Origin of the sequence: Acinetobacter calcoaceticus ANC 3811 (assembly GCF_000399665.1) — a bacterium.
Classification (GTDB): Bacteria; Pseudomonadota; Gammaproteobacteria; order Pseudomonadales; family Moraxellaceae; genus Acinetobacter; species Acinetobacter calcoaceticus_B.
Genome location: NZ_KB976986.1, coordinates 3,321,089 through 3,436,431 on the forward strand (window position 1 = coordinate 3,321,089; position 115,343 = coordinate 3,436,431).

A 115,343-nucleotide genomic window follows, 5' to 3' on the forward strand; every position below is an offset into this window, starting at 1 on the left:
ATGATGCTGCTAGAGCTTCGCAAGGAACATCAATATGCTGTGATGGAGTTGGGTGCAAGTCATCAAGGTGAAATTGACTATACTTCTAAATTAGTTCAGCCCCATGTTGCAGGCATTTTGAATATTGGTACAGCTCATCTGGGCGAATTTGGTGGTCGTGAAGGTATTTGCCGAGCTAAATCGGAAATTTATCGTCATATTTTGCCAAATGGCGTAGCAATCGTACCGCAACAAGATGACTTCACTACTGAGATTCTTGACGCTGCAAAAGCGCATCGTATTTCTACATTTGGTGTCGGTGGCGATATTTATGCAACTGATATTGAGTTATTGCCTCAATCAACAAATTTTACCCTACATACGCCGCAAGGAATGAGTGCCGTTAAACTCCCTTTTGCAGGTGAGCATAATGTGCAAAATGCCACTGCGGCCGTAGCCTTTGCTTTAGCAATTGGTATTGGACTTGAAGATATTGTTCAAGGTTTAGAGCAAGCTCAGGGTGCTAAAGGTCGTCTGAACTTTATTCAAAAATCTCCTTACTTATTTATTGATGATACCTATAATGCCAATCCGAATTCTATGCGTGCTGCTGCACAAGTATTGTTGCAACAACAAGGCGTAAAAGTGATGGTCATGGGGGATATTGGTGAGTTAGGTGATAGCAGTTGGCAAGAACACCATGATTTAGGCCGTGATCTTGCCGAGCTTCCTTTAGATCATATTATTGCAGTTGGGCAGTTTGCTTCAGCTGCTCTCGAGGGTGCAGACTCTCATTCCAATAAAGTGAAAGCATTTCAGACACAAGCTGAGGCGCTTCCATTTCTAATCAATCTAATCCAAACACATCAACCACAGTCCATGAGTTTCCTGTTTAAAGGTTCTCGCTTTACTCATATGGAAACGTTGATGGCTGATTTGATGGAGAAACTTTAAATGCTGTTATGGTTGTTTGAACAACTTGCGGGCTATCACAGTTCGTTTCAGGTCGTTCGTTATTTAACATTACGTTCTTTACTCAGTGTATTAACTTCACTGACCATTGGTTTGGTCCTCGGACCGATCATGATTCGTAAATTACAAGCGTTAAAATACGGTCAGGCAGTAAGTTCATTTGCTCCTGAGAATCATGCTAAAAAGATGGGTACACCAACCATGGGCGGGATTTTAATTCTGCTTTCAATTGGTATTAGTACCTTACTCTGGGCTGATTTATCTAACCCTTATGTCTGGATTGTGCTTGGTGTAATGGTTGTGTTCGGTGCTGTGGGCTGGGCAGATGACTGGATTAAAATTCGCTATAAAGACAATGCAGGTTTACCTGCACGTAAGAAGTTTTTCTGGACTTCAGTTGCATCCCTTGGAGCTGGTATTGCTTTATATTTAATTGCAACCCAACAATCGAATGCTGATCATACTGCAAACATGCTGGATTTATTGATTCCATTCTTTAAGAATCTTTCAATTCCACTCTCTATGGTTCCTTTAGGCTTGGCATTTATTGTATTTACCTATCTGGTTATTAATGGCGCCTCTAACGCCGTTAATTTAACTGATGGTTTAGATGGTCTGGCAATCATGCCTGTTGTAATGGTAGCTACTGGCTTAGGTGTATTTGCTTATTTGTCAGGTGACATCCGTTTCGCTAACTATTTGCATATTCCATATGTGAAATATACCTCTGAGCTTGTTGTAATCTGTTCTGCCATGATTGGTGCAGGTTTGGCATTTCTTTGGTATAACGCACACCCTGCTCAAATCTTTATGGGCGATGTTGGTGCTTTAGCTTTAGGTGCGATGCTTGGAACGATTGCTGTTATGGTACGCCAAGAAATCGTATTTGCGATTATGGGTGGTGTGTTTGTAATGGAGGCAGTATCTGTATTCTTGCAAATTGGATCGCTGCGGATGCGTAATAAACGCGTGTTCTTAATGGCACCGTTGCATCATCATTATGAAAAGCAGGGCTGGAAAGAAACCCAAGTCGTGATTCGTTTTTGGATTATTACAATTATATTAGTAGTTTTAGGTCTAATGACTTTAAAATTGCGTTAAGAAAGGTTTTCACAAGAGCCGGCATTGCCGGCTTTTTTATTGAGAGAAAAACATGAGCGTATTGATGTGTCCTGTTTGCCGTCAACCTTTAGATCTACTGGATAGAACTTGGCGTTGTGAAAGAGGACATAGTTATGACATCGCAAAACAAGGTTATGTCAATTTACATGTTGTGCAACATAAGCATAGTAAGAACCCTGGAGATACGCCAGAGTCGGTTGATGCGCGACGAGCTTTTTTACAAAGTGGTTATTATCAACCTTTACAACATGCTGTAGTCGCTTTATTAAAACAATTAGGTGTAAAAACCGTACTTGATATAGGGTGTGGTGAAGGCTATTACACAAGTGCCATGCAGCAAGTCGTTGAGCAATGTGTTGGTGTTGATATTGCAAAAAATGCGGTACAGCGTGCAGCAAAGCTCAATGCTGAAGTAACTTGGGTTGTGGGAACTGGTGCGACCTTACCTGTGCTTGATCAAAGCATGGATGCGTGTACCAGTTTGTTTAGCCCAATTCCACAAGCCGAAATTGCACGTATTTTAAAAGATGATGGGTATTTAATTGTTGTCACACCTGCATCTGAACATTTGTATGCAATGCGTGAGGCTCTATTTGAGCAGGTTAACCCTCACACACCAGAGAAGTTTATAGAGCAGTTGCAAGATTTGTTTGAGCTTAAGCAAGAGCAAATTATTGATGCCCCTTTTGTGCTTGATCAACAGGCTTTAAAAAATCTGATTGCTATGACACCTTATGCTTATAAAGCATCCCCTGAGCGTCGTTTGCAGTTAGAGCAGCAGTCGCAATTAGAGTTAACGGCATCTTTTCAAATTTATGTCTTTCAGAAACGTAATAAAACAGCTAGCTAACAGTCCATTTTTAAAAGCGCAAAAAAGAAGCCATCTGATGATGGCTTCTTTTTTCTATTCAATCTGATTAATCAGATTTTCTAGTTCATCTTTCTCACGCTTCGGTGCTGCTCCCTGTGAAGGCTTCATAGCAGGAGGCGCTGCTTTTGATGGAATAACAATTTCTTCGCCTGGTAAATCGGAAAAGTCATTGTCATTGCTCAGTTTTGGTTGTGGTGGTGCTGGGCGATAAAGTGGGCGTGCTAATGGTGGAGCTGCACGATAAGTTTTCTTATCTCCTACCTCAGTAACAGTTTGTTGTTTGTCACGTGAAATAGGACCTTGAGCATCTTTATCTAAACGAACCCAAGATGCTGGCGTACCTTGCAATGCTTGACCCATAAAGTTAATCCAGATCGGTAATGCAGCAATACCACCATACTCACGACGACCTAATGTAGTCGGCTGGTCAAATCCAACCCACGTTACAGTCACTAACTTGCCGTTAAAGCCTGCAAACCATGCATCTTTTGCATCGTTGGTTGTACCTGTTTTACCACCTAAATCACTACGACCAATTTTAAGTGCTGCACGACCTGTACCATGTTCAATAACGTCTCGTAAGATGTTCGCCATATCGTAAGCAGAGCTTGATTTTAAAATACGTTGAGCTTGGCGGTACTCGCTATTCGCTTTATCACTCTGTTTAAGGTTAAGTTGTTTAGCAGCTTTTTCTTTCTGCTCTACATCTTTGTTCGTAACCTCAATGACTTCATCATCTGTTGTCGTAGTTTTCTGCTCGTCATTAGTTGTGTCAGGCGCATTAATGCATGAAATACATGCATATTCTGGCTTAGCTTCATAAATTACTTTACCGTATGCATCTTCAATACGCTGAATAAAATGTGGTTGAACACGATAACCACCATTTGCAAACGTTGCATATCCAGTTGCCATTTGAATTGGTAAGACTTGAGGAGTACCTAAGGCAATGGTGTAGTTACGTGGAATTTGATCTTCTTGTAAACCAAAATCCATGAATAACTGGCGCGTACGTTCAATTCCCACAGTTTGTAAAAGGCGTACCGACACGGTATTACGAGACAAATACAAAGCACGGCGTAAAGGAATCATCCCTAAATAACGACCGTCTGAGTTTCTAGGTGTCCACTTACCAATCGTGATAGGGCTATCATTCACCATGCTGTATGGCGTCATACCGCGTTCTAATGCCAATGCATAGACAAACGGTTTGATCGTTGAACCGGGTTGGCGCCAGCCTTGTAAGGCACGGTTAAATTTCGATTGATAGAAGTTATAACCACCTACAATTGCTTCAATTGAACCATCATTCGGGTTAATCGCAATAAGTTGACCTTGAACTTTTGGAACCTGAACTAAAGACCATGCTGTTTTTGCATCATTTGGACGTAAGCGAATAATATCTTTAACTTGAACAATTTGAGAGGCACGGGAAGGAGCACCACCTACACTATTTGCATTGCGATAGGGGCGAGCCCATGCCATACCTGACCACTGTACAGTAACGGTTGTGCCATCTTGCATGAGTGCTTCAAAAGAGCTGCTATTTACCTTGGTGACTTGTGCAGGGTAGGTATTAGCATATGCTCTAAATTCATTTAACGGTTTATCGTGTGCTTCCGCACCACGCCAGCCATGACGACGGTCATAAGCTTCAAGGCCATCTTGCACAGATTTCTCTGCAATCGCTTGGCGTTTAGCATCGATGGTTGTGTAGACTTTATAGCCAGAATCAATCGCTTGTTCACCAAAATGCTTTACAAGCTCTGAACGAACCATTTCGCCAGCATAAGGATGAATATTATTTAAATCCCGATTGGGCATGTTGAGGTTAATCGGTTCAGCTACGGCTTTTTGATATTCTGCTTGAGAGATATAACCCAGCTGTAACATGCGACCTAAAATCCAGTTACGTCTTTCAAGTGCACGCTCAGGATTAACCACAGGGTTGTATTTAGAAGGTGCTTTTGGCAAACCTGCGATCATTGCCATTTGGGCAATGCTCAGATCATTAATACTTTTGTTGTAATAAATTTTGGCTGCCGCTGCGATACCGTAGGCATTTTTTCCTAGGAAGATTTTATTCACATAAAGACTGAGAATTTCTTCTTTAGATAAGTTTTGCTCAATTTTTCGAGCTAAAAAGATCTCGGTTATTTTGCGTTTTAAGGTTCTTTCTGGGCTCAAATAATAGTTCTTTGCAACCTGCATGGTAATGGTTGAACCACCAGTTTGCACATCAGAACCAGTCACACTTTCACTTAAAGCACGCCCTAAACCCTTAAAACTGATCCCGCTATGTTCAAAGAAAGAAGAGTCTTCTGCTGCTAAAAATGCATGAATAAAAGCAGGAGGAATTTGTTTGTATTCAACTGGAATAGAAAGCTTACCACCATACTCGGCAATCAGTTGGTTATCTGATGTGTAGACCTGTAGAGGTTTTAAAAGCGGAGCTTTTTTTAGTGAACTCATTTCAGGGAGCGATGGGGCAATATAGAGATACATGCCATAAAAGCCCATCGGAAGTGAGACTAAGATAATAATAATGATCAAAAAAATTGGACGCACGAAGCCCAAACTGGATAGCTTTTTCATGATAAGTAAGCTTTAATAAGATCGAATACAAACTAATTGTGGTCAGTATAGCCTTTAGACATGCGGATTGTTAGATGAGATATTGTATCCGTGTAAAAATAAAGACCTAGATTATTGGTTTGTAATTTTTTTTTGGGGATAAAAAAATAATAGGACAATAGTGTGCTCAGGTTATATCGTAAACCGAATAAGGGGTTAATGGGTGTCGATATTAGTTCGACTTCTGTTAAGTTGTTAGAGCTCTCTGTTAAGAACGGTAAATATTGGGTGGAAAGCTATGCTTTGATGCCTTTACCCGAGAACAGTGTAGTTGAAAAAAATATCTTGAATCCAGAGGCAGTTGCAGAAGCTTTGGAACGGGCGATGAATTTAGCAAATCCCCAAACCAGTAACGCTGCAATTGCTGTTCCAACATCGACGGTTATTCATAAAACCATCGAAATGGATGCAGAGATGAATGATGATGAGCGAGAAGTTCAGATTCGATTAGATGCGGAGCAGTATATACCGTTCCCTTTGGACGAAGTGAGCCTTGATTTTGAGGTTTTACCGGATCGCCTGCCTAATCCAAACCGTGTGAATGTACTTTTAGTTGCAACAAGAACAGAAAATGTTGAAACACGTGTAGAAGTACTCGAACTGGTGGATTTAACGCCTAAGCTTGCTGATGTCGAAAGTTACGCCGTTGAGCGTGCTTTTAGTGTATTTGCTGATAGCTTGCCAATGGGTGCAAATACCATTGGTATTTTAGATATCGGCCATACCATGACAACATTATCGGTGATGCAAAGTGGCAAAATCATTTATACCCGTGAACAAGTCTTCGGTGGCAAACAGCTTACTTTGGAAATTCAAAGCCGTTATGGTTTGTCTTTAGAAGAAGCAGGACGAGCTAAAAAAGAACGTTCTTTACCCGATGACTATGACATTGAAGTTTTAGAGCCATTTTTAGATGCGGTCGTACAACAAGCAGCTAGGTCTCTACAATTTTTCTTCTCTTCGTCACAGTTCAATGAAATAGACCATATTTTACTAGCGGGTGGGAATGCCAATATTCCTGGGCTTGCCAAATTGTTGCAACAAAAACTTGGTTACCGTGTGACCATTGCCAATCCATTTTTACAAATGGGTTTTTCTCCTCAAGTCGACATTCAAAAACTTGAAAATGATGCTTCATCATTAATGGTGGCATGTGGCTTGGCTTTAAGGAGTTTTGATTAATGGCGACAATTAATTTACTCCCTTGGCGTGATGGGCTTAGGGAGCAACGTAAAAAACAATTTATTATTTTCTGTTTTGGGGTCGTTGTTCTGGGGATCACCACTGTATTTTCTGGGTGGTTTTATTTGAATCAAAAATTAAATGATCAAGAGCAAGCTAATCAACTCATCACTAGTACAAACCAGAGTCTAGATCAACAGCTTAAAACCTTAAATGGTCTGCAAGAACAGCGTGATGCCATTATCGAGCGTATGAAACTTATTCAGGGATTGCAAAGTCAGCGCCCTGTTGTCGTGCGTTTGGTAGATGAATTGGTACGTGTGACGCCTACAGCGATGTATTTAACTAAATTTAGCCGAACTGGAGATAAATTTACCATTGAAGGTAAAGCTGAAAGTCCAAATACGGTTGCGGAGTTATTACGTAATCTTGAAGCATCACAATGGTATCGCAACGCTTTCATGAATTCTTTCTTGGCGGCTGAAGAGAAAAAAGATAAGACTGCGAGTTCGCTGCTTCCTAGAGTGGAAGATGGCTATGGCAGTTTTGTTGTGACTGTTGATTTGGGCGAAGCGGGGGTGACTACAACAGATGATACCGCCAATACGTCTGTAAGTACGGATAAGGGGGCGCCTAAATGAGTCCGGATGAACTTCATGAGTTGTCGTTAGAACAAGCTCCATCTAAGAAAAAACAGATCACTTTAGAAAAGTTTCTTCAGCAATTTAACACACTAGATATGAACAGTTATGGTAGCTGGCCATTATCTGTGAAAATTACTTGTTGGATTTTTATTTTCTTTGCTGTGTTGGCTTTGGGATATTTTGTTGTTATTCAGCCAAAGCTACAAGCAATTGATAATGCGCAGGCACAAGAAAGTAATTTGTTGAATGAATTTCGAGAAAAAGATTCCAAATTACGTAACTTGCAGCAATATCAGCTTCAACTTCAAGAGATGCAAGCAAACTTTAATCAGCAGTTAGAGCAATTGCCAAAAGAAACCGAAATTCCAAGCTTGGTTGAGGATATTAACTTAACTGGAGTGAATTCTGGTCTGAAGTTTAAAAATATCCGTTTAGAAGATGAAGTGAAGCAGGAAATCTTTATTGAACAGCCTATTACGATGGAAGCAACTGGCGATTATCACGCTTTTGGGGCTTTTGTTAGTAGTATCGCGGCATTACCCCGCATTGTAACGATGCATGACTTTGTTGTAGAAGCTGCGCCTGTTAAAGATAGTAAGTCAGATATTCCTGTACTTAATTATTCTATTAAGGCAAAAACTTATCGCTATATGGGCGCCGTAGAAAATGCTGAACATCCGGAAAACAACGCTTCGGCTTCAGTAGCACCTGTTTCCTCTACTGCTAATACACAGTCGAAATAGGAGCATTACAATGAAACTTAAGCAAATTTCTTTTTCTATTTTGGCATGTTTAGTTTTAGTCGGATGTGACTCGAGAATTGATGCTGTAAATCAGCAAATGGCAAATATACGTAACCAGCCACCACAGCCGATAGACCCAGCCCCTGTTTTTACACCTGTACCACAATTTAATTATGCGGCTCATCAGCTAAAGAGTCCATTTTTACCAAGCTCACTTGCTGCTGAGCTCAAAATTATGGCAGGAAAACGAGTCTATCCGAACTTCTCACGAGCACCTCAGCCTCTAGAAAGTTATGCATTAGAATCCTTAAACATGAAAGGAAGCATTCGTAACAACCGTGGGCAAGTGCTGGCTCTTATCCAGTCACCTGATCAGCAAATTGAGCGAGTACAGGTGGGGAACTATATGGGGATGAATCAAGGGCGTATTACCCATATTGGTCCAACCCAAATTGATCTGGTGGAAATTGTCCCTGATGGGCGCGAAGGCTATGTGGAGAGACCAAGAACCTTAGTGTTAATTGGGCCCGCGCCCTAAAATTTAGGGAATAACAAAGAAAAAGTATTTTTAAAGATTATTTAATTGGGGATGGTCAGACAATGAATCACGTATTCCGTCAGTTTTCTATGGGGGCTGTAGCCATTGCAGTTATGCAGGTTGCCTCTGCGCAGGTCAGCATGACGAATATTGTACCGACACAAATTGCAGGTCAAGGTACAGAAATTAGAGTTATGTTTAATGGTTTGCCACCGCAACCACAAGCATATCAACTTGAAAATCCTTCACGTTTGATTTTGGATTTTAATAAAGCTCAGCAGACTTTAACACAGTCAAAAGTAGCGATTGGTACAAATGAAGCGAGCTCGGTCGATGTAAGTTCTGACGATCAACGCTCACGTTTAACCGTAAATTTAAAAGAGGCAGGTGCGTTTACAACACGTATTGAAGGTAATACTTTTATTCTAAAGATTAATTCAGCTCAAGCAGCTATTAAGCCTTTACCAACTACTACGGTACAACCGCAAGGCGTTTCAAATATTGGTTTTCAGCGTGGAAGTCAAGGTGAAGGATTAATTGTTATTGATTTACTAGGAAGTAATACGCCTGTTGATGTTCAACAACAAGGCAGCAAAGTTGTAGTGAGAACACTTGGCTCTAAAATTCCTACCCATTTAGCCAAACGTTTAAATGTAAACGATTTTGCGACCCCTGTTTCTAGCATCGAGTCTTATAACGAAAAAGGTAATGGCGTTATTACGATCCAATCTACTGGTAGCTATGAATATATGGCTTATCAGGCGGAAAATAAACTCACCATTAGCTTAAAACGTCCTCAGGACAAAAGTGTAAGTACTGCATCTAAGCCATCTTATTCTGGTAATAAGCTTTCTCTGGATTTTCAAGATATTGAAGTTCGTAGAGTTCTACAGCTACTTGCCGATTTTACTGGCATTAATATGGTGGCTGCCGATAGTGTTCAGGGTAATATTACTTTGCGCTTGAAAGATGTTCCGTGGGATCAGGCACTTGATATTATTTTAAAAACTAAAAACTTGGATAAGCGTAGAAATGGCAATGTTATTTGGATTGCTCCAGTTGCAGAGCTGATTAAAGCAGAAGATGATGAAGCAAAAGCTTTAGCGCAAACGATTAAGTTAGCACCGATCCAAACAGATTATATTCATTTGAGTTATGCCAAAGCCATCGATTTACTTAAGTTAATCGAGGATTCTCGTGATGGTAAGGGGGCAGTTGCGAATCGTACTGCAAACTCGGATTCTCTTGCGTTGGAGAGCTTGCTAAGTTCACGCGGTAGTGCTGTGGCTGATACGCGGACCAATACTTTAATTATTAATGATACAGCACAAAATATTGATAAAATCCGTAAAATGGTTGATTTACTTGATGTACAAGTGAAGCAGGTCATGGTTGAGGCGCGTATTGTAAGAGCCTCTACTTCTTTTACCAAAGAACTGGGTGTCAAATGGGGAATATTGTCACAAGGAATCACCAATAATAAGAATTTGTTGGTTGGTGGTAGTGAAACAACTTTATGGAATTTACGAGAACCCAAAAAAGATGAGACTACGGGTGGCTATAAATATACGATTGAACGGCCAGATAACCTAAATGTCGATTTAGGGGTTTCTAATCCTGCGGGTAGTATTGCCTTTGGTTTAATTAGCATGTCTGATTTTATGCTTGATCTTGAACTTTCCGCATTACAAGCCGATGGCTATGGTGAAGTTATTTCGACACCTAAAGTCATGACAGCAGATAAACAATCTGCAAAAGTCGCTACTGGTCAGCAAGTTCCTTATCTGATGACGACTACTTCAGGTGCAGGTTCCACAGCAACTACTTCATTTAAAGATGCACTCCTAAGCTTGGATGTTACTCCAAGTATTACGCCTGATGGGAAAATTCAAATGAAATTAGATATTTCTAAGGATTCTGTAGCAGGTGAAGCCCCTAATGGTGAATTAATTTTAAATAAAAATAATATTAACACCAATGTATTGGTTAATAACGGTGAAACGGTCATTTTGGGAGGGGTATTTGAGCAGACTACATCTAACTCACAAACCAAGGTTCCTTTCTTCGGTGATATTCCTGTACTTGGGCATTTATTCAGAAAAGATGTGAAATCTGATGATAAACAAGAGTTACTGATTTTCGTTACGCCACGAATTGTTAATGACACTTTGGTGAGAAATCATTAATATATTTTTCAATGAAAGCAATTGAAATAGGTGGCGCCTTGCCAAGCAAAGCGTTTGAAACCCTGCCAAATATTTATTTGGTAGGGCCCATGGGGGCAGGAAAAACAACCGTTGGACGTCATTTAGCCGAAATATTAGGGCGTGAATTTTTAGATAGTGATCATGAAATTGAACGCAAAACGGGTGCTACTATTCCTTGGATTTTTGAAAAAGAAGGGGAATTTGGATTTCGTGCTCGTGAAACCATGGTGTTGAATGAGTTGACTTCCCGTAAGGCTTTGGTTTTAGCAACAGGCGGTGGTGCGATTACTCAAGCACCTAATCGTGAGTTTCTAAAGCAGCGTGGTATTGTTGTTTATCTTTACACTCCAGTGGAACTACAATTACAACGAACTTATCGCGATAAAAACAGACCTCTATTACAAGTTGAAAATCCTGAACAAAAATTGCGAGATTTATTAAAAACACGTGATCCTTTGTATCGTGAAGTTGCTCATTACACGATTGAAACCAATCAGGGTGCTGCACGCGATCTTGCACAAAAGATTTTGCAACTTATTTTGTCTAACACGCTAAAATAGCCAAACTTACTCGTGGTTTAATAAACTCATGCAAACTTTACATGTTGAATTAGGCGAACGCCGTTATCCTATTTTTATTGGCAGTCAACTTGATCCTAAACAGTTGCTTGAGCCTTATATTCATGGTCAGCAGGTCATGATTGTGAGTAACGAAACGGTTGCTCCTTTATATTTATCTCACTATCAAGAAGCACTAAAAAGTTTGGGTAAAACGATAGCTACTTGTATTTTGCCCGATGGTGAAAAATATAAAGATATTCAACATTTAAATTTAATTTTTGATGCACTACTTGAAGCTGGTTTTAACCGAGATTGTACGGTTCTAGCTTTAGGTGGCGGTGTGATTGGTGATATGGCTGGCTTTGCCTCAGCATGTTTCCAGCGTGGGGTGTATTTTATTCAGGTTCCTACCACACTTCTTTCACAGGTCGACTCAAGTGTAGGTGGTAAAACTGGAATTAATCACCCACTGGGTAAAAACATGCTTGGCGCATTTCAGCAACCTCAAGTTGTTTTGGCTGATATGGCTCAACTCAACACTTTACCAGATCGAGAGTTGTCTGCTGGATTATCAGAAGTTATTAAATATGCTTTGTTAGGTGATGCTGAGTTTCTGGTGTGGTTAGAGCAGAATATGGATGGGTTGGTTGGGCGCGATGCTGATCTTTTAGCAGAAGCTGTTTATCGTTCATGTGCCCATAAAGCTCGTATTGTTGCAAATGATGAAAAAGAACAGGGCGAGAGAGCTTTACTCAACCTAGGTCATACCTTTGGTCATGCGATTGAATCTTATCTTGGGTATGGTACTTGGTTACATGGCGAAGCAGTAGCTACTGGCATGGTCATGGCGGCTGATTTATCACAGCGTTTAGGCTGGATTTCAAGCGATGATGTAGAGCGTACAAAAAAAATTATTAAACGCGCCAATTTGCCGATATCATGTCCAAAAATTCCATTGGATGAATTCCTTGGATATATGGCACATGATAAAAAAGTCCTCAATGGTCAATTACGTTTAGTGTTGTTAAAGCAACTTGGACAAGCTGTAATTACTAAAGACTTTGATGTTGAACTCATGAAACAAGCTATTTTGGCAAATCAACACGGATAATAAATTAAGGTAACACATGACTGTATCACGTACACTTTGGCAGAATGTTCAACAATATATCTGGTTGGTGGGTGGTATCGTCTGCTTGTTTCTGGCTTTTCTTTTCTGGGTAATGACTGATAGTAAGAAGCTTGTAGAAGTTGAAAAAGCAGCCGATTCAGAAACACCCGTGCAAATTCAGCCAGAAAAAGTGGCAACAACGGCTAACTTAGGGGCTTTAGCTGATGAAGTTAGGCCTCTTGATTTAACGACTCGGACTGTTGTATCTGGTCAGCATGAGGCGGAGTTCCGCGGTACAAAGTTTATTAACGAAAACAAGAAACAGTGGACGCTTGAGCTATTCCGCGCATCTGATGAAGATATTGTTAAAAACTTTTTAAAGAATCGTTCAGACCGAAATAAATTCATCTACTTCAGATTAAGTGGTGATAAGCAATCTGAACAATATGTTTTGACATATGGTGTATTTAAACGTTCTGAAGATGCAATTCAACAGTTAACACAGCTGAATCTTGATTTGCCTGAATCAATTAAGCCGCAACCTCAACAATTTTCGACCTATGTACCACTAGTCAATGACTTGGGTGCAGATGAAATGAAAGGTGGGATTAGTCAAACTTATGAAGTGCGTTTACGTCCAGCTGCATTGCCTAGAATTGATGAGTCTTTGCTTATGGGTACAGGTGCAAATAATGCTATAAGTGCGCAACCTAAAGTAGCTGCTCCAGCAACAAACTCCACAACTCGGACAACCATTATTCGCAGAGATGCTGAAGGAAATGTTGTGGATGTACATCAGTCGAATTCTGCTGCTGATACTGCTAAAAAGGCTCAACAAAATCGTGCAACTGAAGCTCCTCCTAAAAATGCAACAAATGAGGGCACAAGAGGGAACTAAGGATAAGAATAATGTGCACAAATATAGTGCAATAACAAAAGACATATATAATTTTTGATCAAGTGTGGTGCATATTTGGTCATTTATTAAAATGATAACCTGAATAAAACCGATCTATTTTTAATAAATATAAACACTTAAGCTTTGAAAATTATATTGGCATAGTTTTTGCTTTATTCTTGTGCTTATTAATGTACTGCTAACTATTTTGGCGCTCTAAAGAGTGAAGTCTATGCAGAGTCGTGGGGTCGAGCTGCTTTAAAAGAGTGCGAAATAAGTCAAAACATTTTTCTAGCAAAAACCAGTGTACGTAAAAATGGAACAGCGTATATTGGCTTATCAGCCCAAAATTTTTTTTGCGAAACATTGAGCTAACTATCGTCCATAGGCAATATCGCAGAAATAAGTTGTTTGTTTGACGCTCGAAAGAGCCTTATTGAAAGAAGGGTACGCTATGCACATGCCATCGCCTAATACTGTAGCTCCCGCTCAAGGTTTATATCAACCTGATGAGTTTAAGGATAACTGTGGTTTTGGACTGATTGCCCATATGAAGGGTGAATCAAGTCATCATCTTGTAGAAACCGCGATTCACAGTTTAAGTTGCATGACGCACCGTGGTGGTATTGCCGCAGATGGCAAGACGGGAGATGGTTGCGGCTTATTATTGGCGATGCCAAAGCAATTTTTTCGTGATGAAGCAAAAAAACTGAGTGACATTACACTTAGCGAAGTTTTTGCTGTCGGTACTGTATTTTTAAATGTTGATCCGGCATTAGCGCAGCACTCTAAAAATATTTTAACTAAAGAAATTGAGGCTGATGGCTTACGCGTACTAGCTTGGCGTGTTGTCCCTACAAATAACGATGCACTAGGTGAAATTGCACTTCAATCTTTACCAGCTTTTGAACAGGTCATTGTGAACTGTCCAATGGGTGTAACGGAAGTTGAGTTTAACCGTAAACTATTTTTGGCACGTCGTCGTGCAGAACAACAATTACTAAATGATTCATCGTTCTATGTGAACACGCTTTGTTCGACAGTAATCAGCTATAAAGGCTTGATGATGCCAGCTGCGATTGCTGAGTTCTATACAGATTTAGCAGATGAGCGTTTAAAATCTCATATTGTGGTATTCCACCAACGTTTCTCGACTAACACGTTACCGCGTTGGCCCTTGGCTCAGCCTTTCCGTTACCTTGCGCATAATGGTGAAATTAACACTATTACAGCAAACCGTAACTGGGCATTGGCACGTACGCCTAAATTTGAAAATCCATTGTTGCCGGGCTTAACTGATCTTAATCCAATCGTGAACCGTACAGGTTCAGATTCTTCAAGCTTAGATAACATGCTGGAAATCTTGGTTGGTGGTGGTATGGATTTATTCCGTGCATTGCGTATGCTCGTGCCACCAGCTTGGCAGAACGTTGAAACTTTAGATGCAGACTTACGTGCATTCTATGAGTTTAACTCTAAGCATATGGAAGCTTGGGATGGTCCAGCGGGCTTGGTTATTCAAGATGGTCGTCATGCGATTTGTATGCTTGACCGTAATGGTTTGCGTCCTGCACGTTGGGTCGTTACCAAAAATGATTACATTACCTTAGCATCTGAAATTGGTGTTTGGGGTTATGAGCCTGAAGATGTGGTTTCTAAAGGTCGTGTTGGACCAGGCCAAATTTTGGTAGTTGATACTTTAACGGGCAAAGTACTTGATACAAAAGATGTAAATACACATCTTAAAAACATGCGTCCGTATCGTGAATGGTTGCGTGACCATGCAATTCGCTTAAATGCCAACCCTGAACTTGAAGAACAATTAGTTGATAAGGGCTTAACTGGCGATGCTTTAAAAGCAGCTCAAAAAATGTTTATGGTGACATTTGAAGAGCGCGACCAGTTGTTACGTCCTATTGCTGAAAGTGGTCAGGAAGCTGTTGGTTCTATGGGTGATGATACGCCAATGGCTGTATTGTCTCGTCAAGTACGCCATGTGACTGATTATTTCCGTCAACAATTTGCACAAGTAACGAACCCTCCAATTGATCCATTACGTGAATCGATTGTAATGTCGCTCGAAACCTGTTTAGGTCGTGAGCAGAATGTATTTGAGCAAGGTCCAGAGCACGCAGATCGAATCATTATTTCGAGCCCTGTTCTGTCTAACTCAAAAATACAGCAAATCCGTAGTATTGATCGTGCAGGCTATGAGTCTGTTGACATCAACTTGAACTATGCCGAAGAAGAAGGTTTGCAAGCTGCGATTACTCGTATTTGTGAAGAAGCGGCTCAAGCGGTTCGTGATGGTAAAACTTTAATTGTTTTAACTGATAAAAATATTCGCCAAGGTTTCTTGCCTGCAAACGCAGCGCTTGCAACAGGTGCGGTACACCATTACCTCATTAAAACTGGTTTACGTACTGATGCGAACATCATGGTTGAAACTGGTTTTGCACGTGATCCGCACCAATTTGCGGTATTGCTTGGTTTCGGTGCAACCGCTGTTTACCCGTACCTTGCATATGACGTGATTAATGATTTGATTGCTAAAGGTGAGCTTTTAGGTGATCCAATCCATGCTCAAGCGAACTTCCGTAAAGGTATTGAGAAAGGCTTATTAAAAGTTCTTTCAAAAATGGGTATCTCTACAGTTGCGTCGTATCGTGGCGGTCAGCTTTTCGAAGCAGTGGGTTTATCATCTGAAGTTGTAGATCAGTGCTTCTTGGGTGTCCCAAGTCGTATTCAGGGTGCAACATTTGCTGATCTTGAAAAAGACCAGAAAAAATTAGCTGCTACAGCATGGTCAAATCGCAAACCAATTGATCAAGGTGGTCTGCTTAAATTCGTATTTGATAAAGAGTATCACGCGTTCAACCCAGATGTGATTAACTCATTACACAAAGCAGTTCGCTCTGGTAAATACGAACACTTTAAAGAATATGCTGAGCTGGTTAATAACCGTCCAGTGGCGACTATTCGTGACTTATTTAAGTTAAAAACAACGAATCCAATTCCAGTTGAGCAAGTTGAATCAGTTAAAGATATCTTGCCTCGTTTTGACTCGGCAGGGATGTCTTTGGGGGCTCTTTCTCCAGAAGCACATGAAGCGATTGCAATTGCGATGAATACAATTGGTGGTCGTTCAAACTCTGGTGAAGGTGGCGAAGATCCTGTTCGCTACGGCACAATTCGTAACTCGAAAATCAAACAGATCGCATCTGGTCGTTTTGGTGTAACTCCTGCATACCTGACTTCTGCTGAAGTATTGCAAATTAAAGTTGCTCAAGGTGCAAAACCGGGTGAAGGCGGTCAGTTACCGGGCGGTAAAGTAAATGGTTTAATTGCACGTTTACGTTACTCAGTGCCAGGTGTAACACTGATTTCACCTCCACCGCACCACGATATTTACTCAATTGAAGATTTGTCTCAGTTAATTTTTGACTTGAAACAAGTTAACCCACAAGCAATGGTTTCGGTAAAACTGGTATCTGAGCCGGGTGTAGGAACAATTGCTGCTGGTGTTGCCAAGGCATATGCAGACTTCATTACCATTTCTGGTTATGACGGTGGTACTGCTGCATCTCCACTTTCATCAATCCACCATGCGGGTTCTCCATGGGAATTAGGTCTAAGTGAGGCGCATCAAGCACTACGCGTTAATGACTTACGTGGCAAAGTACGCGTACAAACAGATGGTGGTTTAAAAACTGGTCTTGATGTGATCAAAGCAGCAATTTTAGGTGCTGAGAGCTTTGGTTTCGGTTCAACACCAATGATTGCGTTAGGTTGTAAATATCTACGTATTTGCCACTTAAACAACTGTGCGACTGGTGTTGCAACTCAACAAGATCACTTACGTCAAGAGCACTATATTGGCGAGCCAGAAATGCTCATCAATTTCTTCCACTTTATCGCGGAAGAAACGCGTGAGTGGTTGGCAGCACTAGGTGTTTCTTCATTGAAAGACTTAATCGGTCGTGTTGATTTACTCGAAGTATTGCCGGGTGAAACTGAAAAACATGCTCATCTTGATTTAAGTCCATTGTTAACTTCTCATCCATCTGCTGACGGTAAAGCGCAGTATTGTGAAGTACAAGGAAATGCGCCATTTGATAAAGGTGTGTTAGCTGAGAAAATGGTTGCTGAAATGCTTCCTGCAATTGAATCAAGTGCAGGTGGTCAGTACAACTTTACTGTTGTGAACTGTGACCGTTCGATTGGTGCTCGTGTGTCAGGTGAAATTGCTCGTCGCTATGGCAACTTAGGCATGGAAGTGCATCCAGTTGTGATGAACTTAACGGGTACAGCGGGTCAGTCACTTGGTGTATGGAACGCTGGTGGTTTACACATCCGTCTTGAAGGTGATGCTAATGACTATGTGGGTAAAGGTATGGCAGGTGGTCGTATCTCAATCTTCCCACCAAAAGGTTCACCTTTCCAAACTCAAAATACAGCAATTATTGGTAATACCTGTTTGTATGGTGCAACTGGCGGTAAGCTTTTTGCAGCGGGTACAGCGGGTGAGCGTTTTGCAGTTCGTAACTCGGGTGCATTCGCTGTAATTGAAGGTGCTGGCGATCACTGCTGTGAATATATGACAGGTGGTGTTGTGACTGTACTTGGTAAAGTAGGCCATAACTTTGGCGCGGGCATGACCGGTGGTTTTGCTTATGTACTTGACCTTGATAATGATTTCGTAGATTACTACAACCACGAATTGATTGATTTAAATCGTATTTCAACAGAATCTATGGAAGATCATAAAGAGTTCTTGTTGCGTATTATCGATGAGCATATTAAAGAAACAGGTAGTGCCTGGGCTTATAAAATCCGCAATGAGTTCGATTTCTACAGCCGTAAATTCTGGCTTGTGAAACCAAAGGCTGCTAATTTGCTAACGCTTTTGAAAACAACACAAGCTGATCCACAATAATTCCACGACTGCAACGACATAGGCAGGTGCGGGCAACAGTGAAAACCGCGCCTACCCACGGAGAGAGACATGGCAGAACGCCTAAATAATGACTTTCAATTTCTGGATGTAGCACGCCAAGATCCAGAGAAAAAAGATATTACTGTCCGCAAAGCAGAATTTGTGGAAATTTATAAACCTTTTACATCGGAAACTGTTACTAATCAGACTCACCGTTGTTTAGGTTGTGGTAACCCATATTGCGAATGGAAATGTCCTGTACATAACTACATTCCAAACTGGTTAAAACTCATCGCTGAAGGCCAAATTTTCCAAGCTGCTGAGCTTTGCCATCAAACCAACACACTACCTGAGGTATGTGGTCGTGTATGCCCACAAGACCGTTTATGTGAAGGTGCTTGTACCTTAAATGATGGTTTTGGTGCCGTAACGATTGGTAATGCTGAAAAATATATCAACGATACAGCCTTTGCTTTGGGCTGGCGTCCAGATATGTCAGGCGTAAAATGGACTGACAAAAAAGTTGCAATTATTGGTGCTGGCCCTGCAGGTTTAGGTTGTGCAGATATTCTAGCTCGCGGTGGTGTTAAACCCGTTGTATTCGATAAGCGCCCTGAAATTGGTGGCTTACTTACATTCGGTATTCCAGAATTTAAAATGGAAAAAGATGTAATGAAACGCCGTCGTGAAATCTTCACGGGTATGGGCATCGAATTCCGTTTGAATACTGAAATTGGCACTGATGTAACTATTGATGAATTACTAGCAGAATATGATGCGGTGTTCATGGGTATGGGAACTTATACCTACATGAAGGGTGGTTTCCCAGGTGAAGATCTTAATGGCGTTTATGATGCTCTTGATTTCCTCATCTCTAACGTGAACCGTTGCCAAGGTTGGGAAAAAGACCCAAGTGAATACATCAGCTTAGATGGTAAAAAGGTGATTGTATTGGGTGGTGGTGATACAGCGATGGACTGTAACCGTACTTCATTACGTCAAGGCGCTCATGATGTAACGTGTGCATACCGCCGTGATGAAAGCAACATGCCAGGTTCTGCACGTGAAGTAAAAAATGCCTATGAAGAAGGTGTGAAATTCCTATTCAATCGTCAACCGATCGAAATCGTTGGTGAAAATGGCAAAGTAACAGGCGTAAAAGTGGTAACGACACAAATGGGTGCACCAGATAGTCGTGGCCGTCGTAGCCCTGAACCAGTTCCAGGTTCTGAAGAAGTATTACCAGCCGATGCTGTTCTACTTGCATTCGGTTTCCGCCCAAGTCCAGCTGACTGGTTTGGTAATGCGAATATTAGTCTTGATGGTTCGGGCCGTGTTGTCGCAGTTGAAAAGCAAGAATTCAAATTCCAGACATCAAACCCGAAAATCTTTGCGGGTGGTGATATGGTACGTGGTTCAGACCTTGTCGTGACTGCGATTTGGGAAGGCCGTCAAGCTGCTGAAGGCATTTTGGATTACCTAGGTGTTTAATAAATTAATGTGTTAAAACACTCAAGAAAGCCTACTTCAAGTAGGCTTTTTTATTGTCTACCATTAGTCACTTTGATGTTTTTGGCAAATATAATAAGCTTTTTTGCCCTTTTTAGCTTTTTAAGCTCGCGACATACTCAAAACTTCCTTCTTCAATACAATAGGTGTTGAGTATGAACATCGCAGATATGACGGCAGAAAAATCATATTTAAATCGTCGAAAAGCGTTGGGTATTACAGTGCGTCGTCTTGAATTTAATCCAAAGGCGATCAAGCGGCACTATTTTGCAAATTCACCCCTCATGTCTCATTTTTTAACTGCACTTTCATCAACGTTTCCGGTGGGTGAGCAATTTTTTGTAAATAGCGTACGTAATGTGCGTGATAAAGTCTCAGACCCTCAACTACAAGCACAAATTGCAGCTTTTATTGGACAAGAGGCTATGCACTCCAAAGCACATAGTGAGTTTAATGAAGCTTGGCGACGTGATGATTATAATTTGGACAGTTTTCAAAACTGGTTAAATGAGCGTGATAAATATTTAAGAACGATTCCACCTAAACTTCAATTGGCTCTTACCTGTGCTTTTGAGCATTTTACAGCTCTACTTGGAGCATATGTTTTACAGCATCCAGAGTTATTAAAAACCTTAGATCAAGATGCATTAAAACTTTGGGTATGGCATGCGATTGAAGAAATTGAGCATCGTTCAGTCGCATTCGATGTCTATCAGCATATATATGGAGATGACCGTATCCGCCGTTTACTCATGCGTAGTGTCACTACTGGGTTTGCGAGTCTCGCTTTTTATGGGACAACTCGTTTATTTTGGCAAGATAAATGGAATAGCCTACCTAAAATTGGAGGCAATTTATTTGGCTCATATTTGCTGATTAAGATGCTTGTCCAATTAATGCCTGAATACTTCGCATATTACAAGAAAGATTTTCATCCGAGTCAAAAGGATTACGACAGAATGGTCGATTACTGGAAAAGCTCTTTAGCTGAAGACTATCAAATGGCAAGTTTTCAACAAGAAAAAGATCAAAGATTAAGTTAATTGATAACCGGATTTAAAAATCCGGTTTTTTAAAAATCAATAAAATAAAAGCAACACAATAATGCCAAATTCATCATACAATCGGATAAAGAGGTCAAAAATATAAAGAAAAACTTGAGGATAATGTGACGATGAAAACATTGAAACAATTTGCAATCGCAACGACACTTGCCAGTACCTTACTGTTTTCGGGATGTGGCTATAACACTCTGCAAGTAAAAGATGAGGCTGTGACAGCAGCGTGGTCTGAAGTACAAAACCAATATCAACGTCGTTCAGATTTGGTGCCAAACCTTGTCAATGTGGTAAAAGGTTATGCTAAACATGAAGAGCAAGTATTAACAGAAGTAACACAAGCACGCTCGAATGTTGCAGGTTTAAAAGTTGATAAAGAAGTTCTTGAAGATCCAGCTTTACTTGAAAAATATCAACAGGCTCAAAGTCAATTAACAGGTGCATTATCTCGACTGATTGCTGTGTCTGAAAACTACCCAGATTTGAAGGCCAACACTCAATTCCAAGAATTACAAGTTCAGCTTGAGGGTACAGAAAACCGTATTGCAGTTGCCCGTAATCGTTATATTACAACGGTACAAGACTATAACTCGTATGTACGCCAGTTCCCGCAAGCAGTGACTGCAAAAGTAATTGGCATGCATCCAAAAGCCAATTTCTCAGCAGAAGCTTCTGCACAACAGGCTCCAAAAGTTTCTTTTGATTAATTTAATAAATCAAAGGAGGGCCGTATGAGAAATATTATATTGCTTCAGTCTAAGCAAATTAAGGTCTTTATTACGACCTTAATTTTGCTCTGTTGTGGTGTTCTTTTTCAGAATACGGCATGGAGTGAAAGTAATATTGCAACTGCTACTGATGAGACTGACACAATAGTATCGGGCAAAATTATTCAAAAGCAGCAAAATCAAGCTACGCTGTCTAAATCGGGGGAACAACCAGCTTCGAGTGTTGCTGCTTCGCCTAAAGTCTCTAATGATATGGCAGATGGTGAGTCAATTCGTGGTTTGCCAACTTTAAACCAACCTGTTATTGATCAAGCCAATATCCTAAGCGAGACAGAAAAGCAGCAGCTCAACCAAAAAATTCTAAGTTTATACCAACAAGGCAAAGCGCAAATTGGTATCGTTATTGTTCCAACGACGGGCCAAGAAGATATTTTTGATTATGCATTACGAGTGGGCGAGCAGTGGCAATTAGGCTCAGCTAAACGTGACAATGGATTACTCATTGCGGTAGCGGTAAATGATCGCCGTATACAAATTTTAACTGGATATGGTTTAGAAGGCGTGTTGCCTGATATTGTCGCAAGTCGGATTATTCGAAATCAAATTACACCTTATTTTAAACAAGCCCAATATGCACAGGGTTTAAATGCGGGTCTTGATGAAATTGGAAGGATTTTAAATCTTGATCCAGAAGTTGCTCAGCAAGCTGCTCAAGATTTAAAAGAAAGACAACACCAAGCCGCAGAAGAGCAACAGGCCAAACAAACAACGCTGACAATGGCTCTATTTATTCTTGTTGCTGGAATTGTGGGTTCATTTATTGTAGGGCGACCTCTTAGTGCTTCTACTGCTGGTGTTGCTGCCGCCGTAGCAGGTTTTGTAAATGGCGCAGGTCTAGTGACTAGTTTATTACTTGGTGTTGGAATCTTCTTTTTACTCATTACTTCTATTGCCCAACTTATTTTACAGGCCATTCTAAGTGGTTCTGGAGGCGGTGGACGTGGAGGAGGCTTCGGCGGTGGTGGCGGAGGCTATGGCGGTGGTGGAGGTCGTTTTGGCGGTGGAGGTGCTTCAGGCTCATGGTAACAACATCAGAAACAACACAAATTATTACTCAGCCAAAAATTGAGGAATCTGTAGAGCCAAGCTTAAAACGTTGGTTTAAACATTTATGTTATTTTCCGGCCAGTAGTCGTTATTTTTCAAAACAAGATAAGCAAATTATTGCCGATGCTGTACAGCAAGCAGAACATGGACATGTTGGCGAAATACAGGTGGTAATTGAAGGCCATATTCCATGTTCACAAGCCTATAGACAAAACACACGTTTACGAGCACAGCAGTTATTTGCAGAATTAGGCGTTTGGGATACTGCATTAAATAGCGGCGTATTGTTATACCTAAATTTATGTGAACGTACTGTAGAAGTTATATTTGACCGCGGTATTAGAAATGGGACTACTGATCAGATCTGGCAACAGATTTGTGAGTCTATCGTTCAACAGCTTAAACAAAAACAATATCAACAAGCTGTAGTGATTGGTGTACAGCAAATTGGAGAGGTGATGTCACGTTTTTATGATGAAAACATGCCAGATCAATCCAATGAATTGGGAAATGCTCCAATTATTATAAATTAAGTTATTTTCTAGAAGTTCTATATCTCATAATTTTTAAGTTTTTATTTCTTAAGGTAGCTGACAAAAAATGTCACCTATTTATTTATTTTTAAAGAGAATTTGTTCACAAAAGCAAATAAAAAGTTTGATGGATTTTATTTACTTTTTTTTATGTGTGATGTGTTGTAGTAAAAGTTATATGACGTTTTTTGTCAGTTATTTACAGTGATTTTATATTCAATAAATTGAAAAATTAATATAAGTTTTTGTTTTATAAATAAAATAAAAGTTGGCACGAATGCTGCTATATAGTTGAGAGCTGAAAAAGCTTATATAAAAACATACATACAATCTTTGGGGAAAAAGGCTATGAATGCACAAAAAGGTTTTACATTAATTGAACTCATGATCGTGGTTGCGATTATCGGTATTTTGGCAGCAATTGCGATTCCTGCTTATTCAGATTATACCGTGCGTACACGTATTTCTGAGGGATTAAATTTAGCGGATAGTGCAAAACAAATGATTGCATCAGACGCTGCTTCAGTAAATGATTTAAAGTCAGTATCTACTACTTGGAATGCGCAAGCTCAAGGCAGTGGTGCAAACTCTAAGTATGTTAACTCTGTACAGATTAATCAATCTACAGGCGAAATTGAAGTTGTCTATAATGCATCAGCCGTTGGTATTGGTACAGCAGCAAACAAACTCTATCTTAAGCCTTATGTTCGTTCTAAGAAAGCAGGTGACCCAGGCGTAGAATTAGATGCTGCATTAAAAGCGGGAGAGACTGGAGCAATTGATTGGGGTTGTTCATCTGCTACACATAATGCTGCTACAGATGCAAAACTAGAGACTGGTTTAAGTACTGGTACATTAGAAGCAAAATTTGCTCCAGCTGCTTGCCGTTAATTACTAGATTAATAAAAAAGACCGTTTTTTCGGTCTTTTTTATTAAGTGCAGAATAGTTAAGAGTATTAAGATGTCTAAGCGCTTTAAGTTCTTTCTAAGCCACTTATCTATTTCGATGATAGTAGCTTTAATTATTCTTATTTGTTTTTTTCTTGTTTGGTATCCAGAACCTTTAGCCAAAGCTGTAGGAGCTATTCATCTCTTTATAATGATAATAGCTATAGATGTTATATTAGGCCCTGCCTTAAGCTTCTTTGTATATAAAGAAGCAAAAAAAACACTTAAATTTGATTTAACAGTAATTATCCTAATTCAAATTTTAGCTTTAGGATATGGTTTATATAGCATTGTTCAAGGTCGACCTGCTTGGGTGATCTATAATGTTGATCGTTTTGAGCTTGTACGTAATAATGAAATTACTAATACCAATCTTCAAACAGTTCGGCCACAATTCCGTTATCCTTCTTGGTTTAAACCAAGCTTTGCCGCTGTTGAAGTGCCAAAAAATAAGGAAGAGCGCAATAAAAGTATGTTTGATGAAATATTTAGTGGTATTTCTTCTGCTCAACGGCCAGAACTTTATGTAGATTTAGTACAAATAAAGCCTTTTATACAACATAGAGTCCAAAACTTAAATGAGCTTGAAAAATATAATTCTAAGCAGCAAGTAAAAGAAATACTAAAAAAATATCCATCAGCTGATGCTTGGGTTCCTTTAAAAGCCAATGCTGTAGATATGGTTGTGTTGATGAATAAGAGTTCTGCTCAGGTTGTTAAAATTGTAGATTTAAGACCTTGGAAGTAAAAGTAAGAGATAGGATGAGGGAATACAAACAGGACTTAATTCTTATCATCCTCTTCCATGTATAATTCTCTCAAGTTTTGGTCTCTAACCTTTCACTATGCAAGTATTCTTCCTATTCTTCGCTGCAATCCTATTAGGTTTTGCATGGTTGTCTCCATTTCACTATAGCCCTTGGGTCATGTTCTCGAGTGAAGTGAGTACTTTTGGGGCGGGATTATGCGTATTAGCCGCTCTATTTCAGCAAAATATTAAAATTCCTAGAGCGCAACTATTGTTGCTGCCATTTACTTTAATTCCAATAGTGCAGTGGGGTTTTGGTCTAGTTTTTGATTTGAGCACAGCCTTATTGAGTTCATTTTACTTGTTTGGTTTTTGGTTTATGGTCTTGGCTGGCTACAACCTGTCTTTAGATCAACAAAAGCGAGATCAAATCTTTTCTGGTTTTAGCTTACTTGTAATTATTGTATCGCTTATTACTAGTTTCATTGCAATTTGCCAATGGTTGAATATTGAGTCTCATATTCCGTATGTGCTTAAGTTACTGGGTAATCGTCCTTACGGTAATTTTGGTCAACCCAATAATATGGCAACCTTTTTAATTATTGGATTATTAGGGTGTTTGTATTTATATGAAAAGAATAAAGTAACAATCTGGTTGTTACTGCCTTCAACGCTCATTATTTTATTTACGGTCGCATTGAGTCAGTCAAGAACCTCATGGATAGTTTTTCCATTCTTACTAATTTATTGGATGATTAAGCAGTTTAGAAAGCAAAAAAGATTTGGATTTGCTCAAGGCTTCTTGTGGTGCTTAACATTTTTCTTAATTGCTGGATTCATCTTACCGTATATTACTCAATTCATTGAGTTCTCTACAAATACACAGATTACTGAAACAAGTACATTTGTTGCTCGTGCAGGTTCGGGGCATGAGCGTGTAGGCATGTGGATACAAATATTACATGCCATAGCACAGCAGCCATGGGCAGGGTATGGATGGAGTCAAACAAGTGTCGCTGTAGTCGATAGTATTCAATATGGAACTGTACATGTATGGTTTAATAGTGCCCATAATGTACTGCTTGATTTAATTGTTTGGAATGGTATTCCATTAGCAGCTGTAATTATTGCTTACTTTGCGTGTTGGTTCCTTTGGTTAAATCAACAGGCTAAAGAAACCATCTCAATTATAGCGATTATGATGGTGTGTGCAGTGTTTATTCATGCCATGTTCGAGTTCCCACAGCGCTATGCTTATTTCTTGCTTACCTGTGGTTTCTTGCTCGGTATTGTTCAAGCGCAGACTCCAGTACTCAAGGGAGTTGTACTTAATAAGCAACTTTTTCGCTTAATATGGGTAGGCAGTTTACTGCTTATTATTGCGATTTTACGTGATTACAATGTGTATGTTCTGAATAGTAATTTACTTTATAAGAATAAAAAGCCAAATGCAGAGTTCATGGGAAGCAGCAAAATTTTTGTTTTAACGCAGTTTGAAGAGCGTTTAAAATGGATTGAGCTTAATCCAAAAACTAAATTACCTGAAGCTGATTTAGTCCAGTGGGGAAACTCGGTAAAGAATAAAGCAACTCCATATAATCTACGTAAATATGCAAAATTGCTGGCTTATAATGGGAAACCAGAGCAAGCAGAGCAGCAATTATTAATTTTAAAGCATCTCTATAAGCAAAAAATAACGCTACCAGAGTTATTAAAAGAAAAGTAATAAAAAAAATCCCCTTGTATGCAAGGGGATTTTTTTTATGAGAAATTACATTTGACTCTGGATGTAATTTTCAATGCCAACGTTCCCAATAAGGTCAATCTGAGTATCTAACCAGTCCCAATATTCTTCTTCTTTTTCTAAAATTTCTTGAACGAGATCACGAGTCACATAGTCTTGTTCTGTTTCAGCGAGAGCAACTGTTTTTTGAATCGCCTCTATATTTTCTTTCACTTTACGAATGTCACATTGCAGAACTTCTTCTGTGTGTTGGCCGATATAAAGTTTGCCTAAATGCTGAAGATTAGGCAGACCTTCTAAAAACAAAATACGTTCAATAATTTTGTCTGCATGCTTCATTTGACGAATTGATTCTTTATATTCGGCCGAACCAAGCTGCTCAATTCCCCAATCATTAAACATGCGTGAATGTAAAAAGTATTGATTAATTGCAGTTAAATGATGATACAGCACTTGGTTGAGCTGATTAATGACATCACGATTGCCTTTCATTGTAGCTACTCCAAAACAATTTCTGCCTCAATTCAATTAAGGCAATCTATAAAACCATTTTAGTGAACAAACACTGATATGGCGAGTAATTTATAGAACAGCAAATGAAAATCGCAATCAAAAACAACACAATATTAGGAAAGGAGAGTTTCCAGCCAAAAAAAACCGCTTGAATGAGGAACTATTAACGTTCCGCAAAAAGCGGTGGAGGAGCTAATAAATACTGTTAAATGTTTATAATTCTTTTACGCAGCTACGGAAATACGAGCAGCGATTTCTGCTAATTCTTCATTAATAATAGCACGTGCTTCAGGTGCACAGCGTCCACAGCAAGTACCAAGATCAAGCAATTCACGAATTTCGCGATAGCTTTCGGCGCCATTTTCAACAGCGTCTTTGATATCTTGATCGGTAATGCCACGACACAAGCAAACGTACATGGGAGTGATCCCCAAATATAAATGCGATAATTGATATTATTGATAATTATTATCGTTTGTCAATGAAATTCATTTAAAATCTCATTTATTATTATTGGGAATTTGGATAAAAAAATACCACCTGAGCGGAAATCTGAGTTGTGTTCAGATTTTATACAAAGGTGGTTCATGATTTAGAGCTAAGAATTTAACGGAAAATACTCAATATATTTTTATATCTTATTGATTAATAATGACAATACCGTCCATTTCAACTAATGCACCTTTTGGTAAACTTGCTACACCAAGTGCTGCACGTGCAGGATACGGTTGTGCAAAATATTCACCCATAATTTGGTTTACGAGTTGGAAGTTTGATAAATCAGTTAGAAAAATATTGAGCTTAGCAATGTCTGCTAGAGAGCCGCCAGCAGCTTCACAAACCGCTTTTAAATTATCAAATACACGACGAATTTGAGCTTCGATACCTTCTACAAGTTCCATACTGTATGGGTCTAAACCAATTTGCCCTGAAAGATATAACGTATTATCTACTAAAATTGCTTGAGAGTATGTGCCGATAGCAGCAGGGGCATTTTCAGTATGAATCACTTGGCGGGACATTTGGTTCTCCTTGATTAAATCTCATTCCATCATAATCGATGATAGGTTTTGACAAAAGTATCATCGATTTAACTGATTGAGTGAATTTGGAAAGTTTGATTTTGTTAAGGAAACATAAACCTGACCAATAGCCCTTGTAAAGACTTAGCTCACTTTTGAAATTTCCATTTGTGGATTAGGAGCATCCAAGCGTTCAATACGTGGGAAACTATAATGCATACGTAAGTCACGGATGACTTTTGCAATATGTTTGCGGTTGTTCACCACAATATTTACAAATGTTCTTTGCTCATTTGAGTGAACCATTTCTACCCCTGCATTATTTTTACGGCATTGATAGATCAGGTCTGATACCTGCTCATCATTCATTGCCATATCTATGGCGAGGTAAGCTGTAAAACGAACATCATCTACGTCATCTGCTTTCCATTGAAGCGGCATGATATTTTCAGGATGGAGATGTTGCTCATGCAGTAGGTTATGGCAGCGTATGCGATGCACAATCAATCCACGACGTGTTAAATGTCCTTGAATTGGGTCACCTAGAATTGGATTGCAGCAATGCGCATATTTAACGTCGATACCTTCAGTGCTTTGAATGAGTCGATCTGAATTTTCTACTTGTGGATGCTTATCATGAGCAAATAAGTGATTAGCTACGAGTTGAGGTAGTAAGTCACCAACAGCAATTTGTTCATACAATGTATTTTTATTATCGATGTGGCGCCATTGAAGTAAATCTAACCAGTCTGCTTCAGAAAGATCGTTAATCGAACGATTGAAGAGTTTCAGTGCTCGAGAAAGTGCTTGTGCACCGACTAAACGCTGTTCTTCAATGTCTTGATCTTTAAGGACATGCTGTAATGCACGGCGAGCTTTTTGCGTATTAATAAAACTTAACCAGTCTGGATTTGGTGTTGCTAAAACATCCGTAATAACTTCGATAACCTGACCGCTAATTAATGGTGTCGACAGTGGTTTAATTTCACCATCTACTTTTGCACCAACGGCATGGTTACCTAGAAATAAACTAGCTGAATAAGCAAAATCAACTACGGTAGCACCTTGTGGTAACTCGTGGAGCTGGCCATGTGGAGTGTAAACCCAAATTTTTTCTTGATGTAAGTAATCTAATAAATCATTGAAGGTCGTTTTTGCACATTCGCCATCGATAAGCGTATTCAGGTTTTGCATAGAGGCCTGAATAGCCGAGCGACAAGTTTGTGGTGCATTTTCACCAAGCACTACCCCAAAACGGGCAGCTTTACGCATAAGCTCGGTTTGAATGGTAAGAGATAGTGTGGTTTTTTCGCCTTTGAGCTTAATTAATAAAGACTGGTTACCACCCGGTAGCGGACGACGGATATGGTCCTGATATTGAATGACCTGAAAGTTTTCTCTTAAAGCATCAACTAGGCGGTCACAGTCAGCAATTGATTGTAAAACGATCTCAAAAGCATGACTATGGGTAAGTTCTTGTAAGTCCATTTCATTTTTGACGAAATGGCGTAATAATTCGATATTGTTATTTTTCTTTTTAATGCGGCCTTGAATATGATAATTATGAAGAAGTTCAGTGAGGTTTTGTTCCCAGATACTTTGATATTTACATCGCTCTGGTTTAGTTAGACGTAGTGCATTTTGCACATTATCAAACATATCAAGATCAAGATTTTGATAACAAAGATTTTCTAGATTATCACCCATTTCATTCATGCCGACTAATCTTGCCATTGGCACAAAGATATCAAGCGTTTCTTGAGCAATGCGGGCGCGTTTATCTGGGCGTAAAGCACCTAGAGTTGTCATATTATGATAGCGATCAGCTAATTTAATAATAATGACACGCGGGTCCTGTAGGGTCGCTTGCAAGATTTTTCGGAATGAGGCGGCTTTGTTATATTCCTTATCACTGGACTGGCTAAGTTTGGTTACGCCGTCAACTAGCTCGGCAACTGTCAGTCCGAACTTTTCAGTAATATCTTCTTTTGTATATTGAGTGTCTTCAATAACATCATGCAAAAGGGCTGCCATTAATGTTTCGGCATCTAAACGCATGTTCGCAAGAATACAGCTAACAGCAATTGGATGCAGAATGTAGGGTTCACCACTTTTACGTGTAATGCCACTATGCGCTAGATCGGCAAAATCACAGGCAGCAAGCACTTTCTCGACCTCACTTACCGATAAGTAAGGGTCGACAATCAATTTAAGCTGTTGCTTGGCTTGGCTGACCTCTTCGCCTGGCATAAATCACCCTTTTTCCTAATGCTGAGAAACTAAATCTATCTACTTCTTAATGAAAAGCATATTGCGGAACTTGTCAATTTTTTCATTTGAAAAAGTGTGTTTTTTTTTCAATGAAAATAATTGCTTTTTTCAATATCTTTAAATTCAAGGCAAAGCCAAATAAAAAACCACCGCAGAAAAACGATGGTTTTTTTATTAAACAAAAAGAATTAGAAAGAAAAACCTTCTAAATTCAAGCTGTTTGTAGAAAGAGCAAGATCAAGACTAGAAGTTTGATAATCTTGTTCACGTTGCTTAAGAATTTCCTTAGTAACGTGACCTGCCGCGATTTCGCGCAAAGAAACTACAGTCGGTTTGTCGTTATCCCATTCTACAGTTGGCTCCATGCCTTGACGTGCCAATTGACGAGCACGCTTACTTGCAACGAGCACAAGCTCAAAACGGTTGTCTACATGATCTAAACAATCTTCAACGGTGACGCGTGCCATAAAAGTTCTCGTTTTGGAATGGTGAATTTGAACAGACTAAACAGTATAAAAGGCTTTCGATCTAGACTCAAGTTATTCCTGTTTTGGTTGAGGAGTAATCAAGTCTTGAATTAATGTTTGATAACGTTTCGCTTGCTGAGAGAGCACTAGACGGTTTGCTGTAATCACAGCTTCAATCTCATGTAAGGCTTTATTAAAGTCATCATTAATAATGATGTAATCAAAGTTTGTATAATGCTGCATATCTTCAACTGCACAGCTTAAACGATGTTCAATGACTTCAACTGAGTCTGTACCGCGGTTAGATAAACGCTGACGGAGGTCAAACTGTGTTGGCGGTAAAATAAATATTTGCTTGGATTCAGGAAAAAGTTTGCGAACTTGCTCTGCACCTTGCCAATCAATTTCAAGTAGAACATCGTGTCCCTGAGCTAACTGTTGTTTTACAGTTGCTTGAGAAGTGCCATAGTAATTACCAAATACTTCAGCGTATTCAATAAAACCGTCATGGTTGACCTGGTCTAGAAACTCATCTTTTGTAGTGAAGTGATAGTGAACACCATCTAACTCACCGGGACGTTGACCGCGGGTAGTATGTGAGACTGAAACATGTAAATTGCTCACACGGTCAAGCAGGGCTTTCACCAAAGATGTTTTGCCCGTTCCTGATGCAGCAGAAACGACAAACAATAGACCCGACATGATATTTTTCCTGATATGATAAAATATCTTCGCTATTGTAGTGTACCGTGCGTTTAAACTGAATAGTTTTAATTGCAAATATTCAAGAGAAATTCCCCTGTTTTATTAATTTTGAGGCTGTTATGGAAATTGTGTTAGCTAATCCGCGTGGTTTTTGTGCCGGTGTTGATCGAGCCATAGCAATCGTCAATCGGGCTTTAGAATGTTTTAATCCGCCTATTTATGTACGTCATGAAGTTGTACACAATAAATTTGTGGTAGATGACTTGCGTCAAAGAGGGGCGGTTTTTGTTGATGAACTAGATCAGGTTCCGGATGACTCAATTGTAATTTTCAGTGCGCATGGTGTTTCAAAAGCAGTTCAGCAAGAAGCGGAGCGCCGAGGCTTAAAAGTTTTTGATGCGACTTGTCCTTTGGTTACTAAAGTTCATATTGAAGTGACTAAATATGCACGAGAAGGGACTGAAGCCATTTTAATTGGTCATGAAGGGCACCCAGAAGTTGAAGGAACCATGGGCCAATATGACAAATTGAAAGGTGGTGAGATTTATCTGGTTGAAGATGAAGCTGATGTTGCTGCATTGGCAGTAAGACATCCTGAAAAACTTGCATTTGTAACTCAAACAACTTTATCTATTGATGATACAGCTAAAGTTATTGATGCTTTGCGTGCAAAATTTCCTCATATTCAGGGTCCGCGTAAGGATGATATTTGCTACGCAACTCAAAACAGACAAGATGCTGTACGTGACTTGGCAGAACAGTGTGATGTGGTCTTGGTTGTAGGTTCACCTAACTCATCAAATTCAAATCGTTTACGTGAGCTTGCAGAGCGTATGGGTAAAGCTGCTTACCTTGTAGATAATGCTGATCAGTTAGAACGGTCATGGTTCAATGATACGTGCAAAATTGGTGTGACAGCGGGTGCTTCAGCGCCAGAAATTCTAATTAAGCAAGTAATTCAACGTTTACAAGATTGGGGCGCGCAAGCACCTAAAGAGTTAGATGGACGTGAAGAGAATATAACTTTTAGTCTTCCTAAAGAATTACGCATTCACGTGACTCAAGCATAAAGTGTGACTTATTTAACATACTGATTTTAAAATAGTAAAACAGATAATTGTTGATATGACGATTATCTGTTTTTTTATACCCTTTATCTGTTTTGTATTTGTTTTGTAAATATAAACCGTAAAATTTAAATAATAAATAAAAAATTCTTAAGTTTATTTGGGGTTTAAGGGGATGAGGGGAATTATTCCGCAAGAAGGGTTCACCTTGGTTGAGCTCATGGTAACGATTGCAGTAATGGCTATTATTGCGATGATGGCTGCGCCACTATTTGAGGATATGTTGGTTAAACAAAACTTGAATAAGAGTGCGGAAGATCTGATTTCAAATATCAATCAGGCACGCATGAAAGCTGTATTAGAACGTAGACAAATAAAAGTGCAATTAAATTCTACTTATACTGCAGATACTGACAATCAAATTAATTGGGTACCAAGTGGAAAAGCTCAATTAAAGACAGGATCTGATACCTCCATAATATTTTTGATGTCCGGTTTAGTAAAAGATGCTACTGGAGATACTACATTTGAAATTTGTAATAAGGCAGATGGTAAAAAATCAAAAATTATTAGTATTTCTAAAATGGGAATAATTCAGTCAACCACAGAAGGATCATGTTCATGAAAAATATTGAACACCAACGTGGCATGGGTATGATTGAAATTTTAGTTGCTTTGCTGATTTTAGCAATTGGTATTTTGGGATTTATTGCTTTGCAATACAGGGCACTAGAAGCAAGTTCAGAAAGCACATCACGAGTACAAGCAATTACGATCGCGCGTGATATTGCTGAGCGCATTAGAGTTAATCGTAATTCTTTATCTATTTATACACAACAACTTCAAGATCCTAGTAAACAGAAAGACTTTGTTAAAAATTGCTTTCAAGATAATTGTAGCGATACAGATTTAGCTGATTTTGATGTTGCACAGGTTGTTAAAAGTTCATCATCCCTAGGTATGACTATGAATATGATTGCTTGTCCAAAAACTAACAATCGTCAATGTATTTATATTGCATGGGGTGATACGAGCGCAACGAATGGTACCAGTGCGGGAGATTGTACCCAGGACACTTCATATAGCGATAATTCAACATGTGTGATTATGGAGACCTATTAAAATGATAAGAAATCAGGGTTTTACATTAATTGAACTCATACTTTCTTTAGCACTAGGACTTATAATTAGTGCAGCTGCCATACTATTATTTTTAACAAGCCAAAAAAGTTTATCTATGCAACTTGGTGTTTCTGATGTACAGGATAATGCTAATTTTGGTCTTAATTATTTAACTCAAGATATTCGTCTTGCCAACTTAAATAACCCCAAAGCAGTTATTAATGATCAAACTGCTTATGGAGGTATTGTTTTAACCTCTGCAATTATTTCAGCTAAAGATGCTGCAAACGAACCTCTTAGTAATCTTTATAAAACTATTGTTGGTGTGACGGCTAATGCAAATTTACTTTCACGCAGTCAGGGGGATACGGTTGGTAGTGGTAATACTTGGACTGGTGTATCAAACGTCCAAAGTAATGGGAGTGATATTGCTAGTGATCAGCTTGTTATTCAATACGTACCGCAATATATCGTTGATACAAAAGGTACGGCAACTCAAGATGATGATGAATATAAAGGTGGTCTAGATTGTGAAGGAAATAATCTGAATTTTCCTCTTGCTAGTGGTCGTCAAGTTGTTGTTCAGCGTTATTTTTTACGTAAAGACGCCAAAAATAATAGTGATGAGCCGAACCAACCTTTAGCACTTGCTTGTGATGCTGGCTATTACCCATTAACGGGTAATCCAACTGCTATAACTCGTTATGGAGATGCAGGCGAGATCGTAATGAAACGTGTGGATTATTTTCGGGTTTTACTTAATGTTCAAGGGGGAACTGGACGACGCTATATTTCAATACATGATTATTTGAATTTAACAGCTCCTCGTCCACGTATTGTTTCAGTACAAATTGGATTATTAACCCGTTCATTGCAACCTGTAGGTCCAGAAGTAGCAATTAAAGATGACCAGAAATTTTCAGTATTGGACCAAACTATAACAGTCAAAAAGCCAGAGAATTCGACAAAAAAATATGTACGTCAAGTGATATCACAAACCATTGCCTTGCGTAATGTAATCGGGGAGCGTGGTAAATGAAACTGAAGCAGGGTGGCTCAGCATTAATTATGGTACTAATTTTTTTAGTCGCAATTATGATTATTGGCACAATAGCGATTCGTAAAGGTTTGATTGGTTTGAATATAGCAACTACTAGTCAAGTGCAACAATTGGTATTACAAAATTCAGATGCTTCTTTCTTTCAAATAGAGAATCCAACTAATCTGATTCAGAGTTTAAGTGCAACTGGTCTCTTTGGTTATATCAGCAATGCAAATGACAAAAATAAGGAATTAGTATTTTGTTATCGCGGAGATAAAAGTGACTTTTTTAATATTGGACGTGCCAGTCTAATGCAGTGGGTAGACGGAAATAGTGCACCTACCAATAACGCATTAGGTACAGATGGATATTGCGATGCAGTTGATACAAATAATAACTGGTTTACAAGTGGTCGTAAGGCAGTCATGACTCAGGTCGCAGTTAAGTTTTCGACTGTAGGAGAGGATGACCCATTTTATGCTCGAACCCGTGGTCTCGATGACAAAAAAGGACAAGTCCAAGAGGCTAAACGAGTCAAGGTATTTGCTGTGTCATTGATGCCAAGCTTAAGTAATGTTAACCGTGCGGATATCAACAAATGCCTACAACAACACATGAGTGAAGTTACACTTCCAGATGGAACAGCAGCGCCAGACGTTACCAATAAATCCGACTTAGATAATCCTTTAAAGTCAGTAGCTGAGTGCTTAAGCAGCTTAAATGTTCCATTTACTACCAATGTCACTGAATACACTATTGCACAAGATTTTAATTAATTGGGGAAAATAATAATGGATAAGAAAGACTTAAGGTTTTCATGTCATCCAAAGCTTCTAACAAGTGCGGTAGCCGCGTTATGCACAGGCTTAGTAGCGAGTAGCGTAAGTCAGGCCAGTGATATTGATATTTATCAAAAAGCAAAGGCTGGTGATATTTCTTTAATGTTTGTATTAGATATTTCTGGTTCTATGGGGTATCCACAGCTTCAAAATGATGCTGGTGCATGCGATATTCCAAGCAATGTTGTGCAAACTGGTTATAGTAATGTGTTATCTAATAATGGAATCGCAGAATATAAACGTTATTACTGCACTGCAACTGCTCCAACTTATTATTATATGAAGTCTGGGACATCTTGGTATAGCTGTGGTAATTCTAACTCGAAAAGTGATTGTATAACTAAGTTGAAGAGTCAACCATCTACAAGTGGCCTGACCTCAATATCTTCAAACTATAATACTTATTACTATAAAGCAGGCCCAGATACTCAATATCCTGACCGTATTACTCGTGTAAAAGATGGCATGATTGATTTGCTGAACGGTAACACTAGTAAAGGAATTTTACCAATTTCAGATGATAAATTGATTGGTCTTACAACTTTCTCTCGTCCAACACAATTTAATACTGCTGGTGAGCCGACCTCAGCAGACAATTTAAGAGGTCAAGTCCGTATTCCTGCTCGCCGTTTGGATACAGTAATAAATGGTAAAACCCAAAGAAGAATACTAATAGAAGAAATTGCAAAACTTGGTGCCAGAGGTGGTACCCCAACGGCTAATGCTTATGCGGAGGCAGCAGCCTCTTTAATGGGTACGACTACTCAAGGGTTAACTAATAGTGGCTTTGACTATGCTGGTGCAGGTGCAACCAGTGGAGGAGGCTATGTACGTCCCGATAGTATTACTAAGCAAATGACAGGAACCACTACACAGTGTAGTGGCCAAGGTATTTATGTTTTAACTGATGGAGATCCAAATGGTAACTCTTCTGCATCAGGATTAATGACGAAAGCTTTAAGCGGTAAATCATTTGCTTGTACAGATAGCGACACAGGCTGGAATTGTATTCAGCAGTTTTCACAATTTTTACTAAATAATGGCAGTAATCCTGTTGGATTAAAGATTAAAACTGCTGTGGTCGGTTTTGGGAGTGATTTTAATATTATTCCATCTTTTAATAGGTCACTTTCTTTAGCAGAAAATTTAGCAAATATTAATAACTCTACTGCATCAGCAAATCAAAAAGAAGCTGCAAAATGGGGTGTCAATGCCAGTGGTGGTTGGTATTCTGGTTCAAGCTCTCAAGATGTTGTAAGTAGTGTAAATGCATTTCTTGGAGATTTAGGGTCTGAGATTCCAGCTGTAACTACTGGTTCACCTACGATTCCTAAAGATAGTCTTAACCCTGCTGTATTACAAAAGCAAGCTTATTTTCCTCAGTTTCAACCTACCCCAGATAAAAACTATCAACTTTGGGCGGGTAACCTCAAAAAGTATGCAGTGGTTAATGGGGTTTTAAAAGACCGAGATAATAATTCCTTAATTAGTACGGCAACTAGTACAAAGGGGCAAATACTTCCAAATCGCGATTTTTGGGCATATACCGATAATGACAGTACGAATGATAATGCTGATTTTAATACACCTGGAAGTAATAGTTATACCTTTAAAGGGGGCGCATGGTCACAACTACTATTAACAATGAATCAAACAACACAAGAGAATCGTAAACTTTTTACGAATCGGAGTTCAGATGGTTCAACGACAACAACTCTAAGACAAATTAAAAAGACAGATCTAACAGATGCGACCTACCAAACTGATGGAAAACGTGGTTATTTAATGGCGTTGCTCGGGTATCCTATGACCGTGACTCAAGCAAAGGATCCTGATCATTTAGTTTTAAATGCAACAGCAACCACTGCTTTACGTCAAGTTGGTGCGTTAATGCATTCCTCACCACTATTAATTACTAACAGTGGCCAAATTACATATACAAATGGCGGAATTGATACTCAAAATCGTGAAGACTATGTGTTATTTGGTACAACACAAGGGCTTTTACATATAGCCAAAGCCGGCAAAAATGATAGTACTTCTGTGGATAGTAATGGTGGAAAAGAGGTATTCACCTTTGTACCAAATGAGATGGTTGAAAAACAACCCGAAGCATTTCTGAAAAATGATGCCATGAATGGGGGCGTCGATAATTTATATTATGGTATTGATGGACCTTGGGCTAGTTATACTCAGTATGTGTTAGATAGTAGTCGAACAGGACTTACTGTCGGTAAAGGTTATGGTTCTGAAGAAGGTAAACAGATCGTATATGGTGGTTTGCGAATGGGTGGGCGTAGTTACTATGCACTCAATTTGCAAGATATGAGCAATCCAAAGTTACTATTCCAAATATCCCCTGATGAACAAAAAACCTATTATAACGGTTCAAGTAACACTTATGCTGCATTAGATAACATGGGCCAAAGTTGGTCTAAACCGAGTATTGGATGGGTAAATTGGAAAAAAAGTGATGGTAAAACTACTGAACGTAAACGAGTAATCTTTGTTGGTGGTGGTTATGACGCGGGCTATGAGAGTGATACATATAACCCTAGTATTAGTCAGGGTGCAGGTGTATACATGTTTGACGCTGATAACGGTAAGTTACTTTGGTGGGCCAGTGCTAAAGCGACCACAGCTCAAGGTGCTGAAACTTATACTCAATCTGATAATTTAAAATATAGTGTAGTCAGTGAGATTCGTACTGAAGACCGAAATGGCGATGGATTGATTGATCATCTTTATTTTGGTGATCTAGGTGGACAATTATTCCGTATTGATTTAGATAATACTGCAGCAACAAACGCAAATTTTGCCAAGCCCCCAAAATTGTTATTGAATTTAAATAATGGTGCTGCTAGTCCACGTTTTTATGAAATGCCGGCATTTTCAGTATATGACTATAATGGCACCACGTTTGCTGTTGTTTCTATTGGTAGTGGTAATCGTAGTAAACCCCTAGCTCAGTATGCATCGGGCCAAGGTTATAATTATGATGCGGTATATAATATTTATGATAAAGATGTAGCGGATAGAAATTTATACAAAGCCGATTTCGTATATCAAGCTCCAATCATAAATACTAATCAATTTGGCGAAATTACTAATTCAAACTGGAATACTTATGATGATGGTGCAGTTGCTTTGCTTTCTGCTACCCGTGGATGGATCTATCGATTTAAGTCAACCAATATTCAAGATGCTAAAGTATTTTCAACACCAATTGTATTAAATCACCGTATTTTCGTTTCTACTTTTGATGGCGGAAAAGCTGGGATGTCTGGAGATTGTGGAGCAGGGGTAAAAGGAGAAAGCTTTTTAACTCAGTTCTGTATGCCTTTTGGACAATGTAGTAAATCGACCCTAACCGCTGAAAATGGTAGTGTTCAGTGTGCGCCTGGTGCAGATTGTTCACAGGGGGCAGGTATTCAAGATACTACTGTGGTAGATGATGGTAGTGGTGGTGGTGGTGGTGGTGGTGGTGGTGGTGACGGAAGTACTAATAATAAGAACTATTGTGTAAATATGGGGAACCGTGGTGTTACCACTATTGGCGGTATTATTGCATCGAGTAGTAGTAAAATGTGTTTAATACCACAACGCTGGTATGTCCGTTAGAAAGGAATAAGAGATGAAACGTAAATTCACGTATTCTTTAGGCTTCACTCTTATTGAGCTAATGGTTGTGGTAGTGATTGTTGCTATTTTTGCGGCAGTTGCAATCCCTTCATATCAAGCCTATGTTTTGCGTGCTGATGCTTCACGTGCACAACAGCAAATACAACAAATTGCAGTACAGCTCGCGCGTCATAAATCCAGAAATTTTAATTATAAAGGTTTTTCTACTGGTGCTACCGCACCAGTACTTTTGCCTGTGGGTGCGACTGGCAGTACTATCAAATATCAAATAACGGTACGGGATGGTGACGATACAACTAAACTCTTAACAGATCCTGCGGCTTTAGGGCAAAATTGGGTTGTTCGAGCAGAGGCTTCCGATCCTAATAATTTTACTTTTTTATTTAATAGTAGAGGGTTACGTTGTAAGAACAAAACCACTAACAATGTTACCTATACAACTTGTGGTACTGGGGGGGAGTTGTGGTAATTAAAACAAAAGGCTTTACCTTAATTGAGCTAATGGTTGTTGTTGCGATTATTGCGATTTTAGCAGCGATAGCTTATCCCTCTTATCAGGAACATATTCGTCGTACCAAACGTGTGGAAATGCAAACTACATTGCAACAAATTGCTATGCAGATTCAACGCTACAAAATTGCAAATTTTAAAGTAATAGGTGCAACAAGTACTGATTTAAATATAGCAGAATCTTATCCAGTACAGGGCACTCCTCTATATACAGTCAATTTAGCACCCGTTACCTCTGCTACTTTAACTGCTGAAACATGGGTGTTAACTGCAACACCGATTGTCAAAACTTCACAGTCTGGTGATGGAGATATTGTTTTAAATTATCGTGGTGAGCGTTGTTGGACAAAGGGGACCGATATTAACAGTGGTACGGCTTGTGTTCCTTCTGGAACTTCAAATTGGGATGGGCACTAATTTAAATTCAAAACTGCGGATAACTCAAAATTTAATCTTTCTTTCAGGGCAAAAATCACGTAGAATGTTGCCCTCTATGAAAGGGGTTTGAAGTGTTGCCGATGGTCGGCGCAGGGATAATCCGTAAGAATTATAAGGCTTTTATCATGGTTGTTATTCGTTTAGCACGTGGCGGCGCAAAAAAACGTCCATTCTATCAAATCGTTGTGACTGATAGCCGCAATGCACGTGATGGTCGTTTCATCGAGCGTATCGGTTTCTTTAACCCGACTGCACAAGGTCAAGCAGAAAAACTTCGTTTAGATGCAGACCGTTTTGCTCACTGGGTTTCTCAAGGTGCTCAACCTTCTGAACGTGTTGCTTCTTTAGCTGCTCAAGCTAAAAAAGTTACTGCATAATTTTTTTGTAGTAGGTAGCCCATGACATCGACACAGAATGTTCCCGAAGATCGTATTCAGATTGGACAGTTACGTTCAGCTTATGGATTGAATGGGTGGCTCTGGGTGTATTCAAATACAGAACCTATGAGCAACATGTTTGACTACCTGCCTTGGTACATTGAGACCAAGGCCGGTTGGCAAACAATAGATGTAAAACGTTGGAAACCACATGGCAAAGGCCTAGTTGTTGCTTTGAAGGATGTGAGTGATCGCACTGGAGCAGAAAACTTGGTTGGCGCTAATATCTGGATTGCTAAGTCTCAACTGCCAAAAGCAGATGTAGATGAGTACTACTGGTCAGATTTAAAAGGCTTAACAGTGTTTGGTCTTGATGATGAAGAGCAGGAAGTAAACTTAGGTAAAATTCATGAGTTGTTTGAAACTGGAGCCAATGATGTGATGGTGGTACATGCTACCCCAGACAGCATTGATTCAGAAGAACGCATGATTCCTTGGCATAAAGATGTAGTACAACGTGTTGATCTTGAAGCTGGTCGTATTTACGTCAATTGGGGCGTAGATTATTAATCCTTTTAGGATTAATACAGCAGGAAAATAGAGGAGTCTGTGATGTTCTTTGCAGTCATTACGCTTTTTCCTGAAATGTTTGAAGCGATTACAGCCTACGGCATCAGCGGACGTGCGGCAAAACGGGATATCGTACAAGTTACTTGTATTAACCCTCGTGATTTTGCTGAGGGAAACTACAAAAGAGTGGATGAACGTCCATTTGGTGGTGGCCCTGGGATGGTGATGATGGCTGAGCCTTTAGCGAAAGCAATAGCGCATGCCAAACAGCTTGCCTCACAAGCAGGACATGTTCATGTTCCTGTGGTGTATATGTCTCCACAAGGCAAAACCTTAAATGAACAGGCAGTACAGCAGTTTGTTGATTACGACGGCTTAATTGTACTGTGTGGACGTTATGAGGGAGTGGATGAACGTTTGATCCAGCATTATGTTGATCAGGAATGGTCAATTGGTGATTACGTTTTATCAGGTGGTGAATTGCCCGCTATGGTGTTACTTGACAGTATTATTCGCCGTTTGCCGAATGTAATGTCAGATGAACAGTCAGCAGTACAAGATTCTTTTGTTGATGGTCTTTTAGATTGTCCACAATATACAAAGCCAGACCATTTTGAGGGGCTGGATGTACCAGAAGTTTTAAAATCTGGACATCATGGCAATATCGAAAAGTGGCGTTTTGTGCAGCGGTATCAACGAACTTTAGAACGTCGACCAGAGTTGGCTGAAAAAGTAGAGTTGAATAAGCAGCAGAAAAAATGGCTAAAAGATGCTAAAGGGGATGGTGGTAATTCTTAACCGCTATTCTCGGGAACGAAAGTTCTGCAACAAAACGAGAAGCAATGCTTCGAGTTAAAGCATGATTCTATTTAATGAATAGTTTTATGTATATTCTAAGGCTCTTTATAGACATATTGTCATAAAGGGAAAGATAAACGGGTCGATATGCGTTTTAGCCTCTATCCCCAGCGGAACCTCAGACCTCTTCTGACTCCGCACATATTGGAGATTCCCACAATGAGTGGTAAACATCCTTTAGTTCAAATTATTGAAAATGCACAGTTAAAAACTGATATCCCTGCTTTTGCTCCTGGTGACACTGTTATTGTCCAAGTTAAAGTAAAAGAAGGTGAGCGTGAGCGTCTTCAGGCATTTGAAGGTGTTGTAATCGCGAAGAAAAACCGTGGTTTAAACTCTGCATTTACAGTTCGTAAAATTTCTAGCGGTGTTGGTGTTGAGCGTGTATTCCAAACTCACTCACCAGTTGTTGCTAAAATCGAAGTGAAACGTCGTGGTGACGTTCGTCGTGCTAAACTTTACTACCTCCGTGACTTGTCTGGTAAAGCTGCACGTATTCGTGAAAAATTACCAGCTCGTAAAGCGTAAGCTTATACCGAGTAAAAAAATGCGCCTTTTGGCGCATTTTTTTGTTTAAAAATTATAGTCCTTGTAGTTTTAAACGGTTTGCATGTTGACGGTAAACCGAGACAGGATCTGAGGCAAAAATAGAACGTATCCCCAGCACTTGATTGACTTCATCTAAATGATTCCAGTTGTAATCATCACGAATTGTTTTACCAAATTTGGCGCTGCATCGGGAAACAAGACCATCATTATCACCAAATGGATCGACCACTAAACTACTGCCTGTAAGGGCGATATCAAATGGATCTAATGGATTAGTCAGAGCTTTATTTCCAGAGAAAGAATACATATAAATACCTTTCTCTTGGTATGTTCCTTCTCCACAAGAAGTGGTGGGTACACCCATAGGGAATTGAGCACTAAACTGAGCTGAACCTTTAGTTGATAAGCTATGGGCGCCTGCTAAAGAGTCATGCGGATAGCTAGTCGGATCTAGGCCTCCTGCCCAAGTAATTGCTGCTGAAAACCAGTTTACTAACGTTGCCAAGCCTGAAAGAGGAGTACCCTCAACGTTCAGAATGACATCTGCCATTGGTGAACCCTTATGAGGTGCACCAATCGTGGTAAGTGAGGCAACTTTTTCTGGCATGATACCGGCTACATAGCGAATTGTTGGACCCCCATGGCTATGACCGATTAAGTTGACTTTAGGCTTACCAGTAATGGCAATAATCTCTTCTACTTGCTGTGCAAGTTGTTCCCCACGCACTTCTGTTGAGTTAAATGGTGAAACTCTTGTAGCCCAGACATTTCCTCCATTACGAGCAAGATCAGGAAGAATTTGGTACCAGTAATCGAGACCAAGTGTATCTGTTCCAACTCGGCTAAAGCCTGCCATACCGTGGTTAAAAACCATTGGATATTTTGTTTGTGCGTAAGATGAATATACGAACGAGCTTTTAACTTGTTCAGCATTTGTTGCATGGGCCGCTGAAATACTCAGTCCTGAGAGCATTGCAGCGCAGAAAAACATTAACTTCCTTTTCATTTTTTACTCACTATTTTTATTTTGTATGAAAAGCAGCTTTCTACTGCTAGTGAATGTTTAGCCAGTTCCCAAAAAGGAAAGGCTTAGTAATTAAATGGCAGTTCACCTCCCTGATCATGGACCGTTTCAAAAGTTCGAAGTCTTAGTTGTTCTTGTGATGAGTTAAACTGTTGTTGGCGTAATTGTTGTATGGCCTGGTTTTTAGCACTATCACTCATATTGCTTTTAAGAATTTCATCTCTTCCACCCAGATAACTGTTGACCCTTTGTTGCCAAGCATTCCGCTCTGTATCTAAAGTTTCTAATCTTTGAGTCGCTTCGGCTCCCACAAGTGCTGTACGCATTTGCCGAAGTTCTTCTGCTGAACCCTTGCGAGCTTTAATTTGTTTGGTCAATGTATGTAAATCATCAAGTTTAGAAAGTTCTTGCAGGTTTTGCTGCCAGTCTTCTGGAAGTTCTTCAAAACGTTCTTTAAGCTTTCGTGCTTTTTCAATTTCGCTTAGAGAAGAGTCTTCAAGTATCTGCATTCGATCTAGCGTATAGTTCTGATAGATATCTTCGTTAGAGAAGAGCCCTTCAATTTCAGAGGTCGAAAAGAAGCGTTTTCTTATATCCTGAATTGAATTAAAGATCTTTTGAAAATAATTTTTATCTTGTTGTTTTGCTGACGGCGTTTGGATCTGAGCAAGTTGTTCACGATATTTTAAATAACGGGTCCATAAGTCCATAATCTGTGAACGAGCTGGCTCTAAATATTGTCCTTGAACAAATTTCCCAAAGTGATTTTTGATTTGTTCTAAATCATTTTCTCCATATTGGGTAATAAAATATTCAAAACAGTCGCGGGTTTGACTATTTACGACCAAATATTGAGAACTATCAATTTTTAACTGGCAGTTAACTTCGGTGTCTTGCTGACTTTTACTGTGATACACATCTTCATTTCGTGATGAATGATCTGTCTGAGGAACCGATGCTAAATTTTTAGCTTTATTTTCACTGATCTGAGCTGATGTGTTTTTTGAGTCAGGACTTAACCAATAGACACATGCAATGAGGCTCAAAATAAAAAATCCGAGCACGCACCACAATACCTTCTTCTGCATCCCTTGCATAAAGATATCTTCCTTAAGTTTTAATTTGTTGTTTTTTTACTCGATCATTAATGTGCCATAAAATAAGTGAAAAGGCACCTAAATATTGTGAAAATATCTTGCCGAATTTGCTAACATGTCGGCACTTTTTTCTAGCTTTGTGTTCCAATAAAAATGACGACAAAAAATCAAAAAATTTCTCGTCGCCATATTAGTGGTGTATTTCTATTAAATAAACCATTAGGGCTTAGTTCAAATGCGGCTTTGCAAAAAGTGCGTTGGTTATACCGCGCCCAAAAAGCAGGTCATACTGGAGCTTTAGACCCATTGGCGACAGGTTTACTCCCGATTTGTTTAGGAGAGGCCACCAAGTTCTCACACTATTTGCTGGACTCAACAAAGCGCTACCAAACCACCGTTCGATTGGGACAAACCACAACGACAGGTGATGTGGAAGGGGAAATTCTACAGGAGCGCTCTGTTCCTGTGCTCAGCCAAGAGCTTATTGAACAAGCCTTAGAAAAATTTAGAGGTGATATTCAACAAATTCCGCCAATGTACTCGGCTTTGAAAAAAGAAGGCAGGCCGTTATATGAGCTTGCCCGAAAAGGTATCGAGATTGAGCGTGAAGCACGTCCAATCACAATTTATGCCTTAGAGTTAATTGAATTTACTGAAAATAGTCTCACTTTGGATGTAACTTGTTCTAAAGGAACATATATTCGTGTACTGGGCGAAGATATTGGTGAGGCACTTGGCTGTGGTGGGCATTTAACGATGCTAAACCGGACTCAAACAGGACATTTTGAGCTCATTCCGAGTTATACCATTGAATATCTGGAAAGTCTTACAGAAGAGCAAAGAGAAGCTTTGCTACTTCCAGTTTATGCTCCAGTTGATCATTTCTTAAAAATTCAGGTGCCTGAAGGGCGTGAAAAGTATTTTTGCAATGGTTTAGAAAGCAATATTGAGCATTCTGCAGAAGCAGAAGTTTTAGTTTTTTCAGATGAGCGCTGTCTAGGTTTAGCTGAGATTACTGATAGAAAACGGTTGGTACCTAAGCGTATCTTAAATTTGTAGTATATGTAGAGTATAGAGCATGGGCATGGAATGGGATGTTATCCTGAGTTTGATCTTTTTTGCGTTTACTGCTGGAGCAATTGATGCTGCTGTGGGTGGCGGTGGACTCATCCAGATTCCCGGGATCATGAGCACTTTTCCTAATATGTCTACTGCTACCGTAATTGGTACCAATAAAGTCTCATCCATTTTTGGTACTGCATCGGCTGCTTATACTTTTGCAAAAAGAGTAAAGTTGCAATGGAAGCTTTTAGCAGTCATTGCTGTTTGTGCGCTAATTAGTTCATTTGCTGGTGCTGCTTGTTTATCGTTAATTCCTCAATCTGTATTACGACCTTTCGTATTCGTAATGTTGATTGTGATTGCAATTTATACGCTAGTTAAAAAGAACTTCGGACAGGTTCATACTGAGCAAAAAATTACTAATAAAATGCTGATTTTGGCTGCTATTGGTAGTTTGGCGATCGGTTTTTATGACGGTATTTTTGGTCCGGGTACGGGCAGTTTCTTTATTTTCTTCTTTATTCGTTTTTTACAAGTCGATTTTTTACATGCTTCAGCTTTGTCAAAAATCGGTAACTTTATGACGAATTTAGCTGCCCTGAGTTTCCTCATTCCGACAGGTCACGCTATTTTGCACATTGGTTTAATGATGGCAGTTGCAAATGTGCTTGGTTCTGTTGTTGGGGTACGTACCGCGCTTAAATACGGAAGTGGATTTGTTCGTATTATCTTTTTAATTTTGGTGAGTATTTTGATTTGCCGTTTGGGCTATCAAATGTTTGTTACGGGTTAAATAAGATTGAAAGTATGAGCTGTCCATAAAATGCAGTTCATACTTTTACGTATCATTTAAAGCTAGAAATATAAAAATCATTACAGAAGTTTACTAGAAAGAAAACTGTGTAAAAAATAGTCTCATTTTAAGCTACTTAAACATTATAAATTTCAACGTATGATAAACCTTGAAATAAAAAAGATTTTTTAGCTAAAAATGAGGAAGAGAATGAATATTTTCGAAGCATTAAGAGAAAGCCATGAAAATCAACGTAGCCTTTCTGAACAACTTATTCAGACACATGGTTTAACCGAAGAAAGAAAAGAATTATTTGATGCATTAAAAAATGAATTGTATGCCCATTCAGTTGCCGAAGACCGTTATTTATATATTCCTTTAATGTTTGATGATGTTGGTTTAGATATTACAAGACATGCTTTATCTGAGCATCATGAAATGGATGAGTTGGTCGAGCAGCTCGAAAAAACCGATATGAGTAGCCCAAGCTGGTTAGCAATCGCCAAACAGTTGAGTGAAACAGTCCATCACCATTTAAAAGAAGAAGAGCATAAATTTTTCCAACAAGCAGGAAAAATTCTTAAAGACAGTGAAAAAGAAACGCTGGGTAATAAATATTTAAAGGAATATAAAAAGTATAAAAAGCAGCAATAGTATTTAACTATGCTACTTTTTTAGTACTTCTTAAAGTCACGCCAATTGATGCCAGCATTACACAAGCTAAAGCCACCCATTGCAGCATGCTGATTTCTTCGTGAAGTAATAAGAAACCCGTTAATGCTGCCAATGCTGGTGCTAAACTCGTTAGGGTACCGTAAGTTAATTTAGTGAGCTGTTTGAGTGCCATTAAATCAAGTGCATATGGAATAGCGGTCGCTAAGACAGCAATAAGTAAAGCTTTACCCCAATACTGCGTTTCAAGTAATGCAGGAGCATTATGCCAGATGCCTATTGGTAGTAAGGTTAGGGCAGATAATCCAATCCCAATGGATAAAGCATGCATCCCTATATTTTGGGTCACAACTTTCTGACCAAAATAAATATAGAAGGCCCAGCAAAATCCAGCACCTAGCGCACAGGCAGCACCGACATAGGAAAAGTGGTGTTGTGTTGGGTCTTGCCAAGGAACCATGAGAGCAATACCTAACATCGCAAATGCTACCCAAATGTAGTCACTCTTTTGTTTAATCGAAAGTAGAGCAAGACCTAATGGACCAATAAATTCTAAGCCGACGGCAATCCCTTGAGGTAACTTTCCAAGCGACGTATAAAATAAAATATTCATGAGACCCAAAGACGCAGAGTACATCAATAAATCACGCCATTTTAAATAGGGTAAGCGCGACCAGATTTTCCATGAACGGAACATGATCGCGACAATAATCGTTGCAAAGCTCAACCTTAAAGCTGTAACGGTGAGAGGGTCTAATATGGCAATAAGCTGCTTGGCAAATGAAGCACTGATTTGATATGAGACCATCGACAGAATCATATATAGCACAGCAATAATGGGAAGATTCTGCATGGAAATACCCTAGGGCCTCATCTAATATTATTTAAAAATAACAATGGTCAATTATAGCGAATGCCATGTTTTAACTCGCAGTTTTAGTTGATTTAACTTACTATTTTTTCACGTTCCAGACGTGCTTTTTGGGTAGTTATGGTACAACCGACAGAAGCTACAATAATTGTTGCAAGTGCCAACCATTGGTTCCATAACAAATATTCACCTAAAAAGATAAAACCAGAAAGTGCAGCAACTGCGGGTTCTAGGCTCATCAAGGTTCCGAAACTTAAGGGTGTTAAATTACGTAGGGCTAGCATTTCTAAAGAGAACGGTAATGCGCTGGCTAAAATTGCCAAACCAATAAAATAAAAAAGAGAGGGGAGTTCTATAACTTGCCCTATTGAGCCTGAGAAAAAAGTAATGGGTAATAAGATGCATGCGCCCACACTCATTCCTAAACACACAGTGTGATTGCCTGAAATACCTGAAGGTTTTTGTCCAGCAATAATATAAAGTGCCCAACACGCACCTGCACTAACTGCAAATAATACTCCGATCCAATCTAGACTATGAGCTTGATTGAAAGGGAAAAGTAAAATGAGACCAACAATCGCTAAACTGACCCAGACAAAATCATATTTTTGGCGTGCGTGATATAAAGCCACACTTAAGGGACCAATAAATTCAAAAGCAACTGCAATACCAATGGGTAACCGTTCAATTGACAGATAAAAAAGTGCGTTCATTCCTGCAAGAGCAAAGCCATACGCTAAAATAGCTTTCCAACGGACCTGACTAAAATTAATTCGCCAAATTCTAAAAATAAAGGCAAGAATAATTGCACCTAAACATAAGCGCATTGCTGAAACGGTAAGGGTAGGAAAGCTTTGGAACAGAAATTTAGCCAAAGATGCACTACTTTGAACGCTTAACATGGCAAGAATGAGAAAGCCCAAAGCGTGTAGCTGAGTTTTTTGGCTTGAAATGGACATTTTATTATTAGATCGATTGGTATACTTTTCACATGATAATGTAAATGTCCATAAAAAAGCCACAGACAATGCTGTGGCTTTTAAATTTACAGTTCGTATTAGAACAATACGCGCACGCGAATTGTACCTTCAACTTCATGCAACATATCTAAAGCTTCGTGAGAAGCAGAAGCGTCAACGTCCATTACGAGGTAACCGATGTCACCTTTAGTCATGAGTGTTTGACCAGAAATGTTGATGCCTTGTTCAGCAAACAAGTTGTTGATTTTAGACAATACGCCCGGTACGTTTTTGTGGATGTGCAATAAACGGTGTTGACCAGCAGTCAATGGTAACGCGATTTCTGGGAAGTTCACTGCAGAAAGCGTCATACCCTTGTCAGAGTAAGCAACAAATTTCTCTGCAACTTCTAAACCGATGTTTGCTTGCGCTTCCATGGTTGAACCACCAACGTGAGGAGTTAAAATCACATTGTCTAAGCCACGAAGTGGAGAAACAAACTCTTCACCATTTGCTTTTGGTTCTTTAGGGAATACGTCAACCGCTGCGCCAGCAATATGACCAGATTTGATTGCATCTGCTAAATCTTCAATTACTACACATGTACCACGTGCAGCATTTAGGAAGATTGCACCTTCTTTCATTTTTGCAAATTGTGCTTTAGTGAAGAAGTTGCGTGTAGATGGAACATCAGGCACATGTAATGTAACTACATCAGCAGTCGCTAGAAGTTCGTCTAACGAACCAACTTGGCGAGCATTACCCATTGGTAATTTAGTCACTGCATCGTAATAAATCACATGCATACCTAAGCTTTCAGCAAGAACAGAAAGCTGAGAACCGATAGAACCGTAACCTACAATACCTAAAGTTTTGCCACGAGTTTCGAAAGAACCGACAGCAGACTTATCCCAACCACCACGATGACAAGCCGCCGATTTTTCAGGAACACGGCGAAGAAGAAGAATCGTTTGAGCAAGTACAAGTTCTGCAACCGAACGCGTATTTGAATACGGTGCGTTAAATACAGGAATACCACGTGCCATTGCTGCTTTAAGATCAACTTGGTTTGTTCCGATACAGAAACAGCCCACTGCGATCAATTTATTTGCAGCTTCGAAAATTTCTTCAGTCAATTGGGTACGCGAACGAATACCAATAAAGTGAGCATCTTTAACAGCTTCTTTTAGCGCTTCGCCTTCAAGAGCAGTTTTGCGATAGTCAATATTGGTGTAACCCGCAGCGTTTAGAGTATCGACTGCGTTTTGGTGAACGCCTTCTAACAAAAGGAAACGGATTTTATCTTTAGGTAGTGAAAGATGTTGGCTCATTACGGCTCCGCTACAAAGGCCAAATTTGGTGGCGCTATCATAACATAATGGTCGGTACTATAGATATTTCGTTTGCGCCATCGTCTTATGGCAATTTTATCTATGTCTAATCACTTCTATTTATGGCTTGTGAGTCATTTAGAATAGGTTTGGCATGAGATTTAAATGCGATTTTTCTCTGAAAGTCTTATAGAAAAGCATTTATTTACGTTAAACATGTTTTGTAGTGACAGTATCTCTATTCTGAACTTTATCGCTTGGGCTGTTGCATGTAGAATATAGGAGTTCCTTGAACATTATGGCTTTGCTCAGGTGAAAACCCTGAAAATATGAAGTCATAGTCCCACCATAGTTTACTTCTTGCTAGGTCTGCAAACGATGAATGCTCCAGTCGCTTTAACACCTGAGTTACTCACCCAATTAACAGCAATCGTTGGTGAAAACCGTATTAAAACCGATGCTGATAGTCTCGAAAACTGGGGTAAAGATCATACCAAGCATTTTAATCCGAACCCATCGGTCATCGTTTTTCCATCGACCACTGAACAAGTTCAGGCAGTTGTAAAGCTTGCGAACCAGTTTAATATTGCGATTACACCGTCAGGCGGTCGTACTGGTCTCTCTGCGGGTGCGGTAGCAACTAATGGTGAAATTGTCATTAGCATGGACAAAATGAACCAAATTCTTGAGTTCTTCCCAGCAGATCGTATGGTACGAGTACAAGCTGGTGTTGTGACTGAACAATTGCAAAATTATGCTGAAGAACAAGGGATGTATTATCCGGTTGACTTCGCATCAACGGGTTCTAGCCAGATTGGCGGTAATATCGGTACCAATGCTGGTGGTATTAAAGTCATTAAATACGGTATGACACGTAATTGGGTGCTTGGTTTAACCGTTGTCACTGGTAAAGGTGATATTTTACGTTTAAACAAAGGTATGGTTAAAAATGCAACTGGTTATGCATTGCAGCATTTGTTTATTGGTGGTGAAGGTACATTAGGTTTAGTGACTGAAGCAGAAATTAAACTTGAGCGCCAACCACAAAACTTACAAGTTTTAGTTTTAGGTGTTCCTGATTTTGATGCAGTGATGCCTGTATTACATGCATTCCAAAAAGATATCGATTTAACTGCATTTGAGTTCTTTGGTGAACTTGCAATGCAAAAAGTTTTAGATCATGGACATGTACAACGCCCATTTGAAACTCAATGTCCGTTCTATGTATTGCTTGAGTTTGAAGCGCCATATGAGCCGATTATCGATAAAGCGATGGAAATCTTCGAGCATTGTATGGAGCAGGGGTGGGTACTTGATGGCGTAATGAGCCAGAGCCTTGACCAAGTCGAAAGTTTATGGCGTTTACGTGAAGATATCTCTGAATCAATCGCGCCGTTTATTCCATACAAAAACGATATTTCAGTATTAATTACTCACGTGCCTGCATTTATTCGTGAGATTGATGCAATTGTTCAAGAGAACTATCCTGATTTTGAAATTTGCTGGTTCGGTCATATCGGTGACGGTAACTTGCATTTAAATATTTTAAAACCTGAAAACTTAACCAAAGATGAGTTCTTTGCGAAGTGTCAGGTTGTGAATAAATATGTGTTTGATACCGTGAAAAAATACGATGGTTCAATCTCTGCCGAACATGGCGTAGGTATGACGAAAAAACCGTATTTGGAATATTCACGTTCGCCTGAAGAAATTGAATATATGAAAGCTTTGAAGTTGACGTTTGACCCGAACGGGATTATGAACCCAGGCAAATTATTTGATCTTTAATGCTTGATTGAATAAAAGAATTTCTGTTAAAAGCGTATCGAAAGATGCGCTTTTTTTATTATGAGAATTTTATAACAATGAATATTCTAATTGTCGGCAATGGCTTTGATTTATCACATTACTTACCTACGAAATATGATCATTTCATGGTCGCAATGGGAGCTATAGAAAGCTGGGAGGAGCAGAAAGGTGAGATGGGATTTGATGACTTATTTGGTTCTCTATATGAAAAAGAAAATTACTTCTTTAAATATACAAAAGCAATGTACCAAACCGATGAGATAAAAATTTCGACTGAACAAGTTAAAGAGTTAAAACAAAAATTAAAAGAAAATATTTGGTATCAGTATTTTTCTGATCATGTTAGAGAGATTAAAACATGGATTGACTTTGAGCAAAAAATTGAGGAAGCATTAATTTATACTACTAATTTTCTGGATAAAATTAATGAAGTATCTTTAAATGAAAATAAATTAGAACGAGTAATACGAACTTCTGGTTATAAGGCTTCTGATTATGATAATAAATTTATTTATTTAGGTGAGAAGATGTGCCATGTGCTTTGTTCTATAGGATTGTTGAATAAAGATTATTATAATGTGGGATATGATGAGAGTGGTAGATTTCGAAAAGAAATTGCTACAGAAGAAACGAATTCTCATGAATATGTTATTTCATCAAAATTTATTAGAATTTTTTCAAATTACGATATATATAGTAACGAAGGAAGTTTGAGTTTTCTTAATAATCAACTTGATAATTTTATTTTAATTTTCAATTTATATTTAGAGTTATTTGTAAAGACACTTTCCCCTATTATTAATTTGAGTGAAGATTTTAGCTTTGGTTTTGTGAATAAGATTTTTTCTTTCAATTATACAAATACATACATTAATTTTTATGATGCTAGCTTAGATACTGATTTTCTCCATGGAAGTTGTGGGGAAGATCAAAATATAGTATTAGGTATTTCTGAGTTAAAAGGAGATTTGCTAAGAAGTTTAAAAGCTTACGGTTTTACTAAATATCATCAAAAGTTATTTAAGAATACAGATTACCAATTTTTAAGTGAAGATCAGTACATAAAAAACATACAAAAATTTTGGGAGGTAATCAAAAAAAGGAATCTTGCAATTACATTGGATGAAAAATATAGAAATAGCATCAATATCTTTATTTGGGGGCATTCTTTAGATATTTCTGATGAAGTGTATATTAATGAAATTTTTTCATTAAATAATGAAGACCATATTAATGTAATAATTTATTATTATGATAACTATTCAAAATTTAATTTACTTACAAATCTTTTACATATTTTAGGCAAAGAAAAAGTTGAAAGATGGATGAAAAAAAGTGGTTAAGATTTGAACCCAATCCTAATATTGTAAAAATTAATAATATTGAACCTGTTGATTTATCTAAGTTGGAATAAATTCTTAATAAAATTTATTTTTTATGAATAGCTTTTTTTAAACTATTTCTTATATGCTTTCCAACCCGTCAGAATATGATAAATCAACGGTAAAAGACTAAGAGCAAAAAAGCTACAAAGCCCAATGGCCCACAGAGGTAAATCCCTTGGATTACCTAAAAAGAAATAGGCAAAAATAGAATATGACAACATCGCAAACATCGCCATTGTTCCAAGTGGAAGCGTGACTTTAAAAATTAAAGTGCTAGCAAATGTTTTGTAGGGTTCCATGTCGCGCTTTAGACTATAGGCAATAATCATGAGCAACACATAACCTAAAATAAACAACATAAATAAAGCGGCTGCAAACAATAGAATTGTTCGCCAGCTCTTTTCTTGCGCGGTGTGATCACCAGATTCATAAACAACAGTAATATGTTCACCAACTACAGGCACATCACCAGAGCGAACTGAGTTGTCTAAAGTTAGAGTTCTGTTTTGATTATCTTTAAATTGAACCTGAGCAGTATGCATGAGAGTCTTAGTTTTATATTTACGTCCATTTGAGTCGGTACGTTCAGTATCTACCCATTCAGAAGTATAACTCACCATAGTTGCATCGTAAGTTGGTTTGGTTACTAAGCCGTAGACTGCCTGAGAAACCCAATAAGTAAATGGGAAAAATAAAGCACTAATACTAAAAACCACGGCAAATAAATAAGCAAATTCAAACTTACTACTTTCTCGATTTTTAGCTAAACGCTTGACCCAAAGCTTGGTGAGTACAAATGACCAAATCATCAAAACTGCAACGACCACCAAGAAAACTTGTCCCGCATAAGTCAGTTGCATAATGATCCTATTTGTTATGTGTAATAGAAATTAATTTTATCAAACGATTGTCATTAAAGTTGCGTGAGCAAGAACAATTATTTGGTCTGAAAAAGAGTAGCCGTCTTTAGAACTACATAGTTTCTACAGAGTAACCGACCAAGGCATAGCATCATAAAGCTATGCCTTTTGTTTTTGGTGATAAAAATGCAACGTTTATTTTTAATTTCAGCGCTCTGTGCTGGACTTTTCACTGGGTGTGCGACGACCAGTAAATTAATTCCTTTTGTGGGCTCAGAAACCCCAATGCAACAAGTAATTAAAGCTCAATCTGAGATTGTAAAAGAGCACAATAACACCTCAGTTCAGCAAGTGTTTAACCGAGTAGAATCTCCAACTGTTTCCCGTATTGTTGTCATTCAAACAGGTTTAATGGATGACTCTGTCTCTGCCATTCGAACAGAATATGCATTTAAATTAGTCGATGAAAAATGGCAATTGCAGAATAAGCAAAAAAGCTATCAGTGCGCGAGAGGGAAAGGCTCTAGAGGTTTCCAAACACAGCTTTGTTCTTAAAAACTAAAAAAGACGATAAATATATCGTCTTTTTTTATGGGCTAAATTATACGCCGCTTTCTAAAATTTTAATTTTGACATCAATGACATCATCTTTAACTGCTTCATGATGTGCTTGCATATGAGGTGTAGCCAAATGTGCTTCAAGATGAGCAACACTTGCCCATTTTTCTAACATCACAATCGTATCGGGCTCTTTAGTTTGAAAACTGGCATCCGATATATGATCAACTAAAGGTTCATAACCATGACAACCATCTTCTGCTAAAACTATTGGAATAATTTTTTGGAATGCATCCAATACGTTTTGACGATGCTGTCCAGCTGATTTGGTACGAATTTCTGCAATAATGGTTAGCATGGATTTTTCCTTATTAAGCTGCTGCAAATACAGTGTTCAAGTGTGCTTTATATTCTTCAACATAACTATCAACGTCAGGCATTTTAATCACGTCGTTTACAATAAAAGTCGGTAATGTGCTCATGCCTAAAAATTGATTAGCTTTATGAAATGGTAAATAAACACCATCTACGCCTACGCCGTGGAAGAACTGATCTGCATCATCAAATGCTTCCATTGGTGCATTCCAAGTCAATGACAGCATATATTTTTTGTCATGAATTAAACCACCTGAACCATATTTTTTTGATGCATCAGAACGGCTACGACCATCATTTGCGTAAAGTGAACCATGACCTACAGTAAATACATCATCAATATATTTTTTAACTGTCCAAGGCGCGCCCATCCACCAACCTGGCATTTGGTAAATAACGACATCTGCCCATAAGAATTTTTCAACTTCATTTTCGGCATCATAATCGCTATCGGCACGGGTCATTTGAACTTCATGGCCAAGTTCCGTGAGATGGGTCGTTGCGAGTGTAGTTAATGTGTCATTTAATTCACCATTTGAATGTGCAAATTGTTTGGCACCATTAATCACTAAAATCTTACTCATGGGAGTCACTCTAATTAAATTCCTAAATTTGATGTGTACTTTACGGAATTTACTCTTGTTGAAAAATGCATGAATTTGAAAAATATTGTTGATTAAAAATCAATAATATTGGGTTGCTATCTCATTCTGAGTTATTTGTTTTGAAGAAAAGCTTTATATTTATAAATCCGTTTACAATGTTGAACGGAAAAAAGTATTTGTAGTCTTTAGCATTAAGTTTGGGTAAATCTAAGAGATCACGTATGAGAAAAATGAGTTTGCTGATTGCTTGTAGCCTTGTAACGCTAACGGCGTGTACTCCAGCGAAAAATTCTTCTGCCCAACTTGCGGATAGTCCGATACAAGCGGTATTACTTGATCAGCCGGATCTTTTAAACGATGCAAACAATTTGGATATTTCACAGCAAATGAATGCTGCCGATGATCCCTCTAATGCTCAAGTCACTATTTTACAGACAGATTCTAGCGAAGATGCGATAACAAAAGTCCGCACAGAATATTTATTAAAACGAGACCAGCAAGTCTGGAAAATTGTGAATAAAAAGCAAAGCTATCAATGTACACAAGGACAAGATGCCCCAGACTTTCAAGTTAATCCTTGTCCTTAATGCTTAATTTTTTATCGAATATGTGGATAACTTTGAGTTTGTGCACAACAGGAATTTGTGGATCTTTTAGTGCAAAAAACTGAAATTTAAGCTTCTTGAAATTGCGTGATTGCTGATCAATTTAAAAAGTGCTATTGTTGCGCTCGGCAATTGTGCCAATTGGTAAAAAATTACCGAATCTCACGTCATACATTTTTTCTCGTTTTAGACACCTTGTGAATACGGTGTTTCACCTTCTAAACATGCACTCTCACGGCATATAAAAACTTATCTAAAGATTGATAGACCATACTGTCATCGTCATGACTACATTATTTATTTCAATATGTAGTTGCTGAGACATTTTGGCCGCTATTTTGAAGTGTACAACTCATGAAAAATATTCAAACGACAACGTTGAACCGTACAACGTTGATGTTTCCTTTGGCCTTAGTGCTATTTGAATTTGCGGTTTATATTGGCAATGACCTTATTCAGCCAGCAATGTTGGCAATTACTCAAGATTTTGGTGTAAGCGCAACTTGGGCGCCGTCTTCAATGTCATTTTATTTATTAGGTGGTGCCACGGTTGCATGGTTACTTGGGCCGTTGTCAGATCGTCTCGGACGTAAAAAAGTACTGCTAGCAGGGGTTTTGTTTTTTGCTCTCTGCTGCTTCTTAATTTTACTAACACGGCAAATAGAACAGTTTTTGGCATTAAGATTTTTGCAGGGAATTGGCTTAACCGTAATCTCCGCAGTCGGTTATGCCGCTATTCAAGAGAGTTTTGCTGAGCGTGATGCCATTAAAGTCATGGCTCTCATGGCCAATATTTCCTTACTTGCTCCGTTGCTTGGACCAGTGTTGGGTGCTTTTCTTATCGACTATGTGTCTTGGCATTGGGGATTTGTCGCCATTGCTGTGTTGGCATTACTCAGTTGGGTCGGTTTGAAAAAACAAATGCCAAGTCAGCAGGCCAGTGTAACTCGACAACCTTTTAGTTATCTTTTTGATGATTTTAAAAAGGTGTTTACTAACCGCCGTTTTTTAGGCTTAAGTCTTGCTTTACCGTTGGTGGGCATGCCTTTAATGCTATGGATTGCTTTATCTCCAATCATTTTGGTAGATGAGTTAAAGCTCACCAGTGTGCAATATGGCTTGGCTCAATTTCCAGTGTTTCTTGGTCTCATTCTCGGGAATATTGTTTTAATTAAAATTATTGACCGTCTCGCTTTAGGTAAGACCATTCTGATTGGTTTACCGATTATGCTGATTGGGACATTTATTTTAATATTGGGTGTAGTTTGGCAAACCTATTTAATTCCTTGTTTGCTTACAGGCATGACGCTCATCTGTTTTGGTGAGGGAATTAGCTTTTCAGTCTTATATCGCTTTGCACTCATGTCATCTGAAGTGTCAAAAGGAACGGTAGCGGCTGCAGTCTCGATGCTATTGATGATGAGCTTTTTTGCAATGATTGAGTTGGTGCGTTATCTCTATACACAATTTCATTTATGGGCCTTTGTATTATCTGCATTTACTTTTATTGCTCTTTGGTTTACTCAACCACGAAGTGCTTTAAAGCAAGAAATGCAAGAAAGAAAGCTCGAAGGAAATGATTAAATTAAAAAAACCGGAATCGATATTCCGGTTTTTTTAGCTATTCTTTTAACATTTTTTCCATTTCCTCGCGGTCTGTTTCATAAGTACAACCTAATAATGTCATCGGACTTTTTCCGGTCATTTCTGATAAGTTGAGATTATGATAAACAGTAAAAGAATCTGCTGTTGCAGGTTCTGTCTTGACAGTGCGAACACCTCTAAAAAAAGGTAATGTTTTAAAGTCTGGATGCTGAGGAATATTAAATTTCTTTGAAAGTTGTTGAACATTTACATTACGAAAAACGGCAGTTATACCTTGGCCAGCTAGGGCAATTTCGTTTGTCTTTAAACCAAACAGTTCAATGGGTTGATTAGTTTTATATAAATAAATGAAAGATTGGTCTGAATCTTCAATTCTTTTAAAGCCAAGCGCTGATAAATTTTCATCATATTCAGAAGCAAAACTGGTATAAGTTTCTTGATCTGATTGACACTCTATAATCTTTTTTAAATCATTTATTTCAAATGCATATGATGTGCTACTTAGCAATAAAAAAGTGGCAGAAAGAAATTTATATATCTTTGGAAAGTCCATTTTTTATCCTCAATAAAGTGTTATAGCTATTTAATCTCTTGTTCTAAAAGCTGACCTTTTAAAGTTAAGAGTTCAGGTAGGGTTTCTAATAGTAAACTCATTTGTTTTAAGACTAGAGTATAGCTTTCTGAAAAGTGCTCATGCGTTGTTAGATTTTGAATTTGTTTTAAAGTTCGCTCAAGAAAATTAAAGTCAATAGAAGCTTGTTCAAATAAACTCTGATTAAGAATGTGCTGACAATCCAGTAAGAGCTGTAATACCTGTTGATCCTCAATTTTCTGCCGTTGGCTACCTAACGCTGCCACATAACTCAGCTGGCTGTGGCTATAAACCAAATAGCGAAAAGCGTAATGAATGAGTTGAGGATTTGGATTTGGTTCAGCACTTAAACTCGAGATCATGTTAGATAGCTCGATTTGAGCATTATGGGCAGCACGACGAATTCGGCGGTACTCTATATCCTGATTTTTGCCATATTGATATTGCTCAACAATCACATTGAAATAATCTAATGTTGCTTTGCTGCTTTTCTTAATATTGTTGGGAATATTGCGGAAGTTCCAATCAGGCCAAATAAAGTTTACGGCAAGCCATGCAATAAAACAGCCTAACAGCGTATCTATCAGGCGAGGTAAAATAATGCTGTAGCCTGCACCTTTTAAGTTGAAAATTAACAGCACCATGAGGGTGGCCATAAGCGTAGCCAATGCATATTTCTTTTGCCGTAAGTAGAAAAAACAGACTCCGCAAATAATCGTAATGATGAGCTGACCTTCAATACTCGGTACAAAATATAGAATAGGTATTCCTAGTAGAACACCGAGTAAGGTGCCAATAGTTCTTAGTTTAAGACGGCTTTTAGTCGCAAAATAAGTGATCTGGCAGACAAACAAACTAGTCAGTAAAATCCAATAGCCATGCTGTGCAAAGGGCAATAACGAAATCGCATAACCTGCGGCGAAAACAACTGCAATTCGTATGGCATGTCTAAACAATGCTGACTGCGGTGTAAGCTGTTGCCGGAGTTTTAAGATCAGATCTGAAAACCCTTGAATATCATCATCAAGTAAATTTAAGTGTTCTTGTCTTGTTTGGGTATTATTTTCAGGGAAGGGCTGTGCATATTGTAGTTGTTCAAACTGTTCATGCATGCCTTTTAAATTATCAAAAATAAGTCTTAAATTTTTAACTTCAAAGTTTTGTGGATGCTGCTGTATCCAGTCCTTTAAAGAACTTTCCAAATGGTTCAATACCGTCCGACTTTCTTGCGAAGGCTGAGATGGCCGATTATGCAAAATACACTGAGCTAGATCTTGGCACGCTTGTGCTTGTAGGCGCAGGTTTTTTTGGAAACGGAAAATAAGATCACTACGGCTAAAGTTCTGTTGAATATGTTCGTAATGTAAATAATTAGAGGTCGCTTGCTCGTGAATGTCCCGCGCAAAAAAATACAGATTTAGCCAATAAATACTTTTATTGCTTACCCTAGAAGCTTTGAGTCTAGTGAGTAGGGAGCTACGTATTTGATTGAGACTTTGAGCAACTTGCGTATTTTGTAAAGATAATTCATATAAGAGTTGTTCTACGTTTTCTTTATTGTCGGGATCGAACAAGCGTGCTTTGGCTTGCAGTAGAACAGAAATTTCTTTAAAAATTTGTGAGAGCTTATCTTGTAAGGGAAGTGTTGGTTTAATAATAAAAAACAAAATAGATGTAAAGCCATACCACAAAGCACCATAAACAAAGTAGGTAGGCTGTTGGTACCAGTGCGTATATTCGCCTAAACCGAACATGCTATAAATGGAAAGCAAAATAGTGCCAAACGAAATTGTGGCATAACGTTGCCCTAAAGCACCTAATAAAATGAAAAAAGCACTAGAAAGAGAAAGATATAAAATAAAGAAAATTTTGTAGGGAGCTAAAAAGCCAAGAATACTACTGACTGTAAAAAAGAGGAGGCAGACGTAAACCAAGTTACGTAGTCGAATACTTAAGCGATCATCAAAGTCGGTTAACGCTGCTGCAATCGCGCCTAAAGTCACAGGAACAATGAGCTCGTTATGGCCTAGCCAAAGTAAACCTAAAGTTGTGCCTGTGAGTACAATCAAAATTTGCAGGCAATAAATTAAAATCGAGTTTGTCTTAAAACTATTAAATATTTGGATCAGATAGTTCACGGCTTTTGTTCTAAATTAGAGAATACGTGAGAAAGCAGTATGTAACTTTAAATTTTTATTACTTCAAAAATATTATTCTTTTTATCTACAAAAGTCAGTCATTTTTTAAGATTTTATTAGGCTTAAACCAAGTTGTAACGATCAATAAATTAACAAAATTGTGGATATCTTTTTAGATACCCACAATTTGAAAAAGACATAAATTATTTAATCACACCACATGCAATTCGAGCTCCGCCACCGCCGAGAGGCAGAGGTGAGTCTGAGTAGTTGTCGCCACCCGCATGAATCATGATAGCTCGACCTTGAAGATCAGCAAGTTTCAATCGAGGTGCGATTACAGCAGTCGTTGCAACACCAGTATTATCGACCACTAAAGCAGGTAAATCACCTAAATGGCCAGTGGTTGGCGTACCGTGATGAGGGGCTTGGTTCGGGTTATAGTGACTACCAGCAGCTAAAGCAGCACCAGCTTTCCCATCTTTTACAGCTGGTTCACAAGATGCATTTTCATGAATATGGAAGCCGCGTGTACCACTTGGTAAATCAGCTAGAGCAGGGGTAATAATTAAACCTTTGTCGCTATCTTGAAAGCTAATCGTACCTAATTTTTTACCAATACCAGCGGCTGTCACTTCATTTACATCGACCACTTTTTTCGTATGCATTGTGGTTAATGCTTGAGTTGTATCTGATACAGTTTTTGTGACTGAACTACAGCCAACCGTAAAAAAAGCTGTAAGCGCACAGACTGCGCCAATTTTATTAAACATCTGCATGATTGGATGTCCTTATAAATATATATGATTGTTTGATTCAAACAAACGAAGGTTTAACCTACAAGTTAATTTAAATAGTTAATTTGTATCTAGAAACATTTTTAAATTAAATAAATACTTCACTCTTTATCGTTAGAAGATTCATTTTCAGAATCATAAATCATAGTCGTTTTAGGCATCGGTTCAGGCTCAATGGTTTCATGTAACCATTCACGCCAAATTGCCAGTAAAATAGCCAGAATTACAGGTCCAATAAATAAACCTACCAATCCGAAGCTCGCAATACCACCTAACACACCAAACATAATTAATAAGAATGGAATTTTTGTGGCACCAGAAATCACAAGTGGTCGAATCACATTATCTGAGCTGCTAACAATCACCACACCCCAAACTACTACACCAATTGCTTCCATTGTTTGTCCTTGAGAGAACAACCATAGACCGACGCCTAAATAGGAAATTGGTGTACCAAATGGAATTAAAGCTAATAAGAAAGTAGCAATGGTAAGTACCATTGGGTTTGGAACGCCTGCTACGAAATAACTTAATCCAGCTAAAACAGCTTGAGCAATTGCAGTTAAACCCACACCATAGACTACAGCACGAGTCGTTTCAGAAATCGTATCGAGATAATGATGAATACGAGGGCCGATGACCATTTCTAAGGCTTTACTCACCTGAGATAAAATCATTTGACCATCACGATAAAAGAAAAAGAGAGTAAATACGGCAAAGCCAAATTTGACAACATTTTTACTAATTTCACCGAGCAGCATTCGGCCATAACTTAAATGGCTTTGAACCCAAGCTGCAATATTCTGAATGGTGCTATTAGGATCGTTATTTAACTCATTGAGTGTGCGAGAAATTTCTTTTCCAACAAAAGGAAGCTCGCGAATAAAATCAGGAACACTTAAATGACCTGAAAAAACCTGACGTTGTAAGTCAAAATATAAGTTGCGGCCTTCATGCTGCAAAATAAAAATAGCACATGTAAATGGTACGCCAACAACCAAAACGACCAGGCTAATCATTAGAGTTGCATTTAAAGTATTACGGGTTTCTCCAAAAAAACGTTGAATTCTTAAATAAATAGGCCAAGTCATATAAGCAATGATGGCAGCCCAAAGTACAGGAACAATAAAGTATTTCAGGATATTAAATCCTAAAAAAATCAAAATAAAAAACAGCCCAAACAATAAAACGCGCTGTAAATTAGGAGCGTATGGATGCACGAACAATATTTCTCTAATTTTCTACATAGAATAAAGTCATATTAACTGAAAAATAACCTGAGGCAAATTTTAAGGCCGTAATGTAAAGAACCTTATACATCTCTTTTTAGAGACTAAAAGTGATTTAAAACCACTCAGCTTTATCTTCAACTAACTTGTTTAGAACAGGTTGCCATTGATTTTGAATCGTAATAAAGTTTTTTTGAGGTTTATCAAAAATGCTTAAGCCTTGCATCGCTAAGCTACCATAAGCCGTACGTTCAGCAATCCACGCAACAGGTTCCTGTTCAATTTTTTCAAAAAACTGTTGAATATCTTTTGAGCTAGCACTATTCGGTTTTACACGATTAGCAAGAAGTAAAATCTGTACTTTGCCTTTACGAATGCGCTTAATATCTTGTAGATGCTTCAAAAAGCGACGAGTACTGTCTATATCGAAAAATGAAGGCTGAAGTGGGGTGATAATCGCATGAGCTTCACTGATGAGTTGCTCAGCATGTTCACCTGAAAGTGCACCAGGTGCATCAATAATTAGATAATCCAAATTTTTAGGTGCATCACCAATTGATTTCTCGTGACGCCAGTCGAGGCTTTGAATGGTTGCGACCGTGTTGGGGCGCTGTTTTAACCACTGTAAAGCCGATTTTTGATTGTCTGAATCTGCTAATGCTACTTTATATCCTTTTTGTGCCAATGCTGTTGCCAACGTAATGGCCGTCATGGTTTTTCCCACACTACACTTGAGCATATGGAATTTAATTTCTTTACAAAAAATAATAAAGAAAAAAGGAATTTTGTGTAATTTTTAGACAATATCAGATTTCTTGAGGTGATCAAGAATGTCAAATCAAAACAAATTGAACTCAAAAGCACGAATTATTTATATTGCGAATTATAAAATTCTCGACATAAGTTGGGATCTTGAGAGGAATTTATCTTCGTTTGAAAATAGACGAGATATTTTCACAATTTCTTTTCCAGTAATTTTAAAAAGCTCAGGTGAGGTGTGGGAACTTGCATCATTGTATTTTAATAGTTATTTAATAAAATACAACGACATAGTGGGTGATAATTTGAAGTCAATTGCAGTAGACTTATTACATTATTATCGTTTTATAGAAGATAGGGAATTAGATGAATTATATTTTCCTAAATTACTGAATAAAAGAATTACATATTTATTTAGAAGGCATTTAATTGAACAAATTGAAAAAGGTGACATGAGCCTGAATACGGCTAAACAGAGAATAAATCGCGTAGTTAATTTTTATGAAAGTTGTCTAGAAAATGGTTATTTGAACTCTTCTTTATTTGAGAATCAACCTTATCAGTTAATAAAGAAAATAATAACGATCAATGGTAAATTGGGTTTTGAATTTAATAAAGAAATTGTTTCATCAAGCCTTTCTATAAAAAAGCCATATAGTGTTAAGGATTCTACTGCTATATATGATGGCGGAAAATTAAGACCATTAATAAATGAAGAACAAGAAATTTTGAGTGAATATTTAGATAGATATGGGTCTAGAACATTACAGCTTATGTGCAGTATAGCTTTCCATTCAGGAGCGAGACTTCAAAGTATATGTACAATAAAAGTGAAAAATATAAATGATTTAATAACAAAAGATAAAATTACTTCGAATAAGACCTATACTTTAAGAATCGGTGCGGGAAGTGGAATAGATTCTAAAGGTGATATACCATACATATTAGAACTACCTAAATGGCTAGTTGAAAGATTACATGAGTATATAAATTCTGATACTTGGAAAGAAAGAGCTAGAAAAAGCTATTATAAAGATTCAGATGAAAATTATATATTTCTAACAGGAATAGGATCACCATTTTATACTAGTAAATCTAATATGAATGATATTAAAGATAGTATACTTAAAGAAAATAAAAGAATAGATATTCAAATATATAAAGGGAATGCAGTAAGAAAGAATTTTGATGATCTTGTAAAAAAAATACAAGAAGATTATCCATGGTTCGGAAATATCAGATTTCATGATCTACGAGCAACTTTTGGAATGAATATAGTAATTAATTTACAAAGTAGAGGAATAAATAATCAAAAATGTGTCGATTATATAAGAAAAAGAATGGGACATAAAAATATTCAAACGACTTGGTCGTATCTTGATCATAAAGAAATATTAGCTAAAAATATTGATACTCAAAATATTTTTGAAAATAATTTATTTAATTTTTTATAGGAATAATATGGAAATATATAAATTAAGAACAACACAAATTTTAAATATTACTAATTTTGACGATTTGGAGAGTTTGGATGATCAACAAGTAATTAATTTAATTATTAAGTTTGGTTTAAATCATAGAGAGATTACTTTTGATGTTGGGTCGTGGTGTTTTAGTGAAGTTGATAAAAAATCTCGTATTAATAAAATTAAACCGGTGAAATTGGATTCATTAAAAAAAGATAGAATTTTACCAATTAAGAAAATAATTTTAAAGTTTGTTGAGGAATCTCAATCTAATAATACATTAAAAGGTCAGCTTAAAAACTTTAATTATATCATTAATTACATAAATGAAAATTATGGTAATGCAGATGTGTCTAATGTAGAGGATGCTCTTGAAATTTATAAAAATTTCACAATTTTTTTATTGGATAAAATAAAGCAATTTACTAAAGGAGGAAATACTTCTGATTTTGGCGGATACTCATTGAAGCAAAAATTATTAAGAATCTTTTTAGAATTTTCTACTAATTTAACTTCAGAGTACTTTTTATCATCAATTAAAAGAATTAAATCAGATCGAATCAATAGACCAATAACTCAATATAATAGTGAAGATGTTAATATTTTTTTAGAAAAGCAAATTTATATATTTGAAACTTTAGCTAGATATATTTTGAATAAAGAACCTCTGCCATATATAGTTGATTTAATTAAGTTTGGAGGGGAAAAATATTTTTTTGAATTTAATAAATCTAAAAAAATAAATTTAATTAAAGATGATATGTTTTATGATGAGGATAATAAGATTGTACCAATAAATATATTTTTGGATAAGGTTGTAAAAGATAAAAGATTTATTGAATCAAATTCATCAATTACACAATTAAAAGCATCTTATTATTTTAAGGTAAAAAGCCTAAAAGATTTAAATTTAATGAATTTTCGAAATTGTAATATAAAAGTAAATTTAGCAAATATTGCAATAATGGCTTTTGCAAAAGCATTTATCGCTGTCACAGGAGTTAATGAAGCAGTTCTATGTGAGTTAAAAGTAGAAAAATTTGAAATGCTATCATCAAAAAAAGGTATGAGAGGTTATGGTAGTAAAATACGTGCAGGGGGGAAAACAGTTCCAATTGAGTTTGGTTTGAAATTTTTAAAATTTTATAAATTATTTCTAGATTTTCGTAGTTATTTATTAAGTGAGTTTGATAAAGATACAAAAAATGGAATAGATGATAAATTATTCTTTTATATGCCCACAATGACATTATCTAAAATAAATAAATTTACTAAATTAGATAATGTTTATTTTACTAAATATCATAGATTTTTAAAAGATGTTTTTCAGATTGTACCAGTGCATAATAGAATTTTAAGAAAAAATGTTAGTAATAATTATCTGGCTATTAGTAATGATCCTTTACTTACAGCTGAAAAATTAGGTAACACCCCAAAAACTATATTAAAAAACTATACAAATATTTCTTTTGAGGAAATGGCATTGCAAATGTCGGAATTTTATAAAGCTCAAATTGAATCTACTGTTCTAAGGTATAGATTTAATAGTGAAATTATTGGAGTCAATATTAAAAATTCACAAGAAAAAAATAAACAAAAATCTACACCTATTGGTCATTGTGAAGAAAGGAGTCCTGCTTTAAAAAAAGAATTTAACGATAATTCTATACAGCCTAATTGCAGTAACTTAGAGACTTGTCTTTTTTGTGATAAATATGCAATCCATGCTGATGTTGTTGATATTAAAAAAATTATTTCAGTAAAAATGATTATTGCTAATTTGAAAAATAAAACAAAAGAGTCTGAACAAATTATCTATCGTATAAATGAGATTTTAAAATTTATGACTAACAAATTTCCAACCACAAGTTTGATAATTAAAAAAACTGAAGAGAATGTCGAGGAAGGCTTTCTTGATGATTTTTGGTTACAACATTTACAACTTCTTGTTAGTTTAGAGGAGATTTAAATGGAAAATAATTTTTTATTCTTAAGTTATGTATTACCCGTTGAGTATCAAAAAAATTATCCGACAAATAAGACTGGTATAACTTTTAATAGTAATGGTACAATTTTATCTTATTTTAAAGATAATATTTGGGATTTTACTCCTTATTTGTATAGACCAACTATTGCAAATAAAATTGATTTTAATAATATTATACTGGAAGATTCAAATAAAAATCTTAAGAATTTATTAATATTTCAAGCAAAGTTATTAGTGTATGGTCTTATGTTTTGTAATACTAATAGTAGATCTATAAGTGCTTCATCTATTTTTAGTTATTACTTTAATATTAGGATTTTAGTAAGAATAGCATATCAGAATAAATTTTCATTGGATAATTTATCAAGTAATAATAAATTTACTTCATATGTTTTTAAATATTTTCGAAATAAAAAAAGACGGGTCTTTTCTTTTTTTATAACTACATTAAAAAAAATTTCAAGATTATCAGTGACTTTTACTGAGCATAATTTTTCTATTAGCCCATCACAATTTAATGAGTTAACTTCTTTTAAAGATAAATTATTGAGTAATGAAATTAAACAACATTTAGTAATTCCAACGAGAATTTATGCAATTTTAATAAAAAAACAAGAACAAATATTTAATGAGTACCTTAAATATAGATATAAATTTTTACATATTTTTAGGATTGTATTTGATAATGATTTTAGACAAACATTAAAATTATCATATAGAAATATTTGGAGTTATGTATTTGATAGAATTAAATTTTTTGGATTAGAAGAAATAGCAAAAAAATATAAAATTAATAATATGTTTAATCTAAAGAAATATTACTATAGCCTTATGGAGCTAACAAAATTATCAATTTTGCTGTTTTCTGGAATGCGTATGTCTGAGTGTTTACTTTTGCCATTTAATGCATTAAATAAAATATTAATTAAAAATACACAAGTATTCATTTTAAATGGATATACATCTAAATTTACAAAAATTGGTCCAATGAAGACAGTATGGATTTGTTCATCTGCTGTGGAAATTGCAATTAAAGTAGCTCAAGAAATGGTAAAAATCTCTACCTTTATCTCAAAAATTCAAACTAAAGATTATTCTCAATTTCCTATTTTTTATGCGCCTAAAGGAGGAACAAAAACTAATATTTACAAGTATTCCGTACAAAATAAAATAGATTTTATTCCAACTATTAAATTTTTTAATCTCGACTTAAATATATGTGAATATGATCTAGAAGAAATGAAAAGAATTGAGCTGCTGAGTGATTTACATGAACGTAAGGTCAAGATTAATCAGCCTTTTCCTCTGTCAGCACATCAATTTAGAAGAAGTTTAACTGTTTATGCTTCTAGGAGTGGACTAGTTCAAACGCCAGCTTTGAAAGGTCAATTAAAGCATATTACAGAGGAAATGACCTATTATTATGGTAATAACTCTCATTTAATACCTAATTATATTTTTGATCAGACGCTAATTGATACTTTTAATGAAGAAAAATTTATGGAAAGTCTTCTAAGCTTTAAGGAGGACATTATTGATACAGAAATTCCTCTATTTGGGGCTGAAGGAACTCGTTTACAAAATGCTAAAGAAACTGGAAATGTTCCCTTATTTTTAACTGATTTTAAGCATACTGAACAAGCTATAAGAGATGGAAGATTATCTTATAGAAGAACTCCTTTAGGCGGATGTGCGAGAAAAGAACATTGTGACAAAACAGCTTTTATAAGTATAACCGCATGCATATCATGTAAAGATGCAGTTTTTTCATCAAAATCGATTAAGGCTTTAGAGAAAACAAAATATCACTTTATGAGTCGATCTTTTCCGTTGAATCATGATGATCCTTATAAAAAACAACTACTTTGCGAAGTAAGGGAAATTGACTCTATTTTACTTAAGTACAAAAACAGAATTGGAGTAAAAAATGTCACAGAAATCGATGAATGAATACTATTCTGCATTAGAAAGACTTATAAAAGATGAGCCCATAAACTTGGAGAAAGGGACAAAAATTAATTTTGATACAGTGGCATTAGAAGCAGGACGAGGAAGAGGAGCTATAAAAGGTGATTCTGAAGAAATTAGAAATTTAAAACTTAAGATTAATGAAGCTCAAACTTTAAAGAAGAAAAAGAATAGTGCTAAAGAAATTGCCAAAGAAACTAAAGATTGGAAGGCTAAATATTTAAAAATTAAGGAGAAATATGAGAATTTAGAAAGAGAGCAAAAAATTCAGGCTGAACAGTTAGTTAGTGTTATATTTCAATTAGCTGAAACCAAAAAAGAACTCACTAATTTTATGTCGAAAAATGATAATTTAATAAGATTTAATAAAAATAATTAAATTTTCCCTTCAATATAAGTAACAGTTTACCTTCCTAAAAAAGCCCTTAATGTTTTGAATCGATTTGGCCTATTTTTTTTCTCCTGCAAGTGGATCTAAAGTTGTAGTTCGAAAGTACTTACCAAGCCTATTTGAATTATCAATTTTAACTTTATATATTTGATTTTTAGATATTTTATCTTTAGTTAGAGATATATTTGCTTCTTTAAAAATATGTCGAATATAAACATTTTCATAAATTTTTAGATTAAAAATATTATCAATTTCAATAAGTGTGTTCTGCTCAATAGTAATTTCATTACTATTCTGAATAAAAATTATAGATAAGTTTTTATCTTCAAATAAAGTACAGTCGCATGAAAAATCATCAACAATTTCTATAGTTTTTAGTGCTTCTACCGTCTCAAAAATATCTTGATGTTCTTCTGCAGTAAAAGTGATTTCACTTTGAAATGGGATCTCAATTTTTAAAATATTACATAGTAGTGAAGAGTAGTAAGTGTATGATAATAATGAATTTAATCCATAAAATGTTGTTTGGGGTATATTGGATGTTGTTGAAAATACAAGTAATCCTTCTATATAAATTTTTATAGAAAATTTATTAAGATTAGATAAAGTCTTATAAAGTTTAAAAATTTGTTCAAAATAATTTAATTGCGATAAAAGTTTATTATCCCAGAGATGAACATTTAAATTTAAGTTCATTGCATCTTTTATAGAACCACCTTTGTAAGGGATTTGGTTGATATTAAAAGTCAGCAATCCTTCAAATTTTTGACTAAAAAACGAAAAAGTAGTACGACCAAGAATCAGCACATCTTCAAAGGTTACTAAACTATTTCCCTCTTCATTTTCTATCTCAACGACAGCTTTTCTTTTATTATTAGGTTCAATTGTTAAGGTCGCATCTTCCGAATCTGTTGGTAAGAGCACATTTAAACCAGAAGAATTAGTCATAATTTTTGAAATATCACATGAAAAGCGATGACCATGGTCAAGAAGGTCTTGGAATTTCTGTGTATATTCTTTAGGACTGACAGGAGTAAATTTTACCGTGATAGCTTCTTCAGTATTCTCTTTAATATTTATATTAAAATAATCATGCCCATTTATAAAAGAATAATGTACATCTAAACGAGGATCTAAGTGGTTAATATGTTGATTAATAGCTTTTGCAATTTCAGATAGGGAGCTCTGGATCCTCCTAGGTACACTTATACCTGAAGCTTGTAATAAAGAATGGTTTACTTGGTACTCAGCTTCACTTTGTGTGTAAAGTTTTTGATTTAAATTTTGTTTTATTCTCTGTTCAGCTAAATTTTTCCATCGATGCAATAATGGAGTAGGATACAAATCTGGTTCTCTGTCAATTTTAGTTGCACAAGTAGAACAAAGCCAAATTCCATTATTTATATGCTTTCTTTCTTCCTGTGTCATTGTGGAATTATAGCGTGGTCCCCCAATCGCTGCTGCACAAATATGAGCAGCAATACCCGTCTCATTTACCTTTGAAGTATCAGTAAGTTGTGGTTCGGATGTTTGTACATAACAATCAGGATTAGAACAAATACCAGACACTCTACGTTTAAGTAAATTAATTGTTGCTTGGGTAAAGTTATCTCTATTTGTAGTAGCCATATATCTAACAATAAAATATTATTAGTATGATTTTTAAAGTATTACAAAGATATGTCAATAAATTACTTTTAAATTGACGATTAATATTAATAATTTTATAGGCTAGTTATCAACACTTGATATTTTTAATTTTCATCGAATAGATGAAGTAATTTTTTTTGTGTCCTCAGGTGGGTACTTAAGCTAAAAAGGCAAGATGAACACAAGTAAACTTCGTTTTCTTCACTTTTCTCTTGAGTTGCTTTTTGAGTAACCGTTTTTAAAATTCCATAACTATCTAAACAAACTCTATCACAGATATCACAAGTGATTTTTTTATCTATATTTTGAGGAGCATTATTCACTTCCATTTAGTTAAACCCATTATATCTTCTTTAGATAAAAAATTGATATTTATAGCTTCTTCAACTTTCTTTAGTTAAATACTTTAAAGATTGCATCAAGAGCATTCATATTTGATTCTAATGCAAGATACTCACGTTCTTTTTCATGAATTAACGATTCAATTTCAAATTGAATTTTAGGAAATTCTCTACTGTATTCTTTTAAAAATTCAATTTCTAACTCTTTTTGTTTAATAGCTTTTTTTAGCGTTTGCACCTTTTGATAAATCGACTCATAAGATGGTCGAAGCTCCTTTGCTAAATTTTCTTTCATTAATTGGTGCTTTGTATAGGCAGAACTATATCTATGAGGAACAGTTGATGTATCCAAGATAAAATACTCCTTTACTAAAGACTTTTTAAAAAATTTATAAATGAAATGGAAGTTCTCTTCAGTATTTAAGCCACTTGATCGTTCTTGTACAAAGATAGTCCAGATTTGCTGAAATTCATGATTCTGAAAGTTTTTGTTTAGCAGAAAGCGAACAAATGATCTTTGAAGAATTTCTCCTTTTGTCATACAGATCACTACATTTAAAAAGAAATTATCCTATTTTGGGATAATTGTTGGGATAGTACACCATCTCTGGTTATGAGCTCAATACATGACCCGAGATATATTGGTCTAATACATTGTTTAATATCGATACGTGAGGAAAGAAATATTACTCAGGTACAGATAGCCTCATCGTTGAAAAAGCCCCAATCCTACGTAGCTAAAGTTGAAAACTTAGATAGAAGATTGGATATCATTGAATTAAAAGATTGGTTGAATGTACTTGGTGTAAAATTCGCAGAATTTATTAGTATTTCAAATATAGAAAATATTTAATAATTTTTTAATTTCTTATAAGCTCAATAATAACTAAGCAAGTTATAACTACTAAATTGGACCTATTTCCTACTAAATTATTAATTGAAACCTATGATGCATCTCATGTAAGCCGACTTTTTGTTGTCGGTGATATTCATGGATGTTATGAGGAATTAATGAATAAACTCCTCGAAGTAAATTTTGATTTTGAGGCGGATATGCTTATATCAGTCGGAGACCTAGTTGATAGAGGTAAAGACAGTCTCAAATGTATTGAACTTGTCAAAAAACCTTGGTTTAAAGCTATACGTGGCAATCATGAACAAATGTGTTTAGAAGCATCAATAGCACCTGAAATGAGAGGGTTTCATTGTAAACATGGGGGAGAGTGGTTATATGGACTTACAATGGAAAACTATAAAGAAGTTTTGGATGTCTGCTTAAATTTACCTATTGTGTTAGAAGTTGCTTTTAGGGGGGGAAAGTATGGGTTTGTGCATGCAGATATTAAGCAAAATGATTGGTTAGATTTTAAAAATGATATCTTAAAGAAAGACTATTTTTCTGAATCAAACTCTTCTACATTACAAAGTGCGCTATGGGGAAGGAGTAGAATATTGGGGAAGCACCCGCTGAAATATCAAGAAATAATAGGTATTCATGAAGTGTACTTAGGACATACAGTAGTGGATTCTCCAGTTTATAAAGACAATTGTATTTATATTGACACAGGGGTAGTTTTTGGTAAACAACTAACGTTTCTAGAAATTAAATAATAATATGTAAATTTTATAAAAGTCTTTGTCTTCATGGGAGTGGCAATGAAAAAATATAGTCAAAAACATATCTATAATTTATTATTAAAAATTAATCAATATGAAAAAAACTTTAAACTAAAGAAAAGCTCTAGAAATAGGGCTCTAAGGCAGGGTTTTTTTTGGTTGAATATGACATGTTTAATGTTTTCAATTATATTATTTATTTTAGGGGTTTATCTTTCTCTACAAATATTAATAGTCATATCTTTGATATTGTTGTTGATATGTGAAGGGTTGTTATTGGTTGATGTAATTATAGATATTGTATACTCAAGAAAAGATATTAAGTATTTTTTTAATGAGCCTGTAGGTATACTTTTACGGAATGCTAATATATCAGCAAGATCTGCTATTGAGTATTTACCAGAACTAATAGCTTTTGAATATGATGACCTAGAATTAGCTAGAAGAGAAATTGCTTATGAGAAAGATCATTTTGATAAAAGAACATCTATCCTTACGGGTTCTTTAGACAAAATTGGAATATTTCCATCAATTTTAGCAACAATGGTATTGTTACTCACTCATTTAAGTAATAATAAAACTTTCGAATTTTTACAAGAACATCCAGAGTTCCAATTTCTATTCTATGTATTAATTGCTGTTGTTGTAATCTTTCAACTATTTTCAATATTTACAAATTTTATTTCATTAAAGTTATCTTATTTAATTCAAGTTATTGAATATGCTATTAATTTAAAAGAAAATAAGAATAATTAATATTATTTGATTTTTTTAATATAAATATTGATTTTTGATCCATTTTTAATGGCGATAGAATATATATTGTTAGCATGAAGAACAACCTTGTGGTTGTGATCAATATCTGGGTAATTATTTAATTTATGATAATCAGCATAGTAGGCCGTATATTTTATTGGTGTATAAAATTTACTTTCACTTTTTGCAAGAGCAACTATTGAAAATGCTAGGAATAAAATAAAAAGCATAAATCCAGAAAAATGTAATGGATTAAAATCATTACTTTTTTTCCTAATATGAGGTTCATTTTTTATAAAAATATAAAGAAGAGGTTTAATTAGAACATATAATGTCTCAAGAGAAATTTTAAGTGACCATATCAAGATAGTTGGTACATATATTATTAATCCAATTATAAGTACAATAATTAAGAGTGCTGGAACGTAGCAAAAAAAAGTCCATAAACCAAGTGTTAAATAGAAGTCTGTAGCAGGTAAGCCTAAACTTGCAGTAATTAAATTTTGTGAAATGACGTTGGAAAGCCAAATAATAAAAATATTTATTAACCAAAACGATGAGTTGTATATTTTAATACCTTTGATTCTTTTTTTGTAAATAATATAAATCCAACTAATAAAGCCAAGCTCAATAACCGAAAATGACACCATTAGAAAAAAATTAGAAAATATATTGTCTCTAAAAGGAAGGAATATAATAAATAAAAAGAAACCAATAAAGTAGAATTTTTTATATAATTCTAGTTTGTTAAAATATTTGAAAGAATCATTAATAATACATTTAATTAAAAAGGATTCAATGTCCATTAGATTTCTCTCATATTATTAATATACATAAATTTATGGTGTTAATAGAAAGTAATTTATAGGAATGAGATTGTTTTTAAAATTTTATATCCCATTTTTCCATTATAAATCGCAATCCAATCTTTATGAATATCTCCCATACTGAGTATTAAAAGTAGAAAGGGTTGGCTTCCCATTTGAGAATCCATTTTCAAGGCTAAATTACGCCAACTTTCTATATCTATTAAAGATGGACTTGGCTTCTCTTGCGGATGAGAATGCCATTCACCTAAATATTGCATAGTTCCATTAGACTTCATGTGCCATTCATCAACTATTTCTTGATGTTTAGGATCTTGTCTAATAAATCTAATTCTTGATGAAACATCATTTCGGCCTGGGAATGTCACATCTTTAATCCAAAATCCATTGTTTCCGTATACTTCACCTATTAGAACTCCACCAGCTTCGGGCATATTTTGTTTAACCTGCCGGAAAGAATCCAATTTAGACAAAATATCTAAATTAAAGCGTATATAAAAATCGGATTTTTCATCTATAAATGTGACATACGCCATTTTAGTTAACCACTTGTCACTGAAGGTAAAACTTTCGCTGTTTGAGAGCTGCTCAAAGACTGCCTAAATATATCTTGTTCAGTAGTTGGCACTTTAGATATTTCAATGTAGTCCTCATTATAAGGGTAACGATGGCCAAAGGCTTCAATATGGAATTTTAGACAATATTTTTTCTCTTTTGCATTTAAACTATCATTAATTAAATTTAAAAACTCTGTAGCTTTATTAGAGCAATATTGGCGTTTTTCTTGTTTAATTCGATTAAAATCTTCATTTTCATGGTCTGGAATCGAGCTTTCATATACTGGATTTTTAAGAGCCTCAGGTAAAATACTCAAAATATTTAAAAGTGTAAGGTCATCACGTTTCTCAATAAACTCATAATTTTGACATGCTATAACCATGAGTAGAATTGAACTTGGTCCCCCACCTTGAATCCAATGATAATCACGCCATGCTTTTAGGTACCTACAAATAAATCTTAGCTGATTTCCTTCATCTTCTTGTTTGGCAATAAAGTTTAAAAACCATTGTCTCACTTGTTCGCAATCACTCTCGCGAAAACTACCATCGCGTTGAGCCATTGTAATCCGTTTAATATTTTCAAGTTCAATATGATCTTTGAACTTTTCTTCATAAAGTAACCCATGGCTTTCGAATTCAAAACTCTCAGATATAGAAGCAGAATCCATAGTGATAGAGTCATATAAATTAAAATCTTCCAAGCCTATCTGTTTTTTGCGTAAACCAACTTGAAGCTCACTATACTCTTCAAGTGAATCAAACATATCTTTAGGGACTATATAAACTGGCACATCTAGATGTGTATACGAATTTACAAGTAATCGGATACAATTCATATTATCTGTAGAATCTAACTGCCAGCCTTCTTCACTTGCCAATTCGTCTAAAAGATTTTCGACTGTTGAAAAATAACTTTTCAAAGTTTCTTTAGAATATTCATCACATTCATTAAAAACTTCAGCTGATAAATAAACTCCATAATCAAGATCGAGTTCTTGTCCCCTATGAGCAGGTAAATTACATAACCCATAAGCCCAAGAACCTTGTATACGGAACTTTGGATTTGGCCCCTCTGGATTGTAATCTTCAATAAAATCACGTAATCCAGATTTCAAGCAAGATCTAATTTTTTTACGACATTCATTAAGTTCCTTAATAGTATCTTGGGAAGGTATTAATGCCCTTAAAAAACCGTCTTCTAGAGCTCGATAACCCCGATGAGCATTAAAAATAGTAGAATTAGTCATAAAATATTCCTAAAAAATGAAAATAATATTAAGTTATCAATAGTTTTAACTATTTGAAAATACATTTAATATTTTGGGTTCATATTAAAATAGTCAAGCTAAAATCAAAAAATATATTTACTTACAAAAAGGACAACTTTTTTGTTTAAAGACCTCAGCCTTCAGGTTCATATTTTTATCTTTAGATAAAGTCGAAGCATAGTGAGTAAAGTAATTAGATTTAAGTGTATTTCCAGCCCAAGCTAAGAGTACCTCAATTCCCATACTAGCCACATTTAGGCTTGAACTAATTGTATATGGTGTATAGTTAGCACAAGGACGATTTATTCTTATAGTTGATTCTCTATTCATATCAGGAAGCGGGTAAAAATCATCTGGAGCATTATACCAAAGTGTGGATAGACAATAATGACAACCACCTTTATTATCCAATGATGTAGGACTATTCCAGAATGCTTGTACACACTCGCCATTTGCAAAGATCCATAAATGTAATATAGGTACTTGTTTTTCTGGACAGCGTTGTTTATTTAATTCATTTAGATATTCTGCGATTTCGAACTTACCTGTAGCATCTATAATTACATCAAATTCTTCATAAAAATCAGTTGATAAGTATTTTATATCTGAATTTTCAAATGAAATATTTAATTTGTCATTTACTAAGTATTTTTGATAATTACATTCTAGATAGATTTTTAATGCTTCAGCTTTATTTATACCGAGATAAGTAGCATTTAAAAAATGTCGACCTAGATTGTCCCTACTTAATTTATCAGAATCAACGAGAGTTAATTTTGAGTTTTCACCAAAACCTGCACCGACTTTAAATAGTGAATCAGTTAGGTACCCCCCTATAGCACCACAACCTATTTGGAGTATTTTTAAATCATTAAGATTTTCTATATTATTTAAGCTTTGCAAATTTCTTTTAACTAATTTTTCAAGACTAAAATGATGGCCTATACCGAAGCCTAAATTTTGATTGTTATTAAATTTAAAGTTTTTTAAATTATTATATCTAGCCATTCTAGCTATAGTTTGTGAATCTAATTTTATTGAGAAATATAAAATAGCTTCTCTATAAACAAATCCAAAAAAGAAATTTTTTTCAAAATCTTTATATAATTTCAATGAAATCAATAAGATATTATACCCTGATTGATCCCAAGATTTAATCCAATGAAAGAATTTATCTAATGATTTTATTGAAAAGTCTGCATTCAGGAATGAACTTAATTTTGGAACATTTTGTGAATCAGGGATAAATATTAATTTTCCATTAAAATTTATATTTTCATCTTTATTAATTACAGTAAAATTTATTGATTTATTTTGTTGTGTAGGAAGTTCTCCAAAAGATAGGGTTTGAAAAGCTGCTTTATTGATTCTACTGAGGGCAACCCAAGTAGGTTCAATTTCATTATTTAATTGCTCAGAAATAGAGGTTGGGCTAATTATTTTTTTTAAAGTTGTTTTTGTTTGATTAACTACAAAATCTATAAATTTAGAGCAGTTATAACGTGGAATAGTAATATCATCTGCAAATGCATAGCAGATAGAATGCAATATTTTATTGTTTAATTTAAGTTCTGGCTTGGGAGTTATATGAGGTAGAGGGAGTTTTAATATTTTTTCACTGGGATTAACAATATAGACAATAGGTAAAGAAATAAGCTTTAGATCATATATTCTAATAACTATATCAAAGACATAGTTTTTATCATCAGTATTGATATTTAGCTCTCCTCTGAAAATGATATCATCACCAGTGAAAAGTATGGAAGCATTATATTTTGTGTCTTTATACATTAACTCATCTAAAGACAAACGGTTGAAATTTTGTTCATGGAGCGATTGAATTAACTGTTTTCTTCTTAATGAATCGAGCATATCTTTAATATTTCCTTTATTCTACCAATCTGGAATGGTAGAAATAAAATCCTAAATTTTAATAAGAGATATACTAATAATATTTTATTAATATACCTCTTATTTATATACTTATATCTTAGTTCTTACAAAGGGCTTAGCTTTATTTTCAAAAAAGGTCCGTAAATGAGCTTCTTGAGCAAATTTTTCTGTTGCCATTTGCTTACCTTGACCTAAGAGGTGCTTCAGACTACTACTTGATGCATTATCAAGAGTAATATCTTTTGATGCTTCATTAGGAATAGTGCCATCTATTTCAATAAAGTTGGTTTTATCAAGTCCATATGGTCTATATTCCCTAATTAACATAAATCTATGAAGATTTTGATTCGCAGTCATTGTACTTAAAACTAATCTTTCACCTGTACCCCATAAACTCAAATATCCCTTTTTACATTTTTTTTCTAATAATTTAGGTCTGAGACAATAATGTTCATTTAATGTGCCAACATTTAAAATTTTTATGTCTTCAATGCTTATATCAGGAAAATCAAATTTCATATTATGGAGTACTTCTTTTAATCCGATGAAACTTGGATTATTTGCAACTAAGCCACCATCTGCAAAGTAAGCTTCTTTATCTGCACAATAATGCGGACTAAAATAAGTAGGTGCAGCAGAAGTGGCCAGAGCAGCATCTATCAGTTTTAATACACCATCACGCGTAAAAGAAGGATCATGTGGAGTTTTAAAGAAAAAAGGATTTCCACTTGATAAATTAACTGTAGGAATCATAACTCTTCGATTGAGATCGTTAAAAACTAAGTTTTCATCAATCATACTAAGTATGGTTTTACGCAAAGGAGCGCTGTTATAAATAGGAAGGAATGGCAAAAGAAACTTCTTTATAAAATATCTATATTTTGGAAAAATTTGAGCAGCATTTTCTTTGAAGACAATTTCTAGATCTCTCGCACTTTTTCCTGAGGCTAAGCCGAGTGCAAGTATCCCACCAATAGAGGTTCCTGTTATTAAATCAAAATAGTCTCCAATTTTTACGTTTTGTAGATTATTTTTAGACTCAATTATCCTTTCAATTTCTGCGAGGAAGCTAATAGTAAATAGTCCTCTAACTCCACCACCATTTAGGCTCAGGACTTTGGCTATCTTCTGATTATTTTGTGTAAGCATAAAGTTCTCAAAATTTAATATTTGTACTTTAATTGAGCTTTATTTGTTTTTTTCAAGGCCAATATTTAAGTATATAAAAACAATACTTACTAAAAATTTTTTAATTACTTTATTTTTACTTTAAAATTTTAATTGTTAACTGCTAGGTTTAATAAAAAGAAACATCCTTTTCCACACAGCTTCCTGTTTGTATAAATCTAATTCGCCCAGTAGTTTTACGATCTGTATAATAATATCCTGAAAGTTCTAAAGTATTTTTACCATCTATATCGACTTTACGTATGTCAAAAATAGTAGAGCCAGTATATGAGTTCCAATTAGGATTTTTGGGTAATGAGCGATAAATGTAATAAAGTTTTGGTTCACCACTTTCGACCGTAGGAGTTGTTTCAAGGGTTAATGACTTTGAGGTTTCAGTATGAATATTGATTTGTGTTTCAAGTAAAGTTTGTTTAATCAATACACGTACAGGTATTTTCTTATCATTTTCAGTTGTTATCTCACCCTCCCATGTGCCATTTAAGTCAGGATATAAAGAAGGTTTAATTTTTTTCAACAGCTTCCAAAGTGCACGAGCAGTCATGCTAGTTGTTAAAGCTATAATTACTAATAATGAAATCCACGGTGCAATACTTAAAATTTTAATTATTTGGAAATCATTTAGCCAGTAACTTCTGACCAACTCATATGCACCAATACTTAAGATAGTCGTCATTGTTGCGACATATCGTAATAGCGATTTAAAATCAATAATTCTAAACATTTGAACTTATTTGTGAAAAATCATGGATACAACGTTTCCCACTACTTTTCGCAGAAAGTAGCGCTATATATGCTTCTTGTAAGGTTGAGCCAATTCCGGCAGAGAAGTGCAACTCAGGCTCAGCTAAGGACTCAATAGAATCAAAAATAAATTTCTTATCTATAGCAGATCGATCAATATAACCCGCAACCCCATCAGCTGCGCAGAATATAATATTAAATCCTTGCTCTCTTAAAAAAATTGAAATTAAATGCGTTTTCTCATTAACAACACGATTGATTCTAGAAAGTTCATAAATGTCATTTTTTAGATATGATGAGGTGATCATTTGACCAATATCATCACCATCAATTGTTAAATAAAGCATACCCATTCACTAATCATTGTAATGCTAAGTTAGAGTGGAAGAATAACAAAATGCTCTAGGCTTGCCTAATACTTCAATAACCAGAAGATAATTTATATATCTTTAAATCAATAATACTGAATAAGTTTCAATTAATAGATCGTATCAATACTTTCTATGAAATTAACTTAATAAGTCTTAGAACCACTCTGCTTTATCATCAATTACCATATTAAGAAGTGGTTGCCATTGTTTTTGAATATCAATATAGATTTTCTGTGTTTTATCAAAAATACTTAGACCCTGCATAGCTAGTTGTCCATAGGCACTTCTTTCTGAAATCCAAGCGGTAGGTTTATGATCAATTTTATTGAAGAAGTCCTGAATATCTCGGGAACCAGAACTGTTTGCTTTAACTCGATTAGCTATAAGGTGAATTTCAACTTTGCCTTTACGTACTCTTTTAATATCTTGAAGATGTTTTAAAAACCTCTTTGTACTATCAATATCAAAAAAAGATGGTTGTAATGGGATGATGATTGAATGGCTTTCACTAATGAGTTGTTCTGCATGATCACCAGATAAAGCTCCAGGAGCATCAATAATTAAATAATCTATATTCTTTGGTGCATCACCAATAGATTTATCATTTCTCCAATCTAAGGTCTCAATTTTTACACTTTCCGTAGGGCGGTGTTTTAGCCATTGTAACGATGATTTTTGGACATCTGCATCGGCTAAAGCAACCCGGTAACCTTTAATAGCTAGAGCTGTTGCAAGAGTGATTGCTGTATTTGTTTTACCTACACCGCCTTTCATGTTTGCAACGAGAAGAGTTTTCATAGTTATACGCTGTGGTTCTTAAATTCTAATCTTCAACACATTCTATTATTAAAAAAGTAAAAATTGTCGAATTCAAAAAAATTTAATCTAAAGTAGTAGAATTCAAAAACTAGTGTATCTGTTCTGTTATGGTTAGCATCTAAAAATTCCATATTTCTTAAAATCTACTATGGTTTTGAAAATTATTATAAGTTATTAATTATAAATAAATTCCATATTTTTTTGTGTAGTGTGTTTTCCGCATCCACCCTTTTGATTTGCTATAAGTATCGTTTTCATAAATCCAATTATTTTCAGCAGCACATTTGTTTATGTTTTATACCTTAGCATCTTTTTATGTGAAGGAGATGACCACATTTGACAAAAGTTTAAGCTGTTTCGTTATTTTAGATATGATTAGATCTGTAATCTTGATTCGCTTTTTTTTAAGGAAAATTTATGTCTGTATGGCTTGCCATGCTTATTGGTGCTGGAATTGGCATCATTATCACTACTCTTATTTTATCAAACACTCGTAATGGCCGAATTAAGGCTGAATATGAACAATATATTGCTGAACTTGAACTCGAGCACCAGCAAGCTCTCACTCAAGCACAAAAGAGAAGTGTAAATACAAGCCGTGCAGTGTTGAAAGGAAAAATGGCAGAACAGTTTGCCCCTATTTTGCCAGAATTTCAGTATCTACCCAGCGACGCAAAATTCATGGGTGATCCGGTGGACTATATTATTTTTGATGGATACACCGATTTTCGGGATGGTGACGGTACGGCAGAAGACATCAATATTATTTTACTTGATGTAAAAAGTGGCGGTGCAAGACTCACGAAAGGCCAGCAGGCCATTGCGCAAGCTGTACAGCAAGGAAACGTTCGTTTTGAAACTTTAAGAATTCAATTGGACGATTAAATAGGAAATTTGAATGCACAAAAATAGACGAAATTAAGCTGTATTGTTACTAAATTCCGATATTTTTTTCATCACTTAAGGCTACTATAAATTGAAGATCTTTTTAATTTGATCTAGCAATATTCGAGGTGTAACGCGATGAAAAAACAACGTTTAATGATGGGCTTATTAGCTGCTATTAGCATGAGTTCAGCATTTGCATCGACCTCAAGTGAATATAATATTGCCAAAGGTTTGAGCCCCGTTGAAAAAGACCAGTCAATTTCTGTATTGCAACCTTTTCAAGGGAATTTCAGAATACTAGGTTCAAAAATATATCACAGTGATGAGCAAGCTAAGTTTTCACCTATTGACTATGCGGTAAGTTGGGGACTGTTTGCACAGCCTGAAATTGCACGCCATATTTCAGTAAAACAGTATGACCGTTATTTAAACTGGAAAATTCCTAAATTACCTGTTCCAGCAGAGCAAGCCATGCAGATGGTGTCTAACATGCACATCATTCCTGCAAACCCTGAAATTGCTCAGCAGATTAAACAGGTTAAACGTGGTGATCTGGTCTATTTAAAAGGTGATCTTGTTGAGATTAAAGACAAAGACTTAGTCTGGAAATCTTCACTTACGCCAACTGATACAGGCGATGGTGCTTGTGAACTATTCCGTGTGCAATCTATTCATTGGGTTGAAAAGCAAAATATATAATTTTAAAAAAGCCTTCATAAATATGAAGGCTTTTTAGTAAGCAATATCATTTTTATTTCTGTTGTGATGCTTTCCAATATTTTAATTGGTTTTGTGCTTGTAAATAGTCGGCAAGATCATTGATCTGCTCATCTTTAGTCGCGTGCTTATCACTATAGTGTTTTTCTTGATTTTCCCAATATTGATACAGTAGGCCTTGTACATAACGGCCTTGTTCAGTTTTTAAATCTAAATCTTTTAACATGGTAAGTGCAGAGCGCACATTATCAAGCGTACGTTGTTGCTCAAACTCTGTGGTTAGTGTTCCTGCTTCATGCATTTTTGCTAATTCAATTTCCATCTCATCGCTCATTTCTGTAAAGCGTCGGTCATAGTCCTCTAAGAGCGCAATATCGTGTGCATCATCAGCAGTCGCTGGAAAAGTCTTAACAGGTCTTTCATTCAGTTTTTCTAAAACCTGATCGGTAGATGATGTCGCTGAGTTTTGCTCAGTCTTTGCAGGCTCATCCGCTTTTTTACAAGCAGTAAGTAATAGGCTAGAGCAAAGCAAAGACATTAATATGACCTGAGGTGTTTTCTTCTTCATAACTTTCAACCAAACCTATTCACTAATTATTTAACGGGTAACGTACTTTTCTGAAAGTGATATGCATATGTGACATATGGAAAATCAATCTGATCTTGAGGACCCAGTCCGGTAAAATCATAAACAATTTTTTCAAACTGTGCTTTGAGTTGTAGTTGATGTTTTTCGGTCATTGCGGCAATAAAACTTGTTGAGAGTAAACGTTTACTCACTACTTGTTCGACAGAGCCGCGTTGTGACTGTGTAAAAGTTTGTAGGCTATCAAACAGAAATAAATCTTGCTGTTCAAACACACGTTTCCACTTTTCACTATGGTAACGAGGCGTGTCTCCTTCTAGTGGAAGCAGAAAATCAGCTAAAGCTTTGACCCAATCTGTACGTTCATCGCGTTGATTCCAAACGAGCCCTAAATGCCCGTGTGGTTTTAATATCCGATACATTTCTGTTAGGGTGTCTATGTTGTCAAACCAGTGGAAAGATTGCGCACAAATAATGGCATCAATTTTATGGTCCGCTACAGGAATTGAATGACTAAAAGCCTGTAATGTTTTGATATCCGGATAAACTTGTTGCAGCTGCTGTAACATCTCGCCAATTGGCTCAACTGCAATAACATCTGCATGTGTTTGTTTTAAGTAGGGTAAGAATTTGCCAGTACCTGCTCCAAGATCGATAACAGTAGAGTTTTCCTGTATTTGTAGGCAATTTTGCAGCCAACTTACTATTTCTGCGGGATAATTAGGTCTAACTTGCTGATAAAGTTCAGCAGCTGAGCTGAAGCCTTTTTGAGCGGCAGGATGTAAGGATTGTGTCATATTTTGCGCTTTTTAATCTGACTGGCATCTATAAAATAAGATACTCCGCAATCATAAATTGGCAAAACACCTATTTTGTTTCATTTTTGACGTTGTATGTGGGAGTAAATTTTCTTTCGGTGTGAGCATGGATAAGCAAATTATTTTTGAAGACGAACACATTAGAGCCATTTTTTTACCAGGCGATTCTAATACATTGGTTCTCTCTTTTGGCGATTTGATTACCCGAGCGAGTGGCTTATCTATCAATGCTGAAAAGTCCCTAATTAAATACCAATACAATGTTATTGGAATAATGCCAAAACAAAAATCATGGTTTCCTCAAGCGAGCATGATTGAGCTGGCGAAAACAATTTCGCCTGTTCTTCAGGGTTTTAAAAATATTGTGGGTTATGGCGGTTCGATGGGCGGCTATGCAGCAATCAAATATTCTAATTTATTGAATATGAACCGTGTGATTGCATTTGTACCTCAATATTCAATTGATCCTGATCAAGTTGAAGATCGACGCTATGCTGAGTTTTTCGATGCTGTGTCAAATAAAGAGATGCAGATCCAGCCACAAGATGTGGACGCAGCACGTGAATACGTCATTGTTTATGACCCTTATTTTGCGACTGACCGCGAACATTACCTAAAAATAAAAGCGTTGTTGCCAAGCTTACATACGATTCATTTGCCATTTACTGGTCATGAAGCATTGTCTGTATTGGCAAGTTCAAGTTTATTGCATGATTTTATTGAACATGACTTTGATGAAATTTATTTTTATCAACAAGTTCGCAAGGTCAAAAAGCAAAGTAAATTTTATTTCCGTAATGTACTTGCACATGTTATTTCGCATCATGACGACATGCTGTTAAAAATATTACGCCAAAATGATTTTCAGCTTGATGAGCGTTATTTTGATAACCCACTTAAACATGCTATTACTCGTAGCCTCATAAAAGCAAAGCAGGCAACTGAGCTAGACTTTCAAAAACTGGGTATTAAGATACAACAAACTCAGCAAGAGGCGAGTTATACAGAAGGGTTACAAAATAGCTTTGGTTCAATTTTGGTCTTCAACCTCATTAATTCAAAGTTTGAGAGTTATGCTCTAGATGTTCTGTTGGTAAATAAGTCTTATTTGATTCCAATTGTGGCTGAACACACTGGTGTAGTTCACATTGAATTAAATAACGAAACTTATTTGTTGGGAATGAATGATCGCAAAGTCATTAAATTGTTCAAGCGCGAGGAGCCTTTAACATCTGACATGAGTCCATTTGTAATCAAAAAATATTCCGACTTTTTTGCAATCAGCTATAAACAATTGAATTTATCTTGTGATGAACACGGGGTGTGTGAATTTATAGAAGGTTCAATACAGCCTACTGAACAACTGATCTCAATCAGCTATTAAAACGTTATAGCGGTTAAATAAAGCTCAAACCTTTAGGTTTGAGCTTTATTTTTTGCTTAAAAAATATTTTTTCATAAACTTATTTGTATATTAATTTAAAAGTCATTATTTAAATAAATAGTACATTTGATCTGCGAATATTTAGCGTATTAAATGTAGATATAAGCAGGGGTGTCTATAAATAGTATATTTTAAAATAAATGGGTTGTTCTTATATATAAATTATAGAAATAGTATAAGGTTAATTAAAATACATAAATAACGATATTTTTCTATAAGAATCTGTTTTTGTTATCTATTTTATTTAAAGAGAAAAGGGTTGCTTAAAATAAGTTCACTATTCAAAGATAATTGCATATTTATTTTTTTATCCTAAAATGATTTTTTACTAAATTGTCGTTACAGTTTTTTATATGCAATCATTAAATTATCGGAATAATGATGCATCGCAACATGGAAGTTCTGCACCTTTGAAACGAGCAATGAGTACTCGACATTTGGTGATGATCTCCCTTGGCGGTGCCATAGGTACAGGTCTTTTTTTAGGGTCGGGTGATGTAATTTCCCAAGCTGGCCCGATTGGCGCAATTATTTCTTATTTTTTAGGCGGTTTAATTGCCTATACCGTGATGTTATGTCTGGGTGAACTTGCAGTACATGTACCAGAATCAGGATCATTTGGTGAGTATGCTCGTCGCTATATTGGTCCGGGCACAGGGTATATGATTACTTGGCTCTATTGGTTAACTTGGACAGCAACTTTAGGAACCGAGTTTACCGCCGCAGCTTTACTGGTTCGAGAGTGGTTTCCCTCTACGTCTGTTTGGGCTTGGACACTATGTTTTGGTGCCTTGGTTTTTTTCCTAAATGTTAGTTCAACACGATTATTTGCCGAGTCAGAGTTTTGGTTGGCACTTGTCAAAGTTGTTACGATTATCTGTTTTATTGGTTTGGGTTTGTTGGCCATTTTTGGTTTTATTCCTTACCACGGACATGAAACTGCACCGTTATTTAGTAATCTAACCGCTCAAGGTTGGTTTCCGCATGGATTATTTCCAATCTTTGCAACCATGCTGATTGTTAATTTTGCTTTTTCGGGTACCGAATTAATCGGAGTAGCTGCGGGTGAAACTGAAAATCCTGAAAAAACTGTTCCAAAGGCGATTAATGCAGCCATTTGGCGTCTATTAATTTTCTTTGTTGGCACAATTGTTGTGATTAGTTCACTGTTGCCATTTCATCTTGCTGGCTTGAGTGGTAATGAAGTAAGTAATAGTCCATTTGTGACTGTGTTTAATTATATTGGTATTCCATATGCAGAAGATATTATTCGCTTTGTAATTATTACGGCTTTACTCTCTGCTGCAAATTCAGGTTTGTTTGCTGCTTCACGTATGATGTGGTCGCTTTCAGTAAAAAACCAATTACCAAAAATATTTTCAAAACTTACACCTTCAGGAACACCTATTGTGGCTATTGTGGTCACAATGCTGGGCGCTATTCCAGGTTTACTTTCAGAACAGTTTGCACCGGAAACTATTTTTAAAAATTTATTAGGTGTTGCTGCTTTTACAATGGTTGTCGTGTGGATTGCAATTTGCGTATCTCAATTCAATTTCCGTAGACAGTGGTATAAATCTGGTAAAACTGCAAAAGATTTACGTTTTGCTGCTCCTTTGTTTCCTTTGACACCAATTGTGGGCGGTCTGTTCTGTGCTATTACGTGTATTAGTATGGTGGTGGATCCTTCGATGCGGGTCGGCTTTATCTGTTGTGTTATTTTTATTATTTTATGTTATGCGAGCTACTTCATTTTTTATCACAAGAAAGATGTGGTGCAGAGCTAAGCAAATTATGCTTTTACAAGCGTCGTCGAAAGGTCCCATTTGGGGCCTTTTTTGTGGTCTGTAGGAAATTAAAAGAAAGGGATTTTATATATTTTTTTTAAAAATGAATTTTTATTTTTAATCATGGAAACAAATGTTGTTTTATAAATTTACCATTGATCGGATTTTTATTAATATTTATTTATTATAAATATTAGATTAAGTCTATGTTTAGTCTTGTTATTTAATAAAGAGCAGTTTTTGGTTTTTTAGAATGGAGGAGTGGAATAGGCTTAATATGGATTTAATGTGGAGAATAGATATTTTTTTGATAGTTTTTTAAAAAATTAAAATTATTAAGTTACTGTTATATAACATTAAAAAGATTTACATTTTTTATATTTATGGAAGTTTATTTTCTATAATTTTTTTTTATTAGAGTTAAGGGTTTTTTAATATTTGTTGTTTTTTTATTATAAAATTCAGTGCGATTTGATTATTTTTTCTCTGCTTATTTATTTTAAAATGTTCTAAATGAGCGTGCTCTATGCTATATTTATTGCAAGGTTTTATATCTATGTTGCGGCTTAATTTTAAGCAGTATGTGTAGAAATAATTAATCTGTAGGATTATTGAACAAAGTTTATTTTTAAAAAGACTAATGGAGGGATCTATCGATTAGTCAAAAAGAATTTTATGGACTCATGATTTTTGTGAATCATGGTTCTTTTTAACTCCCAAACGGTTATGTCACTTCTTTTGTATTCATATTTCAGCCGGCTGGTTTTAGTGGGTTGTGGTTAGTTTTTGCTTTTATAGAGCTTTCTTTATAAGCAGCAATTTAGACAAAAGAAAACTTGTAAAAGATATCGATATATAAAAGTAGATCGTACTTTTAGTATCAACAAATGGAATTTAAAGAGTCTGATGCTTTAGAAGGGCAAAAGATTTAGTAAATAAACTAAAGCATTGTTATTTCAAGGTTTTGGTTGCTAAATAATAAAGATTGCAGATTTATCAAATCTGAATCTATGAAGGTATATAGGAAAAAAGATGGCAGATCTTTCATACGTTAACGACCATAGCGATGCATGGCACACTTACTTGGCACAGATTGACCGTGTTGCTCCGTACTTAGACCACTTGTCAGAGTTTATCGACACTTTAAAACGTCCAAAACGTGCGCTTATTGTAGACGTGCCAATTGTAATGGACGACGGTTCTATCCAGCACTTTGAAGGCTACCGTGTACAACACAACTTGTCTCGTGGTCCTGGTAAAGGCGGTGTTCGTTACCATCCAAATGTTGATTTGAACGAAGTTATGGCGTTGTCTGCATGGATGACAATTAAAACTGCTGTTTTGAACTTGCCATTTGGCGGTGCGAAAGGTGGTATCCGTGTTGATCCGCGTAAATTGTCAAATCGTGAATTAGAGCGTTTGACTCGTCGTTATACGACTGAAATCGGTCACATTATCGGGCCTCAAAAAGATATCCCTGCTCCAGACGTTGGTACAAATGCCAATATCATGGGTTGGATGATGGATACTTACTCTACAAGCCAAGGTTACACAGTAACTGGTGTTGTAACTGGTAAACCAGTTCACTTAGGTGGTTCTTTAGGTCGTGTAAAAGCGACTGGTCGTGGTGTATTTGTTACAGGCCGTGAAGTAGCTGCAAAAATCAATTTACCAATTGAAGGCGCGAAAGTCGCTATTCAAGGTTTTGGTAATGTAGGTAGTGAAGCTGCTTTCTTGTTTGTTGAATCAAAAGCGAAAGTTACACACGTTCAAGATCATACAGGCACTATTTTCAATGCTGATGGTATTGATCTTGATGCGTTACGTGATCACGTAAATGCAAATCAAGGTGGTATTGGCGGCTTCGCTGGCGCGCAATCAATTGCTGATGAAGATTTCTGGACAGCAGAAGTTGACATTATTGTTCCTGCTGCATTGGAAGGTCAAATCACTGTTGAACGTGCTGAAAAACTTAAAGCTAAGTTGATTTTAGAAGGCGCAAACGGTCCGACTTATCCTAAAGCTGAAGATGTGTTAGTTGAGCGTGGCATTGTTGTAGTACCTGACGTTGTATGTAACGCCGGCGGTGTAACTGTAAGTTACTTCGAATGGGTTCAAGACATGGCGAGCTACTTCTGGACTGAAGAAGAAATCAATGAGCGTTTAGACAAGTTGATGGTTCAAGCTATGGATGACGTTTGGAACACAGCGAACAGCAACGCTTGTACTTTACGTACAGCAGCTTACATCTTGGCATGTGAGCGTATTTTAAAAGCTCGTAAAGAGCGCGGTATTTTCCCAGGCTAATCTGCGGAAATTGCTTTTAGAAAAAGTGGTCTGAACAAATATTAAGGATGTTATAGGGTTATTTGTTCAGCCCCTTTTCTTAATTATTAAAATTCAAGTGATATCGAATATATTAAATAAATACTGAGGTAAGCATGGAACAGCCAATTTCTGTAACTCGAAGCAACTTTAACGACTGGATGGTTCCAGTTTTTGCACCGGCAAATTTCATTCCGGTACGTGGCGAAGGTTCACGTATTTGGGATCAAGAAAATAAAGAATATATTGATTTTGCAGGCGGGATTGCAGTAAACGCATTAGGTCATGCGCATCCAGTGGCAGTGAATGCTTTAACAGAACAAGCAACAAAACTTTGGCATGTAGGCAATGGTTATACCAATGAACCAGTTCTACGCCTTGCAAAACAACTCACAGAAAATACATTTGCAGATAAGGTTTTCTTCTGTAACTCAGGTGCAGAAGCCAATGAAGCAGCACTCAAACTAGCTCGTAAAGTTGGTCTAGATAGTGGTGTTGCTGGAAAAAGCGGCATTGTGGCATTTAATAATGCTTTCCATGGCCGTACTTTATTTACCGTTTCAGCAGGTGGTCAACCTAAATATTCACAAGACTTTGCACCACTTCCAAACGGAATTAACCACGTTGCCTTTAATGATTTAGAAGCTGCAAAAGCAGTGATTAATGAGCAAACGTGTGCAGTCATTGTTGAGCCGATTCAAGGTGAAGGTGGTGTTATTCCAGCTGACATCGAATTTTTAAAAGGTTTGCGTGCGCTGTGTGATGAGTTTGGTGCCTTACTTATTTTTGATGAAGTACAAACGGGTGTTGGCCGTACAGGTGCGCTTTATGCCTACATGAACTCTGGCGTTATTCCAGATGTGTTAACGACTGCAAAAGCATTAGGCGGTGGTTTCCCAGTCGGTGCAATGTTAACAACTGATAAATTTGCTCCGCATTTTTCAGTGGGTACGCACGGTACGACTTACGGTGGTAACCCATTAGCAAGTGCGGTTGCAGGTGCAGTATTCGAATTTATTAATACGCCTGAAGTACTTGAAGGCGTGAAACATCGTTATCAATATTTCCTTGATGCACTAAATGCATTAAACGCTGAATATCAGATTTTTGAAGAAATTCGTGGTCAAGGTTTGCTGATTGGTTGTGAATTAAAAGCTGAGTATGCAGGGAAAGCTAAAGATATTACGACTTGGGCTGGTGAAGAAGGTTTGCTTGCTTTAATTGCAGGCCCGAATGTGGTTCGTTTTACTCCGTCGCTTATCATTCCTGAACAAGATATCGATGAAGGAATTGCTCGTTTAAAAAGAGCATTGGCAAAATTGGCTAAATAAAAAAAAGGAAAGCTAGCCATGATGATCGTCCGTCATGCCGAGTTTCGAGACCTTGAAGATATTTATAAATTAGCGGGTAAGTCGGGTGTAGGCCTGACTTCCTTGCCACAAAATATGGATACACTTTCGGCTCGAATTTCACGTACTCGCAATACTTTAAATGGCAATGTCCATAAAAGTGAACAAGGCTATCTGTTTGTTCTTGAAGACACAGAAGCTCAACGTGTTATTGGTTTAAGTGCAATTGAAGTTGCTGTAGGACTCATTGAACCTTGGTACAACTTTCATGTTGGTACTCAAGTACACGCTTCAAAAGCCTTAAACGTTTATAAGTCATTACCTACCTTATTTTTGAGTAATGACAGAACAGGTAGTAGCGAACTCTGTACATTATTTTTAGATCCAGAGCGTCGTGAAAACCAAAACGGTAAATTCTTATCGAAAATCCGTTTTATGTTTATTGCTGCTTTTAAACAATATTTTGAGAAAAAGTTAATTGCTGAAATGCGTGGTTTCTCAGACGAAAATGGATGTTCTCCATTTTGGGATGCGATTGGTCACCACTTCTTTAATATGGATTTCTCAACAGCAGACTATTTGAGTGGAATTGGGCAAAAAGTATTTATTGCAGAGCTTATGCCACGTTTTCCAGTCTATGTAGATCTCTTGCCAAAAGACGCGCAAGAGGTAATTGGGAAAATGCATCCACATACTCTGCCTGCTTATCATGTGCTTGAGTCGGAAGGCTTACGTTATCAAGGATATGTCGATATTTTTGATGCGGGCCCAACTATTGAAGCCAATATTGATGAGTTACGCGCAGTAAAAGAAAGCCAATTTTTAACTGTCAAAATTACAAGTGAAGCTGCGGTCGGTAAGACCCAATATCTCGTTGCCAATGATAACTATCATGACTATAAGGCAATGTTAATGAAGCTTGATCTTGTTGATAAAACTATAAATTTAACAGATGAACAAGCTGAAAAACTCGGTGTACAAGAAGGTCACGTTGTTCGTGTGTTATCACTAAATCCAATGGAAGTATCCTGATGTCAAACTCTTTATTTATAAACGGTGTCTGGTTACAAGGCAGCGGCATAACATTTGAAAAAACAAATCCAGTTGATAACCAAACTGTATGGTCGGGTGCTGAGGCAACTGCTGCTGATGTAGAGCAAGCTTGTCAGGCAGCGCGTACTGCATTTCCAGCATGGGCACGTTTACCACTTGTAGAACGTGTAGCGATTGTTGAAAAATTTGCGGCTTTGCTTGAAGAAAATAAAAAGCATTTGGCAGAAGTTATTAGCCAAGAAACCAGTAAGCCATTTTGGGAAACATTAACTGAAGTTCAATCAATGATTGGCAAAGTTGCAATTTCAATCCGTGCTTATCATCAGCGTACAGGTGAAAGCTCAACTGAAATGGCCGATGGCGTAGCATCTTTACGTCACCGTCCACATGGTGTGCTTGCAGTTTTCGGTCCATATAACTTCCCTGGCCATTTACCAAATGGGCATATTGTTCCTGCATTACTTGCAGGGAATGCTGTGGTATTTAAACCAAGCGAATTAACGCCTTGGACTGCTGAAGAAACTGTAAAACTTTGGCAGCAAGTTGGTTTGCCAAATGGTGTGATGAATTTGGTGCAAGGTGGTCGTACCACTGGTGAAGCGCTAGCTGCTTCACATGAAATTGATGGTTTATTGTTTACCGGAAGTGCAAACACAGGCTATCACTTGCATAAGCAAATGGCGGGTGCTCCTGAGAAAATCCTTGCGCTTGAAATGGGCGGCAATAATGCATTGATTATTGATGAAATTATTGATGTCGATGCTGTGGTTAATCTTACTATTCAATCTGCATTTGTTTCGGCAGGTCAGCGTTGTACATGTGCACGCCGTATCTTGGTAAAAAATGGCGCAGAAGGTGATGCATTTATTCAACGTTTTGTTGAAGTTGCTAAAAACCTAAAAGTTGGTCGTTGGAACGATGAACAACAACCATTTATGGGTGGCGTTATTTCGTCAGTTGCCGCATCAAACATGATGCTTGCTCAGCAAAAATTACTTGAGCTTGGTGCAAAAAGCTTGTTGCTAATGACACGTCCACAAGAAGACAGCTCACTACTTACACCAGGCATTGTTGACATAACAGGCGTAACAAATATTCCAGATGAAGAATATTTTGGTCCACTTACGACAATTCAGCGTTATGACAACTTTGAAGAAGCATTAAAAATTGCGAATGCAACTCGCTTTGGTTTGTCTGTTGGTCTGGTTTCACCAAAACGTGAATTGTTTGATCAAGTACTTATTGAAGCGCGTGCTGGTATTGTGAACTGGAATAAGCCATTAACAGGTGCTTCAAGTGCTGCACCATTTGGTGGTGTCGGAGCATCTGGTAACCACCGCGCAAGTGCTTTTTATGCAGCTGATTATTGTGCTTGGCCAATGGCTTCACTTGAAAGTGACAGCTTAACCTTACCAGAAAAATTATCTCCAGGGATTGTGTTGCCTTAAACACTAGGGAAAGAAAAATGAAAGGATATGAAGTAAATTTCGATGGTTTAGTGGGTCCAACACATCACTACGCGGGCTTGTCGTTTGGTAATGAAGCATCGACAAAAAACCGTAATAATGCCTCGAATCCAAAATTAGCAGCCAAACAAGGCTTGTTAAAGATGAAAGCCTTGGCTGATCTGGGCATGAAACAAGGTGTACTTGTTCCGCATGAGCGTCCACATGTTCCAATGTTACGCCGTTTAGGTTTTACAGGAGATGACATCAGCGTTGTTGCTCAAGCAATGCGTCATTCACCTGAACTATTATCATCGCTAAGTTCAGCTTCGCCAATGTGGACTGCAAATGCAGCAACAGTTTCACCTTCGGCAGATAGCCAAGATGAGCGCGTGCATTTTACCGCAGCGAACCTGAACAATAAGTTTCACCGTTCAATTGAAGCTGAAACTACAAGTCAGGTCCTACAAGCGATTTTTAAAAATGAACGTCATTTTGTTCATCATGAAGCATTGCCACAAGTGGCCTTGTTTGGTGATGAAGGTGCAGCAAATCACAATCGTTTAGGTGGTGATTATGCCAAGCGCGGTGTTCAAGTATTTGTGTATGGTCAACAGCATTTAAATAATGGGTTACCGGGACCAAAACGCTATCCAGCTCGTCAGACGCGTGAAGCAAGTGAAGCAATTGCACGTTTGCATCGTTTAGATGATGCACATACCGTTTTTGTTCAACAAAATCCGGATGTAATTGATCAAGGCGTTTTCCATAACGATGTGATTGCGGTAAGTAACCAACAGGTTTTATTCCATCATCAACATGCCTTTTTAAATCAAGATCAAGCTTTTGCTGAAATTCGTCAAAAAATGGCAAGCATCGGTGAAGATTTTATCTCGATAGAAGTTCCTGAAAACCGCGTTACCGTGGATGATGCAGTAGCGACCTATTTATTTAATAGCCAGATTTTGACTCGTCCAGATGGCGGAATGACCATTGTTGTGCCAGAAGAGTCTCGCCAGAATAAGGCAGTTTGGGGTTATCTGAACGATATGGTTCAGATGGGTACACCAATTGATGCTATTCAGGTATATGACTTACGTGAAAGTATGCGTAATGGTGGTGGTCCGGCATGTTTACGTTTACGCGTAGCTTTAAACGAAACTGAGTTAAATGCTGTAAATCCAAAAGTATTAATGAATGATCAGTTGTTTGGCACACTTAATCAATGGGTAGATAAACACTATCGTGATCGTTTAGCACAAGAAGATTTAGCAGATCCGCATTTACTCATGGAAAGCCGTATGGCACTCGATGAACTGACCAAAATTTTAGGTTTAGGTTCGGTTTATCCTTTCCAGAAATAATGAGGAGGTGACATGCAAGATTTTCTAGCATTAACCTTACAAGGTGAGCAACCTAAAACCCGTGAAGGAAAACAAAATAATTTTTCTTGGCGTTGGTTAGGTGAGGGACTTCTTGAATGTACGCCAAATGCACAGTACGACAAAGCCGTCGTACTGTCAGCTGGTGTACATGGTAATGAAACAGCACCAATTGAATTGTTATCTCATCTTTGCACAGATTTATTTGCGGGACGTTTAAACCTTGCTGTGAGATTACTCTTTGTACTGGGTAATCCCTATGCAATGCGTCAAGGTAAACGCTATGTGCATGATGATGTAAACCGAATGTTTTGTGGTGGATATAAAAATCTACCCGTAACTGAGGAATCTAAGCGAGCTGAGGTTTTAGAACACGCTGTTGCTACTTTCTTTCAGGAAAGTGCGAGTGAAGCTAAGCGTTATCACTATGATTTGCATACAGCAATTCGTGCTTCATTATTACCAACATTTGCTTTATTTCCCTATCAAACGCATGCTTATGATGCAGATTTGACAGCGAGCCTTGAAGCAGCTGACTTGGATGCTTTGGTTTACCACAATGCAGTAGGTAAAACCTTTACGCATTTTACCAGTGAAAATTTTAAAGCTGCGAGCGCAACTTTAGAGTTAGGCAAAGCCTTACCATTTGGACAAAATGACTTGAGCCAGTTTGCTGCAATTGATGAAGTGATTCGTCATGTGGTTTCTGAGCAAGCCTTGCCTCCACGAAATAAAACAAAAATTCGGGTCTTTAAAGTATCGGACTCTTTAATTAAAAAAGATGAAGATTTTCAGATGAATTTATCGGCTGAGGCTCCAAATTTTTCGACTTTTACCAAAGGTGAAATCATTGCGACTCAACCTTCTGGTAATTATGTAGTGGAGCCAGATCAGGTCTGGATTTTATTTCCAAATCCAAATGTGAAACTTGGTTTACGTGCAGGTTTGGTTTTAACTGAAACCAGCTGAATATGTGATTTTAAGAAATAAAAAAGGGCAATTAATTGCCCTTTTTTATTTTTAAGATATTAGTTGGTACCGAAAAGACCTTTAATCCAAGATTTCTTTTCTGCTTTTTGAGTAGACGATTGTGCACCAGCGTTTATATTTGCGTTTGTGTTAACTCCAACAGGACCAACGTTAACACCAACATTTACGTCTGTTTGAGCATTAATTGCATGCGCTGGTTGAGCTGCATTTAACTGTGCCTGAGCATCTGCTTTAGTGTCTGCAACAAATTCTTTTTGCTCAGCTTGGTTTTGAGCTACACGAGTTTTTACTGCATCTACATGCGCTTGAGCATTAGCTTGTTTTTCAGCAGTAAATTCTTTTTGGTCAGCTTGGTTTCCAGCAACTTTAGTTTTTACAGCATCAAAACCTGCTTTTGTATCAGCTTTAGCTTTAGTTGCTACATTTTTAGTACCGTTTGCAGCTTTAGTCGCTACATTTTTAGTACCTGTTACTGCTTCAGTAGCAAAATGTTTAGTACCCGTTGCAGCTTTAGTTGCTACATTTTTAGTACCTATCGCAGCTTCGGTAGCAAAGTGTTTGGTACCTGTTGCAGCTTCAGTTGCTAAGTGTTTAGTACCTGTCGCAGCTTTAGAAGAAAGTTCAGTCACTTTTCCTGTTGTTTTTTTAGTTGCTTTAACCGTAGTGTCAGCAGCAACATGACCAGCATGCTTTGCTGTGCTACCTACAGTGTGTGCAGTATTTTTGACTGTGTTGGCTACGCCACTAACAAGACCGCCCGGTTGTACATTTACTTGAGCAGAAGCATCTGCATTAACGCCCGCACTTTGTGCAAAAATAGAAGCAGAAGCAAGAACACTTGCAGTAACGATAGCTGTTTTCATCATTTTCATTGCGATATCCTTCAAAGAATATACCTTTTTAGTGAGGTATTTCATAAACGCAAACGAATCATAGCCAAGAGAATATGGATTTGGGAACTGACTTCATCAAAACGTTACAACAGTGTTACGTTGAGTAAACAGACTAGGGATGAATTGTGGAGATTAATAAAAATTAATAATAAAGTGAAAAAGAACATTTATTTATTAGAAAATCTAATTAAGCAAAATGAGTTCTTATTATTTAGTTTTTAAAAAAATATCTTTTAATTTTTTCATTTCGTTTTTTCGAATTTATTCTCTATATCTTTAAATGTGATGTAAATCTCATTATTTATTGGAGTAAACGGCATAGTAATTGCTTATTATGAGAATAAGGCGCTTTTTAGCACTCTTTTGAACCATCTTCTGCCAGAAATATAAACGTACAGGGCAGAACTGTATTTTTGCTTATTCGGGATAAAGTTATTTTAACTTTTTAGTGGTTATGTATTTCATTAAATAGACTTTTCACATGAAAAATATATTAAGAAATGCTGCTTTATTTCAAATAATCAAAAATAAAAATAGATATCTATAAACAAAAAAACAGAGATATGACAGATGAAAATTATTGCTTCCCTTCTTGTAATCGTCGGCTTGATCGCCGTTGTTCTCTATTTAAAGCCCATAAGTGGTGCATCTGATGTGTTTAATTCTGCTTTACATGAGTCGAATTCGCCACAACCAGACACATCGTCTTTTCTTTCTAAACTTAAGGAGCCTACTCAACCTCAACATTCAACTCATCCACAATCGGTATCAGCTGATACTGTTCCTTTTTATGACACAAAAAGTGATCTTTCTATTCAACCGATTGATCCAGAAAAAGATCCAGCAAATGAAATAAAAGCGAAATAAGTAAATTGTTAGTTGAAAAACTACGGAGAAAAATAATGCAAAGTAAAACGTTATTTCTATTAGGTCTATGTACGATTTTAAGTACAACTGCATCAGCTCTTCCTTTAGATTCTAAAGGTGCTAAACAGCGATTAAATCAGGCAGCAAAACAAAAAGTATTTCAGGGTAAAATCGATTTAGATGCCTTGGTGAATAATGATTCGAATGATTTAATTGTTGAATACAATATTGCTTCGGTGAGCGTGCCTTCTGGGTTAGAACGGCGAAGTTATATTGCAACAAATAAGAAAAATTTACAGGCAAGGTTTAACCGTGCTGGTGGTGTTCAAGTACTTCGGGACTACAATAATTTGCCTTTAGCTTTTTATCGGATTAGTAACCGCGAAGCTTTGGTCTCTTTACTCAATGATCCGAATGTTAAAGCGGTTTATCCAAATCGTATTAATCAAACCACGACCAATGAAAGTTTACCTTTAATTAATCAACCACAAGCAAATACCAATGGTTTCACTGGTGAAGGTTCAAGTGTGGCAGTGATTGATACAGGGGTGAATTATCTTCATTCTGATTTTGGTTGTACGGCAGTAAACACACCATCAAATACTTGTCGCGTTGTTTACTCATTTGATAGTGCACCAGATGACGGCACTTTAGATGATGATGGGCATGGTAGTAATGTTTCAGGCATTGTGTCCAAGGTTGCCACCAAGACTAAAATTATTGGTATTGATACCTTCCGACGTGTTCGGGTGAATGGTCAGTGGGGTAGTACTGCTTATGACAGCGATATTCTGGCGGCTTTAAACTGGACTGCAAATAATGCCCAGACTTATAACATTAAAGCGGTGAATTTAAGCCTTGGTGTGCCAGGTGTTAAATACACTTCAGAATGTAGTAATAGCAGTTATGCAACAGCATTTGCTAATGCACGAGCTGCTGGTGTGGTTCCAGTTGTAGCTTCAGGCAATGATGCATTTTCAGATGGAATTTCATCTCCTGCCTGTGTTGCTGGTGCAGTAAGAGTTGGTGCTGTTTATGACAGCAATATTGGAGGAGTGTCATGGGGGAATCCTGTGAAATGTTCTGACCCAACAACAGCAGCAGACAAAGTAGCGTGCTTCAGTAATGGTGGTAGTCTTGTGACTTTATTGGCACCGGGAGCAATGATTACGGCAGGTGGTTACACCATGGGTGGTACATCTCAAGCGACACCGCATGTGGCAGGTGCGATTGCTTTATTACGAGCGAATAGCGTGAGCCCAACAGAAAGTATTGATCAAACCATTAGCCGTTTAAAAACGACAGGTAAACCAATTACTGACTCAAGAACGGGCTTGGTTTTCCCGCGTATTGATTTACTGGCAGCAACAAATGGTTTAACCATTAATTAAATAGCTTATTTATAATTTTTTAAATTAGGTCCAAGAAATTTTTAAAATAGCTATAACCCGTTGCAGAAGGTAGCTTCTGCAACGGGTTTTCTATGGAAGAGTATTACTTACACTTTGCTAAATTTGCAGGATTAAAGTTATTTTGGAGTTTTTTGAAATTATTCTGAATTTCTGGATCTTGAATGTTAAAAGTGGTCGAGCTTTTGGTCGTAGAGTTTGTTGCCTGATTTAATATGCCTGACTCATCAGGGTATTGTTGTGTAAATGATGTGGCTGAAATCAGACCCTTATCATTAAATACCCAGTGTTCAGTAACATGTCCGCCCCCTAAATATCCCGTAAATTCAATCAGACAAGCTTGCTTATCTTGTTTAATGAGTTTGGCTACGTTACCTGTAGTCGATGGATAAGCTTCGATATTGGTATCTTGCTCTAAAACTTGTGCCGGAGAATAAGACGAAGACGGAGGTGCAGAGGTTGCACATGCAGTTAATGCTAAGCCACATAGTGTTGAAAAGAGAAGTTTTTGACTATTCATAAGGCAGATTCCTAGCTCTTTATAGTTGATGATCATTAGTTCTAGTTAAATATCTGTATTTATAAAAGCGCGAATTTATCGCGCTGTCCAAGCAAATTAGTTCGTTGTTGTGCTCGATTTACTTAACTGACCTTGCTCTATCGGAATGCTTTCACCATTTCGGCTACTGGTAATATTTTGCTTCGCTTGATCTATTTTATTTTCTGTAAACGCTTTAGCTGTATCTGCTTTTTGCTGAACGACTTCTGCTTTTTCAGCCGTAAATTCTTTGGTGTTTTGCCATTTTTCACTAATTTTATTTGAGGTCTTTTCAGAAGCTCCTTGAATAGAGTCTCCTAAATTTTGTATGCCTTTTCCTGTTTTGTATAGCAATACACGACCTAAACTTGGGTTGTCACCATAAGGTTGTGCTTTAGAGGTTGTTTCACCCACTTGTTGTGGTTGCGTTGTTTCTGCAAATAAGGTTGATGAAGCCAACATAGAGGTCGCAATACATAAAATGTGTATGGTTTTCATTTTGGATAAATCTCCCCAACCAGAATCAAAAGATGAAGTGGTGATCTTACTGTTAAAAATAAAGCTTGTACTGCAATGAGATAAAACCCATACGATTTGATTACGATAAATCATCACTTGATCGCAATAAAGTAATTATCCCAATGACTCATAAACAAAATTCAGACTTAATTAAGTCTAAAAACATATCTCGAGCTTTATGATTGCTGACATTTTTGTGCCAAAAAATTGATTCTGCATAAAGGCAAGGTGTTCAAATTTATAGCCTCGAATATTGGTTAAATTTTTATATTGTTCATAAATACTCTTCGGTACCAAAGACACACCAGAGCCTGCACTGACGCAACCAATAATGGTGGCGTAACTGGTAATGCTAGTAATTGGAAGTGAAATATTTTTGAGCTTAAGCCATTCTTCAAGAGCTGCTCGGTAAGGACAGCCTTCAGTCCACATAAAAATTTCTTTACCAATCAGGTCTTCTTGATTGTGGATCTCTCCCAAAGAATGAGATGCAATCAAGACCATTTCTTCTTGGTAAATACTAAGTTTATTTAGCAGAGGAAACTCAATATTGCCCGCGACAATTGCACCATCAAGTTTGTGCTGAGAAATATCGACTAATAGCTGTTTCCATGTGCCTGTAATAATTTGAATGGAAACCTCTGGAAAACGTTGATGATATTTCGCCAGTAAATTGGGTAGGCGAGTTGTAGCAGAAGATTCAATCGCCCCAATTTTTAATGGACCAGAGGGCGGTGCATCAGGGTGAATACTTCGTTTTGCTTCATCGCATAGCGCTAAAATTTTATGGCAATAATTAAGGAAAATCTCACCAGCAGGAGTGAGTTTTAAACTTTTTCCTTCCCGATAAAACAGCGGTGCGCCTAGTTCTTCTTCGAGTTGTTTAATGCGCGTTGTGATATTGGATGGTACACAATGTAGTTGCATTGATGCCTTAGCCATTGTTCCGCATTCAACCACGGTCTGAAACATTTTTAACTGTGCGATATCCATGTTTTATCATTCACTTTTAATGAATATTTGACTCAATATAAGTTAATTTTATTCAACTATCCATGCGCATATGATGAAAGAGTTCCATTTCATTAGTGCAGATTTAACATGGCAATATCTCTTGCTGCCGAAACTCAGCCTCCCGCATTTAAACTCTATGTATGTATTGCTGTGACTGTTTTTTGTTGGGGTTATTCACCTATTGGTGTGCATAGTGCTTTGCATTCATATACACCGCAGCATATTGCCTTGCTTCGCTTTTTGATTGCATCGTTTTTTTTACTGCTTTTGGTCATGAAAAAAGGCATTCAACCTTTAAAGTGGAAAGATGCTCCTGCACTTGCTGTATTAGGATTTTTCTCTGTAACTCTGCATCATTTGCTTATAAATACAGGGCAGCAATATGTAACTGCGGTCGCATCCAGTATTCTAAGTCAATCTATTCCGTTATTTACCTTTATTATTTCAGCTTTGCTTTTTAAGGAGCAAATCAGTTTCAAACATTGGTTATGTATTTTGCTGGGACTTTGTGGCGCCGTGTTGGTGGTTAGTGGAGATCATGGTTTTGGTGTGCCAAGTCCTTATAGTTTATTAATTGTTTTAGCCGCAATTGCATGGGGGCTGTATTTTAATTTATATAAAAAATTTGCTTTAAATTACGATGCCTTGAGCATGATGTGCTACATCATCTGGTTCGGAACGCTTCCTTTACTGTTTTATAGCGCCAATTTACCTAATGAAATTTTACATGCCATTTGGCAAGCCAATATGTCGGTTGTCTTATTGGGTATTTTCCCAAGTGCAATGGCTTATGTACTTTGGGGATATGTACTTAAAAATATGCCGTTAACGATTGCATCGAATTTTTTGTATTGTTCGCCAATTGTTGCCATGAGTTTAGCCGTTGTTTTCTTAAATGAAAAACCGTCAATGATGGTGCTGTTAGGTGGAGTAATTATTGTGGGGAGTTTGGTGTGGATGAATTGGAAAAAATAATTTTTGTACTAAGCTGAGTAGATAATAATGTGGCAGTTATTGAATGCTGATTTAAAAATGAGAATATTAATTTCATTAAAAAGTCACTTAAATCAGCATGCCTCAATAGTTTTTAGAATTTACTTTAATTAATTTCACCATGAAAAGTTTGATCATAGCCAAAAATAAAGATTTAAAATTGAATTATTCTACTCTTTCGACTTTTTCAATATGACTAGAGGAATCATACGTAATCTCAATTACTACTTTCTCTTTGTTAAGTGCGGAGTCTGAGATTGATACTGTTTCGTCCACTGAATCGAGCGATAACTCACTCGGCATTACATTGTGTAAGGTCGACACGATTGTATTCGCTATTAAGCCGTTATATAAAGCCATTCCATATGCTTTTGGTTTATTGTTAATTTTATAATAAGTGATCGTATCTATCCTTTTATCTCCAATGAGCCTACTTACTACGGGCGGATGGAATTTATTTAGAAATTCATTTCGAGACATTCCAACCACATTAATCTTTTCTATAGCAGGTGGGTTTGTAGTGTCAGGTAAAGTGATCCGATGAGGATTTATAGAACAGGCTATTTGTCCAATGGATAAGATAGAAATAACAAGTAATAAAATATTCTTTTTCATTTATATAATCTTAATTAATAAAAGCTGCTAATTTATAACGATATTTTTTGAAAATATCAAATTATTATAAAGACTTATCTATGAAAAATACTTACACCAATAAACGTCGTAAACAAGTTAGGTAATTGAATCAATTATTGCGCTACTGTGTAGGGTCATTATTATAAAAAGTTTTAATATGGATGAATTGGGGGAATAGGCGTACCATCGAATAAGCTATAGATCATTAAACTATCTGTAGATTAATGCTATGTCATACGCTACTTGCTTTAAGAGAATGAGATGATTGTTGTTACCTTGACCTATAAAAAAACATTAGCCGAAGTTAATGCTGTACTTAAAGAGCATATTGCATTTTTAGATCACTACTATGAGCAAAAGAAGTTTTTGGCATCGGGTCGCCGAGAAAATAGAGTAGGTGGGGTGATTTTAGTTTTAAGCTCTTCGATTCCACAAGCTGAAGAGATCATGAAAAATGATCCGTTTTATATTCATGATGTGGCTGATTATGATTTTATGTGGTTTGAGCCATCGAAAAGTTTAGAAGAAATTAAAGCATTTGTTTAACGTAAAAAATAAAGGGATCTATAGAAGATCCCTTTATTTAGTCATAAGCTAATTAACCCTGCAACACACTCACATCAGCAATAGCAGTAAACAAGTTACGCAACTGAGCCAATAAACGTAAACGGTTTGCCTTCAGGTCAGCATCATCTGCCATTACCATTACGCTATCAAAGAATGCATCAATCGGTGCGCGAAGTGCTGCAAGCTTAGAAAGGGCAGCAGTGTAGTCTTTTGCTGCGAGTAATGGTTCAACCACAGGTGTAACTGCTTGAAGCTCAGCAAATAATGCTTTTTCAGCATCTTCAACCAAGTTCACTTCCACTACAGAACCTTCTGGTGCAGCTTCTTTTGCAAGAATGTTAGCAACACGTTTGTTTGCAGCAGCAAGTGCGGCAGCTTCAGGTAATGCGCGGAAGTGGTTTACAGCATTTACGCGCTTGTCAAAATCAAGTGGAGATTTTGGTGCAAGTGCTTGAACTGCTTGAAGTACGTCAACAGCAACACCTTGGTCTTCGTACTTAGCACGGTAACGACCCTCCAAGAATGCAACAGCATCAGCACGAGTTTTGTCGTGGTCTTTAACGATGTCGCCATAACCTTGAAGTGCAAGGTTAATTAACTCTTCAATCGTTACGTCTAATTCATTTTCAATGATTAAACGTAAGATACCAATTGCTGAACGACGAAGAGCAAATGGGTCTTTAGAACCTGTAGGCGCTTGTCCAATTCCGAAAATACCAACGAGCGTATCTAAACGGTCAGCAAGAGCAATGGTTGTACCTGTTTTTGTTTTTGGTAAAACATCACCAGCAAATTTTGGTAAATATTGCTCGCCTAAAGCTTCTGAAACTTCAGTGTTTTCGCCTTCAATGCGTGCATAGTAAGTACCAGCAATACCTTGAAGTTCTGGGAACTCACCAACAAGCTCTGAAGTTAAGTCGCATTTAGCAAGTAATGCAGCTTTTTCAGCATCTGCTGGGTTTGCGCCAGTGATTGGAGACAACGCAACAGCAAGTTTTGCAATACGTGTTGATTTGTCCCAAAGCGTACCAAGTTGTGCTTGGAATACCATGTTTGCTAGTTTTTCTTTACGAGATGCAAGCGGTTGCTTTTGATCTTGTAAGAAGAAGAATTCAGCATCAGATAAACGCGGGCGAACAACTTTTTCGTTACCTTCAATAATTTGAATCGGATCTTTAGACTCAATATTTGAAACAGTAATGAAGTAAGGCTGTAATTTACCTTCGCTATTGATCAAGCAGAAATACTTCTGGTTGTCTTGCATAGTCGTAATAAGGGCTTCTTGAGGAACAGCAAGAAAGCGCTCTTCAAAGTTTGCACGAAGAGCAACTGGCCATTCAACGAGGCTTGTTACTTCATCAAGTAAATCACTTGGAACAATAGCAGTTGCGTTAACTTCATCAGCCAATTTCTTTACTTGTTCTTGAATGGTTGCTTGACGTTTTTCAAAGTTCGCAACAACGTAAGCTTTTTCTAAAGCAGTTAAATATTCATTTGCATGCGCTAAAGTCACAGCTTCAGGTGCATGGAAACGGTGACCATAAGTCACATTACCAGCTTTGTGATCTTGAATAGTTGCGTCAACAATTTGGTCATCTTTAAGTAAAAGAACCCATTTCACTGGACGTACAAATTCGGTACGGCTTGCAGCAGAACGCATGCGCTTAGCAATCGGTAAGTTATCTAGCGCAGTTTGTAAAATCTGTGGAAGTAAAGCATCAAGGCTTTGACCTTTCACATCTTTTAAATAGCAAACTTTTTCAACTTTACCTGCTTGGAAAGTAGAAAGCTGATCAACAGTAATCCCTTGACCACGCATAAAGCCTTCGAGTGCTTTAGTTGGTTTGCCTTCTGCATCGTAAGCTGCTTGAACAGCAGGGCCGTCAAAACGTTTTTGTGTATCAGCTTGAGCAGCATCGATATCAACAATTTTAAGCGCTAAACGACGTGGAGCTGCATAAGCTTCAATAGATGCGAAGTTTAAGCCTGCATCTTTTAAGCCTTTTACCGTTTCGGCTTGTAATGCATCACGTAAGTTTTTTAAGCTTTTTGGTGGAAGTTCTTCGCAGCCAAGTTCGAATAAAACAGTATGTTTGCTCATTAGTTTTTCTCCGCCTTTGCTGCTTCACTTTCAGCTTGTGCTTTCAACTGTGCCAATACTTCATCACGTAAGTGTGGTTCTGCCATTGGGAAGCCAAGCTCTGCACGTGCTTGTACATAACTTTGTGCAATAGCACGCGCTAAAGTACGTACACGTAAAATGTAACGTTGACGCTCAGTCACAGAAATTGCGCCACGTGCATCAAGTAAGTTAAAGGTATGAGACGCTTTAACAACTTGCTCATAAGCAGGAAGAGAAAGTTTTGCTTCAATTAAACGGTTTGCTTCTGATTCGTAAAAATCAAACAGTTCAAATAGTTTTTCAACTGGAGCGTATTCAAAGTTGTAAGTCGATTGCTCAACTTCATTTTGATGGAATACGTCGCCGTAAGTCACAGTACCGAATTGGCCTTTGGTCCAAACAAGGTCATAAACCGAGTCAACACCTTGAAGGTACATTGCAAGACGTTCTAAACCGTAAGTGATTTCGCCTGTTACTGGGTAACATTCAACACCACCGACTTGTTGGAAGTAAGTGAACTGAGTCACTTCCATACCATTCAGCCAAACTTCCCAACCTAAGCCCCAAGCACCTAGCGTCGGAGATTCCCAGTTGTCTTCTACGAAACGAATATCGTGAGTAAGCGTATCAATCCCGATTGCTTTTAAAGAATCAAGATAGAGCTGTTGGATGTTGTCTGGATTTGGCTTAAGTACCACTTGGAACTGGTAGTAGTGTTGCAAACGGTTCGGGTTTTCACCATAGCGGCCATCTTTTGGACGACGTGAAGGTTGAACGTATGCAGCATTCCAAGTTTCAGGCCCTAAAGCACGTAAGAATGTTGCGGTGTGGAATGTTCCAGCGCCCATTTCCATGTCGTAAGGTTGTAGTACGACGCAGCCTTGTTCGGCCCAATAGTTTTGTAGGGCAAGAATTAAGCCCTGAAATGTATCAATGTGCGAGATGGCGCGACTCATGTAGCATCCACGAATTTATGAGAAAAATTGCCCCTAAGTATAAGGATTTTGTGGGGGAGTGGCAAAGGCTAGTTTGGGAATTTCAGATTTGATTGTTTAGCTGCTTTTTTCATACTTTTGAGTAGTAATATCCAATAAGTGATAGCAAAAATTAAAGAAAAACAACTGAAGAAAAATAAGCCCTCTAATGGCATTAGTTCCCATGAGTCTCGAAAAAAAATTATTAAGATATTGGGTATTAAAAAGGTGAGAATAATTGCACTAGCAAGGATAGAGAAGAAATTAAGGAAATTGAATTTCAATAAGAATAATTGTAAAAAATATGCAGGTATAAAAACTAATATGTAATAAATGGCTGCAATAGCCAGCAGTCCGACAGGGGGATTTAGTAGATTCTCAAAAGAAAAATCTTTATGGATGATTGAAGAATTTAAAAATATGAATAAAGTAACTATGTATAAATATATTGGTGTCATGATTAGACAATGCCAAATTTGATCTTTATCTAGATCTAAATTTTGAGTGAAGATTTTTAAAAAATTAAAAGGCATTTTTGCACCCTGTAATAAAGACTTTCTAACGGATCTAAGAGAAATTTTGGTTTTGAGATTCTTCTGCTTTTTTTATACTTCTGAGTAGTAAAACCCAATATGTAATAGCGAAAGTTATAGAAAAATAACTAAAGAAAATGATCATTTCTATTGGTGCGAATTCTAAACACATTAAACTAAGAATTAACGTAGTAAGTATGACCGCACTAGTAATAATTGAGAAAAAATTTATGAAATTATACTTTTGCAAGAAAAGTTGACATAGATAAGCAGGTATAAACGCGAGTATGTAATAAGTCATTACAACCATAAAGAGTATCAATGGCATATTCGCAGCAGTTTTTAGAATTTCTAAAGTGAACCCTTCATATAGCATCATGGTAAAGATCCATAGAAGCCAAGCAGGTATAAATAAGTAGAGTGGGACTTTTAAAAGGCTATATAAAATTTGGCTTTGATTGGGATCTAAATTTTGAATGAAAATTTTAAAATTAGATTTTTTCATATAAATCAATATGAGTTTGATTCTTATCACTATGTATAGCATGAATAAAAGTTAATGTATTTGAAAATGTGATCAAATCAAAATGTTTAATTAATATAGTTCTGCTTATAAGGATTTTATATTCAATTAGCAGAGCGTTCATTCAATGTTGATGTTCTGCTCTTTGAACTTGGATTATAGGCAACCGTTACAGAATTTTTGTTATATTGAGACATATTAAAAATTATAGAATCGAGAATTAATTATGCTGAAATTTTGCTGCAAACTCATTGTTTTATCCAGCCTTTTTTGTAGTACATGGCTTTATGCACAGACCGATGCTGATCAGCAAGATGAATACAACCAATGTGTAGACCAGACCATTAAAGAAATGCAGCTTGAAAGTATTAATAACATGGTCGTGCATAGCTGTTCTGAACAAGCTAAAAAGACTTATGAAGAAAAAATTGTGGCTCTTATTGATCAAATTCGAACACAAAGCGAAGAATACAAACAGCCAGAACGTTACCAAGATATTTTAAAATCTCAACGACTTTGGAAAGCCTATGTAGATCAGGAGTGTAATAATGCAGGCTCATACATTGGCTCACCGATGTATTCATATTGCCCAATGCAAGAGTATGCAGCGCGTGTAAAGCAGCTAGAAGAATACGTTAATTAAGACGAATCATTTTAAACGTCAGCTCATGACGCCGAGCGTACTTCACTGGATTAAATTTAAGAATGCAAAATGATATTTTTTAAACGATGCCATAAATGAGTCGTTTGATATGTCTGATCGCATTCGAGAAAAACTACAGATTCTTGCTGATGCTGCTAAATATGATGTGTCTTGTTCATCAAGTGGCAGTGACCGTAAAAACAAAGATAAAGGTCTAGGTGATGCCAGCCATTCAGGAATTTGCCATAGCTATACTGAAGATGGCCGCTGTGTATCTCTCTTAAAAATTCTATTTAGTAATGTGTGTATTTTTGACTGCGCCTATTGCGTTTCACGTCGTTCTAATGATGTCCAGCGTGCAGCATTTACGGTACAAGAGGTTGTAGACTTAACCATTAATTTTTACCGCCGTAATTATATCGAAGGCTTATTTTTAAGCTCGGGCATTTTTAAATCTGCGGATCATACGATGGAACGTATGCTTCAAGTCGTAAAGAAGTTGCGTCTTGAAGAAAACTTTAATGGCTATATTCATCTAAAAACTATTCCAGGGGCATCGCCTGAACTGATTCATGAAGCAGGTTTATATGCTGACCGTATGAGTATTAATTTAGAGATGCCGACCGAGGTAGGCCTAAAAACTTTTGCACCAGAAAAATCACATCAGGAAGTGCAGAAAGATTTAGGTTTAGTCCGTGACAGACTGATTCAGCTTAAAGATGAGCGACAAATCATTAAGCATGTGCCGAAATATGTACCAGCAGGGCAGACTACTCAAATGGTAGTGGGAGCACATCAAGAGTCAGATCAAGATGTCTTGTTTATGGCAGACAAGCACTATAAAGAATTTAAGCTCAAACGCGTTTATTTTTCGGGTTATATTCCAATTAATACCGAAAATAACTACTTGCCAGCAGTGGGCTCTGCACCGCCATTACTACGGGAAAACCGACTCTATCAAAGTGATTGGCTGATGCGTTTTTACGGTTTTCAAGTCAATGAAATCGTCAATGAAAAACACCCAAACTTAGACCTTGATGTAGATCCGAAATTAAGCTGGGCTTTAAGGCATCCTGAACACTTTCCTGTAGATTTAAATCGTGCCGATTATCAAATGATTTTGCGTGTGCCGGGCATTGGGGTTAAATCGGCTAAAAAAATTGTGCAGGCTCGCCGTTTTGGAAAAATCCATATCGATTTACTTAAAAAATTAGGTGTGGCTTACCAACGTGCTAAATACTTTATTCGCTGTGAAGACAGTCCGAAATTCCAAAAGGAACTATCTTCTGGCTACATTCGGCAGCAGATTTTAACGCAGGGTGCCTCGAAATATGTGCAGCAGCTTTCGCCACAACTAAGCCTTGGGTTTTAGCGATGTTTAATGATGAGGTGGCTTACTATTTTGATGGCTCAATGGTGGGGCTACTGAGCTGTGTTTTTCGCGCATTTCAATTTAAAGAATTACAGGTCAGGCTCTGTTTGAATGATGCGGCTCAACATGGTTTATTTGCCGATAAAATTGAGATTTCAAATAACGAGGAACATGCTGACCGTGTTTGGTCTGCGCTACAAAAAAAACTTTCATCCTCTTCTTTAAAACAATTTTATTTTGCTTATTTATCTGAATCGTTAGATGCCTATCAGCATTTATTTAACTACTGTATTTATGTGTTTACTAGCCATGTTTCCATAGAAAAAGATTATTCACATCCAAGTGTTTTAGCAATTGCGCAGTGGACGAAAAAGGTCGGGCGAGAGAAGCATCGAATGGAAGCTTTTATTCGTTTTAAGAAAACCAAAGATGAGCTTTTTCTGAGTTTAGTTCGTCCCGATTTTAATGTATTACCGCTTATTCAGCCCCATTTTAAAAGACGGTATCAAGATCAACGTTGGCTGATTTATGATGAAAAACGTAAGTTTGGAATTTATTATGATTTACGTGAAATACATGAAGTTTCACTCGAAGCGTCAAAAGTTGACCGTAATTTAAAAAATGGAATGAGTCAAAGCTTTCAGCTTGAGTTAGACGAGAAAGAAGTTTTGTATGACCAACTTTGGAAAGATTATTTTAACAGCGTTAATATTACTGAACGCCAAAATATAAAACTTCATGTGCAATATTTACCAAAACGTTACTGGCGTTACTTAAATGAAAAATTGATGGAATATTAAAGTTTTAAAATCAAAAAAAATAGTTCAGCAAGTTTTCTTGTTGTTTAAAGATATAATTTAAATGCACTTTATGTGGCTTTGCGCGTATACTTTTGCCCGTTATAAATAACGGCATATCCCCAAAGGTGTACTGTGAGTGTTATACAGCGAGAATGGTTACAGATTTTAAAGCCGAATTTTAAGGTTTTACCTTTAAAAGAGCGGTTGCTTTGCGGCATTGGAGCGTTGTGTGGTTTAGCAATTTCTTCCTTAATTAGCTGGTATGTTCTGGGTGGAATTAATGCTTGGTACATCGCCCCAATGGGCGCCTCATCTGTTCTATTGTTTGCTGTGCCGACCAGTCCCTTGGCTCAACCATGGAATGTGATTGTTGGTAATACCTTAGCTGGAATTATTGGTGTTGCCTGTGCGCAGTGGATTCCTGATTTAACTACAGCTTTTAGTGTGGCTGTTGGACTTGCCATATTTTTAATGATGACCACCGACTCTTTGCATCCACCGAGTGGCGCTGTAGCCATAACGGCGGTATTAGGTGGGGCGGCAATTCATAAATTAGGCTTTTATTTTATTTTTTATCCAGTTTTACTCAACTCGCTTCTTTTACTCGGTTTCGCCGTCTTTTTTAATAGATTAATTGGGCGGCATTATCCGGTTACTGCTCATCTTAATGACCGTAGTAAAGATCCTACACCGACTCAAAAAGTATCAATTCAGCCGAAAGATATTGAGTACGCATTAGGGCATCACACTGAACTTTTAGATATTAGTCAGTACGACTTAGAAAAGATCATTTTAGAAGCTCAAGAACATGCCAATGAACGAATAGTCAATCAATATACCTGTCAGGATATTATGAGTCGTGATGTCATCAAACTACATGAAGATGATGATATTCATCAGGCACTCGATAAGTTTAAACAAGTGAACTTGATGAGCCTACCTGTGGTTAATGCTGAAAATCATTTGGTAGGAACTTTAGCGTTATATGAAGTCGTAGAGTGGTTTAAAGGTGCAGCCGACCCACGAAACTCTTGGCAGCACTATGTAAAACAAATTATGAGTCGTCGAGTGGTCACGGTACTGCCAACACAGCCTATTCAAGATCTGGTGCCGTATTTTGTGGAAAAATCGTTTAACTATATTCCAGTGGTTGAAGAGCGGAAACTTATTGGAATGATTAGCCGTGCAGATATGATTGCTGCATTACAACAACAGTTAAATCGAAAGCTATAATTTTTAGAATAAAAAAAAGCTACGGTTGATTAGGGGATGCAACCGTAGCGACCAAAGTTATTAATTAACGTACTCGTTCTTCATTTACTGTTCGAACGGAGGAGCTATAGCCTTCAATATGTTCTGGCTGTTTTTTCGGAATGACTAACCATAAAACTAAGTAAACTAAAATTCCTGGAAAGGCCGCACTCATAACTGAGATAACAACAAAAATGATGCGTAATAAAGTCACGTTCCAACCAAAACGTTCAGCAATACCACCCATTACACCGGCGATCATGCTGTGTCGGTTCGAGCGATATAAACCAGAACTGGCCATCTAATTCTCCTTAAAGATAAATAATTACAAGAAGCTATTGCGCTCCTGCTTAATAAAAATATGGAGGCGAAATAAAAGGTTTAAAGTCCTCGCAGAAGTAAAATGGTTAAAATATGTAAAGGATTAGAATGAAGGAAACCAACATCAACTAAAATGCACCTTTTCAGGGCTTAAAGGTTTCTTGCAGCATTTGATTAGGCCTGAAAAATGAATATAAACATGGCTATTGCTGTTATCTGTGAATAATGTATATGTCTTTGAAGCGGTCTAGGTTTTTAGTTAAGCATTTAGTTTTAGGGGCTATGATGTGCCTGACACTTGGTGCTTGCGACATCAGCCATACCAACTCAAAAGATCACTCTAGTACAAGCTCTAATTCGACACATGAAGAAAATTTAATAAAAAATAGTACATCTACAAAAACATTAGATTATGTAGCAGGACGTACTTTTTTACCTGAAGAAAACTTAGATCAAACCAAAAAGTTAAGTGGAACTTTATTGCAATATGTCGGGCGATATCACACCCGCATTTCATGTGAGGATGCTTTTGCCGATTGTGAGTCGGGCGAAGCTGAGTACATTTTAAATCTATTACCCAATGGATCGGCTTATTGGAATGTTATTCATTTTGGTCGTGTGGGAAGTAAAGATGGGGCGAAAAGTGCCGCTGTAAATGAATTGTGTCCTTCTTTAAATTGGAAGGTAGATGAAAAAGAGCATGAGTTAACGATTCAATGTCCCTTATCTAAAGTTAATTTTTATTTTAATTTTGATTCAAACAAAAGATTGGTTATGAATCTGGAAAAACTGTTTTATAGCGATTATGGAAAAAATCGTGAATTTTTAGAGCAAAATTATTTTGTTCCAAACAAGGCTTATGTATTAACTAAAGAATAAATATTTAATCTTACTTGAATAAAAAAGAGCGCAATATGAATTGCGCTCTTTTCATTTCTCTATTTAAAAATCATTAGTAGTCGAAGCTGAAGTGTTCAACTGGTAATGATGTTAATGTGCGAGAGGTTGTCACCATTGACTCTGCATGACCTTGAGTACGAGGCAACATACGGTCAAAGTAGAAGTCTGCAACTTTGATTTTTGCTTTATAGAATTCAGGTGTTTCTGCACCGTCACCGGCTTCAAGTTTCTCAGAAGCAATGACTGCTTGTTGAGCCCAGAAGTAAGCCATCATCACGTAACCAGAGAACATTAAAAAGTCTACAGAAGCAGAAGATACGATGTCACGGTCTTTACGTGCAGCAAGCATGATACGAACAGTTAAAGTGTTCCATTGAGCACAAAGCTTAGTTAAGTCCCAAGCAAAACGACGTAAGTATTTATTACGTGCGTGCGCAGCACAGAATTTTAAAATTTCAGCAGTGTAGTCACGAACCACTTTGCCTTTTGAGCTAAGCAATACTTTACGACCGATCAAGTCAAGTGCTTGAATGCCTGTTGTACCTTCGTATAGCGTTGAGATACGAGCATCACGAGCGATTTGTTCCATGCCCCATTCTTTAATGTAGCCATGACCGCCGTAAACTTGCATGCCGTTGTTTGCAGCTTCTAAACCAAGTTCAGTCAAGAAACCTTTTAAAATTGGTGTGTAGAAACCAAGTTTGTCATCGTAGTCTTCGTAAGCAGCTTGGTCGCCACGTGTTAATGCATCTGTCATTTTGTCTGCAAGTTTTGCAGCATGATAGATCATTGAACGACCACCTTCAGCAATTGCTTTTTGAGTCAACAACAGGCGACGTACGTCAGCATGATGAATGATTGCATCAGCAACTTTGTCTGGATCTTTCTTGCCTGAAAGCGCACGCATAGACATACGATCTTTCGCATAAGGTAACGCACCTTGGAAAGATAACTCGGCATGTGCAATACCTTGAACAGCAGTACCAATACGTGCTGTATTCATGAAGGTAAACATTGCATGTAGGCCTTTGTTAACTTCACCGATTAAATAACCAGTTGCATTATCAAAGTTGAGTACAGCAGTTGCAGAAGCTCGGATACCCATCTTGTGTTCGATTGAACCACAAGTCACAGCATTACGTTCACCGATACCGCTATCAGCAGTAGGGATGAATTTAGGCACGATAAATAATGAAATACCACGAGTACCAGCAGGAGCATCTGGAAGACGTGCAAGTACGATGTGAATAATATTTTCAGTTAAGTCATGTTCACCGGCAGAAATGAAGATTTTTGTACCAGAGATTTTATAAGTGCCATCTGCTTGAGGTTCAGCTTTAGTTTTAACTTGTCCTAAATCTGTACCACATTGAGGTTCGGTTAAGCACATTGTGCCGCTCCAAGTTCCTTCAACAAGTTTAGGCATATAGGTTTGTTTTTGCTCATCGGTACCGAATTGCAAGATGGTGTTCATACAACCTGAACTTAAGCCAGGGTACATCGTAAATGACCAGTTTGCAGTACCCATCATTTCCGATTTAATCAGATTTAATGACATTGGCAGACCTTGACCACCAAATTCTTCTGGGTAAGAAAGACCTTGCCAACCGCCCATTACGAATTGGTCATAAGCTTCTTTAAAGCCTTTTGGCGTAGTGACTTCGCCGTTGTCAAAATGGCAACCTTCTTCATCACCAGACTGGTTAAGTGGCGACAATACGTTTTCACAATAATCTGCCGCACCTTCAAGAATCATATCAACGGTATCTGGGTCTGCATTTTCACCATTTGATAAAGTTTTATAGTGAGCAGGGTAATCTAATACTTCATTCATTAAGAAACGAATATCATGTAGCGGGGCTTTATATGCTGGCATGGCTTTAATCCTAATTTTGAATCATTGTGGGATTATCTGAATCGATGATTTGATTATTCACTCACTTGATA

The 115,343-nt window shown here is 36.8% G+C and carries 107 protein-coding genes and 3 pseudogenes (1 of these 110 cut by a window edge); 66 read left to right on the forward strand and 44 right to left on the reverse strand.

Features of this window, described 5'->3' with window-relative positions; translation table 11 throughout:
• The 3 genes in view from F935_RS16840 to F935_RS16850 are tightly spaced (at most 52 nt apart) and all read left to right on the forward strand, a layout consistent with a single transcriptional unit that may run on beyond the window.
• Positions 1–933 carry the 3' portion of a UDP-N-acetylmuramoyl-tripeptide--D-alanyl-D-alanine ligase gene (locus tag F935_RS16840; RefSeq protein WP_016139980.1) on the forward strand. 468 nt of this gene lie to the left of the window's left edge, so the window shows 933 of its 1,401 coding nt (coding positions 469–1,401); the start codon falls outside the window, past its left edge; the stop codon is at positions 931–933.
• On the forward strand, positions 934–2,052 hold the full coding sequence (gene mraY / locus F935_RS16845; protein ID WP_016139981.1) for a phospho-N-acetylmuramoyl-pentapeptide-transferase: 1,119 nt from the start codon (positions 934–936) through the stop codon (positions 2,050–2,052).
• Between the two features lie 52 nt (positions 2,053–2,104).
• Positions 2,105–2,923 carry a putative RNA methyltransferase gene (locus F935_RS16850; protein ID WP_080645645.1) on the forward strand — a complete coding sequence of 273 codons (819 nt, stop codon included), beginning with the start codon at positions 2,105–2,107 and terminating at the stop codon, positions 2,921–2,923.
• A gap of 54 nt (positions 2,924–2,977) precedes the next feature.
• Here F935_RS16850 and ponA read toward each other — a convergent pair whose 3' ends face one another.
• Entirely contained in the window at positions 2,978–5,539 is a 2,562-nt protein-coding gene (gene ponA, locus F935_RS16855; protein ID WP_016139983.1) for a penicillin-binding protein PBP1a, read from the reverse strand.
• Between the two features lie 162 nt (positions 5,540–5,701).
• Between ponA and F935_RS16860 the strand changes: the two genes are divergently transcribed.
• The 17 genes from F935_RS16860 (at position 5,702) to F935_RS16940 (ending at position 26,755) form a co-directional block, all read left to right on the forward strand.
• Positions 5,702–6,760: a pilus assembly protein PilM gene (locus F935_RS16860; RefSeq protein WP_016139984.1), complete on the forward strand. Its 1,059-nt coding sequence runs from the start codon at positions 5,702–5,704 to the stop codon at positions 6,758–6,760.
• Positions 6,760–7,401, forward strand: a complete 642-nt coding sequence (locus tag F935_RS16865) for a PilN domain-containing protein (protein ID WP_016139985.1) — start codon at positions 6,760–6,762, stop codon at positions 7,399–7,401. Before F935_RS16860 ends, F935_RS16865 begins: the two co-directional genes overlap by 1 nt.
• On the forward strand, positions 7,398–8,147 hold the full coding sequence (locus F935_RS16870) for a type IV pilus inner membrane component PilO (protein ID WP_016139986.1): 750 nt from the start codon (positions 7,398–7,400) through the stop codon (positions 8,145–8,147). The genes F935_RS16865 and F935_RS16870 overlap by 4 nt, the downstream gene beginning before the upstream one ends.
• Positions 8,148–8,157: 10 nt before the next feature.
• A complete protein-coding gene (locus tag F935_RS16875) occupies positions 8,158–8,685 on the forward strand; it encodes a pilus assembly protein PilP (protein WP_016139987.1) in 528 nt (175 codons plus the stop codon).
• Between the two features lie 62 nt (positions 8,686–8,747).
• The gene (gene pilQ / locus F935_RS16880; protein ID WP_016139988.1) at positions 8,748–10,871 is read left to right on the forward strand and encodes a type IV pilus secretin PilQ; all 2,124 of its coding nucleotides are present in this window, start codon (positions 8,748–8,750) and stop codon (positions 10,869–10,871) included.
• 11 nt (positions 10,872–10,882) lie between these two features.
• Positions 10,883–11,452: a shikimate kinase AroK gene (aroK, locus tag F935_RS16885; protein ID WP_016139989.1), complete on the forward strand. Its 570-nt coding sequence runs from the start codon at positions 10,883–10,885 to the stop codon at positions 11,450–11,452.
• Between the two features lie 28 nt (positions 11,453–11,480).
• The gene (gene aroB, locus F935_RS16890; protein ID WP_016139990.1) at positions 11,481–12,563 is read left to right on the forward strand and encodes a 3-dehydroquinate synthase; all 1,083 of its coding nucleotides are present in this window, start codon (positions 11,481–11,483) and stop codon (positions 12,561–12,563) included.
• 16 nt (positions 12,564–12,579) lie between these two features.
• Positions 12,580–13,461 (forward strand): hypothetical protein, encoded by an 882-nt coding sequence (locus F935_RS16895; protein WP_016139991.1) that lies wholly within the window; start codon positions 12,580–12,582, stop codon positions 13,459–13,461.
• A 460-nt stretch (positions 13,462–13,921) separates the two neighbouring features.
• On the forward strand, positions 13,922–18,397 hold the full coding sequence (gene gltB, locus F935_RS16900) for a glutamate synthase large subunit (RefSeq protein ID WP_171068120.1): 4,476 nt from the start codon (positions 13,922–13,924) through the stop codon (positions 18,395–18,397).
• A gap of 69 nt (positions 18,398–18,466) precedes the next feature.
• Positions 18,467–19,888: an FAD-dependent oxidoreductase gene (locus F935_RS16905; RefSeq protein ID WP_016139993.1), complete on the forward strand. Its 1,422-nt coding sequence runs from the start codon at positions 18,467–18,469 to the stop codon at positions 19,886–19,888.
• A 173-nt stretch (positions 19,889–20,061) separates the two neighbouring features.
• The gene (locus tag F935_RS16910; RefSeq protein WP_016139994.1) at positions 20,062–20,949 is read left to right on the forward strand and encodes a metal-dependent hydrolase; all 888 of its coding nucleotides are present in this window, start codon (positions 20,062–20,064) and stop codon (positions 20,947–20,949) included.
• 131 nt (positions 20,950–21,080) lie between these two features.
• Positions 21,081–21,671, forward strand: a complete 591-nt coding sequence (locus F935_RS16915) for a LemA family protein (protein WP_002117090.1) — start codon at positions 21,081–21,083, stop codon at positions 21,669–21,671.
• A gap of 24 nt (positions 21,672–21,695) precedes the next feature.
• Positions 21,696–22,778, forward strand: a complete 1,083-nt coding sequence (locus F935_RS16920; protein WP_016139995.1) for a TPM domain-containing protein — start codon at positions 21,696–21,698, stop codon at positions 22,776–22,778.
• Positions 22,772–23,332: a TPM domain-containing protein gene (locus F935_RS16925; protein ID WP_016139996.1), complete on the forward strand. Its 561-nt coding sequence runs from the start codon at positions 22,772–22,774 to the stop codon at positions 23,330–23,332. The genes F935_RS16920 and F935_RS16925 overlap by 7 nt, the downstream gene beginning before the upstream one ends.
• A 348-nt stretch (positions 23,333–23,680) precedes the next feature.
• On the forward strand, positions 23,681–24,223 hold the full coding sequence (locus F935_RS16930; RefSeq protein WP_016139997.1) for a pilin: 543 nt from the start codon (positions 23,681–23,683) through the stop codon (positions 24,221–24,223).
• A 71-nt stretch (positions 24,224–24,294) separates the two neighbouring features.
• On the forward strand, positions 24,295–25,029 hold the full coding sequence (tfpZ, locus tag F935_RS16935) for a TfpX/TfpZ family type IV pilin accessory protein (protein ID WP_016139998.1): 735 nt from the start codon (positions 24,295–24,297) through the stop codon (positions 25,027–25,029).
• Positions 25,030–25,126: 97 nt separating this feature from the next.
• Entirely contained in the window at positions 25,127–26,755 is a 1,629-nt protein-coding gene (locus F935_RS16940) for a PglL family O-oligosaccharyltransferase (protein ID WP_016139999.1), read from the forward strand.
• A 45-nt stretch (positions 26,756–26,800) separates the two neighbouring features.
• On the opposite strand, the gene bfr is transcribed toward F935_RS16940, so the two are convergent.
• From bfr to gmk, 7 genes and pseudogenes are all read right to left on the reverse strand, one after another.
• Positions 26,801–27,265, reverse strand: a complete 465-nt coding sequence (bfr, locus tag F935_RS16945) for a heteropolymeric bacterioferritin subunit Bfr (protein WP_016140000.1) — start codon at positions 27,263–27,265, stop codon at positions 26,801–26,803.
• A 245-nt stretch (positions 27,266–27,510) separates the two neighbouring features.
• The gene (locus F935_RS16950; RefSeq protein ID WP_016140001.1) at positions 27,511–27,705 is read right to left on the reverse strand and encodes a bacterioferritin-associated ferredoxin; all 195 of its coding nucleotides are present in this window, start codon (positions 27,703–27,705) and stop codon (positions 27,511–27,513) included.
• A gap of 219 nt (positions 27,706–27,924) precedes the next feature.
• Positions 27,925–28,308: a RidA family protein gene (locus F935_RS16955; protein ID WP_002116996.1), complete on the reverse strand. Its 384-nt coding sequence runs from the start codon at positions 28,306–28,308 to the stop codon at positions 27,925–27,927.
• A gap of 144 nt (positions 28,309–28,452) precedes the next feature.
• Entirely contained in the window at positions 28,453–30,558 is a 2,106-nt protein-coding gene (locus tag F935_RS16960) for a RelA/SpoT family protein (RefSeq protein ID WP_016140002.1), read from the reverse strand.
• A 39-nt stretch (positions 30,559–30,597) separates the two neighbouring features.
• Positions 30,598–30,687: pseudogene (locus F935_RS18770) on the reverse strand (hypothetical protein); the annotation flags it as partial.
• Positions 30,688–30,767: 80 nt separating this feature from the next.
• The gene (gene rpoZ / locus F935_RS16965; RefSeq protein ID WP_002116990.1) at positions 30,768–31,046 is read right to left on the reverse strand and encodes a DNA-directed RNA polymerase subunit omega; all 279 of its coding nucleotides are present in this window, start codon (positions 31,044–31,046) and stop codon (positions 30,768–30,770) included.
• A 72-nt stretch (positions 31,047–31,118) separates the two neighbouring features.
• Positions 31,119–31,748 (reverse strand): guanylate kinase, encoded by a 630-nt coding sequence (gmk, locus tag F935_RS16970; protein ID WP_004789787.1) that lies wholly within the window; start codon positions 31,746–31,748, stop codon positions 31,119–31,121.
• A gap of 122 nt (positions 31,749–31,870) precedes the next feature.
• Here gmk and ispH point away from each other — a divergent pair, with 122 nt between their 5' ends.
• Complete coding sequence (gene ispH / locus F935_RS16975; protein WP_016140003.1) at positions 31,871–32,821, forward strand: 4-hydroxy-3-methylbut-2-enyl diphosphate reductase; 951 nt, start codon at positions 31,871–31,873, stop codon at positions 32,819–32,821.
• Here the strand turns inward: ispH and F935_RS18670 are convergent.
• Positions 32,787–33,088, reverse strand: a pseudogene (locus tag F935_RS18670) (hypothetical protein); the annotation flags it as partial. The gene ispH and the pseudogene F935_RS18670 overlap by 35 nt on opposite strands.
• Here F935_RS18670 and F935_RS16980 point away from each other — a divergent pair.
• From F935_RS16980 to rplS, 11 genes are all read left to right on the forward strand, one after another.
• Positions 32,994–33,443, forward strand: coding sequence for a pilus assembly FimT family protein (locus F935_RS16980; protein WP_016140004.1), 450 nt, complete (start codon positions 32,994–32,996; stop codon positions 33,441–33,443). The pseudogene F935_RS18670 and the gene F935_RS16980 sit on opposite strands and share 95 nt — an antisense overlap.
• Positions 33,440–33,940 (forward strand): type IV pilus modification protein PilV, encoded by a 501-nt coding sequence (gene pilV, locus F935_RS16985; protein WP_016140005.1) that lies wholly within the window; start codon positions 33,440–33,442, stop codon positions 33,938–33,940. Before F935_RS16980 ends, pilV begins: the two co-directional genes overlap by 4 nt.
• A 1-nt stretch (position 33,941) precedes the next feature.
• On the forward strand, positions 33,942–34,979 hold the full coding sequence (locus F935_RS16990; protein WP_016140006.1) for a PilW family protein: 1,038 nt from the start codon (positions 33,942–33,944) through the stop codon (positions 34,977–34,979).
• A complete protein-coding gene (locus tag F935_RS16995; protein ID WP_016140007.1) occupies positions 34,976–35,758 on the forward strand; it encodes a hypothetical protein in 783 nt (260 codons plus the stop codon). The genes F935_RS16990 and F935_RS16995 overlap by 4 nt, the downstream gene beginning before the upstream one ends.
• 15 nt (positions 35,759–35,773) lie before the next feature.
• On the forward strand, positions 35,774–39,442 hold the full coding sequence (locus F935_RS17000; protein WP_016140008.1) for a pilus assembly protein: 3,669 nt from the start codon (positions 35,774–35,776) through the stop codon (positions 39,440–39,442).
• Positions 39,443–39,455: 13 nt separating this feature from the next.
• Positions 39,456–39,932: a type IV pilin protein gene (locus tag F935_RS17005; protein ID WP_016140009.1), complete on the forward strand. Its 477-nt coding sequence runs from the start codon at positions 39,456–39,458 to the stop codon at positions 39,930–39,932.
• Positions 39,933–39,964: 32 nt separating this feature from the next.
• Complete coding sequence (locus F935_RS17010) at positions 39,965–40,390, forward strand: type IV pilin protein (RefSeq protein ID WP_051110046.1); 426 nt, start codon at positions 39,965–39,967, stop codon at positions 40,388–40,390.
• Between the two features lie 146 nt (positions 40,391–40,536).
• Complete coding sequence (rpsP, locus tag F935_RS17015) at positions 40,537–40,788, forward strand: 30S ribosomal protein S16 (protein WP_016140011.1); 252 nt, start codon at positions 40,537–40,539, stop codon at positions 40,786–40,788.
• Between the two features lie 21 nt (positions 40,789–40,809).
• A complete protein-coding gene (gene rimM, locus F935_RS17020) occupies positions 40,810–41,358 on the forward strand; it encodes a ribosome maturation factor RimM (RefSeq protein ID WP_016140012.1) in 549 nt (182 codons plus the stop codon).
• Positions 41,359–41,400: 42 nt separating this feature from the next.
• Positions 41,401–42,156: a tRNA (guanosine(37)-N1)-methyltransferase TrmD gene (gene trmD / locus F935_RS17025; protein WP_016140013.1), complete on the forward strand. Its 756-nt coding sequence runs from the start codon at positions 41,401–41,403 to the stop codon at positions 42,154–42,156.
• 219 nt (positions 42,157–42,375) lie between these two features.
• Positions 42,376–42,744: a 50S ribosomal protein L19 gene (gene rplS / locus F935_RS17030; RefSeq protein ID WP_016140014.1), complete on the forward strand. Its 369-nt coding sequence runs from the start codon at positions 42,376–42,378 to the stop codon at positions 42,742–42,744.
• A 52-nt stretch (positions 42,745–42,796) separates the two neighbouring features.
• On the opposite strand, the gene F935_RS17035 is transcribed toward rplS, so the two are convergent.
• Together F935_RS17035 and F935_RS17040 are read right to left on the reverse strand one after the other, a co-directional pair.
• Positions 42,797–43,738: a lipase family alpha/beta hydrolase gene (locus F935_RS17035; protein WP_080645808.1), complete on the reverse strand. Its 942-nt coding sequence runs from the start codon at positions 43,736–43,738 to the stop codon at positions 42,797–42,799.
• 116 nt (positions 43,739–43,854) lie between these two features.
• Positions 43,855–44,886 (reverse strand): lipase secretion chaperone, encoded by a 1,032-nt coding sequence (locus F935_RS17040; RefSeq protein WP_016140016.1) that lies wholly within the window; start codon positions 44,884–44,886, stop codon positions 43,855–43,857.
• Positions 44,887–45,039: 153 nt separating this feature from the next.
• Between F935_RS17040 and truB the strand changes: the two genes are divergently transcribed.
• From truB to F935_RS17055, 3 genes are all read left to right on the forward strand, one after another.
• Positions 45,040–45,945: a tRNA pseudouridine(55) synthase TruB gene (gene truB, locus F935_RS17045; protein ID WP_016140017.1), complete on the forward strand. Its 906-nt coding sequence runs from the start codon at positions 45,040–45,042 to the stop codon at positions 45,943–45,945.
• Between the two features lie 19 nt (positions 45,946–45,964).
• Entirely contained in the window at positions 45,965–46,741 is a 777-nt protein-coding gene (locus F935_RS17050) for a sulfite exporter TauE/SafE family protein (RefSeq protein ID WP_016140018.1), read from the forward strand.
• A 210-nt stretch (positions 46,742–46,951) separates the two neighbouring features.
• Complete coding sequence (locus F935_RS17055) at positions 46,952–47,395, forward strand: hemerythrin domain-containing protein (RefSeq protein WP_016140019.1); 444 nt, start codon at positions 46,952–46,954, stop codon at positions 47,393–47,395.
• Positions 47,396–47,402: 7 nt separating this feature from the next.
• Here the strand turns inward: F935_RS17055 and F935_RS17060 are convergent, their stop codons facing one another.
• From F935_RS17060 to serA, 3 genes are all read right to left on the reverse strand, one after another.
• Positions 47,403–48,266, reverse strand: a complete 864-nt coding sequence (locus tag F935_RS17060; protein ID WP_016140020.1) for an EamA family transporter — start codon at positions 48,264–48,266, stop codon at positions 47,403–47,405.
• 92 nt (positions 48,267–48,358) lie between these two features.
• Positions 48,359–49,243 carry an EamA family transporter gene (locus F935_RS17065; RefSeq protein ID WP_016140021.1) on the reverse strand — a complete coding sequence of 295 codons (885 nt, stop codon included), beginning with the start codon at positions 49,241–49,243 and terminating at the stop codon, positions 48,359–48,361.
• 98 nt (positions 49,244–49,341) lie between these two features.
• Positions 49,342–50,574, reverse strand: a complete 1,233-nt coding sequence (serA, locus tag F935_RS17070; protein ID WP_016140022.1) for a phosphoglycerate dehydrogenase — start codon at positions 50,572–50,574, stop codon at positions 49,342–49,344.
• A 378-nt stretch (positions 50,575–50,952) separates the two neighbouring features.
• On the opposite strand from serA, the gene F935_RS17075 reads away from it, so the two are divergent.
• Positions 50,953–52,362 carry an FAD-binding oxidoreductase gene (locus tag F935_RS17075; RefSeq protein WP_016140023.1) on the forward strand — a complete coding sequence of 470 codons (1,410 nt, stop codon included), beginning with the start codon at positions 50,953–50,955 and terminating at the stop codon, positions 52,360–52,362.
• 77 nt (positions 52,363–52,439) lie between these two features.
• Positions 52,440–53,726 (forward strand): AbiH family protein, encoded by a 1,287-nt coding sequence (locus tag F935_RS17080; protein ID WP_016140024.1) that lies wholly within the window; start codon positions 52,440–52,442, stop codon positions 53,724–53,726.
• Positions 53,727–53,839: 113 nt separating this feature from the next.
• On the opposite strand, the gene F935_RS17085 is transcribed toward F935_RS17080, so the two are convergent.
• The gene (locus tag F935_RS17085) at positions 53,840–54,628 is read right to left on the reverse strand and encodes a hypothetical protein (RefSeq protein WP_016140025.1); all 789 of its coding nucleotides are present in this window, start codon (positions 54,626–54,628) and stop codon (positions 53,840–53,842) included.
• 186 nt (positions 54,629–54,814) lie between these two features.
• On the opposite strand from F935_RS17085, the gene F935_RS17090 reads away from it, so the two are divergent.
• Positions 54,815–55,183 (forward strand): hypothetical protein, encoded by a 369-nt coding sequence (locus tag F935_RS17090; RefSeq protein ID WP_016140026.1) that lies wholly within the window; start codon positions 54,815–54,817, stop codon positions 55,181–55,183.
• A 46-nt stretch (positions 55,184–55,229) separates the two neighbouring features.
• Here the strand turns inward: F935_RS17090 and F935_RS17095 are convergent, their stop codons facing one another.
• Positions 55,230–55,544, reverse strand: coding sequence for a putative quinol monooxygenase (locus tag F935_RS17095; protein ID WP_016140027.1), 315 nt, complete (start codon positions 55,542–55,544; stop codon positions 55,230–55,232).
• A 13-nt stretch (positions 55,545–55,557) separates the two neighbouring features.
• Entirely contained in the window at positions 55,558–56,145 is a 588-nt protein-coding gene (locus tag F935_RS17100) for an NAD(P)H-dependent oxidoreductase (RefSeq protein WP_016140028.1), read from the reverse strand.
• 242 nt (positions 56,146–56,387) lie between these two features.
• Here F935_RS17100 and F935_RS17105 point away from each other — a divergent pair, with 242 nt between their 5' ends.
• Together F935_RS17105 and F935_RS17110 are read left to right on the forward strand one after the other, a co-directional pair.
• Positions 56,388–56,753: a hypothetical protein gene (locus F935_RS17105; RefSeq protein ID WP_016140029.1), complete on the forward strand. Its 366-nt coding sequence runs from the start codon at positions 56,388–56,390 to the stop codon at positions 56,751–56,753.
• Positions 56,754–57,125: 372 nt separating this feature from the next.
• The gene (locus tag F935_RS17110; RefSeq protein ID WP_016140030.1) at positions 57,126–58,355 is read left to right on the forward strand and encodes a chloramphenicol efflux MFS transporter CraA; all 1,230 of its coding nucleotides are present in this window, start codon (positions 57,126–57,128) and stop codon (positions 58,353–58,355) included.
• A gap of 37 nt (positions 58,356–58,392) precedes the next feature.
• Here F935_RS17110 and F935_RS17115 read toward each other — a convergent pair whose 3' ends face one another.
• The 5 genes from F935_RS17115 to F935_RS17135 all read right to left on the reverse strand — a co-directional run bounded on the left by F935_RS17115 (position 58,393) and on the right by F935_RS17135 (position 63,883).
• Complete coding sequence (locus tag F935_RS17115; protein ID WP_016140031.1) at positions 58,393–58,929, reverse strand: hypothetical protein; 537 nt, start codon at positions 58,927–58,929, stop codon at positions 58,393–58,395.
• A 26-nt stretch (positions 58,930–58,955) separates the two neighbouring features.
• Positions 58,956–61,106 carry a YccS family putative transporter gene (gene yccS / locus F935_RS17120; protein ID WP_016140032.1) on the reverse strand — a complete coding sequence of 717 codons (2,151 nt, stop codon included), beginning with the start codon at positions 61,104–61,106 and terminating at the stop codon, positions 58,956–58,958.
• Positions 61,107–61,309: 203 nt separating this feature from the next.
• Entirely contained in the window at positions 61,310–61,879 is a 570-nt protein-coding gene (gene sodC, locus F935_RS17125) for a superoxide dismutase family protein (RefSeq protein WP_080645809.1), read from the reverse strand.
• 125 nt (positions 61,880–62,004) lie between these two features.
• A complete protein-coding gene (locus F935_RS17130; RefSeq protein WP_016140034.1) occupies positions 62,005–63,123 on the reverse strand; it encodes an AI-2E family transporter in 1,119 nt (372 codons plus the stop codon).
• A gap of 124 nt (positions 63,124–63,247) precedes the next feature.
• A complete protein-coding gene (locus tag F935_RS17135; protein WP_265596965.1) occupies positions 63,248–63,883 on the reverse strand; it encodes a ParA family protein in 636 nt (211 codons plus the stop codon).
• Positions 63,884–63,962: 79 nt separating this feature from the next.
• On the opposite strand from F935_RS17135, the gene F935_RS17140 reads away from it, so the two are divergent.
• Genes F935_RS17140 through F935_RS17155 form a run of 4 tightly spaced genes read left to right on the forward strand, consistent with a single transcriptional unit; the run spans position 63,963 to position 69,691 of the window.
• Positions 63,963–65,345: a site-specific integrase gene (locus F935_RS17140; protein WP_016140036.1), complete on the forward strand. Its 1,383-nt coding sequence runs from the start codon at positions 63,963–63,965 to the stop codon at positions 65,343–65,345.
• Positions 65,346–65,352: 7 nt separating this feature from the next.
• Positions 65,353–67,326, forward strand: coding sequence for a hypothetical protein (locus F935_RS17145; RefSeq protein WP_016140037.1), 1,974 nt, complete (start codon positions 65,353–65,355; stop codon positions 67,324–67,326).
• On the forward strand, positions 67,327–69,294 hold the full coding sequence (locus F935_RS17150) for a hypothetical protein (protein ID WP_016140038.1): 1,968 nt from the start codon (positions 67,327–67,329) through the stop codon (positions 69,292–69,294).
• Positions 69,272–69,691 (forward strand): hypothetical protein, encoded by a 420-nt coding sequence (locus tag F935_RS17155; protein WP_016140039.1) that lies wholly within the window; start codon positions 69,272–69,274, stop codon positions 69,689–69,691. The genes F935_RS17150 and F935_RS17155 overlap by 23 nt, the downstream gene beginning before the upstream one ends.
• Positions 69,692–69,760: 69 nt before the next feature.
• Here the strand turns inward: F935_RS17155 and F935_RS18060 are convergent, their stop codons facing one another.
• From F935_RS18060 to F935_RS17170, 3 genes are all read right to left on the reverse strand, one after another.
• Positions 69,761–71,332, reverse strand: a complete 1,572-nt coding sequence (locus F935_RS18060; protein ID WP_016140040.1) for a hypothetical protein — start codon at positions 71,330–71,332, stop codon at positions 69,761–69,763.
• Positions 71,333–71,457: 125 nt separating this feature from the next.
• Positions 71,458–71,682 (reverse strand): hypothetical protein, encoded by a 225-nt coding sequence (locus tag F935_RS17165; RefSeq protein WP_016140041.1) that lies wholly within the window; start codon positions 71,680–71,682, stop codon positions 71,458–71,460.
• Between the two features lie 64 nt (positions 71,683–71,746).
• Positions 71,747–72,235: a hypothetical protein gene (locus F935_RS17170; RefSeq protein ID WP_016140042.1), complete on the reverse strand. Its 489-nt coding sequence runs from the start codon at positions 72,233–72,235 to the stop codon at positions 71,747–71,749.
• Between the two features lie 72 nt (positions 72,236–72,307).
• Between F935_RS17170 and F935_RS17175 the strand changes: the two genes are divergently transcribed.
• The 3 genes from F935_RS17175 to F935_RS17185 are packed head-to-tail and all read left to right on the forward strand — an operon-like array spanning position 72,308 to position 74,067.
• Positions 72,308–72,547 carry a helix-turn-helix domain-containing protein gene (locus F935_RS17175; protein ID WP_035366393.1) on the forward strand — a complete coding sequence of 80 codons (240 nt, stop codon included), beginning with the start codon at positions 72,308–72,310 and terminating at the stop codon, positions 72,545–72,547.
• 56 nt (positions 72,548–72,603) lie between these two features.
• Entirely contained in the window at positions 72,604–73,305 is a 702-nt protein-coding gene (locus F935_RS17180) for a metallophosphoesterase (RefSeq protein ID WP_035366395.1), read from the forward strand.
• Positions 73,306–73,350: 45 nt separating this feature from the next.
• Positions 73,351–74,067, forward strand: a complete 717-nt coding sequence (locus tag F935_RS17185) for a hypothetical protein (protein ID WP_016140044.1) — start codon at positions 73,351–73,353, stop codon at positions 74,065–74,067.
• A 2-nt stretch (positions 74,068–74,069) separates the two neighbouring features.
• On the opposite strand, the gene F935_RS17190 is transcribed toward F935_RS17185, so the two are convergent.
• The 8 genes from F935_RS17190 to F935_RS17225 form a co-directional block, all read right to left on the reverse strand.
• On the reverse strand, positions 74,070–74,873 hold the full coding sequence (locus F935_RS17190; protein WP_016140045.1) for a hypothetical protein: 804 nt from the start codon (positions 74,871–74,873) through the stop codon (positions 74,070–74,072).
• Between the two features lie 56 nt (positions 74,874–74,929).
• Positions 74,930–75,430 (reverse strand): Mov34/MPN/PAD-1 family protein, encoded by a 501-nt coding sequence (locus tag F935_RS17195; protein ID WP_016140046.1) that lies wholly within the window; start codon positions 75,428–75,430, stop codon positions 74,930–74,932.
• Positions 75,431–75,435: 5 nt separating this feature from the next.
• Positions 75,436–76,701: a CBASS cGAMP synthase gene (locus tag F935_RS17200; protein ID WP_016140047.1), complete on the reverse strand. Its 1,266-nt coding sequence runs from the start codon at positions 76,699–76,701 to the stop codon at positions 75,436–75,438.
• A 117-nt stretch (positions 76,702–76,818) separates the two neighbouring features.
• Positions 76,819–78,594 (reverse strand): ThiF family adenylyltransferase, encoded by a 1,776-nt coding sequence (locus F935_RS17205; protein ID WP_016140048.1) that lies wholly within the window; start codon positions 78,592–78,594, stop codon positions 76,819–76,821.
• A 111-nt stretch (positions 78,595–78,705) separates the two neighbouring features.
• Complete coding sequence (locus F935_RS17210; protein WP_016140049.1) at positions 78,706–79,764, reverse strand: CBASS cGAMP-activated phospholipase; 1,059 nt, start codon at positions 79,762–79,764, stop codon at positions 78,706–78,708.
• 148 nt (positions 79,765–79,912) lie between these two features.
• A complete protein-coding gene (locus F935_RS17215; RefSeq protein WP_228253330.1) occupies positions 79,913–80,479 on the reverse strand; it encodes a Cap15 family cyclic dinucleotide receptor domain-containing protein in 567 nt (188 codons plus the stop codon).
• A 40-nt stretch (positions 80,480–80,519) separates the two neighbouring features.
• A complete protein-coding gene (locus tag F935_RS17220; RefSeq protein ID WP_016140051.1) occupies positions 80,520–80,900 on the reverse strand; it encodes a mCpol domain-containing protein in 381 nt (126 codons plus the stop codon).
• A 171-nt stretch (positions 80,901–81,071) separates the two neighbouring features.
• Positions 81,072–81,716, reverse strand: a complete 645-nt coding sequence (locus tag F935_RS17225) for a ParA family protein (protein ID WP_016140052.1) — start codon at positions 81,714–81,716, stop codon at positions 81,072–81,074.
• Between the two features lie 438 nt (positions 81,717–82,154).
• Here F935_RS17225 and F935_RS17230 point away from each other — a divergent pair, with 438 nt between their 5' ends.
• Both F935_RS17230 and F935_RS17235 read left to right on the forward strand, forming a co-directional pair.
• Entirely contained in the window at positions 82,155–82,622 is a 468-nt protein-coding gene (locus F935_RS17230) for a Holliday junction resolvase-like protein (protein ID WP_016140053.1), read from the forward strand.
• A 138-nt stretch (positions 82,623–82,760) separates the two neighbouring features.
• Complete coding sequence (locus tag F935_RS17235; RefSeq protein ID WP_016140054.1) at positions 82,761–83,324, forward strand: hypothetical protein; 564 nt, start codon at positions 82,761–82,763, stop codon at positions 83,322–83,324.
• Positions 83,325–83,376: 52 nt separating this feature from the next.
• Here F935_RS17235 and F935_RS17240 read toward each other — a convergent pair whose 3' ends face one another.
• Positions 83,377–83,910 carry a hypothetical protein gene (locus F935_RS17240; protein ID WP_035366398.1) on the reverse strand — a complete coding sequence of 178 codons (534 nt, stop codon included), beginning with the start codon at positions 83,908–83,910 and terminating at the stop codon, positions 83,377–83,379.
• A 26-nt stretch (positions 83,911–83,936) separates the two neighbouring features.
• Positions 83,937–84,725: a class I SAM-dependent methyltransferase gene (locus F935_RS17245; protein WP_016140056.1), complete on the reverse strand. Its 789-nt coding sequence runs from the start codon at positions 84,723–84,725 to the stop codon at positions 83,937–83,939.
• Between the two features lie 127 nt (positions 84,726–84,852).
• Here F935_RS17245 and F935_RS17250 point away from each other — a divergent pair, with 127 nt between their 5' ends.
• The 8 genes from F935_RS17250 (at position 84,853) to astE (ending at position 96,500) form a co-directional block, all read left to right on the forward strand.
• Positions 84,853–86,130, forward strand: coding sequence for a hypothetical protein (locus F935_RS17250; RefSeq protein ID WP_016140057.1), 1,278 nt, complete (start codon positions 84,853–84,855; stop codon positions 86,128–86,130).
• A gap of 413 nt (positions 86,131–86,543) precedes the next feature.
• Positions 86,544–87,977 (forward strand): amino acid permease, encoded by a 1,434-nt coding sequence (locus tag F935_RS17255; protein WP_016140058.1) that lies wholly within the window; start codon positions 86,544–86,546, stop codon positions 87,975–87,977.
• Between the two features lie 1,032 nt (positions 87,978–89,009).
• A complete protein-coding gene (locus tag F935_RS17260) occupies positions 89,010–90,284 on the forward strand; it encodes a Glu/Leu/Phe/Val family dehydrogenase (protein ID WP_016140059.1) in 1,275 nt (424 codons plus the stop codon).
• A 134-nt stretch (positions 90,285–90,418) separates the two neighbouring features.
• A complete protein-coding gene (locus F935_RS17265; RefSeq protein ID WP_016140060.1) occupies positions 90,419–91,633 on the forward strand; it encodes an aspartate aminotransferase family protein in 1,215 nt (404 codons plus the stop codon).
• A gap of 18 nt (positions 91,634–91,651) precedes the next feature.
• Positions 91,652–92,683 (forward strand): arginine N-succinyltransferase, encoded by a 1,032-nt coding sequence (gene astA, locus F935_RS17270; RefSeq protein WP_016140061.1) that lies wholly within the window; start codon positions 91,652–91,654, stop codon positions 92,681–92,683.
• The gene (gene astD, locus F935_RS17275) at positions 92,683–94,152 is read left to right on the forward strand and encodes a succinylglutamate-semialdehyde dehydrogenase (protein WP_016140062.1); all 1,470 of its coding nucleotides are present in this window, start codon (positions 92,683–92,685) and stop codon (positions 94,150–94,152) included. The genes astA and astD overlap by 1 nt, the downstream gene beginning before the upstream one ends.
• A 17-nt stretch (positions 94,153–94,169) precedes the next feature.
• Entirely contained in the window at positions 94,170–95,513 is a 1,344-nt protein-coding gene (gene astB, locus F935_RS17280; protein WP_016140063.1) for an N-succinylarginine dihydrolase, read from the forward strand.
• A 12-nt stretch (positions 95,514–95,525) separates the two neighbouring features.
• Complete coding sequence (gene astE / locus F935_RS17285; protein ID WP_016140064.1) at positions 95,526–96,500, forward strand: succinylglutamate desuccinylase; 975 nt, start codon at positions 95,526–95,528, stop codon at positions 96,498–96,500.
• Between the two features lie 59 nt (positions 96,501–96,559).
• On the opposite strand, the gene F935_RS17290 is transcribed toward astE, so the two are convergent.
• Positions 96,560–97,393, reverse strand: coding sequence for a hypothetical protein (locus F935_RS17290; RefSeq protein ID WP_016140065.1), 834 nt, complete (start codon positions 97,391–97,393; stop codon positions 96,560–96,562).
• Between the two features lie 591 nt (positions 97,394–97,984).
• On the opposite strand from F935_RS17290, the gene F935_RS17295 reads away from it, so the two are divergent.
• Together F935_RS17295 and F935_RS17300 are read left to right on the forward strand one after the other, a co-directional pair.
• Positions 97,985–98,281 (forward strand): hypothetical protein, encoded by a 297-nt coding sequence (locus tag F935_RS17295; RefSeq protein ID WP_016140066.1) that lies wholly within the window; start codon positions 97,985–97,987, stop codon positions 98,279–98,281.
• Positions 98,282–98,316: 35 nt separating this feature from the next.
• Positions 98,317–99,672, forward strand: a complete 1,356-nt coding sequence (locus F935_RS17300) for a S8 family peptidase (RefSeq protein ID WP_016140067.1) — start codon at positions 98,317–98,319, stop codon at positions 99,670–99,672.
• Positions 99,673–99,775: 103 nt separating this feature from the next.
• Here the strand turns inward: F935_RS17300 and F935_RS17305 are convergent, their stop codons facing one another.
• From F935_RS17305 to F935_RS17315, 3 genes and pseudogenes are all read right to left on the reverse strand, one after another.
• Complete coding sequence (locus F935_RS17305) at positions 99,776–100,210, reverse strand: hypothetical protein (RefSeq protein WP_016140068.1); 435 nt, start codon at positions 100,208–100,210, stop codon at positions 99,776–99,778.
• A gap of 96 nt (positions 100,211–100,306) precedes the next feature.
• A complete protein-coding gene (locus F935_RS17310) occupies positions 100,307–100,726 on the reverse strand; it encodes a hypothetical protein (RefSeq protein WP_016140069.1) in 420 nt (139 codons plus the stop codon).
• Positions 100,727–100,874: 148 nt separating this feature from the next.
• Positions 100,875–101,740 (reverse strand): annotated as a pseudogene (locus F935_RS17315) (LysR family transcriptional regulator).
• Positions 101,741–101,848: 108 nt separating this feature from the next.
• Here F935_RS17315 and F935_RS17320 point away from each other — a divergent pair.
• Positions 101,849–102,736: a DMT family transporter gene (locus tag F935_RS17320; protein ID WP_016140071.1), complete on the forward strand. Its 888-nt coding sequence runs from the start codon at positions 101,849–101,851 to the stop codon at positions 102,734–102,736.
• A gap of 183 nt (positions 102,737–102,919) precedes the next feature.
• On the opposite strand, the gene F935_RS17325 is transcribed toward F935_RS17320, so the two are convergent.
• Entirely contained in the window at positions 102,920–103,369 is a 450-nt protein-coding gene (locus F935_RS17325; protein WP_016140072.1) for a hypothetical protein, read from the reverse strand.
• Between the two features lie 282 nt (positions 103,370–103,651).
• Here F935_RS17325 and F935_RS17330 point away from each other — a divergent pair, with 282 nt between their 5' ends.
• Positions 103,652–103,936: a YciI family protein gene (locus tag F935_RS17330; RefSeq protein ID WP_016140073.1), complete on the forward strand. Its 285-nt coding sequence runs from the start codon at positions 103,652–103,654 to the stop codon at positions 103,934–103,936.
• Between the two features lie 52 nt (positions 103,937–103,988).
• Here the strand turns inward: F935_RS17330 and glyS are convergent, their stop codons facing one another.
• Positions 103,989–106,058 (reverse strand): glycine--tRNA ligase subunit beta, encoded by a 2,070-nt coding sequence (gene glyS / locus F935_RS17335; RefSeq protein ID WP_016140074.1) that lies wholly within the window; start codon positions 106,056–106,058, stop codon positions 103,989–103,991.
• Positions 106,058–107,035, reverse strand: a complete 978-nt coding sequence (gene glyQ / locus F935_RS17340) for a glycine--tRNA ligase subunit alpha (RefSeq protein WP_002044989.1) — start codon at positions 107,033–107,035, stop codon at positions 106,058–106,060. Before glyQ ends, glyS begins: the two co-directional genes overlap by 1 nt.
• Positions 107,036–108,335: 1,300 nt before the next feature.
• Between glyQ and F935_RS17355 the strand changes: the two genes are divergently transcribed.
• The 4 genes from F935_RS17355 (at position 108,336) to F935_RS17370 (ending at position 112,157) form a co-directional block, all read left to right on the forward strand.
• Entirely contained in the window at positions 108,336–108,752 is a 417-nt protein-coding gene (locus tag F935_RS17355) for a lysozyme inhibitor LprI family protein (protein WP_009387994.1), read from the forward strand.
• A gap of 109 nt (positions 108,753–108,861) precedes the next feature.
• On the forward strand, positions 108,862–110,124 hold the full coding sequence (locus F935_RS17360) for a putative DNA modification/repair radical SAM protein (protein WP_016140077.1): 1,263 nt from the start codon (positions 108,862–108,864) through the stop codon (positions 110,122–110,124).
• Between the two features lie 2 nt (positions 110,125–110,126).
• Positions 110,127–110,924: a TIGR03915 family putative DNA repair protein gene (locus F935_RS17365; protein WP_016140078.1), complete on the forward strand. Its 798-nt coding sequence runs from the start codon at positions 110,127–110,129 to the stop codon at positions 110,922–110,924.
• Between the two features lie 132 nt (positions 110,925–111,056).
• Entirely contained in the window at positions 111,057–112,157 is a 1,101-nt protein-coding gene (locus F935_RS17370; RefSeq protein ID WP_016140079.1) for an HPP family protein, read from the forward strand.
• A 64-nt stretch (positions 112,158–112,221) separates the two neighbouring features.
• On the opposite strand, the gene F935_RS17375 is transcribed toward F935_RS17370, so the two are convergent.
• Positions 112,222–112,476: a PspC domain-containing protein gene (locus F935_RS17375; protein ID WP_009388059.1), complete on the reverse strand. Its 255-nt coding sequence runs from the start codon at positions 112,474–112,476 to the stop codon at positions 112,222–112,224.
• A gap of 251 nt (positions 112,477–112,727) precedes the next feature.
• Between F935_RS17375 and F935_RS17380 the strand changes: the two genes are divergently transcribed.
• Positions 112,728–113,375 (forward strand): hypothetical protein, encoded by a 648-nt coding sequence (locus tag F935_RS17380; RefSeq protein ID WP_080645810.1) that lies wholly within the window; start codon positions 112,728–112,730, stop codon positions 113,373–113,375.
• A 73-nt stretch (positions 113,376–113,448) separates the two neighbouring features.
• Here F935_RS17380 and F935_RS17385 read toward each other — a convergent pair whose 3' ends face one another.
• Positions 113,449–115,272 carry an acyl-CoA dehydrogenase C-terminal domain-containing protein gene (locus F935_RS17385; protein WP_016140081.1) on the reverse strand — a complete coding sequence of 608 codons (1,824 nt, stop codon included), beginning with the start codon at positions 115,270–115,272 and terminating at the stop codon, positions 113,449–113,451.
• Positions 115,273–115,343 lie beyond the last annotated feature (71 nt).

Excerpts from the sequence above, each read along its gene's own strand:
- F935_RS17210 (WP_016140049.1), bottom strand. The coding sequence starts at position 79,764 with ATGCTTACACAAAATAATCAGAAGATAGCCAAAGTCCTGAGCCTAAAT.
- F935_RS17075 (WP_016140023.1), top strand. The coding sequence starts at position 50,953 with ATGAATGCTCCAGTCGCTTTAACACCTGAGTTACTCACCCAATTAACA.
- F935_RS17260 (WP_016140059.1), top strand. The coding sequence starts at position 89,010 with ATGGCAGATCTTTCATACGTTAACGACCATAGCGATGCATGGCACACT.
- aroB (WP_016139990.1), top strand. The coding sequence starts at position 11,481 with ATGCAAACTTTACATGTTGAATTAGGCGAACGCCGTTATCCTATTTTT.
- F935_RS17155 (WP_016140039.1), top strand. The coding sequence starts at position 69,272 with ATGTCACAGAAATCGATGAATGAATACTATTCTGCATTAGAAAGACTT.
- F935_RS17140 (WP_016140036.1), top strand. The coding sequence starts at position 63,963 with ATGTCAAATCAAAACAAATTGAACTCAAAAGCACGAATTATTTATATT.
- F935_RS17080 (WP_016140024.1), top strand. The coding sequence starts at position 52,440 with ATGAATATTCTAATTGTCGGCAATGGCTTTGATTTATCACATTACTTA.
- F935_RS17095 (WP_016140027.1), bottom strand. The coding sequence starts at position 55,544 with ATGCTAACCATTATTGCAGAAATTCGTACCAAATCAGCTGGACAGCAT.
- F935_RS17065 (WP_016140021.1), bottom strand. The coding sequence starts at position 49,243 with ATGTCCATTTCAAGCCAAAAAACTCAGCTACACGCTTTGGGCTTTCTC.
- F935_RS16915 (WP_002117090.1), top strand. The coding sequence starts at position 21,081 with ATGAAAACATTGAAACAATTTGCAATCGCAACGACACTTGCCAGTACC.
- F935_RS16990 (WP_016140006.1), top strand. The coding sequence starts at position 33,942 with ATGATAAGAAATCAGGGTTTTACATTAATTGAACTCATACTTTCTTTA.
- F935_RS17205 (WP_016140048.1), bottom strand. The coding sequence starts at position 78,594 with ATGCTCGATTCATTAAGAAGAAAACAGTTAATTCAATCGCTCCATGAA.
- F935_RS17325 (WP_016140072.1), bottom strand. The coding sequence starts at position 103,369 with ATGAAAAAGAATATTTTATTACTTGTTATTTCTATCTTATCCATTGGA.
- F935_RS17010 (WP_051110046.1), top strand. The coding sequence starts at position 39,965 with ATGGTTGTTGTTGCGATTATTGCGATTTTAGCAGCGATAGCTTATCCC.
- F935_RS17000 (WP_016140008.1), top strand. The coding sequence starts at position 35,774 with ATGGATAAGAAAGACTTAAGGTTTTCATGTCATCCAAAGCTTCTAACA.
- F935_RS17105 (WP_016140029.1), top strand. The coding sequence starts at position 56,388 with ATGAGAAAAATGAGTTTGCTGATTGCTTGTAGCCTTGTAACGCTAACG.
- F935_RS17230 (WP_016140053.1), top strand. The coding sequence starts at position 82,155 with ATGTCTGTATGGCTTGCCATGCTTATTGGTGCTGGAATTGGCATCATT.
- F935_RS17225 (WP_016140052.1), bottom strand. The coding sequence starts at position 81,716 with ATGAAAACTCTTCTCGTTGCAAACATGAAAGGCGGTGTAGGTAAAACA.
- F935_RS17040 (WP_016140016.1), bottom strand. The coding sequence starts at position 44,886 with ATGCAAGGGATGCAGAAGAAGGTATTGTGGTGCGTGCTCGGATTTTTT.
- F935_RS17200 (WP_016140047.1), bottom strand. The coding sequence starts at position 76,701 with ATGACTAATTCTACTATTTTTAATGCTCATCGGGGTTATCGAGCTCTA.
- F935_RS16940 (WP_016139999.1), top strand. The coding sequence starts at position 25,127 with ATGCAAGTATTCTTCCTATTCTTCGCTGCAATCCTATTAGGTTTTGCA.
- F935_RS17235 (WP_016140054.1), top strand. The coding sequence starts at position 82,761 with ATGAAAAAACAACGTTTAATGATGGGCTTATTAGCTGCTATTAGCATG.
- F935_RS17365 (WP_016140078.1), top strand. The coding sequence starts at position 110,127 with ATGTTTAATGATGAGGTGGCTTACTATTTTGATGGCTCAATGGTGGGG.
- F935_RS17195 (WP_016140046.1), bottom strand. The coding sequence starts at position 75,430 with ATGGCGTATGTCACATTTATAGATGAAAAATCCGATTTTTATATACGC.
- pilV (WP_016140005.1), top strand. The coding sequence starts at position 33,440 with ATGAAAAATATTGAACACCAACGTGGCATGGGTATGATTGAAATTTTA.
- F935_RS17220 (WP_016140051.1), bottom strand. The coding sequence starts at position 80,900 with ATGGGTATGCTTTATTTAACAATTGATGGTGATGATATTGGTCAAATG.
- F935_RS17005 (WP_016140009.1), top strand. The coding sequence starts at position 39,456 with ATGAAACGTAAATTCACGTATTCTTTAGGCTTCACTCTTATTGAGCTA.
- F935_RS16930 (WP_016139997.1), top strand. The coding sequence starts at position 23,681 with ATGAATGCACAAAAAGGTTTTACATTAATTGAACTCATGATCGTGGTT.
- F935_RS17290 (WP_016140065.1), bottom strand. The coding sequence starts at position 97,393 with ATGAAAATGATGAAAACAGCTATCGTTACTGCAAGTGTTCTTGCTTCT.
- F935_RS17060 (WP_016140020.1), bottom strand. The coding sequence starts at position 48,266 with ATGCAGAATCTTCCCATTATTGCTGTGCTATATATGATTCTGTCGATG.
- F935_RS17385 (WP_016140081.1), bottom strand. The coding sequence starts at position 115,272 with ATGCCAGCATATAAAGCCCCGCTACATGATATTCGTTTCTTAATGAAT.
- rpsP (WP_016140011.1), top strand. The coding sequence starts at position 40,537 with ATGGTTGTTATTCGTTTAGCACGTGGCGGCGCAAAAAAACGTCCATTC.
- glyQ (WP_002044989.1), bottom strand. The coding sequence starts at position 107,035 with ATGAGTCGCGCCATCTCGCACATTGATACATTTCAGGGCTTAATTCTT.
- F935_RS17380 (WP_080645810.1), top strand. The coding sequence starts at position 112,728 with ATGTCTTTGAAGCGGTCTAGGTTTTTAGTTAAGCATTTAGTTTTAGGG.
- F935_RS17055 (WP_016140019.1), top strand. The coding sequence starts at position 46,952 with ATGAATATTTTCGAAGCATTAAGAGAAAGCCATGAAAATCAACGTAGC.
- mraY (WP_016139981.1), top strand. The coding sequence starts at position 934 with ATGCTGTTATGGTTGTTTGAACAACTTGCGGGCTATCACAGTTCGTTT.
- rimM (WP_016140012.1), top strand. The coding sequence starts at position 40,810 with ATGACATCGACACAGAATGTTCCCGAAGATCGTATTCAGATTGGACAG.
- aroK (WP_016139989.1), top strand. The coding sequence starts at position 10,883 with ATGAAAGCAATTGAAATAGGTGGCGCCTTGCCAAGCAAAGCGTTTGAA.
- F935_RS16895 (WP_016139991.1), top strand. The coding sequence starts at position 12,580 with ATGACTGTATCACGTACACTTTGGCAGAATGTTCAACAATATATCTGG.
- F935_RS17265 (WP_016140060.1), top strand. The coding sequence starts at position 90,419 with ATGGAACAGCCAATTTCTGTAACTCGAAGCAACTTTAACGACTGGATG.
- astA (WP_016140061.1), top strand. The coding sequence starts at position 91,652 with ATGATGATCGTCCGTCATGCCGAGTTTCGAGACCTTGAAGATATTTAT.
- truB (WP_016140017.1), top strand. The coding sequence starts at position 45,040 with ATGACGACAAAAAATCAAAAAATTTCTCGTCGCCATATTAGTGGTGTA.
- pilQ (WP_016139988.1), top strand. The coding sequence starts at position 8,748 with ATGAATCACGTATTCCGTCAGTTTTCTATGGGGGCTGTAGCCATTGCA.
- F935_RS17035 (WP_080645808.1), bottom strand. The coding sequence starts at position 43,738 with ATGCTCTCAGGACTGAGTATTTCAGCGGCCCATGCAACAAATGCTGAA.
- F935_RS17145 (WP_016140037.1), top strand. The coding sequence starts at position 65,353 with ATGGAAATATATAAATTAAGAACAACACAAATTTTAAATATTACTAAT.
- F935_RS17300 (WP_016140067.1), top strand. The coding sequence starts at position 98,317 with ATGCAAAGTAAAACGTTATTTCTATTAGGTCTATGTACGATTTTAAGT.
- F935_RS17295 (WP_016140066.1), top strand. The coding sequence starts at position 97,985 with ATGAAAATTATTGCTTCCCTTCTTGTAATCGTCGGCTTGATCGCCGTT.
- F935_RS17305 (WP_016140068.1), bottom strand. The coding sequence starts at position 100,210 with ATGAATAGTCAAAAACTTCTCTTTTCAACACTATGTGGCTTAGCATTA.
- rpoZ (WP_002116990.1), bottom strand. The coding sequence starts at position 31,046 with ATGGCACGCGTCACCGTTGAAGATTGTTTAGATCATGTAGACAACCGT.
- rplS (WP_016140014.1), top strand. The coding sequence starts at position 42,376 with ATGAGTGGTAAACATCCTTTAGTTCAAATTATTGAAAATGCACAGTTA.
- F935_RS16955 (WP_002116996.1), bottom strand. The coding sequence starts at position 28,308 with ATGTCCCGCCAAGTGATTCATACTGAAAATGCCCCTGCTGCTATCGGC.
- F935_RS16950 (WP_016140001.1), bottom strand. The coding sequence starts at position 27,705 with ATGTACGTTTGCTTGTGTCGTGGCATTACCGATCAAGATATCAAAGAC.
- F935_RS16925 (WP_016139996.1), top strand. The coding sequence starts at position 22,772 with ATGGTAACAACATCAGAAACAACACAAATTATTACTCAGCCAAAAATT.
- ponA (WP_016139983.1), bottom strand. The coding sequence starts at position 5,539 with ATGAAAAAGCTATCCAGTTTGGGCTTCGTGCGTCCAATTTTTTTGATC.
- F935_RS17110 (WP_016140030.1), top strand. The coding sequence starts at position 57,126 with ATGAAAAATATTCAAACGACAACGTTGAACCGTACAACGTTGATGTTT.
- F935_RS17185 (WP_016140044.1), top strand. The coding sequence starts at position 73,351 with ATGAAAAAATATAGTCAAAAACATATCTATAATTTATTATTAAAAATT.
- trmD (WP_016140013.1), top strand. The coding sequence starts at position 41,401 with ATGTTCTTTGCAGTCATTACGCTTTTTCCTGAAATGTTTGAAGCGATT.
- F935_RS16920 (WP_016139995.1), top strand. The coding sequence starts at position 21,696 with ATGAGAAATATTATATTGCTTCAGTCTAAGCAAATTAAGGTCTTTATT.
- F935_RS17245 (WP_016140056.1), bottom strand. The coding sequence starts at position 84,725 with ATGACACAATCCTTACATCCTGCCGCTCAAAAAGGCTTCAGCTCAGCT.
- F935_RS18060 (WP_016140040.1), bottom strand. The coding sequence starts at position 71,332 with ATGGCTACTACAAATAGAGATAACTTTACCCAAGCAACAATTAATTTA.
- F935_RS17085 (WP_016140025.1), bottom strand. The coding sequence starts at position 54,628 with ATGCAACTGACTTATGCGGGACAAGTTTTCTTGGTGGTCGTTGCAGTT.
- F935_RS17090 (WP_016140026.1), top strand. The coding sequence starts at position 54,815 with ATGCAACGTTTATTTTTAATTTCAGCGCTCTGTGCTGGACTTTTCACT.
- astD (WP_016140062.1), top strand. The coding sequence starts at position 92,683 with ATGTCAAACTCTTTATTTATAAACGGTGTCTGGTTACAAGGCAGCGGC.
- astB (WP_016140063.1), top strand. The coding sequence starts at position 94,170 with ATGAAAGGATATGAAGTAAATTTCGATGGTTTAGTGGGTCCAACACAT.
- glyS (WP_016140074.1), bottom strand. The coding sequence starts at position 106,058 with ATGAGCAAACATACTGTTTTATTCGAACTTGGCTGCGAAGAACTTCCA.
- F935_RS16850 (WP_080645645.1), top strand. The coding sequence starts at position 2,105 with ATGAGCGTATTGATGTGTCCTGTTTGCCGTCAACCTTTAGATCTACTG.
- F935_RS17330 (WP_016140073.1), top strand. The coding sequence starts at position 103,652 with ATGATTGTTGTTACCTTGACCTATAAAAAAACATTAGCCGAAGTTAAT.
- ispH (WP_016140003.1), top strand. The coding sequence starts at position 31,871 with ATGGAAATTGTGTTAGCTAATCCGCGTGGTTTTTGTGCCGGTGTTGAT.
- F935_RS17100 (WP_016140028.1), bottom strand. The coding sequence starts at position 56,145 with ATGAGTAAGATTTTAGTGATTAATGGTGCCAAACAATTTGCACATTCA.
- bfr (WP_016140000.1), bottom strand. The coding sequence starts at position 27,265 with ATGAAAGGCAATCGTGATGTCATTAATCAGCTCAACCAAGTGCTGTAT.
- F935_RS17375 (WP_009388059.1), bottom strand. The coding sequence starts at position 112,476 with ATGGCCAGTTCTGGTTTATATCGCTCGAACCGACACAGCATGATCGCC.
- F935_RS17175 (WP_035366393.1), top strand. The coding sequence starts at position 72,308 with ATGAGCTCAATACATGACCCGAGATATATTGGTCTAATACATTGTTTA.
- tfpZ (WP_016139998.1), top strand. The coding sequence starts at position 24,295 with ATGTCTAAGCGCTTTAAGTTCTTTCTAAGCCACTTATCTATTTCGATG.
- F935_RS16865 (WP_016139985.1), top strand. The coding sequence starts at position 6,760 with ATGGCGACAATTAATTTACTCCCTTGGCGTGATGGGCTTAGGGAGCAA.
- F935_RS17255 (WP_016140058.1), top strand. The coding sequence starts at position 86,544 with ATGCAATCATTAAATTATCGGAATAATGATGCATCGCAACATGGAAGT.
- gltB (WP_171068120.1), top strand. The coding sequence starts at position 13,922 with ATGCCATCGCCTAATACTGTAGCTCCCGCTCAAGGTTTATATCAACCT.
- F935_RS16875 (WP_016139987.1), top strand. The coding sequence starts at position 8,158 with ATGAAACTTAAGCAAATTTCTTTTTCTATTTTGGCATGTTTAGTTTTA.
- F935_RS17115 (WP_016140031.1), bottom strand. The coding sequence starts at position 58,929 with ATGGACTTTCCAAAGATATATAAATTTCTTTCTGCCACTTTTTTATTG.
- F935_RS17170 (WP_016140042.1), bottom strand. The coding sequence starts at position 72,235 with ATGACAAAAGGAGAAATTCTTCAAAGATCATTTGTTCGCTTTCTGCTA.
- F935_RS16980 (WP_016140004.1), top strand. The coding sequence starts at position 32,994 with ATGAGGGGAATTATTCCGCAAGAAGGGTTCACCTTGGTTGAGCTCATG.
- F935_RS16960 (WP_016140002.1), bottom strand. The coding sequence starts at position 30,558 with ATGCCAGGCGAAGAGGTCAGCCAAGCCAAGCAACAGCTTAAATTGATT.
- F935_RS17050 (WP_016140018.1), top strand. The coding sequence starts at position 45,965 with ATGGGCATGGAATGGGATGTTATCCTGAGTTTGATCTTTTTTGCGTTT.
- astE (WP_016140064.1), top strand. The coding sequence starts at position 95,526 with ATGCAAGATTTTCTAGCATTAACCTTACAAGGTGAGCAACCTAAAACC.
- F935_RS16910 (WP_016139994.1), top strand. The coding sequence starts at position 20,062 with ATGAACATCGCAGATATGACGGCAGAAAAATCATATTTAAATCGTCGA.
- F935_RS16995 (WP_016140007.1), top strand. The coding sequence starts at position 34,976 with ATGAAACTGAAGCAGGGTGGCTCAGCATTAATTATGGTACTAATTTTT.
- F935_RS17250 (WP_016140057.1), top strand. The coding sequence starts at position 84,853 with ATGGATAAGCAAATTATTTTTGAAGACGAACACATTAGAGCCATTTTT.
- F935_RS16870 (WP_016139986.1), top strand. The coding sequence starts at position 7,398 with ATGAGTCCGGATGAACTTCATGAGTTGTCGTTAGAACAAGCTCCATCT.
- F935_RS17240 (WP_035366398.1), bottom strand. The coding sequence starts at position 83,910 with ATGAAGAAGAAAACACCTCAGGTCATATTAATGTCTTTGCTTTGCTCT.
- F935_RS17190 (WP_016140045.1), bottom strand. The coding sequence starts at position 74,873 with ATGGACATTGAATCCTTTTTAATTAAATGTATTATTAATGATTCTTTC.
- gmk (WP_004789787.1), bottom strand. The coding sequence starts at position 31,748 with ATGTCGGGTCTATTGTTTGTCGTTTCTGCTGCATCAGGAACGGGCAAA.
- serA (WP_016140022.1), bottom strand. The coding sequence starts at position 50,574 with ATGAGCCAACATCTTTCACTACCTAAAGATAAAATCCGTTTCCTTTTG.
- F935_RS17360 (WP_016140077.1), top strand. The coding sequence starts at position 108,862 with ATGTCTGATCGCATTCGAGAAAAACTACAGATTCTTGCTGATGCTGCT.
- F935_RS17150 (WP_016140038.1), top strand. The coding sequence starts at position 67,327 with ATGGAAAATAATTTTTTATTCTTAAGTTATGTATTACCCGTTGAGTAT.
- sodC (WP_080645809.1), bottom strand. The coding sequence starts at position 61,879 with ATGTTTAATAAAATTGGCGCAGTCTGTGCGCTTACAGCTTTTTTTACG.
- F935_RS17310 (WP_016140069.1), bottom strand. The coding sequence starts at position 100,726 with ATGAAAACCATACACATTTTATGTATTGCGACCTCTATGTTGGCTTCA.
- F935_RS16905 (WP_016139993.1), top strand. The coding sequence starts at position 18,467 with ATGGCAGAACGCCTAAATAATGACTTTCAATTTCTGGATGTAGCACGC.
- F935_RS17215 (WP_228253330.1), bottom strand. The coding sequence starts at position 80,479 with ATGACGACTATCTTAAGTATTGGTGCATATGAGTTGGTCAGAAGTTAC.
- F935_RS17165 (WP_016140041.1), bottom strand. The coding sequence starts at position 71,682 with ATGGAAGTGAATAATGCTCCTCAAAATATAGATAAAAAAATCACTTGT.
- F935_RS17320 (WP_016140071.1), top strand. The coding sequence starts at position 101,849 with ATGGCAATATCTCTTGCTGCCGAAACTCAGCCTCCCGCATTTAAACTC.
- F935_RS17355 (WP_009387994.1), top strand. The coding sequence starts at position 108,336 with ATGCTGAAATTTTGCTGCAAACTCATTGTTTTATCCAGCCTTTTTTGT.